This window comes from Synechococcus sp. BDU 130192 (genome assembly GCF_963876085.1).
Lineage (GTDB): Bacteria > Cyanobacteriota > Cyanobacteriia > Cyanobacteriales > MRBY01 > MRBY01.
In genome coordinates this window covers 172,227-261,067 of the sequence record NZ_CAWNNO010000055.1, presented here as the reverse complement: position 1 = coordinate 261,067, position 88,841 = coordinate 172,227, and the positions used below count along the sequence as shown (strand labels likewise).

The 88,841-nt window shown below is 49.7% G+C and carries 77 protein-coding genes and 1 tRNA gene (1 of these 78 only partly in view); 43 read left to right on the top strand and 35 right to left on the bottom strand.

The window, feature by feature from the left end:
• Positions 1-2,818: hydantoinase B/oxoprolinase family protein (locus tag AACT35_RS12535; RefSeq protein ID WP_099239796.1), on the top strand; the 2,818-nt coding region annotated here is incomplete at its 5' end.
• On the opposite strand, the gene AACT35_RS12530 is transcribed toward AACT35_RS12535, so the two are convergent.
• A complete protein-coding gene (locus tag AACT35_RS12530) occupies positions 2,815-4,356 on the bottom strand; it encodes a pentapeptide repeat-containing protein (protein WP_099239794.1) in 1,542 nt (513 codons plus the stop codon). The two genes, AACT35_RS12535 and AACT35_RS12530, sit on opposite strands and share 4 nt — an antisense overlap.
• Before the next feature lie 193 nt (positions 4,357-4,549).
• Here AACT35_RS12530 and AACT35_RS12525 point away from each other — a divergent pair, with 193 nt between their 5' ends.
• Positions 4,550-5,731: an RtcB family protein gene (locus AACT35_RS12525; RefSeq protein WP_099239792.1), complete on the top strand. Its 1,182-nt coding sequence runs from the start codon at positions 4,550-4,552 to the stop codon at positions 5,729-5,731.
• Here AACT35_RS12525 and argB read toward each other — a convergent pair.
• The 4 genes from argB to AACT35_RS12505 all read right to left on the bottom strand — a co-directional run bounded on the left by argB (position 5,728) and on the right by AACT35_RS12505 (position 8,831).
• Positions 5,728-6,639 (bottom strand): acetylglutamate kinase, encoded by a 912-nt coding sequence (argB, locus tag AACT35_RS12520; RefSeq protein ID WP_012308112.1) that lies wholly within the window; start codon positions 6,637-6,639, stop codon positions 5,728-5,730. The genes AACT35_RS12525 and argB overlap by 4 nt on opposite strands.
• Before the next feature lie 135 nt (positions 6,640-6,774).
• Positions 6,775-7,335 carry a shikimate kinase gene (locus tag AACT35_RS12515; protein WP_012308113.1) on the bottom strand — a complete coding sequence of 187 codons (561 nt, stop codon included), beginning with the start codon at positions 7,333-7,335 and terminating at the stop codon, positions 6,775-6,777.
• Positions 7,336-7,391: 56 nt separating this feature from the next.
• Positions 7,392-7,601, bottom strand: coding sequence for a lipopolysaccharide assembly protein LapA domain-containing protein (locus AACT35_RS12510; protein WP_099239790.1), 210 nt, complete (start codon positions 7,599-7,601; stop codon positions 7,392-7,394).
• Positions 7,602-7,604: 3 nt separating this feature from the next.
• On the bottom strand, positions 7,605-8,831 hold the full coding sequence (locus AACT35_RS12505; RefSeq protein ID WP_012308115.1) for a bifunctional sterol desaturase/short chain dehydrogenase: 1,227 nt from the start codon (positions 8,829-8,831) through the stop codon (positions 7,605-7,607).
• Between the two features lie 352 nt (positions 8,832-9,183).
• Between AACT35_RS12505 and AACT35_RS12500 the strand changes: the two genes are divergently transcribed.
• Positions 9,184-9,372, top strand: a complete 189-nt coding sequence (locus AACT35_RS12500; protein WP_030007610.1) for a hypothetical protein — start codon at positions 9,184-9,186, stop codon at positions 9,370-9,372.
• A gap of 90 nt (positions 9,373-9,462) precedes the next feature.
• On the opposite strand, the gene AACT35_RS12495 is transcribed toward AACT35_RS12500, so the two are convergent.
• The 4 genes from AACT35_RS12495 to AACT35_RS12480 form a co-directional block, all read right to left on the bottom strand.
• Positions 9,463-9,621 (bottom strand): DUF561 domain-containing protein, encoded by a 159-nt coding sequence (locus AACT35_RS12495; RefSeq protein WP_371410753.1) that lies wholly within the window; start codon positions 9,619-9,621, stop codon positions 9,463-9,465.
• Positions 9,618-11,093 carry a phosphate/phosphite/phosphonate ABC transporter substrate-binding protein gene (locus tag AACT35_RS12490; RefSeq protein WP_099239788.1) on the bottom strand — a complete coding sequence of 492 codons (1,476 nt, stop codon included), beginning with the start codon at positions 11,091-11,093 and terminating at the stop codon, positions 9,618-9,620. The genes AACT35_RS12495 and AACT35_RS12490 overlap by 4 nt, the downstream gene beginning before the upstream one ends.
• Positions 11,090-13,132 carry a UvrD-helicase domain-containing protein gene (locus AACT35_RS12485; RefSeq protein ID WP_099239786.1) on the bottom strand — a complete coding sequence of 681 codons (2,043 nt, stop codon included), beginning with the start codon at positions 13,130-13,132 and terminating at the stop codon, positions 11,090-11,092. The genes AACT35_RS12490 and AACT35_RS12485 overlap by 4 nt, the downstream gene beginning before the upstream one ends.
• 95 nt (positions 13,133-13,227) lie before the next feature.
• A complete protein-coding gene (locus tag AACT35_RS12480; RefSeq protein ID WP_099239784.1) occupies positions 13,228-13,968 on the bottom strand; it encodes a DUF561 domain-containing protein in 741 nt (246 codons plus the stop codon).
• Between the two features lie 121 nt (positions 13,969-14,089).
• Here AACT35_RS12480 and AACT35_RS12475 point away from each other — a divergent pair, with 121 nt between their 5' ends.
• The 12 genes from AACT35_RS12475 to psb27 all read left to right on the top strand — a co-directional run bounded on the left by AACT35_RS12475 (position 14,090) and on the right by psb27 (position 22,084).
• On the top strand, positions 14,090-14,506 hold the full coding sequence (locus AACT35_RS12475) for a (2Fe-2S) ferredoxin domain-containing protein (protein ID WP_099239782.1): 417 nt from the start codon (positions 14,090-14,092) through the stop codon (positions 14,504-14,506).
• A 63-nt stretch (positions 14,507-14,569) separates the two neighbouring features.
• Complete coding sequence (locus AACT35_RS12470) at positions 14,570-15,214, top strand: response regulator transcription factor (RefSeq protein WP_030007607.1); 645 nt, start codon at positions 14,570-14,572, stop codon at positions 15,212-15,214.
• A 58-nt stretch (positions 15,215-15,272) separates the two neighbouring features.
• Positions 15,273-15,345 (top strand) — tRNA-Thr (locus tag AACT35_RS12465).
• A gap of 63 nt (positions 15,346-15,408) precedes the next feature.
• Positions 15,409-16,668 carry a competence/damage-inducible protein A gene (locus AACT35_RS12460; RefSeq protein ID WP_099239780.1) on the top strand — a complete coding sequence of 420 codons (1,260 nt, stop codon included), beginning with the start codon at positions 15,409-15,411 and terminating at the stop codon, positions 16,666-16,668.
• A gap of 185 nt (positions 16,669-16,853) precedes the next feature.
• Positions 16,854-16,997 (top strand): hypothetical protein, encoded by a 144-nt coding sequence (locus AACT35_RS12455; RefSeq protein ID WP_156785477.1) that lies wholly within the window; start codon positions 16,854-16,856, stop codon positions 16,995-16,997.
• Between the two features lie 58 nt (positions 16,998-17,055).
• Positions 17,056-17,502: a type II 3-dehydroquinate dehydratase gene (gene aroQ, locus AACT35_RS12450; protein ID WP_099239778.1), complete on the top strand. Its 447-nt coding sequence runs from the start codon at positions 17,056-17,058 to the stop codon at positions 17,500-17,502.
• An 8-nt stretch (positions 17,503-17,510) separates the two neighbouring features.
• Positions 17,511-18,062: a DUF4340 domain-containing protein gene (locus tag AACT35_RS12445; RefSeq protein WP_099239776.1), complete on the top strand. Its 552-nt coding sequence runs from the start codon at positions 17,511-17,513 to the stop codon at positions 18,060-18,062.
• A gap of 90 nt (positions 18,063-18,152) precedes the next feature.
• Positions 18,153-18,779, top strand: a complete 627-nt coding sequence (hisH, locus tag AACT35_RS12440) for an imidazole glycerol phosphate synthase subunit HisH (RefSeq protein WP_099239774.1) — start codon at positions 18,153-18,155, stop codon at positions 18,777-18,779.
• 125 nt (positions 18,780-18,904) lie between these two features.
• Complete coding sequence (gene panD / locus AACT35_RS12435; RefSeq protein ID WP_099239772.1) at positions 18,905-19,375, top strand: aspartate 1-decarboxylase; 471 nt, start codon at positions 18,905-18,907, stop codon at positions 19,373-19,375.
• Between the two features lie 252 nt (positions 19,376-19,627).
• Positions 19,628-20,914, top strand: coding sequence for a hypothetical protein (locus AACT35_RS12430; protein ID WP_099239770.1), 1,287 nt, complete (start codon positions 19,628-19,630; stop codon positions 20,912-20,914).
• Between the two features lie 167 nt (positions 20,915-21,081).
• Positions 21,082-21,573, top strand: a complete 492-nt coding sequence (locus AACT35_RS12425) for a hypothetical protein (RefSeq protein ID WP_143596798.1) — start codon at positions 21,082-21,084, stop codon at positions 21,571-21,573.
• Entirely contained in the window at positions 21,506-22,084 is a 579-nt protein-coding gene (gene psb27, locus AACT35_RS12420) for a photosystem II protein Psb27 (RefSeq protein WP_339374619.1), read from the top strand. Before AACT35_RS12425 ends, psb27 begins: the two co-directional genes overlap by 68 nt.
• Positions 22,085-22,184: 100 nt before the next feature.
• On the opposite strand, the gene AACT35_RS12415 is transcribed toward psb27, so the two are convergent.
• Positions 22,185-23,378: a response regulator gene (locus tag AACT35_RS12415; RefSeq protein ID WP_099239764.1), complete on the bottom strand. Its 1,194-nt coding sequence runs from the start codon at positions 23,376-23,378 to the stop codon at positions 22,185-22,187.
• Positions 23,379-23,498: 120 nt separating this feature from the next.
• Here AACT35_RS12415 and AACT35_RS12410 point away from each other — a divergent pair, with 120 nt between their 5' ends.
• The gene (locus AACT35_RS12410) at positions 23,499-23,816 is read left to right on the top strand and encodes a DUF7734 family protein (RefSeq protein WP_012308130.1); all 318 of its coding nucleotides are present in this window, start codon (positions 23,499-23,501) and stop codon (positions 23,814-23,816) included.
• A gap of 130 nt (positions 23,817-23,946) precedes the next feature.
• Here AACT35_RS12410 and gatB read toward each other — a convergent pair whose 3' ends face one another.
• From gatB to sppA, 4 genes are all read right to left on the bottom strand, one after another.
• Positions 23,947-25,437 carry an Asp-tRNA(Asn)/Glu-tRNA(Gln) amidotransferase subunit GatB gene (gene gatB, locus AACT35_RS12405; protein WP_099239762.1) on the bottom strand — a complete coding sequence of 497 codons (1,491 nt, stop codon included), beginning with the start codon at positions 25,435-25,437 and terminating at the stop codon, positions 23,947-23,949.
• A 117-nt stretch (positions 25,438-25,554) separates the two neighbouring features.
• Positions 25,555-26,115, bottom strand: a complete 561-nt coding sequence (locus AACT35_RS12400) for a Uma2 family endonuclease (protein ID WP_099239810.1) — start codon at positions 26,113-26,115, stop codon at positions 25,555-25,557.
• 76 nt (positions 26,116-26,191) lie between these two features.
• Positions 26,192-26,605 carry a chorismate mutase gene (gene aroH / locus AACT35_RS12395; protein ID WP_065711329.1) on the bottom strand — a complete coding sequence of 138 codons (414 nt, stop codon included), beginning with the start codon at positions 26,603-26,605 and terminating at the stop codon, positions 26,192-26,194.
• 15 nt (positions 26,606-26,620) lie between these two features.
• Complete coding sequence (gene sppA / locus AACT35_RS12390; RefSeq protein ID WP_012308133.1) at positions 26,621-27,439, bottom strand: signal peptide peptidase SppA; 819 nt, start codon at positions 27,437-27,439, stop codon at positions 26,621-26,623.
• A 242-nt stretch (positions 27,440-27,681) separates the two neighbouring features.
• Here sppA and AACT35_RS12385 point away from each other — a divergent pair, with 242 nt between their 5' ends.
• Complete coding sequence (locus tag AACT35_RS12385; RefSeq protein WP_099239760.1) at positions 27,682-28,701, top strand: DMT family transporter; 1,020 nt, start codon at positions 27,682-27,684, stop codon at positions 28,699-28,701.
• Here AACT35_RS12385 and AACT35_RS12380 read toward each other — a convergent pair.
• Both AACT35_RS12380 and AACT35_RS12375 read right to left on the bottom strand, forming a co-directional pair.
• A complete protein-coding gene (locus AACT35_RS12380; RefSeq protein ID WP_099239808.1) occupies positions 28,698-29,333 on the bottom strand; it encodes an alpha/beta hydrolase in 636 nt (211 codons plus the stop codon). The genes AACT35_RS12385 and AACT35_RS12380 overlap by 4 nt on opposite strands.
• A gap of 96 nt (positions 29,334-29,429) precedes the next feature.
• Positions 29,430-30,614 (bottom strand): NAD(P)H-quinone oxidoreductase subunit H, encoded by a 1,185-nt coding sequence (locus AACT35_RS12375; protein WP_012308136.1) that lies wholly within the window; start codon positions 30,612-30,614, stop codon positions 29,430-29,432.
• A 186-nt stretch (positions 30,615-30,800) separates the two neighbouring features.
• On the opposite strand from AACT35_RS12375, the gene rnc reads away from it, so the two are divergent.
• The 3 genes from rnc (at position 30,801) to AACT35_RS12360 (ending at position 33,852) form a co-directional block, all read left to right on the top strand.
• The gene (gene rnc / locus AACT35_RS12370; protein WP_062435965.1) at positions 30,801-31,577 is read left to right on the top strand and encodes a ribonuclease III; all 777 of its coding nucleotides are present in this window, start codon (positions 30,801-30,803) and stop codon (positions 31,575-31,577) included.
• 128 nt (positions 31,578-31,705) lie between these two features.
• Positions 31,706-33,427, top strand: coding sequence for an ABC1 kinase family protein (locus tag AACT35_RS12365; RefSeq protein WP_099239758.1), 1,722 nt, complete (start codon positions 31,706-31,708; stop codon positions 33,425-33,427).
• A gap of 35 nt (positions 33,428-33,462) precedes the next feature.
• Positions 33,463-33,852: a hypothetical protein gene (locus tag AACT35_RS12360; protein ID WP_030007777.1), complete on the top strand. Its 390-nt coding sequence runs from the start codon at positions 33,463-33,465 to the stop codon at positions 33,850-33,852.
• Between the two features lie 48 nt (positions 33,853-33,900).
• Here the strand turns inward: AACT35_RS12360 and AACT35_RS12355 are convergent, their stop codons facing one another.
• Both AACT35_RS12355 and topA read right to left on the bottom strand, forming a co-directional pair.
• A complete protein-coding gene (locus tag AACT35_RS12355) occupies positions 33,901-35,469 on the bottom strand; it encodes an ArnT family glycosyltransferase (RefSeq protein WP_099239756.1) in 1,569 nt (522 codons plus the stop codon).
• A complete protein-coding gene (gene topA, locus AACT35_RS12350; RefSeq protein ID WP_065717054.1) occupies positions 35,466-38,108 on the bottom strand; it encodes a type I DNA topoisomerase in 2,643 nt (880 codons plus the stop codon). The genes AACT35_RS12355 and topA overlap by 4 nt, the downstream gene beginning before the upstream one ends.
• Before the next feature lie 434 nt (positions 38,109-38,542).
• Between topA and AACT35_RS12345 the strand changes: the two genes are divergently transcribed.
• From AACT35_RS12345 to AACT35_RS12325, 5 genes are all read left to right on the top strand, one after another.
• Positions 38,543-40,123 (top strand): NAD(P)H-quinone oxidoreductase subunit N, encoded by a 1,581-nt coding sequence (locus AACT35_RS12345; protein ID WP_099239754.1) that lies wholly within the window; start codon positions 38,543-38,545, stop codon positions 40,121-40,123.
• Positions 40,124-40,225: 102 nt separating this feature from the next.
• Positions 40,226-40,600: a (2Fe-2S) ferredoxin domain-containing protein gene (locus AACT35_RS12340; RefSeq protein WP_181445675.1), complete on the top strand. Its 375-nt coding sequence runs from the start codon at positions 40,226-40,228 to the stop codon at positions 40,598-40,600.
• A gap of 101 nt (positions 40,601-40,701) precedes the next feature.
• Positions 40,702-41,220 (top strand): adenine phosphoribosyltransferase, encoded by a 519-nt coding sequence (locus AACT35_RS12335; protein ID WP_030007782.1) that lies wholly within the window; start codon positions 40,702-40,704, stop codon positions 41,218-41,220.
• A 38-nt stretch (positions 41,221-41,258) separates the two neighbouring features.
• Positions 41,259-42,272, top strand: coding sequence for an ABC transporter permease (locus tag AACT35_RS12330; RefSeq protein WP_445267908.1), 1,014 nt, complete (start codon positions 41,259-41,261; stop codon positions 42,270-42,272).
• Between the two features lie 108 nt (positions 42,273-42,380).
• Positions 42,381-43,610 carry a zinc ribbon domain-containing protein gene (locus AACT35_RS12325; RefSeq protein WP_099239752.1) on the top strand — a complete coding sequence of 410 codons (1,230 nt, stop codon included), beginning with the start codon at positions 42,381-42,383 and terminating at the stop codon, positions 43,608-43,610.
• 8 nt (positions 43,611-43,618) lie between these two features.
• On the opposite strand, the gene AACT35_RS12320 is transcribed toward AACT35_RS12325, so the two are convergent.
• Positions 43,619-45,043, bottom strand: coding sequence for an efflux RND transporter periplasmic adaptor subunit (locus AACT35_RS12320; RefSeq protein WP_012308147.1), 1,425 nt, complete (start codon positions 45,041-45,043; stop codon positions 43,619-43,621).
• Between the two features lie 171 nt (positions 45,044-45,214).
• Between AACT35_RS12320 and AACT35_RS12315 the strand changes: the two genes are divergently transcribed.
• Genes AACT35_RS12315 through AACT35_RS12305 form a run of 3 tightly spaced genes read left to right on the top strand, consistent with a single transcriptional unit; the run spans position 45,215 to position 48,314 of the window.
• On the top strand, positions 45,215-46,099 hold the full coding sequence (locus AACT35_RS12315) for a tetratricopeptide repeat protein (protein WP_099239750.1): 885 nt from the start codon (positions 45,215-45,217) through the stop codon (positions 46,097-46,099).
• Positions 46,100-46,157: 58 nt separating this feature from the next.
• Positions 46,158-47,384 carry an ABC transporter ATP-binding protein gene (locus AACT35_RS12310; RefSeq protein ID WP_099239748.1) on the top strand — a complete coding sequence of 409 codons (1,227 nt, stop codon included), beginning with the start codon at positions 46,158-46,160 and terminating at the stop codon, positions 47,382-47,384.
• Positions 47,385-47,426: 42 nt separating this feature from the next.
• Positions 47,427-48,314 (top strand): ATP adenylyltransferase family protein, encoded by an 888-nt coding sequence (locus tag AACT35_RS12305; RefSeq protein WP_254048033.1) that lies wholly within the window; start codon positions 47,427-47,429, stop codon positions 48,312-48,314.
• Positions 48,315-48,327: 13 nt separating this feature from the next.
• Here the strand turns inward: AACT35_RS12305 and AACT35_RS12300 are convergent, their stop codons facing one another.
• The 5 genes from AACT35_RS12300 to AACT35_RS12280 all read right to left on the bottom strand — a co-directional run bounded on the left by AACT35_RS12300 (position 48,328) and on the right by AACT35_RS12280 (position 53,590).
• Entirely contained in the window at positions 48,328-48,987 is a 660-nt protein-coding gene (locus AACT35_RS12300; protein ID WP_030007788.1) for a M23 family metallopeptidase, read from the bottom strand.
• Positions 48,988-49,128: 141 nt separating this feature from the next.
• Positions 49,129-50,553, bottom strand: coding sequence for a folate/biopterin family MFS transporter (locus AACT35_RS12295; protein ID WP_012308152.1), 1,425 nt, complete (start codon positions 50,551-50,553; stop codon positions 49,129-49,131).
• 69 nt (positions 50,554-50,622) lie between these two features.
• Positions 50,623-51,255, bottom strand: coding sequence for a transaldolase family protein (locus AACT35_RS12290; protein ID WP_099239744.1), 633 nt, complete (start codon positions 51,253-51,255; stop codon positions 50,623-50,625).
• Positions 51,256-51,293: 38 nt separating this feature from the next.
• Entirely contained in the window at positions 51,294-52,172 is an 879-nt protein-coding gene (gene fabD, locus AACT35_RS12285) for an ACP S-malonyltransferase (protein ID WP_099239742.1), read from the bottom strand.
• A gap of 83 nt (positions 52,173-52,255) precedes the next feature.
• On the bottom strand, positions 52,256-53,590 hold the full coding sequence (locus tag AACT35_RS12280) for a histidine phosphatase family protein (protein ID WP_099239806.1): 1,335 nt from the start codon (positions 53,588-53,590) through the stop codon (positions 52,256-52,258).
• Between the two features lie 138 nt (positions 53,591-53,728).
• Here AACT35_RS12280 and folK point away from each other — a divergent pair, with 138 nt between their 5' ends.
• Together folK and AACT35_RS12270 are read left to right on the top strand one after the other, a co-directional pair.
• Positions 53,729-54,244, top strand: a complete 516-nt coding sequence (gene folK / locus AACT35_RS12275) for a 2-amino-4-hydroxy-6-hydroxymethyldihydropteridine diphosphokinase (RefSeq protein WP_254048032.1) — start codon at positions 53,729-53,731, stop codon at positions 54,242-54,244.
• A gap of 96 nt (positions 54,245-54,340) precedes the next feature.
• A complete protein-coding gene (locus AACT35_RS12270; RefSeq protein ID WP_099239738.1) occupies positions 54,341-55,153 on the top strand; it encodes a tetratricopeptide repeat protein in 813 nt (270 codons plus the stop codon).
• 100 nt (positions 55,154-55,253) lie between these two features.
• Here the strand turns inward: AACT35_RS12270 and AACT35_RS12265 are convergent, their stop codons facing one another.
• Positions 55,254-55,424, bottom strand: a complete 171-nt coding sequence (locus AACT35_RS12265; RefSeq protein ID WP_012308158.1) for a metallothionein — start codon at positions 55,422-55,424, stop codon at positions 55,254-55,256.
• Between the two features lie 102 nt (positions 55,425-55,526).
• On the opposite strand from AACT35_RS12265, the gene AACT35_RS12260 reads away from it, so the two are divergent.
• Positions 55,527-55,853 (top strand): ArsR/SmtB family transcription factor, encoded by a 327-nt coding sequence (locus AACT35_RS12260; protein ID WP_012308159.1) that lies wholly within the window; start codon positions 55,527-55,529, stop codon positions 55,851-55,853.
• Here AACT35_RS12260 and gmd read toward each other — a convergent pair.
• Both gmd and AACT35_RS12250 read right to left on the bottom strand, forming a co-directional pair.
• Complete coding sequence (gene gmd / locus AACT35_RS12255) at positions 55,850-56,929, bottom strand: GDP-mannose 4,6-dehydratase (protein ID WP_099239736.1); 1,080 nt, start codon at positions 56,927-56,929, stop codon at positions 55,850-55,852. The genes AACT35_RS12260 and gmd overlap by 4 nt on opposite strands.
• A 76-nt stretch (positions 56,930-57,005) precedes the next feature.
• Complete coding sequence (locus tag AACT35_RS12250) at positions 57,006-57,896, bottom strand: branched-chain amino acid ABC transporter permease (RefSeq protein WP_099239734.1); 891 nt, start codon at positions 57,894-57,896, stop codon at positions 57,006-57,008.
• A 156-nt stretch (positions 57,897-58,052) separates the two neighbouring features.
• On the opposite strand from AACT35_RS12250, the gene AACT35_RS12245 reads away from it, so the two are divergent.
• Together AACT35_RS12245 and AACT35_RS12240 are read left to right on the top strand one after the other, a co-directional pair.
• On the top strand, positions 58,053-58,259 hold the full coding sequence (locus tag AACT35_RS12245) for a DUF751 family protein (RefSeq protein ID WP_012308162.1): 207 nt from the start codon (positions 58,053-58,055) through the stop codon (positions 58,257-58,259).
• An 86-nt stretch (positions 58,260-58,345) separates the two neighbouring features.
• Entirely contained in the window at positions 58,346-59,890 is a 1,545-nt protein-coding gene (locus AACT35_RS12240) for a peptide ligase PGM1-related protein (RefSeq protein ID WP_099239732.1), read from the top strand.
• A 75-nt stretch (positions 59,891-59,965) separates the two neighbouring features.
• Here AACT35_RS12240 and AACT35_RS12235 read toward each other — a convergent pair whose 3' ends face one another.
• Positions 59,966-61,693: a succinate dehydrogenase/fumarate reductase flavoprotein subunit gene (locus tag AACT35_RS12235; RefSeq protein WP_099239731.1), complete on the bottom strand. Its 1,728-nt coding sequence runs from the start codon at positions 61,691-61,693 to the stop codon at positions 59,966-59,968.
• A gap of 138 nt (positions 61,694-61,831) precedes the next feature.
• On the opposite strand from AACT35_RS12235, the gene ldpA reads away from it, so the two are divergent.
• Both ldpA and AACT35_RS12225 read left to right on the top strand, forming a co-directional pair.
• Positions 61,832-62,896, top strand: a complete 1,065-nt coding sequence (ldpA, locus tag AACT35_RS12230; RefSeq protein ID WP_099239729.1) for a circadian clock protein LdpA — start codon at positions 61,832-61,834, stop codon at positions 62,894-62,896.
• Entirely contained in the window at positions 62,893-64,668 is a 1,776-nt protein-coding gene (locus AACT35_RS12225) for a R3H domain-containing nucleic acid-binding protein (protein ID WP_099239727.1), read from the top strand. The genes ldpA and AACT35_RS12225 overlap by 4 nt, the downstream gene beginning before the upstream one ends.
• On the opposite strand, the gene AACT35_RS12220 is transcribed toward AACT35_RS12225, so the two are convergent.
• Positions 64,665-70,397, bottom strand: a complete 5,733-nt coding sequence (locus AACT35_RS12220; protein ID WP_099239725.1) for an alpha-2-macroglobulin family protein — start codon at positions 70,395-70,397, stop codon at positions 64,665-64,667. The genes AACT35_RS12225 and AACT35_RS12220 overlap by 4 nt on opposite strands.
• 36 nt (positions 70,398-70,433) lie before the next feature.
• Positions 70,434-70,679 (bottom strand): hypothetical protein, encoded by a 246-nt coding sequence (locus AACT35_RS12215; RefSeq protein WP_099239723.1) that lies wholly within the window; start codon positions 70,677-70,679, stop codon positions 70,434-70,436.
• Between AACT35_RS12215 and AACT35_RS12210 the strand changes: the two genes are divergently transcribed.
• Together AACT35_RS12210 and AACT35_RS12205 are read left to right on the top strand one after the other, a co-directional pair.
• Complete coding sequence (locus AACT35_RS12210) at positions 70,678-71,910, top strand: hypothetical protein (RefSeq protein ID WP_099239721.1); 1,233 nt, start codon at positions 70,678-70,680, stop codon at positions 71,908-71,910. The two genes, AACT35_RS12215 and AACT35_RS12210, sit on opposite strands and share 2 nt — an antisense overlap.
• Before the next feature lie 24 nt (positions 71,911-71,934).
• Entirely contained in the window at positions 71,935-72,783 is an 849-nt protein-coding gene (locus AACT35_RS12205; protein ID WP_339374617.1) for a mechanosensitive ion channel family protein, read from the top strand.
• 33 nt (positions 72,784-72,816) lie between these two features.
• Here the strand turns inward: AACT35_RS12205 and AACT35_RS12200 are convergent, their stop codons facing one another.
• Positions 72,817-74,619, bottom strand: coding sequence for a GAF domain-containing sensor histidine kinase (locus AACT35_RS12200; RefSeq protein WP_099239717.1), 1,803 nt, complete (start codon positions 74,617-74,619; stop codon positions 72,817-72,819).
• A 29-nt stretch (positions 74,620-74,648) separates the two neighbouring features.
• On the bottom strand, positions 74,649-74,990 hold the full coding sequence (locus AACT35_RS12195; protein ID WP_030007807.1) for a hypothetical protein: 342 nt from the start codon (positions 74,988-74,990) through the stop codon (positions 74,649-74,651).
• 199 nt (positions 74,991-75,189) lie between these two features.
• On the opposite strand from AACT35_RS12195, the gene AACT35_RS12190 reads away from it, so the two are divergent.
• Positions 75,190-76,737: a M16 family metallopeptidase gene (locus AACT35_RS12190; RefSeq protein ID WP_099239715.1), complete on the top strand. Its 1,548-nt coding sequence runs from the start codon at positions 75,190-75,192 to the stop codon at positions 76,735-76,737.
• Between the two features lie 614 nt (positions 76,738-77,351).
• Positions 77,352-79,919: a hypothetical protein gene (locus AACT35_RS12185; RefSeq protein ID WP_143596797.1), complete on the top strand. Its 2,568-nt coding sequence runs from the start codon at positions 77,352-77,354 to the stop codon at positions 79,917-79,919.
• Positions 79,920-80,265: 346 nt separating this feature from the next.
• On the opposite strand, the gene AACT35_RS12180 is transcribed toward AACT35_RS12185, so the two are convergent.
• Positions 80,266-80,619, bottom strand: a complete 354-nt coding sequence (locus tag AACT35_RS12180) for a hypothetical protein (RefSeq protein WP_099239711.1) — start codon at positions 80,617-80,619, stop codon at positions 80,266-80,268.
• Between the two features lie 357 nt (positions 80,620-80,976).
• Here AACT35_RS12180 and AACT35_RS12175 point away from each other — a divergent pair, with 357 nt between their 5' ends.
• The 3 genes from AACT35_RS12175 (at position 80,977) to AACT35_RS12165 (ending at position 85,681) form a co-directional block, all read left to right on the top strand.
• Complete coding sequence (locus AACT35_RS12175; protein ID WP_099239709.1) at positions 80,977-82,683, top strand: mechanosensitive ion channel family protein; 1,707 nt, start codon at positions 80,977-80,979, stop codon at positions 82,681-82,683.
• Positions 82,684-82,750: 67 nt separating this feature from the next.
• Complete coding sequence (locus AACT35_RS12170; protein ID WP_099239707.1) at positions 82,751-85,150, top strand: endonuclease MutS2; 2,400 nt, start codon at positions 82,751-82,753, stop codon at positions 85,148-85,150.
• Between the two features lie 72 nt (positions 85,151-85,222).
• Positions 85,223-85,681, top strand: coding sequence for a phosphate-starvation-inducible PsiE family protein (locus tag AACT35_RS12165; RefSeq protein ID WP_030007941.1), 459 nt, complete (start codon positions 85,223-85,225; stop codon positions 85,679-85,681).
• 76 nt (positions 85,682-85,757) lie between these two features.
• On the opposite strand, the gene AACT35_RS12160 is transcribed toward AACT35_RS12165, so the two are convergent.
• Complete coding sequence (locus AACT35_RS12160) at positions 85,758-86,564, bottom strand: hypothetical protein (protein WP_065717075.1); 807 nt, start codon at positions 86,562-86,564, stop codon at positions 85,758-85,760.
• 95 nt (positions 86,565-86,659) lie between these two features.
• Between AACT35_RS12160 and murG the strand changes: the two genes are divergently transcribed.
• Positions 86,660-87,721, top strand: a complete 1,062-nt coding sequence (gene murG, locus AACT35_RS12155; protein ID WP_216820548.1) for an undecaprenyldiphospho-muramoylpentapeptide beta-N-acetylglucosaminyltransferase — start codon at positions 86,660-86,662, stop codon at positions 87,719-87,721.
• Here murG and AACT35_RS12150 read toward each other — a convergent pair.
• Positions 87,705-88,841, bottom strand: partial view of a protein phosphatase 2C domain-containing protein gene (locus AACT35_RS12150; RefSeq protein ID WP_099239703.1) — the 3' portion only. 669 nt of this gene lie beyond the right edge of the window; 1,137 of the gene's 1,806 nt are visible here — the last part of the coding sequence; the start codon falls outside the window, past its right edge; it ends in the stop codon at positions 87,705-87,707. The two genes, murG and AACT35_RS12150, sit on opposite strands and share 17 nt — an antisense overlap.

The following is an 88,841-nucleotide window of genomic DNA, read 5'->3' as shown; positions in this document are numbered from 1 at the left end:
CGGGGCGGTAAAAACCTGTGCGATCGCCGGCTTCGAGAAAATTATTACCTTTGACATGGGGGGCACCTCCACCGATGTCGCCCACTACGACGGTAGCTACGAACGCAGCTTTGAAACAGAAATTGCTGGGGTACGCTTGAAAACGCCGATGATGGCGATCCACACCGTCGCGGCAGGGGGCGGTTCCTTAGTGCAATATGACGGGGCGCGGTTTCGGGTCGGGCCAGAATCTGCTGGGGCGCATCCGGGGCCAGCCTGTTACGGCAAAGGGGGGCCACTGACGGTCACGGACTGCAATGTGCTCCTAGGAAAAATTCAGCCGGAGTTCTTTCCGCAGGTTTTTGGCTCAGACGGCAAAGCTCCCCTAGATCGCGCCATTGTTACAGAAAAGTTCCAAGCCCTCGCCCAAACTTTAACGCAAGAGCCCGCCGAGATTGCCGCTGGTTTTTTGGCGATCGCCGTGGAAAATATGAGCAACGCAATCAAGCAAATTTCCCTGCAACGGGGCCACGATGTGAGTGACTATGCCCTCTGCTGTTTTGGTGGGGCGGGGGGACAACACGCCTGTGCGATCGCCGATACCCTGGGGATTAAAACCATTGTGATCCATCCCTTTGCGGGGGTATTGTCCGCCTATGGCATTGGTTTGGCCGAAATTCGCATCTTGAAAGAAAAAGCCATTGAAAAGGTTTTAGAAGCGGATCTTTTCCCTGAACTAGAAGCAGAATTCTGGCAACTTAAGCACCAGGCCACCGGGGAACTTAGTCAGCAACATCCCCCAAGCGAAGCCGAAATTTTTGAGGAACGGAAAGCCCATCTGAAATACCAAGGCACCGACTCGACGTTAATCGTCACCTTCGCTGATCAAAAAACCATGGTGGCAGAATTTTCAACCCTGCACCAACAACGCTATGGGTTTACCCTGCCCGATAAAGCGCTGATCGTCGAATCCATTAGCCTGGAGCTCATTTGCGAAACCCAAGCCGCGACGGAAACGTCCCAACCCCAACGCACTGGTGGCATTGTAGAACCGATGGAAACCGTTGCGATGTACAGCGGTGGTCAATGGCAACAAACCCCCGTTTATGACCGCGCCGTCCTCCAGCCCGGTGATGTGATTCCCAGTCCTGCCTTGATCATCGAAAAAACTGGCACAAACGTCATTGAACCCGGTTGGCAAGGCCGCTTAAATGAATACAATCACTTGATCCTCGAAAAAGTCAGTGACATCTCTCAGGAAATTACACCTGTACCCACAGATTTCCGTCAACCAGATCCCGTCACCCTCGAAATTTTTAATAACCTCTTTCGGGCGATCGCCGAACAGATGGGCGTGACCCTGCAAAACACCAGTTACTCGGTCAATATCAAAGAACGGCTCGATTTTTCCTGCGCGATTTTCGATCCCCAGGGTCACCTCGTCGCCAACGCCCCCCACATTCCCGTCCACCTCGGCTCCATGAGTGAGAGCGTTTACAGCTTGATCCAGGCCCACGGAACGCACCTCCAACCCGGAGATGTGTATATGGCGAATAATCCCTACAATGGCGGCACCCATTTACCCGACGTGACGGTAATTACGCCTGTTTTCGCGCCGGGACAAGGGGAAAATACTCAGGCTAAACCTTTATTTTTCGTTGCGTCTCGCGGTCACCATGCCGATCTAGGGGGGATTACGCCGGGGTCGATGCCGCCCCAAAGCACCCAGATCCAGGAAGAAGGGATTTTAATCGACAATGTTTGCCTTGTGAAACAGGGGAAATTCCAAACGGAAACCGTGGCGCAATTGTTTACCGACGCTGCCTATCCCGTGCGCAATTTAACGCAGAATTTAGCGGATCTCCAGGCGCAAATTGCCGCCAACGAAAAAGGACTCCAGGAACTGCAACGACTGGTGCGCCATTACGGTCAGGGGATGGTTTTGGCCTATATGCAGCACGTGCAAGATAATGCCGAACAAGCGGTCAAACAGCAGCTTCAACGACTCCAAGACGGGGAATTTACCGTCAATCTAGACAATGGCGATCGCCTCCAGGTCAGCATCCAAATTAATCGCGAGCAGCAAACGGCCACGGTGGATTTTACGGGGACTTCTCCCCAATCAAAGACGAACTTTAACGCCCCGAAAGCTGTGACCCAAGCAGCGGTGTTGTACGTTTTTCGGAGTTTGGTACAGGACGACATCCCGCTAAATTATGGTTGCCTCAAGCCCATCAAAGTGATTGTTCCCGCAGGCTGTTTGCTTAACCCCCAATATCCGGCAGCGGTGGTGGCGGGCAATGTGGAGGTATCCCAAAATATTACCGATTGTTTGTATGGTGCTTTGGGGGTGATGGCGGCTTCCCAGGGAACAATGAACAACTTCACCTTTGGCAACGCGCAGTATCAATATTACGAAACCATCTGCGGCGGCTCCGGTGCTGGCCCAAATTTTCACGGGACGGATGCGGTGCAAACCCACATGACCAATTCTCGCCTCACGGATCCAGAGGTCTTGGAATGGCGTTTCCCGGTGCTGCTCGAGGAATTTTCCATCCGTAAAAATAGTGGTGGCCCAGGGCAATTTCATGGCGGCAATGGCGTGATTCGTCGTTTGCAATTTCGGGAACCAATGACCGCAGCGATCTTGTCCAGTCGGCGATTAGTAGAACCCTTTGGTTTAGCGGGCGGTACACCAGGGCAATGTGGGGAAAATAAAGTGATCCGTAGCGATGGCATTGAAACAATATTGCCCAGTACTGTTGAAGTGGCGATGGAAAAAGGCGATCGCCTAGAAATCCAGACCCCTGGGGGCGGTGGCTATGGCTCCCCTAGTTAAATGCCCTTCGCCCCGGTAATTTTCGTCTGATCGTTCACGTAGGCAAAATAAAACTTTGTGCCACTGAGATCGGTTTCGCGTAGGTTACTCCCCAGAAAACTGGTGTTGTGGAGCACCGCATCCTGGAAATTACTGCCACTGAGGTCTGCCTGGTCGAAATTGGTATTTTGCAGGCGGGTATTGCTGAAATTTGACTTGGGAAAAACCGTTTCGATGCAGGTGGCACAGGACAAATCCGCCCCAGAAAAATCAATGCTGCCCTGGTAATAGGGATATTTTTTGCTGCCTTGGGTGGCACTGCCATTGAGGTTCGTGCCGCAGAGCCGCGCGCCGATAAATTTAACGTTCGACAAATTGGCATTGGCCAACTCCATCCGCTCCAGATTCCCCTGGGAAAAGTCCGCATCTACCAACACCGCCCCCTCCCATTGACTGTTAGTAAAGGTTGTTGCTGTAAAGTTGCCTTTTTTGCCGTTGGTTTGGTTGAGGATCGCCCCTGCAAAGCTCGCCTGGAGACAGTTGGTTTCTCCCAGATTGCCCCCGCACCAATGCACATTTTGGAGATTAGCCCCCTGAAAGTTGGCGCGGTAAGCATTGGCTTGATTGAGGGTTGCCGCGGTTAAATTGGCTTGGTTGAAATCAGCGTTCACTAGACAGCTATCCGTTAAGTTCGCTTCCGTGAGATCTGCTTGGCTAAAGTTAGCCAACTCGCCATTGATGCCCGTTAAATTCGCTTGCATCAGTTGGGCCTGGCTTAAATTCGTCCCTCCTAGGTTTGCCTGACTCAGATCGGCCCCTCGTAAATTCACCCCCTGCAAATTGGTCTGACTGAGATCCATGCCGCTCAAATCAGCACCGGCGAGGTCGGGTAAATAGGTTTCATATTCCCGGAATTGGTTCCAGGCTTTGATGCCAGCTTCCCCGGCTTTGAGGAGTTGGATCGCGCGCTTGGTGCTGATCAGGTTAGATGACTCTTGGGGCGCTTCACTATCGTGTGAATGTTGGGTTGTCTTTTTTTGTTTGGCTGTTTTTTCAAAGTGAGCAAGAAGTTGTTGGATCTGTTGTTTGATCTGGGGTGAGTGCACCACCGATAGGGCTAATTCCAGATAGGTTTTAATTTCTGGGGCGATCGCCACCGGATTGTTGTCGAGCAACTGGCGACTGTAGAGCATTAAAACTTCGCCATAGAGATCGGCGCATTGGGGATCGGTGGGAAATTGCCCGTAGAGACTCTGGGCCTGGGCGATCGCCGCCTGGAAATTTTGTTGATCCCGGAGTTGCCGGACGGTGCGCAATCGATCTGCTTTTTCAGTGCCTTGGAGGTCTTGGTTATATTTTTGTCGCTGTTCTGGATTAGATAAAATTTCGTAAATCTGATTGAGTTCCTTAAAATCTTCCTCCGCTTGTTTCCGTTGGTCGGCGGGGGTATTGATCGTCAGGGTGTCTGGGTGGAGGGCGATCGCCTTGCGTCGGTAGGCCGTTTTAATTTCCCGTTGGTTGGCCGTAATCTGAATCCCCAAAATCTCGTAATAATTCATAAGTGCCCTGCTGCGACCGATGATTTTCTATCCTAGTGCCCACCTTTTAACCCGTCGCAAGGGTGCCGTGATTTATCAACTAAACGTTAAAAATATTTATGCTTGGATACGCAATCGTTATGATCTAAAAGAGTGACAAATAACCCAATCTTTTTTGAACCACCTCATTTTTACTGCTGTTCCGTAGCCCCCGATGCCCCACCAACCCCTACCGATCCAAACCGAAAAACCCGTTTATTCTTGGGCTGGCCATGATTTAGCTTCCCAGGAACTGCAAATGGCGAAAAATGTGGCCTCGCTGCCGTTTGTGTTTAAACACGTTTCCCTGATGCCCGATGTTCACCTAGGAAAAGGAGCCTTGGTGGGTTCTGTCATTGCCACAAAAGATGCCATCATTCCCGCAGCGGTGGGGGTCGATATTGGTTGTGGAATGGCCGCCCTCAAACTGCCCTTTAAAGGCGATCGCCTCGACGGCAAACTCAAGCAAATCCGCAAAGACCTCGAAGCCGTTATTCCCGTTGGTTTTGAAGAAAACAAAGACGTTGATAAAACGGTGAGTAATTGGGGCGGCTGGCAAAACTTTAAAGATCTCCATCGGGGCGTGAAAAACCTCGAAGGCAAAGCCCTGAAGCAAATGGGTTCCCTCGGTGGCGGCAATCATTTCATTGAGGTGTGCCTCGATGAAGAAAATAATGTGTGGTTAATGCTCCACTCCGGTTCGCGGCATATTGGCAACAAACTTGCTCAATGTCACATTGGCACCGCCAAGGATCTTCTGAAACTCGCGGAAACTAAAGTACCAGATCCCGATCTCGCTTATTTCGTGAAAGGTACGCCGGAATTTGAAGCTTATTGGCGCGATCTCCAATGGGCTCAAAATTATGCTCATTTCAATCGCGATGTGATGCTGGCGCGCTTTAAAAAGGTCATCGAAAAACATCTCGCTGGTGGCAAACCAACAAAAGCCTTGATGGTTGTGAATTGTCATCACAACTATGCCGAACAAGAAACCCATTTCGACGAAGAGATTTATGTTACCCGCAAAGGGGCAGTGCGGGCACGTCAGGAAGACTACGGTATTATTCCCGGTTCCATGGGCGCAAAATCCTACATCGTTAAGGGCAAAGGCAATGTGATGAGCTATTGTTCCTGTAGCCACGGTGCGGGACGTTTAATGTCGCGGGCCAAAGCCAAAAAAACCTTTACCTTAGATGACTTAGTGGCTCAAACGGCTGGGGTTGAATGTCGCAAAGATACCGGCATCATCGACGAAATTCCCGCCGCCTACAAACCCATTGAGCAGGTGATGGCGCAACAGGCAGATTTGGTGGAAGTGGTCGCCACCCTGAAACAAGTGCTTTGCATCAAGGGCTAGTGGAAAGGGGACATCGGAAACTGACTGAGGTAGTCCGATGCGACGATCATCGAGCCAATGCCATCGTTGGTAAAGATTTCGAGCAACAGAGCATGGGGAATCCGTCCGTCGATAATGTGGGCGGCTTTAACGCCTTGGGCCAGCGATCGCACACAACAGGTCACCTTGGGAATCATCCCCCCGGACACAACGCCTTGATCAATTAACTCCCGTGCCTGCTGCAGATTCAAGCGGGGAATCAAGGTTGCGGGATTATGGTAATCCTCTAGAATGCCAGGGGTATCGGTGAGTAGGATCAGCTTTTCAGCACTTAGGGCGGCGGCTAATTCCCCGGCGACGGTATCGGCATTGATATTGTGGGCTTGACCTGTTTCGTCGGCGGCAACACTGGAAATGACGGGCACATAGCCATTTTCCACGAGAGATTGAATCAATTTGGTATCAATAGTGGTCACTTCCCCGACAAAACCAACCCCTTCTTTCCCGACATGGCGAGCTTGGATCATGTTGCCATCTTTGCCACAGAGGCCCACGGCAGCGCCGCCTTCTTGGTTGATTAAGGAAACAATTTCTTTATTCACCCGACCCACAAGCACCATTTCCACCACATCCATGGTGTCGGCGTCGGTAACCCGCAGGCCATCTTTAAACTGGGGTTCGATGTTTAATTTGGCCAGCCAGGTATTAATCTCTGGGCCACCGCCATGGACAACAATCGGCCGCATACCGATACAAGAGAGAAAGACAATGTCGCGAATCACTTTATCTTTGAGGGTGCTGTCTTTCATCGCGGCGCCACCATACTTCACCACAATGGTACGCCCCGCAAATTGTTGCATATAAGGGAGGGCTTCGCTGAGGATGCGGACGCGGGTGGCTTCGACTTCTCTGATGTATTCGCTTTCCATGAATTGTTGTCGTTTCTAAGGATGGACTGAGCCCGGTGATGCGGCTCGACATGGGTCGGTATTGTACGGGATCGGCGATCGCCCCATTTGTTCCCGATTAGCATTTTTAACGAATTTTTAGGTTTGAGCCTTAATTCAAGGGCGATCGCCAATAAATTCTGGCGGTTTTCGCAGCACCGAAGGAATTTGGGCGATGATGTCCTCTGCCACGGCCCGGGGGGGACGATTGCCGGGAATTTGGATATGTAAATCTGCCTCCGCATAACGCGATCGCCGCTGTTGGAGCAGTTGCGTTAATTTGCGCTCAAGATCAACATTTTGCAAAAGGGGGCGCGACGTATCACTCCGCAGCCGTTCTACCAAGATTGGCACTGGCACATCCAGCCAAATGGTCAAACCCTGGCGCAGATAATACCAATTGGCCTGGGACACAACAATACCGCCCCCCGTCGCCACCACCGTCCGGGTTTGTACCGCGATTTGCTTAAGGACTTGGGTTTCGAGTTTGCGGAATTCTGCTTCCCCCATCTCAGCAAAAATCTCACTGATCGACTGCTTTGCCAGGGTTTCAATGATGCTGTCCGAATCCAAACTGCGGTAATTCATCAACTCCGCAATAATTTCTGCGAGGGTGCTTTTCCCCGTGCCCATCATGCCGATGAGATAAATATTTAAACCTTTGAGCAAATCATCCATGGATTAGCGAGTCCAAACCGACAGACAACCATCATAAAGGGTTTTTTCCCACTGCCCTAACGACGAGAGCCGAGGGGAATTAAACTGCCCAAAATTAGACCCAGGCCGACCCCAAGGGCGAGTAAAATGCCGAAGGGTAAACGCACCGATTGCCACAGGAGAAAGCGGATCGACACCAGTTCAATATTCTGGATCGACACCACCGCCACCACCACCATCACAGCGGCAAGGAGAGACATGGCAATCAAGCGGCCTAGGGTCTGCATGGGTTATGCTCCGCGACTAAACAGCTTGAAATAGCTTGCCACAAAAAATTCCTTGATGGGAAACAACAGATAGGTGAAGGGGTTGATGGTGACAATGATATTGCGAAAATCTCGCCTAGCCCCACCGACGATCCCCTTCGCGACCCAGCGGGCTGACATCACGCCCACGGGATTTAAGGCACTCTTGAATGGCCCCAAAATTAGCTTGCGGATCACGATGGGAGAATCCAACCGCTGCAGGGTAACGAGATCACCTAAGGCCCGCTTACTCAGTTCATAGAGAGGACTAACGGCGGGACTGACTTCCGCTTCGGAGGTGTTTACCCAAATTTCTTTGCGTACCCGGTCTTGGTTGGTTTCCACGGTGCTAAGGAACAGCTCAATTAAACGCTGCTGGGAAAAGGTATTGATCGCGTAGGATTTGTGGATGGCTGCGGGGGTGCGATCGCCATGGACATTGATCCCGTGGTTAAGGACAAGAATGTCAACTTTTTTTAAGGTTTCTAATAAATCTGCTTCTGCGCCGATCTGCCAAGGCACCGTTTGCAGGGGGATTTCTTGATTCTTAATCGTCAGGGAAATGGTTTCCTGGCTCGAAGTGAGGGCGATCGCCTTGGCTCCAGCCTGGTGTAGTTCCGTGAGGAGAGCATGGCCCAGGGTCCCCGAAGCGCCGGTTACAGCGATGCGTTTACCTTTTAACGAAAGTGCTGTGCCCATTAGTTTATCCACGAGGGTAAAGGTGCCACAGTAATAGGCCTCCTGGTTATCAAAATGGTGTCGCCAGTGGTAGGGGCGATTCACAAACCAATCTCCTGGTAACTCGGTAAAGTCTCCGGGACGGTGGGTCAGATCCGTCAGTTCATCCACGTAGGGTAAACCCAAACCCCTGGCGATCGCCGCCCCCAAAAACGAGAGCGTATACAAGCAGCCCGCCAATCCCAACCAAGCCGTCGGCACTGCCAGCGCAACCAATAGCCCCCAAAGCAGTAGCCCAAAACTGAGCATCACCAGCGCCTCTGGCACATCATTGTACCAATGGGCTTTTCGGTAAATTTCCGCGTTGACTGGCGTTAGATCCCGCCGGAAAACCCGATGGTGCCATCCATGGAGGCGGCCCACTGGCTCCCAAACATGGGCAAGGACATGGTACAAATCCCGCACCAGTTCCACCCAAAAGACGGACCCAAAAACCAGACCACTACCGAGAACAAGTTGGCTACTGCTGATCATGCCCAAAGAATTACAAAAGAATTATCGAGAGTTTTTGCTACCCAATTGTTGTAGCATTGTTTCTTTTTCTTGGGAACTTCAGACGTTGCCCAACCTTCCCAGGCTAACAACCCAAGCCCTCCCTTTGGCGATCGCCTTAAACCCCACCACACCCTAAACTTGATGTCTGCCAATTTGTACTTGACAAAAATAAAAATCAGTGGATTTTAAAGTTGTTTTTGATGGCGATCCCCGCAAGCTTCGACAAAATAAGGCTTTAGGCAGCCCCGCAAATCTTAAGACACCCTGAATTTTTCCCGCTGATTTGCAAGACAATGTATTAGAATGGAGCCAAGTTAACAAAAATTAAAATATGCTGGTTCCAATTCTCATCTTTGATGTTGCCTTAGTTGCGTGGTCACTCCACCTGATGCAACAGGCATTTGACCAACAGGAGTTTTCTCTGATGTTGGCAGGAACCTTAGTTGCCGCCGCCGCCGCTGCCATGATGGTTGTGTACTTTTTGATGAACAACTGTCTCCATCATTTGTTGTTGTCCTGAGAAGCAAGAAATAAAACTCCCAACATAAAGCCCCCCATGCACGATGGAGGGTTTTATTTTGGCCTCAACCGAAACTGTTGGCACGAAATTTTAAGCTTCTACGCCCACAACGGCACCATCGAGGGCCTCGACTAATTGGCGCACCGTTGCCACCATCGCCAGGGGATCATTGAGTTTATTGATTGCAGAGCCGACGCCAATCCCAGCAGCACCAGCGGCGATCATTAATAAACTAAGTAAATTATTTATGAATCAACTTTTAACTGAGAAGCTTGGCTAATGGTTGTTACCTTCACGTTGTTGATGACCTGGGTCTGTTGAGGTTGAACAGATATAGTTATTTGTTTATCTTGAATTTCCTGAATATTGTTAATGCCTAATTCATTAAGGATGAACTCTGGAACCATGAGATGTTGCACTTCATCTGCAGTAGAAAAGGTAAGTTTGTAATTACTTTCTTCTTTACTCCAGCCATTTACTCTGCCAATAACCTGCATACCCTGAGGACAAAATAGGTTAACTGGATTTTTAGTAAAATCAGAGCAAACTATAAGTTCATCAATACGTTCTACAATTTTTTGAAAGGAACTGTAATCTACTTCTTGTCCTGCACCATAATTTGATTTATCTTGAGATCGAATATTTTCCGATGCACTTAGCATTACCTTTTGAATTATTTTTTGATCATTTGAAGATAAGTTGGGAGATAAGTAAACACCGGAACTGGGTATAGCTCGACTTTGAGCAATCAAGCGTAAATTTGGGTCTTCTGCATAACCTGCAAAGGCAGCTCCAATGTCAACCACTCCAGTTTCAACTTTTTCTTTGATCTTTGCTCCCCGATTTCCTAGATCCAAATTTAGTGTACGACCATACAAGTCATAAACAGGCATATAGAAGCTAGAAGCAGATGTTCCAAATTCTCCCAAAGCAATTGTATGTTCTGCTGTGATGTCATTAATTGACTGGATAGGACTATCTGTCCTTACAAATAAACCAGACTCGTAAGCTGCCTGACCAGGAAACATTTCGGCCGCAAATGAATACTGCTTTTGTTTGGCATAAATTGATAAAACTGGGGATGCTGTGAATGCAATATCCCAGGTTTTTTCTTCTATATTCTCCTTGGCTTTTTCATAACTAGTTTCTCCATCACCGTCAATATATACTTTTACTTTCTCGCCTCGAAGAAAATCCCAGTAGTTTTTAGGAACAAAGCTTTCTTCAAGGTAATCTGCTAAATCAAATTGATTTCTCGTTTCAAAGATAGTCCCAATAATTAGTTGCGTATTTTCTAGTTTTGGTTTTCTAAAATAAGGATATGATTTTATTATCAAACCCAAAAACACACATAAAACAAGGGTGGCAGCAGAAGTTGAAACGATAATTTTTTTTATGGGTTTCGGCTCTGATCCTGGCCCTGGGATCTTTTCTGGCTCCGGATTATTTTTAAAATACTCTAATATTTGTACTCGTAGAGGCCCCGTAAATGCGTGGTTTTGAAAAATAAAACTATCTAGTCCTTGAGCATTTCGAAAATTCGTTGGTACATAACATAAAAGTGCATGAAGCAATTCATCTGAAACATTGGAGACATTTAAACAGTTAAGTTTTATCGTGTTGGTGGAATCTGCTAAACCACGAGCTAGTGCCGTTTTTACATTTTCAAGTTCTTCAGGCGTACTGTTAACTAAATTTTGTAATTGGATAGTAATACTCATGTTTTTTTCCAGTGGTTATTGGGGCAAAGTTCTTCTACGAAAGGAGAAGGTTCTTTTTTAGAAGCGATTACTAATAGAGATATTATTGCTCTTGAACAGGCAACATAAAACATTTTTTGCTGCTGCAAGTTCACTTCTCCTATTTCCTGTTCAGGGATATCAGTATAATTAGGAAATATATCTTTTTTTAATCCTAAAACTACAACAAAACTTTCTTCTAAACCTTTGACATGATCTATGTCTAGAATTTTAATTGTTTTGTCTTGTTCTTGATATAGTGAACCTATTTTGTCTGGAGAGATATATAATGCTCTTATATTTTTATTCTTATTTTTTTCAAGCTTAAAATTGAGTTGACTTTCTATAAAGCGACTATAGTTAGAGTCCGGACAAATAATTATACTTTGATATATAGGCTTTTTATGATACCTAGAATTATATTCCAGAAAATCGATAATTTTATCTATCTGGACTAAGAGATCATCTGTATAAAAAATCTCTGGCTGCTCACCTATTCTTGAAGAGACTGTGGGCTGCATCTCTTGTCCAGATATAATTGTAGGACAAGCAAGTCCCAGCTGACGGGTGTTACGAAAGCTTTTGCTTAGTCTTTCTTCAAGTACACTGTCATATTTCAATGCCAGTTTAATATAATTCCAACTAAAAGAACGTTGGTATATTGATTGATCAACATCTGCTGTCAGATATATTCCTTTTCCCGTCTCATAATTCTTACATAACTGGCAAAGTAATTCCAAAGCTACTGGGGACAAATCTTGAGCTTCATCAATAATAATTTCATCGAATTCAATAGAACCTAGGCCAGGATTTTTTTTACTGCTTTTTATCTTTTTTAATGCTACATAAATTCTTTTTTCTTCTGTTACATAGCCTGATTTTTCCAGCAAGTCTGTCCATTTTTCATAGAGGCACCAGATTGAATACTTCTGCCTGCGATTGAGTATATGCCGACGACCATATCGCCTAAGATTTTTATATGCGTCATAAGATTCAATACCTCTGCCTTCGATAACCAATGAAAATTCTTCTAACAAATATTTATTTCCTAAGCAAGTGATTTCCTGAATACTATCGTCAATTGTCATTAATGCAGACTCTAATACTAATTCTCGAACATTCCAGTTTGCTATTTTTTTTGAAATATACTTTGAATCTAAGCTAAGAATATAATCTACAATTTCTTTGACTGCTCGTAAATGAATGCCTGACTGATCAAAATCTCTTACTAATAATGATTCTTCGAGAATACTTCTTAAGAGACGACCTAAATATTCAATCAGCGGAAGACTATAACTAGTCAATAAGACTTTCTTTCCTTCCTTGACACGTTTTTTCGCTCGATAAATTGCAACAAGAGACTTACCTGTTCCTGGATAGCCTTTAACTAATATTGGTTTATGTTCATCTAAATCAGTTAGTTTTTGCTGCTCAGGACTAAGGCACAAATCTGTATCATCGTAAGCTGCATATTCACGAGCAGTGCTGAGGCGTGTAGGCTCGTTAATTTCAATGATTCTTTCAATATATTTATCGATTTCAGAATTGTTATTAGAGTATAAATCTAATATGTCATCTTTATTATTTAGATCAAGGATTTTTTTATGATACTCTTCTGGAATTTGCCACTGGATTAGTTCACTCCTAGTATATTTATTGTCGTCTTCTATTGTATCTGAAGAGTAGGATCTGTCATTATTGATTTCATCATCATTAACCTCTTCAATTTCAAAGTAGATCCTATTATTTTGGATTTTATCAAGAACATTGCTTGAATAAGTTCTTTCATTTCGAGGAAGGATTTGTGTGAATACAACGCCATTATCAACATATGAAAAAAATAGACGGTAATTTTTTAGCTTGATTTTAAATAATGTTTCTCTTCCTCGGATTTTATTTGAGTTTAGATTCCTAATTTCATTCTTTTGAAAAGAGACTATGATTTCTTTCAGTTTTTCTTGAAGACTTTGGGGTAATATAAATTGTCTATGTTGAAACAACGGAGTATAAAATATCTTCATGGATGTTTATACTTTGTCTTTTAAGACTTTTAGTGAATACGATCTTAAAAACCTTCCTATTAAATTTAATAGGAAGGTTTAAAAATGAAAAGATACTAACTATTTATTGTTACACTTTCTTGACAGAGGGCCTCTACTAATTGGCGCACCGTTGCCACCATCGCCAGGGGATCGTTGAGTTTGTTGATTGCAGAGCCGACGCCAATCCCAGCAGCGCCAGCGGCGATCGCCATGGGAGCTGTCACATCAGACAACCCAGACGCACACATCACAGGGACATCTACCGCGCGGGAAATGGCATGGGCTGCAGCCAAGGTGGGCGCTGCCTTTTCGATTAAACCGAGGGTTCCAGCGCTAGTGGGACGGCTGGAAGTGCCCCCTTCTGTTTGGATAATATCTGCACCCGCTGCCACGAGTTGTTCGGCAAGAGCAACCTGCTCATCGAGGGCAAGGATATGGGGCACCGTTACCGAAAGGGTTACGTTGGGTAATAACGCACGGGTTTCTTTAGTGATTGCCAGCACTTCTTCTGCCTCAAAGCGAATCCCCTGGGCGTAGAATGCATCAAAGTTTCCAATTTCCACAAGATCAGCCCCCGCTTCAACCGCATCAGCTAAAACTTGAGCATCAACCCCAGACACGCATACAGGCAGAGAAATGACTTCTTTCACCTGACGAATCAAATCTGCATCGGCGGCAATATCGACGAAGGTTGCGCCACCGGCTTCGGCTGCCCGGGCCACAGCGAGAACATTGGTCGCATCAAAGTTATTCAAACCACTAATGACTTTTAATGCCCGACGTTGAGCAAAGGCATCTTTGAGCATGGGATCCATAGAATCAAACAGTTATTCAAAATTTTTGCTTCCCTCTAGTGTATCCTTCAATGTTCCTTCCTTCGTCGCTGGATCGTCTGACTCGGTAAAATTGTTCGCGTCCCCCTAGAGAATCTTGGTAATGGCAGAACAATGTGATGCAAGTTTGAAAGTCTGTGCGCAGAATCTTGGCCTCGACCGAATTGATCGCCATGTATTTATCTGTGCCGATCAAACGAAGCCCAAATGTTGTGATAAGCAGGCCAGCATCGACGCTTGGAATTATCTCAAAAAACGCCTCAAAGAATTGGGATTAGACGCTCCCAGTGACGCTTTACCCCACATTTTCCGCACGAAAGCGAACTGTCTCCGGGTCTGTAGTCAGGGGCCGATTTTGGTGGTTTATCCCGATGGCATTTGGTATCACAGTGCCACACCAGCGGTCATTGAACGGATTATTCAGGAGCATTTAATCGGCGATCGCCCCGTCCAAGATTATGTATTTATGGCCCATCCCCTACCCGAACCATCGCCAGTAAACCCCGTCCCAAATCCCTAATCCCAGCCAAAATTCCTTTGCTAAGATTTGGCTAACCCTGATCTTTGCGACCCTATTCCTGCCATGAGCGATTTTCCTAATCCCCAAGGTACGACTCTACTCCTGATTGACGACGATCCCAATCTCATTTTGTTAGTGCGCGATTATCTCGAATTTCGCGGCTATGACATGTTGACCGCGGCCAATGGTGTCGAAGGCCTGCAAATCCTCGAAGAGACAACCCCTGACTTAATCATTTGTGATGTGATGATGCCAGAAATGGATGGTTATACCTTTATCCAAAATGTCCGTCAAAATTCGCAAATTAGCTGGATCCCTGTAATTTTCCTCTCGGCAAAAGGGCAAACCCGCGATCGCATCGAGGGCCTGAACCAAGGGGCGGATGTGTACCTTGTGAAGCCTTTTGAACCAGAAGAATTAGTCGCCCAGGTGGAGTCGTCGTTAAACCAGGCCCGGCGTATCCTGAGTCATTCTGGGGCGACAACCTCGTCCATGGCCTTTCAGGTGCCGAGTCATGTGGAACTTACCCCCACGGAAACTAAAGTTGTGAGCTTTGTGGCCCAGGGACTTTCTAACCGGGAAATTGCCGAAAAGCTCAATGTAAGCCAGCGCACCATCGAAAGTCATGTGTCGAATATGTTGAACAAAACCAGCTTAAATAACCGCACGGAACTGGCGCGGTGGGCCATGGACAGTCGATTGGTGTAAAAGGCTTGACAATTTCCGGTGCGCTTTTGCTATACTTGCATACGGTTTAGAGACCAATGCCCACGTAGCTCAGTTGGTAGAGCAGCTGATTTGTAATCAGCCGGTCGCAGGTTCAAGTCCTGTTGTGGGCTTCTAAAATTAAATGTTTACCAAACAAATGAGGAAAGGCGATCGCCTTTTACTGAAGGAGTACCATGGCGGCGGAAATTATTTGTGTCGGCACCGAGATTCTCTTGGGAGATATCGTCAATAGCAATAGCCAGTACCTTGCCCAGGAGTTCGCAAAGCTTGGCATCAGCCATTATTTTCAGTCTGTGGTGGGAGACAACATTGCTCGCATCCATTCCCTCCTAGAGATTGCCGTGCAACGGGGGACAGAAATTATCGTCTTTACAGGTGGCCTTGGCCCCACCCCCGATGATCTCACCACCGAGGCAATCGCCACCTATTTCCAAACGCCCCTCGTCGAGCGACCAGAGATTGTCGCCGATATCACCACAAAATTTGCCCAACGGGGGCGCACCATGACCCCCAACAACCGTAAACAAGCCCTTTTGCCAGAGGGAGCAGAGATTCTCCCGAATCCGACGGGAACTGCTCCTGGTCTGATTTGGCAACCCATTGAGGGACTAACAATTTTCACCTTTCCGGGTGTCCCTAGGGAAATGAAGCGGATGTGGCAAGAAACTGCTGTCCCCTACCTCAAGGCCCAAGGCTACGGTCAGATTGTGATTCACAGTGAAATGATGCGCTTCCGGGGCATTGGTGAATCGAGTCTAGCCGCTAAAGTGAATCATCTTTTTGCGTTGACGAACCCGACCGTGGCTCCCTATGCCTCCAAGGGAGAAGTCAAGCTCCGGGTGGCGGCCCGGGCAGAATCCGTTGCCGCAGCTAAAAAATTAATGGATCCGGTGGTTGCAGAAATTAAGGCGATCGCCGGATTGGATTATTTCGGTTCCGATGGGGCCAGTCTCCCCCTAGTCATCGGCGACTTACTACGGACGCGCCAGGAAACCCTAGCCGTTGCCGAATCTTGCACTGGCGGCGGCCTAGGCGCACTAATTACAAGCGTTTCCGGCAGCTCCGACTACTTTTTAGGGGGTATTACCGCCTATGCCAATGCGGTAAAAATCAACCTTCTCGGCGTGAATTCTGCCGACCTGCAAAACCAGGGAGCCGTCAGTGAAACCGTGGCCCAACAAATGGCGCTGGGAGTCAAACAAGCCCTTGATAGCGATTGGGGTATTGGCATTACCGGCATTGCTGGCCCGAAGAGCGATGACTCCGCCAAACCCATCGGCTTGGTTTGTATTGCCTGGGCCGATCCCCAAAATCACGTATTTAGCCACACCTACCGCTACGGTACAGACCGAGACCGGGAATTGATTCGTTACCTGAGTGCCTGTGATGCCCTCGATGGCCTCAGGCGATATTTAAAGAGCGACAAATCTTAAAGTTTTGTTACGAAATATTATGGTTTCTGAGGAAAAAGTCTAAGCCCTAACTAAGGATTCGGCGATCGCCCCCTGAAAAGCTTGTGTTATTCTTAATATATCTATAAGAACAACGTACCAAAGACGCCAAGATTTATGATGAATAAATTAGAGCGTGGTACATCGAGTTTACAGGAGTCGTCTTTTTGATGGGCTATATCGAAAAAGTACTGGAAAAACTCAGAGAGTGGGCGGGAAAAGTCATTGAAACCCTCCTTGGGCCAGCGGCCGAACCTGAGCCTGAACTCATCCCGATCCCTGTCCACGACCGTCAACGTCGCCGCTACTAAAGGCCTCGGACGTTGGGATGCTAGCCTTATTAGTTAATCTGCGTTAGGTTCACTACCGTTGTCCACCCTGAATATCCTTGTGCTCCACGGGCCCAATTTAAATCTGTTGGGCTTACGGGAGCCTGAAATCTACGGCGCCACAACCCTCAAAGACATCAATGCCCGCCTCGAAAAGGAGGCAGAAATCCTTGATGCCTCTCTGCATTGCTTTCAGTCCAACCATGAGGGTACGTTAGTCGATCAGATCCAAGCTGCCCTCGGTAAATTTTCTGGCATTTTGATTAATCCGGCGGCTTATACCCACACCAGTGTCGCCCTTAGGGATGCTTTAGCGGCGGTAAATTTACCCACCGTAGAGGTGCATCTCAGCAATATTCACCAGCGCGAAACCTTCCGTCACCATTCCTATATCGCGCCCATTGCAGTGGGTCAAATCTGCGGCTTTGGGGCGGAAAGTTACTATCTCGGTTTACGGGCTTTGGTAAACCATATCCGCGCTAGATAAAAATCGCCATGGTGCAGCGGAGTACAGGAATTTGGCTGGCGATCGCCTTGGGACTTGGGGGAATCACCTGGGCTGTTACGCAGCGACAAAATACCTTAACACCCTCAGAATCAGGTTTCGTTGCCGCAGATGCTGAGGTGCTTTTTCCCATTCAGGAAGCGGAGATCCGTTCTTTGTCTTTAGAAATTCAGGGGGAAACCCTCAACTTTGAACAACGCTTTGCACCCGTCCCTCAATGGTGGCTGACTAGTCCCGTTGAAAAACCGGCAAATCGGGGGGCGATCGCCTATTTGCTGAATTTACTCATCGAACCCCAGGGTTACGCTAGTTTTTCTGTGGCCTCTGAGGAACTGGCCGATTATGGCCTCCTTGAACCCAAAGCTGTGATCACGCTCCAAACAGCGGCAACTCAACCCTCTCAACTCAGCCTCGGCACCGAAAACTTTGACCAAACCAAAATCTACGGTCGCCTGAATGATGAAAATATTGTTTTAGTCTTACCGCTGGAATTTCGTCATGCTGTAACCCGACAGCTTTCGGAATGGGTGGATGAAAGTTAAGCGTCAACATTCTAAAGAAATTGTTAGGATCAAATTCCTTTTGTGGTGTATGTTAGGGGTTTCTAACGTGAACGTTCGGGCAATGAGAAGATGGTGAATATTGCGGTTGTTGACTACGACATGGGGAATCTCCACTCCGCCTGCAAAGCCCTAGAAAAAGCGGGGGCAACTCCCACAATCACGGATCAATCGGAACAAATTTTGGGGGCCGATGCGGTCGTTTTACCGGGGGTTGGGGCCTTTGATCCGGCGATGCAACATCTCCGCGATCGCCACCTCGAAGCTTCCATTCACCAGGCGATCGCCAGTGGCAAACCCTTCCTCGGCATTTGTTTGGGGATGCAAATTTTATTTGACAGTTCCGCCGAAGGCACAGAAAAAGGTTTAGGCATTATTCCCGGCAGCGTGAAACGATTTCAGCCAGAGCCAGAGATTACCATTCCCCACATGGGCTGGAACCAACTGCAACTAACCCAACCGGATCATCCCATTTGGCAGGATTTACCGAAAGATCTCTTCGTTTATTTTGTGCATTCTTTTTATGTGGCCCCGACAGATCCTGAAGTAAATGCCGCCACCGTCACCCACGGCCAGCAAACTGTTACAGCGGCGATCGCCAAAGATAATTTAGTTGCGATGCAATTTCACCCCGAAAAATCCTCAGCGATTGGCTTAAAAATCCTCGAAAATTTTGTGCACTGGGTTAAGCAGCAATGAAATTCTTCAAGTCTCTTGCAGAAAAATGATTTAGAGATTTATTAAAGTCTCCCTTCCGAAGAGAGATTTAGAGGGATGTCCCCCTTTCCAATCAACTTTCTTTACCTTTACCGTTCTCCTTTACCATGGCCCAAATCAAACTGATGCACGCGAAACTCCACCATTTGCGGGTGACCCAGGCTGAGCTAGATTATGTGGGCAGCATCACCATCGACCAAGCCCTGATCGAGAAAGTGGGAATTTTGCCCCTCGAAGAAGTCAATATCTGGAATATCGAAAATGGTAACCGCCTGACCACCTATGTTTTACCAGGTGAGCGAGATAGTGGTGTCGTCTGTTTAAATGGTGCGGCGGCCCATCTTTGTAGCCCAGGCGATCGCCTGATTGTCGCTGCCTATGAATTATGCGATCGCCTGGATGTTTTAGCGAAAGGTCATACGGCAAAAGTGATTCTGGCCGATGAGCAAAACCGCTGCCAGACGTTTTTTGAGCAACGCCTCGATCCCCAAGGTGCCATTGGTGAAAATTTAGCTGTAACCACTGCAGACTCGATTGGTAGGCCCACCCATAACAACATTTTGCAGTCAACTTTCTGATTTTTTCTTTGTATTTCTTTTAGATTTGATGGCTTCTAGCATTCTCGTCCCCAATAATGCAGTGCAGACGTGCATTCCCTGGGATTTGTGGCTAAAAATCACTTTTTATAATCATTTGGATGTAGATTTTGCTTAATTATGTTGATAAAATTTGGGCAGCTATTAAAACAAAAAAGCTTGATCGCCGAGATATTTCTTCTTTGGGAGAAGCTTTTTATTGAGCAACTAACGTGTGTGAGGTTTGATTTCTAAATGAAAGTCAGTTTTTTGAATATCGCAAAATACTCAAAGTTATCTCTAGTCATCCCAATGTTTGTTGTGGGGATACTCGTGGAAGGAGAATCTGCCAACGCTCAAAGTTGTCCTAACGAAGGATTTCTCGGAGTTGATGGTTTAGTCATCGCCAATCAAGGTGATGATGATTTTGATGGGCGAGTTCTTCGTTGTAACAGTAGCGGTAACACTGTTCAAATTGGCGACACGGACGACTCATTTATCAATATCGGTGAACGCGCATCATCTGCTAACGGAGGCACTGATGGCACTGATGTCACCGTTCAAATTGGTGATGATGCGGGAGATATCCTTAACGTTACTGGTACGTCTACTTTCACTGGCCCTGTTACAGTTAATGGCAATACCGATCTCAATGGAACTCTAGATGTAGATGGGTTCACTCAGCTAGATGGACTTAATGTTGATGGTGCAACTACTCTTGACGCTACAACTATAGATGGAACTGCAACTGTCAATGGCTTCACTGATCTCAATGGTAATGTAGACGTTCAGAACGATTTGACTGTTGGTGGTTTTACCACACTAAATAATGGTCTAGCAGTCAACAACAACAACATCACTGTCACTGGCGGCAACATTAACACCAACCAAAGCGTCAATGCAGGAGTCAATGTCAATGCGGATCAGGATGTCACTGCTGGTCGTAATGTCAGCGCGGTCAACAATGTAAATGCGGGCAATAACGTCAACGCTACGAATAACGTTGAAGCGGGTCTGGATGTAAATGCTGGTCGCAATGTCAGCGCGGTCAACAACATCAATGCGGGTAACAACGTTAATGTAGGCAATAATCTTCAAGTCACCCAAGACGCCTTCGTTGGTAGAAATGCCGTTATTGACGGCAGCACGACACTCGGTGACAGCGCTGGTGACAATTTAACTGTCAACGCTGGCAATGTTTTCTTTAACAATCTTCCTAGCAGTAGTTCTACTGACCTTCTCGTTATCGAGAGTGATGGTCGTGTTGGAGTAAACAACAACATCATTGATGATCTCAGATCCGGTATTGCTGCCACCATTGCAATGGATAATGCAGAAGCTGAACTGCGTCCCGGTCATCGCTTTGGGATTGGTGTTGGTTTCGGGGTTTATGAAGACGAAACTGCGATTGGTACCTCTGGTAAGTTTCTTTTTACTGATCCCAACAGCACCGGAACCGCCGTTACTTTCAAAGCGAGCGCTGGTTTTGGTCTTACTACTGATAGCTTCGCTGCTGGTGCAGGTCTTGGCTTCAGTTTCTAAGAGCATAGTTAAAAACTAGGCCATAACTTAAGTGAAGTAACCACTCAAGCTCATATCTCTTATCAATCCTTATAGCCCTTGGTTCTCCTGATACTTGTTATCGGCGGAAACTGGGGCTATTGTTTTTGTCAATATTCTCAAAATTTATCGCAATGAAAAAGTTTTCAATGAAGCTTATCTCTAGTGTTACGGGACTTACGATCGCTGGATTATTTAACGTGATGCCCCCCCTGGCCCCTGCCTATGCCCAGACAGAAACCCAGACAAATTTACGTCCTGCTGTACAGACCGAAAGTGATCGCCTTTTATTATTGTCTCTCCTTAAAAGCACATTAATTGCGGTTAATAATGCTAACCTCACCGGAAATTACAGTGTATTGAAAGAATTAGCCGCACCTGCTTTTCAAGCCCAATTTAGCCTAACAAACTTAGCCGATGTTTTTGCGCCAATGCGTCGTCGTGGCTCAAATATTGCGGTGATCACTCAACTAGAACCCGTTTTCTCAGAGCAGCCTACTTTTGATGAACAAGGTATTTTACGCATGAGAGGCGCATTTCCGACCAATCCCAATACCGCATTTAACCTTGCCTATGCCCAAATCGATGGTCGCTATCGCCTTGTCAGTCTTTATGTTGATATTTTGCCGGAAGAGCAATAATTTTCAAAACCAATACCAAACTGCAACGCAGACAAGGCTAAATTTTCGCGGTAGGATAACAGTTAGTTCTAAGCGTGCTTTTTTATACCGAAAAACTATGTTAAAGAAATTTTTATCTCGCCTTGTGGCGATCGCCCTGGTGATTATGGTGAGCGTAACCGGACTAACAGCCTGTAGCGACACCAGCGCCAGTGGCCTAACCGGGAAATATGTAGATGATACTTTGCTCGTCGTCGAAAATCTGACTGAAGCCATTCAACTACCTGGCGATGCCCCTAACCGCAGCGAAGTGCAGGCAGCGGCCCGCTTGCAAATGAATGAATATATGTCCCGCTACCGCCGTGATCCGAAAACTTCTGGACTGCGTTCTTTTACCACTATGCAAACTGCGTTGAATGCTTTGGCTGGTTACTACAGTTCCTTTGGTAGTCGCCCCTTACCTGAAAAATTAAAAACACGTTTAGCGACAGAATTTGAAAAAGCCGATATTGCTGTGAAGCGTGGTATCTAATCTTTTAATTAAGCCTTACGTTGTTGAACTCATATTTTGTAATCTCTCCTTGAAAAGCTTGGGGAGGTTTTTTTATTTCAGCAGGTCAAAAGTACTAATCCTAGCGGAGATATTTTTGTAGTGCTTTAAGTAATTCGTCTGGTGTACTTGTCTTTGAAATAAAGTCTGTGACCCCAGTTAAGCGCCCTTTAACGCGATCAAAAAGACGATTGTTATCGGTCATGAGCAAGACTGGTGTTTGACGAAATAGTGATAGTTTTTTCAATTGGGTGCAAAATTCAAGGCCATTTGTGTTGCCATCAAGTTCTAGATCTAAAAGAATTAAGTTTGGTTTTTCTGTTAAGAGATCCGGCAGTGCCTTGGTGAGATCGGCGATCGCCAAATAACGATAACGATGTTGCTTGAGGATTTGACGGAGGTGCTGATGTTGTTTGGAGTCTAGGCTTAGATAGGCGATGAGTGGCTGATTCTCAGCAATCACTGGTTTTGAAGCCGTCGGCTGGGGGGGAGCATTCGTCAGCGGTGACGACAGATCATCTAACATCTTGACATCAATAAACCCTAACTTCATGTAGGGCATCAAGAGTCGGGCGACCTGGGGCACGTCCTGTTTGAGACGGATCGATAAATCCCAAAAGGTTCGCCGTCCCGTGACCAAACTCGTTAGTAACTGGTAATTGGCTTCCGAAGAGCGCACCTGTAACAGATCTGGTTTAACAATAACAGGGGCAACCTGGGGCGACAGGTGGGCAATCTCTAGATTATTCCATTGTTCAAAGAGTCGCCAAGCTCGCAAAATACTTTGGGCTGGGTCAATTAAAATCAGCGGATCTTCCTGCTGCTCTGTGACGGGGTCGAAATGGTAGGTGACTTGCGTACTCTGGCTGACTTCAAAAAAAATCTCGGTGGCGATCGCCTCAATCATGCGACGAATTTGATCCCGCGTAATCCGTTGTTGCCCATGCCAAGTTTGAATCAAATCATATTCCCAATGCAGTTTAATCGCCTGGGATGTAATGGCCGATAAACCCTGTTGCAATAGTTGCGTATTGGCCGCGATGTGGGGCATTTGAGCCGTCAGATGACGCCGCCAACGCCGTACCGAGTGGGTTCCCCCCGAAGCATAGACCAGACGACCAAAATACAAGAAAAAAGACCATTGATGCGATCGCGGATCCGTCAAGATCAAGCGACCCGTAAACTGGGGCATTTTGAGGGTCTGAAAAAGGGTTGTTTGCTTCGCTGCATCAAAATTGCGAATCGGAATTTCCGGGGGCAAGTTGGCATTTGTCATCGCATAACCCTTAAGCTTCAAAATAGAAACACCACTGCAACATTAATTGACAAACAAACCGCAGTGATTGCCTACACTAATACTCAATACTAAGTCATTTATTCTGTTCCTATCATCACCATGACACACCAAAGTACAGATTTTTCCCGTTTAGCCAAACACCTCGAAGCCTATACCCGTAAGTATGCCCATGAAGTGCTGCTACTTCACCTAGGCCACGGGGAAATAGAAGACCAAATTATTATTTTTAAAGGCTTTTCTAGTTCTTTGATGCAGCCAACAGACTATAATCCCGATAACCCAGTTCTAGCAGAAATGCCAATTCTCAGGATTGATCGTCTCCAAAGTCCCTACAATCCAAACCAGCCTATTTTCCTCGAACAAAACCTTTCCCTAGAACAGATGCAGCAATACCTGAGCGATGCCGACATCTGTTAAAGGCTAATTTCTCTAACCGACAAAAAAAGGAGAGCCACCTTGTGACTCCCCCAATCATCAGGGTGCATCTACTATCTTTAATATAGCCCAGTCTACCTGGGGGGACAATCCCCTCACCCCAAGAAAATTTCTAGCCCCGCAGTTTCTGGGCCAGGATTTGATTGAGCAGTTTCGGATCAGCACGGCCGCTAGTTTTTTTCATCAGTTGCCCCACAAAAAAGCCCTGTAGCTTTGTTTTTCCGGCGCGGAATTGTTCTACTTTCTCAGGATTGGCGGCCAAAACTTCATCCACCATGGCCTCTAGGGCACCTGTGTCTGAAATTTGGGTCAAGCCGCGACTATCAACAATTGCCTTGGGCGAACCACCTTGCTCTAACAGTTCCGGAAGAATTTCTTTGGCAATTTTGCCGCTAATGGTGCCATCGTGAATTAAATTGACGAGTTCAGCTAATTGCGTTGCCTTTAGGGGAAGCTCAACAATCGTTAGACCGACATTTTTATTGAGGTGGGCAGCGATGTCTTGGGTCACCCAGTTGGTCACTTGTTTGGGATCTGCCCCAGCCGCCACAGCCGCTTCAAAGTATTCAGCTACGTCGCGGTCGTCGGTTAAAACCCTCGTGTCATAGGAAGACAGACCATACTCGGTTTCGTAGCGCTCTCGCTTTTGGGCGGGGGTTGCGGGGAGTTCGGCAGCCCATTTTTCTAGTTGTGCTGGGGTCACTTCAATGGGGGGCAGGTCTGGCTCTGGGAAATAACGATAATCGCTGGAGCCTTCTTTTTTCCGCATACTAAAGGTGCGCTGGCTACTTTCATCCCAGAGGCGCGTTTCTTGGTAGATGGGTTCCCCTGTTTCGACGGCTTTGATTTGTCGCTCGATTTCGTAGTCGATCGCCTTTTGGATCGCACTGAAAGAGTTCATATTTTTGATTTCGACTTTGGTGCCGAATTCTTCTTGGCCGACAGGACGAATGGAAATATTTACGTCACAGCGGAGAGAACCTTCTTGCATGTTGCCATCGCCGATGCCGAGATAACGGACGAGGCGGCGCAATTCCTGGGCGTATTCAGCAGCTTCTTTGCCAGAACGAATATCGGGTTCTGAGACAATCTCCAGGAGCGGAATCCCGGTACGATTGAAATCCACTTTAGAGTAGGTAGAACCCGCGAGGCGATCGCTCCCGGCATGGACTAATTTTCCGGCGTCTTCTTCCATGTGGAGGCGGGTCACGCCAATGGTTTTTTTGACGGGGGGGTCACTGGGTTTGTCGGCGATTTCAATTTCTAGGTGACCATGCTCAACAATGGGCAGATCGAATTGGGAGATTTGATAGTTTTTGGGTAGGTCTGGATAAAAATATTGTTTCCGGTCAAATTTGCTGTAGGGGCTGATTTTTGCTTTGAGGGCCAGGCCCATTTTCACCGCTGATTCAAGCACCTTTTCGTTTAAAACGGGCAAAACTCCAGGATAGCCTAGGCAGACGGGACAGACATTGCTGTTGGGGTCGCTGTCAAATTTAGTAGAACAATGACAAAAAATTTTGCTGGCGGTATTGAGCTGACAATGGGTTTCGAGCCCAATAATCGCTTCATACTCGGTTTTGCGGGGTGCTGCAACTGCCATAGGACTTTTTTTATTTAGGAAACGTACAAAAATCAATAGCCTCTATTCTATCCTTGGCTGGTTGAGTTACTGTGCTCGGTTAGGGTGAGACCAAGGAAAAAGCATTGTTATTACAGCTCAGAGAGCAAAGAGATCCTGTGGGGTCAGGGTCAATTCAGGAAACTGTTGTGAAACCAGCTTCTCTTCTTGTGTGAAAATCCTTTCATCGTATAGACCTTCATTGAAAGTCAGAATCGTAATTTTTTCGGCGCTCGGATCAATGAGCCAATATTCCGGAACGGCGATCGCCGCATATTCAGAGCGCTTATAACGGTAATCTCGAATTACCGACTCTGGACTGACAATTTCCATGACCAAGTTGGGTGTCGATTGATAGATGCCAGCTTGATCCACCGCAGCGGCAACCTTTTGTTGATCAACCACCATCAAATCGGCAATCCGTGATTTTGCGTAACCAACCCGCAACCCTGTTTCCCGGAGGCAATACAGGGGGAGATTTAAGCGCGTGATTTCTTGTTTCAGGCGATCGCCTAATTTTTCCGCAAGTAAAATATGGCGAAAGGTGGGGGGCGTCATTGCAACTAAATTGCCATCTTCAAGTTCGTAGCGGGTATCGGTGCCGTCATCATATTGGCAATACGCTTCAAAGCTATAACGGTTTGTCGAGGTGGCAACCATGGGCGGAAGTTTCTTTAGGGAAATAACTTCATTGCTTCCCATTGTACTGGACTGTTTTTCCAGGCATCGTTAAACATTAACGGCTCGCAATTTGGGCGAGGTGCCAATCGGGGCGGAGGTTTTGGGCGTGGCGCAGGTAAGAGTGGTAAATCTCCGCCTGGGGTTTGGGGGTATTGAGGTGAATTAAGACGCGAATACAACGCTCTAGGCTCCCTTGGACAGCCATTTGCTGCACATCGAGGAGGGGCACATTATCCCAGTTGGGTCGTTGTCGGGCGATCGCCGCCGGAAAAATAGCGTCCAAATCGGCAGTGGCAGTGAACACCACACTGATAATTTCTTCGGGGTCTAGTTGGTTGCGGACTTCAATGTCATCGAGTAGTTCCCGCACCGCATCGGCGATCGCCTCCTTGGTATTGGCCGTTGCTGTAATTGCGCCTCGAATAGCCCGCACCTTCCAGTCCACGTTGGTTTCCTCCGCCTCAAGCATCAAAAATTTTCGAAATTAGGGTCGATAGAGCCACAGGGGTTGTCCCGCCGTTGCCAGTTCAAATTCTACCCAATTAAGGGCGTTCCCCACGGGCGAACTCAGTTGATTGCGGCTCAAAAGGCGAGTAATCAGGGGTTTGGGTTCCTCAATGGTGCGACATTCTGCCTTATCTGGATCTAAGCCCGCTAATTTTGCGGCCCAAATACGTGCATCTTCTTCAGTGCCGAGGCGATCAACGACACCAAGCTCCTGCGCTTGTTCTCCGGTAAAAATGCGACCATCGGCAAAGGTTTTCACTGTTTCCACATCCAGATTGCGGGCTTCGGCGACGGTTTTGACAAACTGGCCGTAGCTGACATCGATCATTTCCTGGAGAATATTTTCTTCCGCCTCGGTCAACTCCCGGTCAAAGGACAAAATATCCTTGTAAGGGCCAGACTTAATCACCTTAAAAGAGACACCAACCTTTTCGAGGAGCCGCTCTAGGTTATTGCCCCGCAAAATAACGCCGATGCTGCCTGTGATCGTCCCTGGATTTGCAACGATGTGCTGCGCTCCCATGCCGATGTAAACGCCCCCGGAAGCCGAAATATTGCCGAAGCTGGCGACAATCTTTGTTTTTTCCTGGAGTTTTTTCAGGGCGTAATAAATTTCTTGGGAGTCGCCCACGGTGCCCCCAGGGGAATCGATCCGCAACAGCAGGGCCGGATATTTTTTCTCTTCGACTTCTTCGAGGGCTTTCAGGACTCGTTTTCGGGTATCAGCGGCGATCGCCCCGGTGATTTCAATACGCGCAACTTGTTTACGGGTTTTCGGAGGAAACGGCCACACCATAGGGATTTGTCAAAAATAAATAATGAAATGTTAGCAGGCCCTGCAGATTAGACGTTGAGGGCACTAATCCCCTATGCTAACTGATCCGCTGGGTTTTACCGTGGTTTTTCCGGCGGTAGTGGGCAAGTTTTAGGGGCCAGTGGCGGGGGGACTGTACGGGAAAGAACAACAAAAATTATAAATTTCCCCTATGCTTAACATTACTACACATTACCGCGAGTCTTTATAGTTGCCCTGAATTTATGGCCCTCAATCTCTCGAAGTCGAACTTTAGTCAATTTCCCTTGGTACTGATTGCACCCTTTTTCTTATGGGGTACGGCCATGGTCGCGATGAAGGGCGTGATTCCCCAGACCACACCTCTTTTTCTAGGAGGGTTGCGCTTAGTGCCAGCGGGATTATTGGTGTTGCTGTTCGGACTCCTATCGGGACGCGATCGCCACATTTCTTGGCAGGGTTGGCTCTGGATTGGCCTCTTTGCCCTAGTCGATGGCCTCATGTTCCAAGGCTTTTTAGCAGAGGGACTCGTGAAAACAGGAGCAGGATTGGGTTCCGTGATGATTGATTCGCAACCCCTCGCCGTGGCCCTTTTATCCAGCTGGCTATTTGGTGAAGTGATCGGCCTCTGGGGTTGGCTAGGGTTAGGTTTTGGGATTTTGGGGATTAGCTTAATTGGCATTCCTGATGCGTGGATTTTGGCGCTGTTCCAGGGAGATCTTTCTTTTTTTCAGTGGGCAAACCTGGGGATCAGTGGTGAAGTGTTGATGCTGGGAGCTTCCCTATCGATGGCAGTGGGCACGATTTTAATCCGTTATGTCAGTCGCCATGCGGATCCGGTGATGGCAACGGGCTGGCACATGATTCTCGGCGGGATTCCGCTCTTTATCGCTTCGGATCAACTAGAAACCCTGCAATGGCAATTTATTAGCACGTCAGGCTGGTGGGCCTTGGCCTATGCAACGATTTTTGGCAGTGCGATCGCCTATGGTTTATTTTTCTACCTGGCGTCCGAGGGGAATTTAACCAGTCTTAGCGCCCTGACGTTCCTCACCCCTGTTTTTGCTCTAATTTTCGGCAATGTCCTCCTCAACGAAAAATTAAGCCCCCTGCAATGGGTCGGTGTGGGCTTGACTCTGGTGAGCATTTATTTAATTAACCAACGGGAAAAAATTGCCGCTTGGTTTTCCCAAGCTGAAGCTGCGGCAGGGGCAGGCACGCCCCAGGACAGTAAAATTCCCGTCGAAAGCAGCAAACAAAATTAGGTTTCTTTCTGAAGCAAATGCTGGTTTAGAAACTGAGATATTCGGGCCAAGGCGATCGCCGGAATTTCGTGGCCCCCAGAAAATTCAAAATAGTCGAGGGGAACGCCCACTTGATCCAGTTGGGTTTTGGCTTGGTGGGCTGCTTGGATCGGCACCACGGGATCTTGGGTGCCGTGAATTAGTAGGGTCGGCGAAAAATCCCCTGGCCGTCTTTGGGGTTCGTAATGGAGATAGCCGCTGCAACTACAAAGGGCCGCAAAATTAAACTGCAAACCGACATCGAGAGTCATCGCGCCTCCCTGGGAAAAGCCAATCATCGCGATTCGTTCCGGAGGAATGCCCGTATTTTCTGGTAGGATTTGCAGCCACTGAAAAAGGCGATCGCGCGCCTCTGGCAAACCCTGAAAATCTTCTCGCTCCAAGGCGTACCAAGCCCGCCCCTGGGGACTCTGGAAATGGGGAAAAGGTGCATTGGGGAAAAGAAAGTGACAGTGGGGAAGATCCAGCATCCGGGCCAAGGGCTTGAGGTCATGGTAGTTGGCCCCCCAACCGTGGAGCATCACCACCAAATATTGCGCGGTCTCCGGTGGGCAGTTGGCAAATTCTAGACTTTCTAACGGGGCGATCGCCATAATTTTTCTAGTCTCCAAATTTTCAAAACTATTAAATACCGCAAACAAAAAAAGAGAGCCGCCATAGCCCTCTTTCACATTTCTCACTCAGAACAATTAACGGTCAACGGAACCCATAATCACGTCAATGCTACCGAGAATCGCCATAATGTCCGCCACCTTCACGCCTTTCAGCAGGTGGGGCAAAATTTGGAGGTTATTGAAGTCTGCCGAACGGATTTTCCAGCGCCAGGGGAACACATTGTTATTGCCCTGAATGAAAATTCCCACTTCGCCTTTGCCACTTTCGAGACGGACATAATGTTCGCCATCGGGGATTTTGAACGTCGGTGCAACTTTTTTCGCGATGTATTGGTAATCGAAGTCGTTCCATTCGGATTTTTTCCCTTCTAACATCCGCTTGGCTTCGAGGTTTTCGTAGGCACCACCGGGCATTCCTTTCAGGGCTTGGCGAATAATTTTCACTGACTCGCGCATTTCCCGAATTCGTACCAAATAGCGGGCAAAGCAGTCCCCAGCAGTTTCCCACTGTACATCCCAGTCAAAATCGTCATAACACTCGTAGTGATCCACTTTGCGGAGATCCCATTTCACCCCAGAGGCCCGCAACATTGGCCCTGACAGACTCCAGTTGATCGCTTCATCGCGGGTGATCGTGCCGACCCCTTCTACCCGGCGGCGGAAAATGGGGTTATTGGTGATTAGTTTTTCGTATTCATCAACTTTGGGATCGAAATAGTCGCAGAAATCTAAACATTTATCGTTCCAACCGTAGGGCAGATCGACGGCTACACCACCAATGCGGAAATAGTTGTTGTTGATTAGGCGCATTCCGGTGGCGGCTTCCCACAGGTCATAGATCATTTCCCGTTCCCGGAAGATGTAGAAGAAAGGCGTCTGGGCACCGACATCCGCAAGAAAGGGGCCAAGCCAAAGGAGGTGATTGGCAATGCGGTTCAGCTCCAGCATAATCACGCGGATATATTGGGCGCGCTTCGGCACTTCGATATCGGCGAGTTTTTCGGGGGCATTAACGGTGATCGCTTCGTTAAACATCCCTGCGGCGTAGTCCCAACGACTCACATAGGGGACATACATGACATTGGTGCGATTTTCGGCAATTTTTTCCATACCCCGGTGCAGATAGCCGATGACGGGTTCGCAATCAACGACGTCTTCCCCGTCAAGGGTGACGATCAAGCGTAATACGCCGTGCATGGAGGGGTGGTGAGGCCCCATGTTAATCACCATAGGTTCGGTACGAGTTTCAATTCTTGTCATGGATCCGCAGGTCTTCCGTTATGCTTATTTAAATTAAATCTGGTGATGGGGTGAGATGGTTTGTTTGTGCATTGCGTTTTTCCAATCTCCTGAATCACCGTTGCTTATGAGTTGCAGTGATTGGCTTTTAGATGGTTTGACGCTAGGTTTATTTACTCTCTGAACATTATAAAGTTTCGCTTAACCATGACAAGCTTGCCTCCCTTTCGGCGATCGCCTCTTCTGTTACAGGCGTTGACCCACCGCTCCTTTGCCAACGAACAACCAGAGACAATCCAAGACAATGAGCGCCTGGAATTTTTAGGCGATGCGGTGCTCAAGTTCATCATGGGAAAGCTGCTGTATGAGCGTTATCCTGACTTTCAGGAAGGGGAACTGAGCCGACTGCGGGCCAGTTTAGAAAATAATCGCCACCAACTCGCTGAATTTGCCCAGGCCTTGGGTCTCGATCAGATCTTGCGCCTCGGCAAAGGGGCCGAAAAGGAAGGAGCCAGGCAAAACCCAGAGATTTTGAGTAATACCTTTGAGGCGGTCGTCGGGGCTTACTTTCTAGATGCGGGGATCGAAGCGGCGATCGCCTTTGTTGAAACCTTAGTCATTCCCGTGGCCGATCGCCTCGTGCAACAACCAAGCGATCCCCTCGCCCAAAATTTCAAAGGCCAACTGCAGGAGTGGGCCTTAGCAAACCACGGTGAAATCCCAAAATACAAAACCCTAGATGAATCCGGGGCCGACCATGCAAAAACTTTTACGGTGGCGGTTTATCTCCAAGGACAGGAATGGGGCCGGGGTCAAGCGGCCTCGAAGAAGCAAGCCCAAAAAGCCGCAGCCCAGGTTGCTTTACAAAAATTAACCCCTTCATCAGTGCCCACCGAGCCGTCTCCTAAACCACCTGCAACAGATGATCGTTTTGCCCTCCTCCAAGCCCTTGCCACCCAAATCACCCCGCGCCAATCCCCTTAATTGGGCGAGAAAATGGCTGTGCTTGATCCCCGATGCAGGCTTGGTTTGGTGTCGCTGCGAAAAATTTCGATACAATATAGTGTGATTTACTTTACAAAACCACACAATTCATTGACGGCGAAACCACTGTGACCCAGTATCCTTCCGTTGCCCCCGACCACAAACTTGGTTCTACCACCTTGACCCGCTATGACGCCAAGGCGATCGCCAAACATTACCGTTGGCGACCCTGGCAATCCCTGTGGCGGGCCTTTACGATCATTTGGTTATTTGGGTGGTTTTCCTTCAAATTGTGGCTAGATAGTAAACGCGAAGAAGACCCCGAAACCCGCGCCCGTCGCGCCAATGAACTGCGTGAAATTCTGACCCGCTTGGGGCCGACATTTATCAAAGTGGGGCAAGCCCTTTCAACCCGGCCAGACTTGATTCGTCCCGACTTTCTCGAAGAATTAATCAAGCTCCAGGATCAACTGCCTTCTTTTGATAACGAGATTGCCTTTGCGATTATTGAAAAAGATCTCGGTCGTCCCGTCGATGACATTTACCAAGAAATTTCCCCCCATCCCGTCGCGGCAGCCAGCCTCGCCCAGGTCTATCGGGCACGTTTGTATAGTGGCGAAGAAGTTGCCGTTAAGGTACAACGTCCCAAATTACTCCCGGTGCTGACCCTTGATCTGTACCTGATGCGTTTAGGGGCAAGCCTGTTTGCCCCCTATCTTCCCCTCAACTTGGGCCATGACTTGACGTTAATTGTTGATGAATTTGGCACCAAGCTTTTTGAAGAAATTGATTACATTAACGAAGGTCGCAACGCCGAAAAATTTGCCGCTAATTTTCGTGATGATCCCACCGTTAAAGTCCCTGCCATTTATTGGGAATATACAAGCCATCGCCTTCTCACTCTGGAATGGATTCAAGGTTATAAGCTCAACGAATTAGACCGCATCCGCGCCGCTGGCCTAGACCCTGACAAAATTATTGAAATTGGCGTGACCACGGGACTGCGACAATTGCTAGAACATGGTTTCTTCCATGCTGATCCCCACCCAGGTAATTTGTTTGCCACCTTTGATGGACGCATGGCCTACATTGATTTCGGCATGATGGATCAATTGGATAACACCACCAAAGAGACCATTGCTAGTTCCGTTGTCCAGCTGATTAATCAGGATTATCAAACTCTGGCGAAGGATTTTGTGGAATTGGGTTTTCTTGCCCCTAAAACAGATATCCGTCCGATTATTCCGGCCCTAGAAAAAGTATTAGGAAAAGCGGTGGGGGAAAGTGTCGGTGATTTCAATTTTAAGACGATTACCGATGAATTTTCGGCGCTGATGTATGAATATCCGTTCCGGGTGCCGGCCAAGTTTGCGCTGATTATCCGCTCCCTTGTGACCCAGGAGGGATTGGCCCTAAGTCTGAATCCGGATTTCAAGATCGTCGAAATTTCCTATCCTTACGTTTCCCGGCGTTTGTTAACTGCCGAAACCCCAGAGCTACGCCGCAAGCTCCTAGAAGTGCTCTTTAAAGACGGAAAATTCCAATGGCATCGCCTCGAAAATATGTTGGCGATCGCCCAGGCCGATAATCAGTTTGATATTTTACCCACGGCCCAAATGGGTTTCCAGTATCTAATGTCCGAAGAGGGTGCAGAAATTCGGCGGATGATTCTCCTGGCCTTAACGGAAGACGATCGCCTCCATACCGAAGAAGTACAACGACTCTGGGCGCTTCTGAAAGACGAATTTCAACCCCAAAAATTACTGGGGGCCGCCTGGTCAAACCTCCGCCAATTTTCCGGTGAGCGTTTAACGTCTGTTTTGCCGAGTTTCGCCCAATCTCGGTCATAATGAAGGCTAGTTAATAAAGTTTTGTTAAAAAATCCATGGAAGAATATTATTACTACTACATTCCGCAGCCGCCGTTTTTGTTGGTAGGCCTTGGCTTGTTTATTGCCCTAACCAGCGGCTTTGCGTTCCAGAGTACCCTGAAGCTCAAAGCACGGGGGATTGTTGCCAATAACGACGATATTCGCAAACAGTTATCCACCATTGATTTACAACTCCCCCTCTTTGGCATTGGTATGGGCATGAGTATTTTTCTCGCCAGTGGTTTAGAAGTCTTTTTTATCCCCGCTTGGTTTGCCTACAGCTTGTCTTTACCTTTAACTATCGGCACTGTGGGTCTTTTATGGAAACAATTGGAGCGAGTCTTTGCCATTCTCCGGGAAGGTGGATCAAAAGCCTTAGAAGTTGATTCTTTCAATATTTTTTAAAGCTAATTTAGCGCCCAACACAACCGAATTATCACTCAATCGCCTCCTTTAGTCCGGGAAAAAATGCACCAGGTTAAATCCTGAGGCTCGTCCCAGCAGTTCAAAGGGAGGCAATGCTTCTTTTAGGGCCGGTTGTTCTGTCAACAAATCTTGGTGAATGAGCCAATATTGCTCGCCAACGGGCGCTTCGAGGGGCTGGGGACGCACAGGGCGATCGCCATAGAAATCTAAGCTGGGCCGACTGTAATCAAAGGTGGTGAAAATAATCGCATCGGCTGGGGTCTCTGCCCGAATGATGGCGGCAGTGGGTTTGACCGGAAAGGCTTCGTTAATTTCCCAGACCCAAGCCTGGGAGCAAAACAGCAGAGCTAAACCGCAATACATTCCTCCCACCAAAATATAAAGAGCCTGGGGCCGGGGCCAAAGCCAGGTAGTCACGGCAAACATCCCCCCTAGGGTCAAGGCCATCAAAATTAAGGGAATCTGGGGATCTGTGAAGTAGAGATAAATACCTCCCCCCAAAGCGGCGATCGCCAACAACCCAAATAGCCCCCGCAGAAACATCGCCTTGCGTGGTGGTGCATCCCAGAGTTTCGCTAAGTAATGTCCCAGCGCAAGGGCCAAAAACGGGTAAATCGGCATCACATACCAGGGCAATTTTGTCCCCATCACAGAAATTAAACCCAGATAAAAGATGCTGCCTATCAAAATTAATTTGCTGCTAGAAGTTTGGCGGGTCTGCCAAAGATATTGATAACTTTGGGGTAGAAAAAATAACCAAGGGGCCGTGTATTTGGCTATTTCTAATAAATAAAACCAGGGGGGCTCTTGGTGACTTTCAACGGTACTGGCGACCCGGTCAAACCCTTGACTGAAAAAATGGACCTGAATAAAAGTCGCACCATAATGCTGAATTTGCGCCCCATACCAGAGAAGCACCGGGCAAGCGCCGAGACCCAACCCCAGCCAAATATAGGGATTTTTAAAAACAAACCAGCGGCGATCCCAAATCACAAACAACAGGGCGATCGCCCCCAGGGGAAGCATTAATAACCCCTTGACAAAGGCAATGATGCCCAAGCCCAGACCGAAGCCCAGTCCCCAGATGGGGGATTTTTGCGCCTTGAGTAAACACCAGAGACTGAAGATGAGGGCCGTTAAAACCAGACCATCAAGCATCAGCAGACGACCATGGCGCACCACTGGCAAGAGGGTGAGATAGACCAAGGCACTCCACAGGGCAGGCGATCGCCCCTGGAATAATTGCCGTCCGAGGCAGTAGAGGAGAGGCACTCCCAGAGCACTTCCTACAGCCCCTGGTAAGCGACTTGTCCATTCATTCACGCCACCGAGGGTATAGCTACTGGCCACGAGCCAATCCATTAAGGGGGGTTTCAGCAGGTAAGGATCGCCGAATTGGGTGGGATGCAACCAGTTGCCAGTACGGAAAATTTCCCGCGCCACCAGTGCCCTGGTGCCTTCATCCCAATCCCGGAGGGGCATATTTCCCAGATTCAGGCAAAACAAAAAAAGGGCCGCTAGGCTTAAACCTAAGATAATTTGGCGATCGCCAAGGGTTTGGCCCCAATCTTCCCACCGACGCTTACTGTGGCTCATGAAGAAGTTTTTGTTTTACGGCTGGTGGTTTTTTTTGCTGTTGTTTTTTTCGTCGTCGTTTTCTTTTTTGTCGTCGAACGCTTCTTGGTTGCTTTGCTACCCGCTTTTTCGGCGATTAGTTCGAGGGCCTTTTCGAGGGTAATTGTTTCTACGGTTTCTCCTTCTGGCAAACCTGCATTCACTTTTAGGTGATTCACGTAGATACCATAGGGGCCTTCATAAACATTGACTGGTTCGTTATCAGCGGGATGTTTCCCTAGTTCCTTCAGGGGCGTCTTTGTTTTGCCCCGGCCACGGGAACGCTTTGGTTGCGCTAACAGTTCCATGGCCCGTTCAAAATCAATCGTAAAAAGATTGTCTTCTTTTTTGAGAGACCGGTAATCTTTGCCTTCTTTCCCTTGGTCGTGGACAACATAGGGGCCAAAGCGACCGAGACCCACTTTGACGGGTTTGTTGGTTTCGGGATGTTCTCCCAATAGACGCGGCAACGCTAACAGATCCACCGCCATCTGTAGGGTGAGCTCTTCTGGTTTAACGGTTTTGGGAAGGGAAGCACGCTTGGGCTTTTTCTTCTCTTCGGTGACTTCGCCTAGTTGAACATAGGGGCCATAGCTACCCACAAGTAAATAGATGGGATCACCTGTTTCAGGGTGCGTCCCCAATTGTTCGGGGCCTTCGGTTTTTTGTTTGAGGATTGTTTCAACCTGCTCCGGATCGAGATCAGCGGGGGTTAAGTCCGCTGGTAGGGATGCAGTGATCGTTTCTTCGCCGTTAGCAGCTTCAATGTAGGGGCCAAAGCGACCAATTTTGACTTTCACGGGGAGGTTTTCGATGGCGATCGCCTTCGCAGTGGCCGGATCAATATTTTCCTCGCGCACTTTTACTTGGGTACCCAGGCCATCATCTCCGAGGTAGAAATTTTTTAGATAGGGTAACCATTGGGCTTTGCCGGTGGCAATCTCATCGAGGGTCTGTTCCATTTGGGAGGTGAAATCTGTATCCACCAGATTGGGGAAATGTTCCTCCAGGAGGGCCGTCACCGCAAAGGCCGTAAAGGTGGGAGTTAAGGCTTTATCGCGAATTTGCACATAACCGCGATCAACGATGGTGCCGATGATTGTGGCGTAGGTGCTGGGGCGACCAATGCCTTTACTTTCGAGGGCTTTGACCAAACTGGCCTCGGTATAACGGGCCGGGGGTTGAGTATTGTGATCGACTTCTTCTAATTTTTTGCAGGTGGGTTGGTCTCCTTCCTTGAGATCGGGGAGCACCACTTCTTGGTTTTCGAGGGCAGCATCGGGATCATCAGAGCCTTCCACATAGGCCCGGAAAAAACCCGGAAAATCAATGCGTTTACCAGCAGAGCGGAACTCGGCATCATCGACCTTGAGAATGACCGACAGTTGAGTGAGACGAGCATCGGCCATCTGACAAGCAACAGTGCGTTTCCAAATGAGGTCATAGAGGGCTAACTCTCGACCACTGAGGCCGGTTTCCTGGGGCGTGCGAAAGGTGTTACCCGCAGGCCGGATCGCTTCGTGGGCTTCCTGGGCACCTTTACTTTTCGTTTTATATTGGCGCACCTTCGGGCTGAGATATTCTGTGCCGTATTTTTCTGCAACGCAACTACGGGCTGCGGCGATCGCCTGCTCGGAAAGATGCACCGAGTCCGTCCGCATGTAGGTAATGTAGCCCTCTTCGTAGAGCTTCTGGGCGGTACGCATCGTATCCCGCGCCGAAATACCCAGTTTGCGGTTGGCTTCCTGTTGCAGAGTAGAGGTGGTAAAGGGGGGCGACGGGCGGCGGGTACTGGGTTTTTCTTCGGTTTTGCTGACCGTCCAAGGTTGATCTTGTAAACGCTCTTTAAGGGCGATCGCCTCCGCTTGGGAGAGAACGACAACTTTTTTACCCTTGCTGAGTTTCCCCGTGGCCGCATCAAAGTCACTCCCGGACGCTAATTTCTTGCCGCCGAGGGTGATCAGCTTGGCCTCAAATTTTGATTTTTTCTGGAGCAGTTCTGCCTTGAGATCCCAGTAATTTGCTGATTGGAAGGCCTGCCGTTCCCGTTCCCGTTGCACCAACAAGCGTACAGACACCGATTGTACTCGTCCCGCCGAGAGACCTTTAGCAATTTTGCGCCAGAGTAAGGGCGAGAGGGTGTAGCCCACTAAACGGTCTAAAATCCGGCGGGTTTCCTGGGCATGGACGAGGTTTTCGTCAATTTCCCGGCAATTAGTTAAAGCTTTTTGGATGGCTTCTTGGGTAATCTCATGGAAGACCATCCGTTTAATCGGCACCTTGGGCTTGAGCACTTCGAGCAAATGCCAGCTAATACTTTCCCCTTCGCGGTCTTCGTCCGTCGCCAGGATCAACTCATCGGCTTCTTTGAGGGCTTGCTTGAGTTCGGTGACAACTTTCTTCTTTTTCTTCGGCACGATGTAGAGGGGCGCGAAGTTGTTTTCCACATTGACCCCAAGCTGAGACCAGGGTTGCCCTTTTTGTTCCTTGGGGATTTCCTCGGCAGAGGAGGGTAAATCGCGGATATGGCCCATGGATGCCGTCACATGATATCCCTTCGGTAGATAGTTCCGAATGGTACGGGCTTTGGTCGGGGATTCAACGATGACAAGGGTAGACATGGGCTGTCAAAAAAGTGAGGGTTTAGGTGTTTAGGCTTCTGATATACCTTACATATCTAATCAATGGCCCATAAGCCCCTGTTTCGTCAAGGATTAAATTTTTCTAAGTCTCCGGGATAGAACCGGGAATTCAGGCGTTTGCCCTGTTTTTAAGGTTTTGTTGCACGGCAACGGGTTGAAATCCCCGTCCTTTGGGGCGTACCATGGGTTGATACATCTTGACCACTGCATCCCGCAGCGCAAACTTAAGCCCAGCGGGTCGTGTCGCAAGAAAAAGTATTGGGTCTGGGGAACCCGGACGCCTGCCTGTGGAGGCAATGTAAGACCAAAAGAACGACTGAGATCTAGAGGCCATTGCTGTCGAATCAGGAAGCTCTGCCCGTCTGTGGTGGGGTAGTTCACTGGAAGTTGGTTCACTAAGCCGAAGAGCAAAGATGGATTTTTCAAGCACTGTGGCAAGCCAGTTGTACACTGGGGCAATTCTGCCGGAAAGTATCGTTATTTTGACCCTCATCGTTGTTTTGGTGGGGGATTTAATTGTCGGACGCGCTCGTTCGGGTTGGATTCCCTACGCGGCGATCGCCGGACTGTTGGGGTCAGTATTCGCCTTGTACCTCGGTTGGGATAATCCCCATCCCGTTGCCTTTTTGGGGGCATTTAACAGCGATAACCTCAGTATTTTATTCCGGGGCATCATTGTCCTGTCTACGGCCTTCACGATCATGATGTCGGTGCGCTATGTGGAACGTTCCGGCACCGCCCTCTCTGAATTTATCTGCATCTTGCTCACGGCCACCCTGGGGGGGATGTTCCTCTCTGGGGCGAATGAGTTGGTGATGATTTTTGTCTCCCTCGAAATGCTTAGTATCTCGTCTTATCTACTGACGGGCTACATGAAGCGAGACCCCCGTTCCAATGAGGCCGCCCTCAAGTATTTGTTAATTGGGGCCGCGAGTTCGGCGATTTTCCTCTACGGTGTGTCCTTGCTCTACGGCCTATCGGGTGGCAAGACAATTCTCAGTGAGATTGCCCTTGGATTTACGGATCCCCAGGGGGGCCAGTCCCTGGCGTTAGCGATCGCCCTGGTCTTTGCGATCGCCGGGATCGCCTTCAAGATTTCAGCGGTGCCCTTCCACCAATGGACGCCTGACGTTTACGAAGGTTCGCCGACCCCCGTTGTTGCCTTTCTCTCGGTGGGTTCTAAGGCCGCTGGTTTCGCCCTGGCGATCCGTTTGTTGGTAACGGTCTTTAACCCCGTGAGCGAAGAATGGCACTTCATTTTCACAGCTTTGGCAATCCTCAGTATGGTCTTGGGGAACGTGGTGGCTCTGGCGCAAACCAGCATGAAGCGGATGTTGGCCTATTCTTCCATTGCCCAGGCGGGTTTTGTGATGATTGGCCTCGTTGCGGGGACTGATGCGGGCTATTCCAGCGTAATTTTCTATCTGCTGGTGTATTTGTTCATGAACCTGGGTGCCTTTACCTGTGTGATTCTTTTCTCTCTCCGGACGGGCACAGACCAAATCGCGGAGTATGCGGGTTTATACCAAAAAGATCCGTTACTGACCCTCGGCCTCAGTGTTTGCCTACTCTCCCTTGGGGGCATTCCGCCCTTGGCTGGGTTCTTCGGGAAAATTTACCTATTCTGGGCAGGCTGGCAAGCGGGCCTCTATGGCCTAGTGCTGTTGGGTTTGATCACCAGTGTGATTTCGATCTACTACTACATCCGCGTGATTAAGATGATGGTGGTCAAGGAACCCCAGGAAATGTCTGATTCTGTGCGCAATTATCCAGCGGTCACTTGGACGGCTGTGGGGATGAAACCTTTACAAGTGGGTCTGGTACTGTCGGTGATTATCACGTCTTTGGCGGGAATTCTCTCGAATCCGTTGTTTGTAATTGCGGATCAATCCGTCACCAGTACACCGATGTTACAAGCGGCAAATCATCCCACAGAACAGGCCGTTGCCCAAGTAGACAGCGAGCTGGTTGGAGTGGCGATCGCCGAGCATTAAGCAACGGTAAAACAATATTTTCAGTTCAAGATGATGACCCTCTGCCGCAATTGGTAGGGGGTTTTGATTAGCATGGGAGCAGAGTTCGACTGAGCAAACGACATGACCCGTACAGTGTTGATCTGTTGTCACCATACCTGTCCAAAACAGGGTTCAACGGCGATTTTGGCCGCCTTCCAAGCCCAAGCGCCTGCTGATGTTGAAGTGCGACAGACTGGGTGTTTTGGGGAATGTGGCAATGGCCCCCTGGTGCGCGTGCTGCCCGATGAAGTGTGGTATGCCCATGTGCAACAAGCCGATATTCCAGCAATTGTTAAACAGCATTTGCGCCAAAACCGACCCGTCAAACAGAAGCTCTATGGCAAATTTCACCAACCCAATCACGGAGCGATCGCCGCTCTCTTTTTATTTTTTTCCTTTTTCGGCTTTCTGATCGGGCTATGTTGGCTCTTGGCTAGTCACACGGAAGTCTTTTGAAAATCATGAAAATAAGCTCGCCGCCAGTGATGTTTACGTGCCAGAACTCGCTAAGATGAGGGGCGATCGCCTTTTATTCCCGTTAAACCGCTCTAAAAACTATGGATCTAAAATCCCTGATTCGTGACATCCCTGATTTCCCCAAGCCCGGCATTCTCTTCCGCGACATTACCACCCTCCTCAATCACCCCGAAGGCATGCGCTACACCATGGATGCCCTAGTGCAACTCTGCCTTGAAGCCAACCTCAAACCCGATCATGTGGTGGGGATGGAGTCTAGGGGGTTTATCTTTGGGCCGACCCTCGCCTACAACCTCAATGCTGGTTTTGTCCCCGTGCGTAAACCCGGTAAACTCCCCGCCGCCGTCCACACCGTCGAATACGAACTTGAATACGGCACCGACACCCTCGAAATTCACCAGGATGCCGTGGGGTCTGGGGACAAAATTGTCATCGTCGATGACCTGATCGCCACCGGGGGCACCGCCAAAGCCACCGCAGAACTGCTTACCAAAATTGGCTGTGACATCATTGGTTTTGTGTTTATCGTCGAACTCCTAGATCTCAAGGGCCGCGATCGCCTGCCAGACGCCCCCGTGCTTTCCCTCATACAATACTAGGCAGGATTTGGAACACCCGATTTAACCCCCCAATGAGCATTCGTAATCCCCTGACGATCTTTGATCGAGAAACGATTTTTTATATCTTAAAGCGCCTACTCCAGGCGATTTTTACCCTATTTTTGGCTTCGATCCTGAGCTTTGTGATTATCCAATTGGCTCCAGGGGATTACCTTGATGCCCTCCGGCAGAACCCGAAAATGACCGAGGAGACGCTCTTAGATCTCCAAAGTCGTTTCGGCCTCGATCAACCGATTCTGACCCAATATGGCCGCTGGCTATGGCGGGTGGTGCGCTACTTTGATTTTGGCATTAGTTTTGAATCCTTCCGGCCTGTCCATGAGCTGCTCCTAGAACGGATGCCCGCCACCCTACTCCTGGCACTCACGTCAATTATCGGTACCTGGGCGATCGCCATTCCTTTAGGGATTCTCAGTGCCGTGAAGCAAAATACCGTCCTCGATAAATTTTTGCGGGTGATTAGTTACCTCGGTCAGGGTTTGCCCAGCTTTATCACGGCCCTCGCCTTGCTGATGGTGGCCCAACAGGTTTCTCCGTTGCTCCCGGTGGGGGGCATGACCAGTATTAATTTCGTGGATCTCCCCTGGTACGGCAAAATTCTCGACATCGGCTGGCACATGATTCTCCCAACTATTGCCTTGAGCTTAACGGGCTTTGCGGGGTTGCAACGGCTGACCCGGGGTCAACTCTTGGATGTGTTGCGGCAAGATTATATCCAAACGGCGCGGGCCAAGGGCTTACCAGAAAATCGTGTGATCTATGTCCACGCCCTCCGCAATGCGATCAATCCCTTGATTACCCTGCTGGGCTTTGAATTTGCCAGTCTGTTGAGTGGCTCATTTATTTCTGAATTTTTCTTTAACTGGCCGGGCCTGGGAACTTTGACGTTACAAGCGGTGCAATCCCAGGATTTGTATTTAGTCATGGCGGCCCTGATGATGAGTGCAACCATGCTCATTGTGGGGAATCTTCTGGCAGATTTGATGTTAAAGTTTGCCGATCCCCGCATTAAATTAGACGATTTGAAGTAATTGCATCATGGCCTCCAAAAAGCGCCACAGCAGCAAAGATTTATGACCAAGGTTCCCCCGTTGGGGCTTCTTTTCCTAGAGTAGAGAAAACGACGGGGGACTTATTTTATGGTGCGTTGGCTGAAGCGTCTTTGGCGGAATCTTGTCCGTAAATCGACCCATGTCCGTCAGGAACCACTCAATAAAGTGAGTATTGTAATCCTGATTTTGATCGACATTTTTGTGTTGATCAATGTGTTTCAGGGTCTTGATAGTGTTGGTAACTGGCCCCTTTCACCCCAGGAACGGTATCCTTGCTACCGCGTTTATCAGACCTATCAAAATAACGATAACTCCGATAAAGACTTTACCTGGGTAATGGAAATGTTGGGGGATTATCCTTCCCAAGACATTCAACCCGTCGAAACAGAAGGGCGTTTGGGGGAAGTTTCTAGCCAGTGCGATCGCCTTTTGGCCCTCACACCAACGGTAAAAAATCCGGAAACCCTGGCTTTATCCAAAGAGATTCAGAATTTACAAACCCAAATTAATGAAGTCAACCAACGCATTGCCACCTACAAAGAGCAATATGATTCGACGCTTTTAGAAGAAATTGCGGGTCAAGATCCGAATCAATCGATCAACGAAACAACGGCAGCCCAAACGAAGGCGGACATTGAGGCCGCCGAAGCCCAAAAAGCAACCCTGACCGAGACCCTAGATCGTAGAAAAGCCGAGCTTCTTAATCAATCAGAGGTACAAACGTATTTAACAGCCATTGGCGATCGCCAATTTTTTGCCACTTTGAAACAGGATTTTGAACGGGCTGAATTTTGGCACCCCAATCGGCAATTCTTTTTGCAGACCCTTTTCCTCTTACCGCTGATTTTGATTAGCTATTTTTGGCATCGTCAGGCTGTGGAGCGGCACCGGGGAACCCAGGCGCTTTTAAGTTGGCATTTATTACTTATTTTTCTGATCCCCCTGCTCATTAAAATTCTCCAATTTATCCAGTTTGGGAATCTAGTGCGGGCGATTTTTGATGTCTTGATCGCAGTTTTTGGTGGCTTAGTTTTTATTTCTAGCTATCTGCTGATCTTGATTATTCCGCTGTTGGGCTTTGGCTTGATTAAATTTCTCCAGCGGTTTGTTTTTAATCCCAAAGTCCAGGCAAAAAGTCGCATTCAAAAACAGCGCTGCATTCAATGTAGTAGTCGGCTCCGCAAAGGCGATCAATTTTGTCCTTTTTGTGGATTTGAACAATGGATTAGTTGCCCAAACTGTGCAGCAAAAACCTATAAATACACAGAATATTGTCGCCAGTGCGGGGTGGATTTATCGGATTCTCTGCCCCAGTAAATCTAAAATTATTCAGGCCGCTCTAGGTTTTCTGGGAGGTCAATAAAGACCCGGTCTTCTGGGGTGACGCCCCGGACAATCTGGGTGCGATCGCCGACGGTCGCGCCGATGATCACAGGCTTAAATTGGGGGGTGTTATTCGCATCAGGAATGAGAACTCCGGTTTCGCCATTTTCTGTGGCGATCGCCACCGTGGGCACTGTCATCACATTAGTTAAATTTTGGCCGACGAAAGTAACGTCAGTATTCATCTTCGAGCGGAGAAATTCCCGACCCGATAACAGGGCAATGCGCACCTCAAAGGAAGTTACATTATTTTCAACAATCGCTTCCGGGGCCACCAACAACACCCGTCCCCGAAACACCTGGGCGGGATCCGCATCGGCAACAATTTCCACATCTTGGCCCGGTTCAATTTGCTGAATATCCACCTCCGGCACCCTGGCGACCACTTCCAAACCCCGTGCTAGGGCCAAAATAGACGAAGAGGTGGCCGAGGCCGTACTCGATGCGGCAGTCGTTGGCGTTACAAATGCCCCTTCGGTGGCGAATTTTTGGGTGATCACCCCATCAAAGGGCGCCCGAATAATGCTGTCTTGGAACTGTACCGCCGCAATTTGTCGCTGGGCCTGGGCCTGTTCGAGGGCCGCTGTCAGTTGAGTTAATTGGGGTTCAGCGTTGCGTTCGAGGCGATCTAGGCTCGCTCTGGCCTCGACGGTGGCAGCGGTAAGGGCTTCGAGTTCGGGATTGGCGGTATTTCTGACCTGGGCTAACCGTTGCTGGGCTTCAAAAAAGCGGGCGCTAGCATTGTCAAATTCATTGCGGACATCGTCATAGGTTTCCTGGGCGATCGCCCCACTATCGAGGAGTGTTTCAAAGCGTTCAACCTTGTCCTGGGTGCGTTGGAGATTGGCTTGGGCTGCCGCTAGTTGCGCATTGGCTTGATCAATTTCTTTGGGAATGCGCTGTTCCGCCTGTTGCAGTTGGGCTTGGGTGCGAATGTAGCGGGCGCGGGCTTCTTCGATTTCTCCCTGGATACGGGTTTCTGTGGCCCGGAGTTCGGCAATGCGTTGTTTCGTCAGAGATTCAGCACGAATCCCCTCGGCATACAGTTCACTATTGTCCATAATTGCCAGTTCTTGGCCTTCGGTGACAACATCTCCCTGTTCCACCAGCAGTTGGGCGAGGCGACCGGGGGTTTTGGGACTAATGTTAACGCTCTGGATCGGTTCGACAATGCCGTTGGCCTCGATGCGCACCGCTAAATTTTCCACTTCAACGGGAACGGTCAGGGCGGCCAGTTGTTCTTCATTCACCCCTGCCTGGCGATCGCCAAACATTCTCGCCACCGGCAGACCAATGAGTAGCACCCCACCAGCTAAGGCCGCCAAGGACAAAACAACTTTTTTGGGGGTGACAAGGGCACCAATCATAGGAATTTTTGCGGGGGGTTGCGTGAACAGGACTAATCCGTAGTCTACTGTAATCCTTCAAAATTGAAATAGTCCCCCGTGGGGAATCTTTTTACAATGGTTTTACGTCAATTGCGGGGGAAAGTCGCTAGACTTGGTTTTAAGAATCGTTGTTTCGTGAAGAGTTGAACCGTGCCTAAACATCGTTGGTTAGTTGCCCTTGGAGCCTGTGTTTGTGTGTTGTGGATGGGAAATAGTCCTGTGCGATCGCAGGCGGTACTGCCCCTGAGGCGGGATTTTGACCAGGCCCAAATGGAACAACAGGGGCTGATGCTCATCGAAGATGCAATTCAACTTTCTCGCTTCCAACAATATGAATGGGCGATTCCCCGGGCCAAACTCGCGACCCAACTGGTACCAGAACGTTTTGAAGCTTGGTACATTTTGGGCACCCTCCTCGTGCAAGAGCGGGAACTTGATGCCGGGATTCAGGCCCTCACCACAGCAAAACGACTCAATCCCCGTGAAAGTGGTGTCCATAGTATTTTGGGGTCGGCCTATTTCCAACAGGGAGATTACGAAGGGGCACTCCGGTCGCTGAAAACGGCTACCCAGCTTGGGGACAATTCCATCGAAACCCTCTTCGATCTCGGTAATACCCAGTACAAGCTCAAGCAATATGATGCGGCGATCGCCACCTACAACCAAGCCGTTGCCCTCGATGCCACCTTTTGGCCGGGGATTAATAATATTGGCTTGATCCAGTACGAACAAGGCAAGGTTGATGCTGCCATTGACAGTTGGCAAAAGGCGATCGCCCTCGACCCCACCGCCGCAGAACCCCAACTCGCCGTTGCTGTGGCCACCTACACCAAAGGCGATCGCGCGAAGGGCTTAGAATTGACCCGTACCGCCCTGGATCTCGATGGTCGTTACGGCGAAATTGATTTCCTCGTGGAAAACCTCTGGGGCGAAAAGTTGATCCAGGCCACCCAAGCTGTATTTGATACGCCAACCGTCCAGGCTTTCTTTACAGAACTCGACCGCCGGGCATTTCAACCGGAGATGGAACCCTAGGGACAAGGGTGCGATACCATAAGCATCACTGCTTCTCTGTTGATGGGAAAACATTGCCGTGGCCCAGGTTGTACTCAACGATATTCACAAATCTTTTGCGGATCGCTCCACCGGAAAAATGACCGCCGTCTTGCGGGGGATTAACCTCCAGATCCAGGCGGGGGAATTTATGGTGCTGGTGGGAGCTTCTGGGTGTGGTAAGAGTACGTTATTGCGCCTCATCGCGGGCCTCGAAACGGTGACAACGGGACAAATTGCCATTGGCGATCGCCCGGTGAATGATCTCCCGTCTAAACAGCGAGACATTGCCATGGTGTTCCAAAATTACGCCCTGTATCCCCACCTCAATGTCTATGACAACATTGCCTTTGGGTTGCGGCGGATGCCCACGGCAGAAACGAAAAGCCATTGGCTGCAAAATACCTGGCGGGGCGTCACCAGACCACTCCCAAAATCCCTGCGTTATCAACCGACTGCCGAATTACAGATCCGCCAAAAAGTGCAGCAGGTCGCCCAACTGCTACAGATTGACCATCTCCTCACACGACTCCCGAAACAATTGTCCGGCGGCCAAAAGCAACGGGTTGCTTTGGGGCGGGCGATCGCCCGCAATCCCCAGGTTTTTCTGATGGACGAACCCCTTTCTAATTTGGATGCGGCCCTGCGCAGTGAAACCCGCGCCCAGATCGTTCAACTCCAGCGTCAACTGGGGATTACAACGATTTACGTGACCCACGACCAAACCGAAGCAATGACCATGGGCGATCGCATTGCGGTGATGCACCAAGGGGAAATTCTCCAGGTGGCCCCGCCCCTTGAAGTTTATAATCGCCCGGTGAATCGCTTTGTGGCGGAATTTATTGGCTCGCCACCGATGAACTTTCTGTCAGTGCAGTTGACCGTCGCTGGCGTCGTTGAACATCCCCAATTCCGCTTTCCCGTCCCAGAAGGTTGGCGGCCATTACTCCAGCCCTACCAGGGGCGATCGCTTCTCCTGGGCATCCGGCCCGAACACCTCAGCCTCAGTACCGCCGCCCCCGAAAATCTTGAAGTGGCGATCAATCTTGTCGAAGCCCTCGGCAATGAAACTTTCCTCTCGGCTCACCCCGTTGACTTGCCGCTACAAAATCTCAAAGTGCGCATTCCCCCCAAGGCTAAGGTTGCCCCCCAGGAAAAAGTCTGGTTGGCCTTTGATTTAGAGCAACTCCACTTTTTTGATCCAGAGACGGAATTTAGCCTCGGTCAACCCCACCCCAAGGGTGAAGCGGAACAACTGATCCGCTAAACTTTGGGATGTTGAGTCGTGTGGCGATCGCCCCAGCACCCTATGAATGAATTGCTGACCAAAATTCAACACACCACGCGCCACGCCAAACAGGTAGGGGCGCTGCATTCTTTGACCACGGCCCAGGAAGTGATTGTTGACCATGGGATTCCCTTTGTGGTGCGCATTTTAGAGCAACTCGACCGCAAGGAAAATTATCAAGCGAAACAAGAAAAAGCGAAGGTGAATCCTTTTTTGCCCTACGAACAGGATTTATTTGTTTGTGATCTGACGCCCCACCATGTCTGTCTGCTGAATAAATTTAACGTCGTCGATCACCATATTTTGATCATCACCCGGGAGTTTCAGCCCCAGGAAACCTGGTTAATGGAAGCTGATTTTACTGCCCTGGCCCATTGTCTCCAACGTCTCGATGGCTTGGCCTTTTATAATGCCGGGGCGATCGCCGGGGCGAGTCAACCCCACAAACATTTGCAATTGATCCCTTTCCAGAGCAATGGGGAAACCTTTTCAGTGCCCATCGACCAAGTGCTGTCCCAGCTCAATGATCAGATGCAGCCCCAGCAAATTCCTCTCTTTCCCTTCATGCACGGGATTATCCCCCTACCCCAGGATTACGACGGCAAGATTTTGTTCGATTGTTACCTCGCCCTGCTGCGTTTTCTTCGCTTTACTGACGGGCCGCTCAACCCCGGTTGGCAAACCCAAGCCTATAATCTTCTCGTTACCCGCCGTTGGATGTTGCTGGTGCAACGGGCCCAGGATCAGTATGAAAAAATTCCAGTGAATTCCCTGGGGTTTGCAGGGGCTCTTTTAGTGCGTAATCAGATGCAGTTGAGTTTGCTCAAAAAATTAACCCCCCTGCAACTATTAGCCTCAGTGGCGGCACGGGGGGATTTATCCCAAAGGGCGATCGCCCCCTTTGAATAAGCCAAAAAACTGGCTATGTGGGCTGTACCAAATCATCCAGGGAAGCCGTGGGCTGGTTGTACATTGCCTGGAGCACAAGGGCCGGATCGACATAGTTCCCGGAATATTTCAAGCCCCAGTGGAGGTGGGGGCCAGTGGTGCGTCCGGTCATGCCAACGCGACCAATGCGAGTGCCAGCGCTCACTTCCTGACCAAGCCAAAGCTGAATGCCACCGTTGCGATCCATGAGGAAAGTCCCTTGACCAGAGGAAGAAACATAGCCACTGAGGTGACAGTAGATATGTTCCCAATCACCGGATTTAATCTGGATCATTGTGCCGCAGGCGGTGTTATCCGAAAGGCCCACAACTTTACCACTCCACCAGTTACGGATGTAGCTGCCGAGGGGAGCAGCAATGTCTAAGCCTTGGTGAAATTGGCGTTGACCACTGGTGGGCGAAGTGCGATAGCCAAACCCAGATGTGTAACTTTGAAAATTTTCGACGGGAAAAGAAGCCTGTCGCCAACTGTTGTTGATACTAACGCGGGTTTGGGCTTGGGCGATCGCCAGGGGTGTTGATTGTGGCTGGGGCAGGAGATTAAACCCCAACACAAGGGCCAAGGTCACAGCCCCCAGCAGGATTGGTTTAATCCAGCGGCGAGCACGACGGAGATAAAACTGTAGGTTAAGCATTTACATCAAAGCCTAAAATCCATGGTAAGGGGATGTCCCAGACAAAAAAGATCATGTTGACAAACCATTGTAAGTCTAGTCTTTAGTCTGCGCACTTTTGTTTCACAGATTTTTGACCTGTACCACTGCTGGCATGACATTTTAAGACTGTTTTTCCGACTGGGAACCCACCAAATTTGGTTCTACCGTCGGGAAAAGGGCCGATTCTGTTCCCGAAATTGCCGCGTGGTGTTCGTAAAGTTCCACTGAGGGCGTAGTGTGTTCTTCAAGATCAGCCTGGGGATCCCCTGCCGGGAGCCATTTCAAGAAGACGAGGGGCAATAGGGTCGTCAAATTCGTGATCGTGACCAAAAGCCAAAGTCGGTCAAAATTGGTTTCTGTCACTCCGAGCCACTGGGTGAGAAGAGCCCCCAACTCATGGGAGAGTAAACCCGCCAGGTTCCAACTCGACATTAACAGGGCAAACATGGTCGCCTCGACGCCGGGCGGACAAAGGCGCGCTGACAACACCAGAATGGGCATCAGGGCAATTTCGCCAGTAACGGTCAAAATCAAGTTGTCCCCCAAGCTAAACCAGCGATCATCAATGCCCAAAGCACGGTTGGCGTGGGTCACAAGAATAAGGGTGGTAAAACCAAGGACGGCGGAAATGACGGTACTCCACCCCAACATTTTCCGGAACGAAACTTGCTTGAGATATTTTTGGTAGATGGCAATCCCCGCCAGGGCCGCAAAGCTAGTAACTAGGCGCACCCGCCCTAAAAATTCCGGGTTAAAGTCTAGCTCGTTGGTGACAAAAAAGAAAAAGGCAGAATCGGCACTGGGGGTGGCCTGCCAGAGGAAAACAAAGGCCGTGGGCAACAGAATTTTTTTCTGCCGTACTGCTCCCCAGAGGGTTTTCATCTGGTTGCCAATGTTATCGGTGGTAGCTTTTAGGGATATGGCTTCACGGGGTTGCTCAATAATTAACAAGGCGATCGCCGATACCAACAGCGGAAAAATGGCCGTAATCCCGAACACAACCCGGGTACTAAATTGTTCCAGTAACCAACCGCTCAAATAGGCTGTTGTTAAACTCCCCACCGCCGCCACGGCCCAGGTCAAGGATTGGAGTGACCCTACTTTATCTAAAGATTCGGCCCGGGCGCGTTCGACCACTACCGAATCAACAATCACATCACTAATCGCCACGGAAATCGAACTCAAGACAATCATCGTTGCCGCCAACCAGGGTGCTTGGACAATGGTGGCCATTGCCGCCCAAGCGCCACAACCGAGTAAGCCCGCCAAAATGAGATAGGAGCGTCGTCGATAACCAAAGATCGGAAAGCCATCCGACAAAAAGCCAAAAAGGGGCTTGACGACCCAGGGAAATGCCGCGAGTCCCGTAAGGGCTGCCACTTCTGCCGGGGTTAGGCCGAGGTCATCTTTGAGGAAAAAGCTCACCGCAAGCCGGGAGAGATTGAGAATCCCCTGGACGAAATACACCGTCAACAGAGCAAACAACTCCGGGGTGACAGCATGGCCGAAGAGGGTTGGTTTTTTGAGATTGTCGAGAAAGGTCATCAAGGGAACGCTTATGATGAAGTTTTGTAAAGTCTTTTCTCAGTATAGACAACCTTTTCTGAAATCTGTTTAGTGTAAACCACACCCTGAGCGATTAAATTCGGCTTTGGTTTCTTCCGATAAGGAATGTGTAGTCAGGGTTTTGAGCAGAGCCAAAGGAACGGTAATGTGGTCTGCCCCAGCAATTATGGCATGGGTGACTTCGGCGGCGGATTTAAGGCTGGCAGCCAGGATTGTGGTTTCACTTCCTTGTAACAGAGCTTTCATGGCGCGGAGAAGGCTACTACCATCCCCCTGGAGGTTTGTGGCGCGGTTCACGTAGGCGATCGCATATTTGGCGCCGCCTTCTGCAGCGATTAACGCTTGGGTCGGCTGATAGATGGCGGTGACAGAGCAGCTTATTTCTGGAGAGAGTTTGGGCAAAGCCTGAAAACCGTTGAAAGTGGCGGGAATTTTAAGCACGAGCTGATCGCCAATGATTTCCCGTGCCCGGTGGGCCTCGCGGAGCATCCCCTCACAGTCTTCACTGACTAACTGGTAATAGAGTTCTCCAGGCGTGATGGCCGCCAAGGTTTTTAGGGTCACTTCCGGGGGCGCGTCACTTTTGGCCAGGAGGGTGGGATTGGTGGTAATGCCCTTGACCCAACCCCAGGCCATGGCTTCGGTGGCTTCGGTGGCGATCGCCGAATCTAAATAAATCATGGTTCCCTTTGGGCGCAGTGGTTTGGTATGCCTTGAGCCTAGCCAATACTGGCGAGGGTATCAATGTTTGCCGTGGCCATGTCTTTGCAGGTGCGCTTAATTAAACCCGTTAACACTTTACCGGGGCCAATTTCTACGGCCTCTGCAACTTCTAGGGCGCTCAGTTGCTGCATGATTTCGAGCCAACGGACAGAACCGGTCATTTGGGCCTTGAGACGCTCCTTGAGGGCGGCTGCTTGGGTTTCCGGTTGGGGGTCAACATTGGATAATACGGGGATTTTGGCATCAGAAAATTCAACGGCAGCCAGAACTGCTTCAAATTGGGCAGCGGCTTCGGCCATAAACGGGGAATGGAACGCACCAGAAACATTCAGGGCGATCGCCCGCTTGGTTTTGACACCATTCATAATCGCATCAACGGCTTCTGGGGTACCAGAAATGACAACTTGTTGTTCGCTGTTGTCGTTGGCGAGGGTCACTCCCTCGGTTGCCGCAATTTTTTCTATTAATTCAGTACGGTCAAACTTCATCAGGGCCGCCATTTTCCCCCCAGACGCTTGATCCATCAGTTGGGCGCGCTTTTGCACTAATTGCAAACCAGCGGCGAAATCATAGACCCCAGCCGCATAGAGGGCGGAATATTCACCGAGGCTGTGGCCCGCCATAAAGTCCACCTGGGGCGCTTTCTCCCGGTAGCGATCGCAGAGAATCGCCTCTAGCACATAGAGACAGGGTTGGGTGTAAAGGGTGCGGGAGAGGGTCGCTTCATCCCCCTGGCATTTTTCGAGAATCGACCAACCGAGGATTGCCTCTGCTTCAGCAAATCTTGCTTTGGCGACGGGATGTTCGGCGAGATCGACACCCATGCCCACCGCTTGAGATCCTTGGCCCGGAAAGACCCACGCAATTTTACCCATTACACACGCTCGTTATTGTTGCTACAAAAATTTTCCAGACTTGATTATAGGGGATGGCGATCGCCCCTCATTTTTTCCCAGGCTTACAAAGCTCCGGCTGCCGTCTGATCAATCACCCCAAAGCCAAGGTGCGACGTAATATTTAGCGCCTGGAGTACCGGTTCACTGTCTGCCCCCTGGAGGTAGTCAATCACCGTCACTGCACAGTTCCCCTGTTTCACCGCCCAAATATCCTGGGGCTGTAGTCCCATCAAGCGACAGAGAATCACCTTGTTAATGGCATCATGGGCGACAACTAAACCCACTTGGTTCGGGGTTTGGCTATACTGCGTCACAATCTCATCCCAGGCTTCGTTGGCCCGGTCCCACACCTGTTGGAGATTTTCCCCCTCTGGCATCTGGACTGTTTCTGGCTTGGTTTTCCACTGGGCCAGCATGCCGGGAAAGCCCGCTTCAATGTCAGCTTCTAGTTTGCCTTCCCAAAGGCCATGGCCAATTTCTTCTAATTTAGGGTGGGTACCCAACACCACCCCAGGGTGGGCTTGCAGAATGATTTCAGCGGTTTCCTTGGGCCGACTCATGGGGCTAGTCATGCCGAAATGCAGGGTCACATCCTTAAGGAATTCACGGGCTTTGGCGGCTTGGGCTTGGCCATTCTCATTTAACGGAATATCCATGGTGCCTTGGAAACGCCCTTCTTTATTCCAGTTGGTTTCCCCGTGGCGCACGAGCAGCAAACGGAGACCTTTGTGGCCCGGACGGTAGCTGGGGAGGGGCAGGCCGAGGTGGGCTGTTTGGTTAATTGATTCAAATTGAACAATGTCTCCCAACTGGCCGACAAAATTCAGCACATTGATGCAGCAGTTGGATTGTTGAATGCTCTGGTACTTACTGGGGGGGATGCCCGCCGCACTCATCAGTAAACAGCGGTTGATGCCATTGTGGGCGACGATTAGAATAGTTTCCCCTTGGTGTTTGGCGAGGATTTCCTGCCAGAATTGCCGGGCTTGGTCATAGAGGTCTTTAACCGGAGAGTGCTTGCTCCCATCGGCGTGGGTCATCACAAATTCAGCGGGATTTTCGTGCCAGAGGCGATAGGCTTCTGGATATTGTTCTTTGACGTCACTTTTGAGGAGTGTTTCCCACTGAGGCAAATTAATTTCTAGCAGACCCTCACTGGTGATGGGGGCGGGGGCTTTGTCGAGGTGCTGGTGGATAATTTCAGCGGTTTGCTTTGCCCGTTGGAGAGGGCTGCAGTAGATCGCAGCAAAGTCAATGCCCTGGAGGGTTTGGCCTACGGTGGCGGCGTCGGCACAGCCTTTGTCGGTGAGTACTGATTCATCACAACGGCCCTGGATCATTTTGAGGGCGTTATAGCTACTTTGTCCGTGACGCACGATTATGACGCGGGTTGCCACCTTGGTTTCCTCCATTATTTGGGTGTGGTGTTGCGAGGGGGGATTTTTGACTACACCATAGTATCTGGTTCGGGGTCAGGGGAAAAGGTGAAGTTCGGGCTATGATTTTGGGGCATGAATACGGGGAAATTTTTCGCAATGGAACGGGTTGTGGATGTGGCGATCGCCCTCGGAAGTAACTTGGGTAACTCCTTAGAAATTTTAGAAAATGCCATTCAACATTTGAGCGAACATCCGGCGATCGCCCTAACGGCTCGGTCTGCTTGGTACCGCACGGCCCCGGTCGGCCCGCCACAACCGGACTACATCAATGGTTGCGTGACTGGTCAGGTGCGCAATCTCAGTCCCGAAGCTCTCCTCGAAATCCTGTTGGCGATCGAGCAAGTATTTGGACGGGAACGGCGAGAACGTTGGGGGGCGCGGACGTTGGATTTGGATTTGCTTTTGTATGGCCAGGACATGATTTATCTGCCCCATTTGCAGGTGCCCCACCCCCGGATGCAGGAACGGGCCTTTGTGTTGGTGCCCCTAGCAGAGATTGCGCCCCATTGGTGTGAACCCCGGACCCAACGAACGATCCAAGCCCTCAAGGAACGGCTTTCCCTCACTGGAATTCAGAGATTAGACAGCGAAACTACGGGGAACCGTTGTTGATTGTAAACATCTCCCCCTAGGAAAAGCAGCGGCAACGGTAATTCTGACTATGATGGAAGATATTGGACGAACGGCAATATTTGGTGGAGTGTTCCCATGGTGCGTATTTTTTCTAGGCTGTTGGGTGGTATGGGTCTAGCCTTGGTTTTGGGAGGAACATTGACGCCGGCGATCGCCCAAGCGCGCCCCTGTGGTTCGACTCCTTGCCTCTTCGCCCAAGGTGCTGGCATGACCGCCGATTCAGTGGATGAATTGGTATTCCAGGGCAATGAATATTACGACCAAGGGCAATATGAACTGGCCCTCGCCGCCTACGATGCCGCCTTAATTTTGAATGCGAACGATGCAGAGCTTTGGATCTGGCGGGGCGTTACCCTAGGGGCCTTGGGGCAGCACGAAGAGGAATTGGCCAGCTATGATCAGGCGATCGCCCTTGACCCCGATCAAAACCTGGTGTGGTACAACCGGGGCGTTGTGTTAGGAGCTTTAGAGCGCTACGAAGAAGAACTGGCCAGCTATGACCGCGCCCTGGAACTGGATCCGGGGGATGTGGATGCTTGGTATAACCGGGGCATTGCCCTGGGCTTTCTGGAACGCTATGAAGAAGAATTAGCCAGCTACGATCAAGTACTAGCGTTAGATCCCACAGATGTGGATGCTTGGTTTAATAAAGGCTATGTTCTGGCCGATTTAGGTCGCCATGAAGAAGCGATCGCCACCTATGCCGCCCTCCTAGAACTCGATCCCGACGACGCCGAAGCCTGGAATAATCACGGTATTTCCCTCGAAGCACTGGGGCGCTATACCGAGGCGATCGCCAGCTATGACCAAGCCCTCGCCATTGACCCAGACTACGAAGACGCTTTGATTAACCGAGAAATTGCCCAAGCTGCCCTAGAGAAACTTTAGACTTCAACTAAATCAATCTTTATCAAAAAAAATACCCAGCTTCGGTGATGGGTATTGCTTCAGCTTATAAATTTGGCTCAATTTCTTTCTATTGGTGGCTCTATTGGTGACAAGTACAGCCCCCATGGCCACAGCCTTCACTCCCTGCGGGATGGCCATCGGCACAGGCTTGGCTGCAATAGCTCTTACCTTCCTTTTGGATAGCGCTATTGAGATCCACGATGCAAAGACAAGATTCACAGGCACACTTCATTTGGGTCACAGTTACCATGGTTTAAACCTCCAAGGTATTGTCTTAAATAGTTGAACAATTGTTCACATTTTTAGATTAACACATGAACAACTATTCAGGTATTGTTTAGATCAACGAACCATGACAGACCACAGTGGCAAAATCTTGAACCAAGCCAAGGCCCAACGGATGGCTGAATTTTTTGGTGTCTTGGGGGATGCCAACCGCTGGCGTATTCTTTCGGCCCTGGCCACTGGAGAGATGCGGGTGGGGGAACTCGCCGCCGCCGTTGAAATGAGTGAATCGGCTGTCTCCCACCAACTAAGAACCCTGCGCACGGCACGTTTAGTGAGCTATCGCAAGGAAGGGCGGAATGTGATTTATCGCCTCAAGGATCACCACATTCTTAATCTTTATCGTGACGCTTCGGAGCACCTAGACGAACCAGAGGATGGACACACCCACTAATCAACGCGGCTGCCGGTTGCTTGGCGGATATAGGCTTGATCTGCCTCGTAGAGTTTGCCCATCGCTGGATTGTGGGGCGGTAAACCCAAAATGGCAAGATCTGCTTCGACCATAATCCCGACGAGGGTCGGAAAATCAATACTCGGCTCCCAGTTCAGTTGTTTTTTAGCCTTTGTGGGATCGCCAATGAGTAAGTCCACCTCGGCAGGGCGGAGATAACGGCGGTCAAAGGCGACATAATTTTCCCAGTTCAGATTGACGTAGGCGAAGGCGGTTTCTAAAAATTGGCGGACTGAATAGGTTTCCCCCGTGGCAATGACATAGTCGTCGGGTTTGTCCTGCTGCAACATCAGCCACATCGCCCGCACATAGTCTTTTGCATAACCCCAGTCCCGCTTGGAATCGAGGTTGCCGAGGTACAGTTTGTCCTGCTGTCCGGCGATAATTCTGGCGATCGCCCTGGTGATTTTCCGGGTAACGAAGGTTTCCCCCCGGCGTGGCCCTTCATGGTTAAACAAAATGCCATTGCAAGCAAACAGATCATAGGATTCGCGGTAGTTCACCGTTTGCCAGTAGCCATAGACCTTGGCGCAGGCGTAGGGACTGCGGGGATAAAAGGGAGTGGTTTCCTTTTGGGGCACCTCTTGCACAAGGCCAAACATTTCCGACGAACCGGCCTGGTAAAAGCGCACCTCATTGCCCGTCCGTTCCTGGTAGTCCCGAATTGCTTCTAGGATACGCAGCGTCCCCATTGCCACGGTATCTACGGTATATTCCGGCGAATCAAAGCTCACCCGCACATGGGACTGGGCACCCAGATTGTAAACTTCATGGGGCTGGATTTTTTCGATTAATTTTCCTAGGGATGTGCCATCGGTGAGATCCCCGTAATGAAGAAAGAACCGAGCGTCGGGGGTATGGGGATCGACATAGAGATGGTCAATGCGGTCGGTATTGAAGGTAGAAGCGCGACGGATAATGCCATGAACTTCGTAACCCTTTTCGAGGAGCAGCTCCGCCAAATAAGAGCCATCTTGTCCGGTGATCCCTGTTACCAGTGCTTTTCGATTACCCATGGCGCTCGTGTTTACTCAACATATCAACTAAGCAATTTTAGAACAGTATTCACCGAGATGGACTTTAAGACGCCATTTACATGGTGCCCTTAAAAAGACCCTGGGGCCGCACCAACAGCAAGACCACCATAATGAACAGCGCAACCCCCAACTTGTAGTCTGGGCCGAGCCAGGCCACACTGAGTTCTTGGGCAATGCCAATCACAAAAGCACCGGCGATCGCCCCGTAGGGATTGCCAATGCCCCCCAGGATCACCGAGGCAAACATCGGCAAAATTAAAAACCAGCCCATATTCGGCCGCACCGTGGTGATCAGCCCGTACATACTACCGGCGATCGCCGTTAAAGTTCCTGTAATAATCCAAGTCCAGAGCACCACCCGTTCCACATCAATGCCAGACACCCGTGCCAGGTCAATATTGTCAGCTACCGCCCGCATCGCTTTGCCAACCTTGCTATTTTGCAGGATAAAATGCAGCCCTAAAATTACTAAAACTGTCAGCACCATCACCACGACCCGATAGTAGGCAATGCGCAAATCTGGCACCGTTTCCGGGAGTCCTACAAGTTCGGTCAAGTTAATGGCCCGCACCACCGGGAGATCATATTGTTGATTGCCACTGCCCCAAAGAAACAGCACTGCACTACGGATAAACAGTGCCAAACCAATGGAGATGATGATCAAGGTTGTCGGTGTCGCCCGCTTATCCCGCATCGGCTGCCAGAGTAATTTTTCTGCCACGAGCATCCCACCAATGGTGCCAAAGGCCCCTACCACCATCGACAGCCAAATATTTAACCCCAGAGAATTACTCAACCAGGTAATGTAGGCTCCCAAGGTCATATAGTCCCCGTGGGCAAAATTGGATAAGCGCAGAATCCCGTAGGTTAGGGTCAGTCCCACGGCAGCAAGGGCCAGGATACTCCCGACCGACAGACCATTGAGAACGAGTTGCAGGGTGTCCATGGCGAAGGTGAAGGTAAGGGCTAAGGAAATAAAAAATGAATTAATCTTACCAAGCCTACCTTGGCAGGGGAAAACTGGGAACGCAGAGGGGAATGCTACAATTTGAAGCCATAAAATCTTCCCTATTTAAACCCATAAAATTTCCCCTCCGGTGCTATGCAAGAGTTTTTTGAGAACGTCCTCCGCTATCCCCGTTACATGATTAGTTTGATCCTGGGGATTTTTATCAGTGTATTTGAATGGCTGAAGCCACTATTTTTTAAAAATAAAGCGACGGCCACCGCCACGATTGGGCTTTTGGTGGGTCTCTTCGCGTTTCTTTACTTCACCCTGCGGGCAATGCTTGGTTTAAGTGTTGTTTAGCTTTTTTGTAAGCTGGACAGAAAATTTTAAGATCAGACGTAGGGTGGTCAAAAACGATCCTATGAGTTCGATCTGGGCAAAAAACGGTGCATAATCCTTCTTTCCAGACCTTTGCGGCATTACAACAGCAACTGCGCCAGCGTTGGCAAGATTCTGCTGATTTTGAGGCGGACGATCAAGATATTTTAGTGGTGCCTTCTTTTAGTGTGGATCAGCGGGTCGGCCAGAAGGTGCCTGGATTTTTGCACTATGAAGAGCGGTTACTGTTCTCACTGATTCGCCTGCGCAATCCCCACACGCGCTTGATTTACGTTACCGCCCAACCCCTCGCTCCCTTAATTATTGACTATTATCTCCAGCTCCTATCGGGAATTCCGTTTTCCCATGCCCGCGATCGCCTGCTGCTGGTGACCACCTATGATAATTCCTACAAACCTTTAACCCAAAAGATTTTGGAGCGGCCCCGGCTGGTGGAAAGAATTCGCCGCGCCCTGCGCCCCAACCAGTCCTATATGGTGTGTTACAACTCAACGCCCCTAGAACAGGAACTGTCAGAAAAACTGCAAATTCCCCTCTTTGCCGCCAGCCCCAGCTTGAACTATTGGGGCTCGAAAAGTGGCAGTCGCGAAATTTTTCAAACGGCGGGTGTTCCTTTTCCCGATGGCAGTGCTTTGGTGAAAACGGTGCCGGAATTGATCCAGGTTACGGCGCAACTGTGGGAGCGGCAACCCCATCTCAAACGGATTGTAATTAAGCTAAACGAGGGGTTTTCGGGGGAAGGCAATGCAGTGTTGAAGTTGCCTGCTCTGCCGCCAGGAGCCAGTTTTACGGAACATTGTGAACAGATTGCGGCGGCTTTGCCCAAGCTCAGTTTCCAGGCCAGCGGCGAAACCTGGGATAATTTTGCCTCGCGCATTCCCGAACTAGGGGCGATCGCCGAAGCCTTTATCGAAGGAGATCCAAAGCGATCGCCCAGTGTCCAAGGGTTAATTACGCCCAGTGGCGAAGTCCAAATCCTCTCGACCCACGACCAAATTCTGGGGGGACAGGATGGCCAAATTTACTTGGGATGCCATTTTCCAGCCGCCAGCGAATATCGCCTACAGTTACAGGAACTGGGCCTAAAAGTTGGCAAGATTCTCGCTAAAAAGGGAGCGATGGAACGCTATGGCGTCGATTTTATTGCCACCGAAAACCCCGACCACAGTTGGGATCTCCAGGCCATTGAAATTAATCTCCGCAAAGGGGGCACGACCCATCCGTTGATGACATTGCAACTGTTAACCAACGGCTTCTATGACTGCGCTACAGGGTCATTTTTTACCCCCCAACACCAGAAAAAATACTACATCGCCTCTGACAATCTCCAGAAACCCCAATACCAAGGCCTCCTGCCCAGTGATTTGATGGATATCATCGCCGCCCATGGCCTCCATTTCGACAGCAGCACGAAAACAGGGAGCGTGTTCCACCTGATGGGCACCCTTTCAGAATTTGGCAAATTAGGGCTGACTAGCATTGGGAATTCTCCCGAAGAAGCCGCCCAAATTTATCAACAGGTCGAGCAAGCTCTAGATTTAGAAACGACCAGTCAGCGCCCTGCAACGGTCACGCTTCCCTTGACGTGGTAAGTCTTTTCTAAGGAACCTCAATCCGTATTCTTGGGCAAGATGCCACAGCACCATCTTTGAGAAGGGCTGAGGGTTTCAATACTTGCGCTCTTTAGGTTCAAAACGATTAATGACGACGGGCATATACTCAATCGTTACACCTGTGTCGTTGCAGAAACTCAGGGTATGGGCTAGATAGGTTTGATCATCCCTGGTGGGGAAATCTTCCCTGGAGTGCGCCCCCCGGCTTTCTTTGCGGTGGTAAGCAGAGGTAAGAATGGCTTCTCCGACTTTTAAAATGCTCTGTAACTCTAGGGCTTCAATCAGTTCCGTATTCCAATGGATATCTTTGTCATCGAGAAAAAGATGGTTGTATTGATCCTTAAGATGTTGAATTTGTTCTAGCCCTGCCGCCATGGTTGCCTCAGTTCTAAAGACACCACAATGGTCGCTCATGGCGTCTTGAAACTGCTGCCTGAGATTATGGATGCGCAGATTGCCGGATTGATTGAGAAGTTGCCCGATGCGATTTTTGGCTTCGTCTAAATATTGTTGTTCGTTAATCTCTGGGAAAGGGCGATCGCCAATATAATCGGCAATCTTGCCACCGACCCGCTGGCCATAGACCACACATTCTAAAAGGGAATTACTGCCGAGACGGTTGGCTCCATGGACGGAGACACAGGCACATTCCCCTGCCGCAAAAAAGCCCTCGGTTAATTCGGTACCATTGCGCCGCACCCGACCATCGGTATTCACGGGGATGCCGCCCATGGAATAGTGAGCCGTGGGGCGCACAGGCATCGGTTCATTAATGGCATCAACGCCGACAAGACGGTGGGCTTCTTCCCAACAAAAGGGCACCCGCTCCATAATTTTTTCCTTGCCCATGTGAGTCAGGTCGAGATGGACAAAATTTCCCCCGGCACTGCCATCGGGATGAATTCCTCGTCCTGCCCGAATTTCTAGGGTAATCGCCCGGGAAGTAATATCCCGTGGGGCCAATTCCATCTGCTTCGGGGCGTACTTTTCCATAAAGCGATCGCCTTCACTATTGCGCAGATAAGCTCCCTCACCACGCACCGCCTCCGAGATCAGAACTCCCACTGGAAAGAGCCCCGTTGGATGAAACTGCACAAATTCCATATCTTCTAAGGGCAACCCCACCGCCGCCGTCATCGCCAGACCGTCTCCGGTGGAAGCAAAATCATTGGAGGTCGTATTAAATACCCGGCCATAGCCCCCCGTTGCAAACATCACCGCCTTCGCTTGAACAATTTCTAAATGTCCTGTTTCGATGTGATACATGACAATGCCCTTCGCCTGATTTTCCTCAAAAATCAGATTCATCACGTACCATTCGTCGTAGATTGTGACCCCATTGCGTCGCAGGTTATTCACCAATTCATGCAAAATAGCGTGGCCCGTTTTATCCGCCGCGTAGCAAGTTCGTTTGTGGGAATGACCCCCGAAGGCGCGCTGGGCAATGCAGCCATCCTCTAGGCGCGAAAACAAAACTCCTAAATGTTCCAACTCAATGATTACGTCGGGGGCTTCTTTCGTCAGAATTTCGACGGCATCTTGATCGGCGAGGTAATCAGAACCTTTGACCGTATCGAAGGCGTGGGCTTCCCAATTATCTTCTGGATCAACATTTTTCAAGCTGGCAGCAATCCCCCCTTGGGCCGCCACGGAATGGGAGCGGATCGGGTGGGTTTTCGCGACGAGTCCCACATCAAAGTTTGGATTTTTCTTTTTAATCTCAAGGGCAGCGCGGCAGCCAGCCAAACCACCACCGACAATAATGACGTCGTGTTGCAACATATCCACAAAGATCAGGGGTTATTCTTTCTATTGTGGGTTAGAGGTCGGGGAGAAAGGCGATCGCCCTTACGGTTTTTTACATCTTTCTCTCCTGATCAAGACTTTCCAAAGGGAAAATTAGAGCGTTACGATAAAGGGGTGAAGCAATCTCTTTTTCCTGCCCAATCCCTCACCGCTGGCCACTGGTTCAAACTCATCTGTGGTGCGAGTTTTCAGCATCTCCCCGCCATCCGTGATTTGACCCTCGTCTATAGCTTAGTGGGTGCCGATTGCATTGATGTGGCCGCCGATCCGGCGGTGGTGACCATGGCCCAGGAAGCGCTCACCCAGGCGGAGGCGATCGCCCGTCAAAATCCCGCAAAATTTCCCCAATGGCAGGGCAAACCCTGGTTGATGATTAGCCTTAATGACGCCGAAGATCCCCACTTCCGCAAAGCGTTTTTTAATCCAAATCGTTGTCCCGCCGATTGCCCACGCCCCTGCGAAACCGTTTGTCCTGCCCTAGCGATTGATCACACGGGTGTAATTGGCGATCGCTGCTATGGCTGTGGTCGCTGTCTGCCTATTTGTCCCCTGGGTTTGATTGAAGCAAAAAATTACATTTCCAGCCCTCAAAGTGCTGCCGAGATGATCACGACCATGGCGATCGATGCGGTAGAGATTCATACCCAAGTGGGCCATTTTGCGGATTTTCAGCGACTCTGGCAGACCCTCAAACCCGTCCACCATCACCTCAAATTACTTGCGATTAGCTGCCAGGATCATCCCGATGTGTTGTCTTATCTCGAACAATTGCTCATAGAAATTCAGCCCCTCGACTGTCTCCTCCTTTGGCAGACCGACGGACGACCGATGAGTGGCGACATCGGCAAAGGGACAATTCATGCCAGTATCCAGTTCGCCCAGAAGGTTCTCCAGAGCGGCTTGCCGGGGTATGTGCAACTGGCGGGCGGTACGAATAATCACACCTTCGATAAATTGCGACATCTTGGTCTATTAAATGAAGGTCAAGGGCCTTTTATTGCTGGGGTTGCCTTTGGCGGTTATGCCCGAAAAATCCTCCAACCGATCCTTGAAAATGCCGTTGAAATGCAGCCGCAACCCCTCGAAAGCGATCCCGAACGCTTTGACCAAGCGATCGCCCACGCCACCCAGTTGATAAATCCATTAAAATCTTCGTTAAACCCAAGCCTTAGTCTATGACTGCACCCCAATCCCCCGCTTTTCCGGCCCACCGTCGCCTCGTGACGGACGATCTCGAAAAACTGCTGACGATTTTGCCCGATGCGATCCGCGATCGCCTCGCCGACCACCCCAATAAAAACGCCCTGATTGAAGTGGTGATGGATCTCGGTCGCATCCCCGAAGCTCGCTTTGAAAACAGCACCGAAGACCTAGGCGATCGCCCCATTAGCCGCGAAGATTTGCAATATTCCGTAGAGCGGGTGGGGATGTTTAGTGGCGACAACCGGGCGGGCATCGAACGCACCCTGCATCGGATCAGTGCCATGCGCAACCGCCAGGGGGACATCGTTGGTTTAACCTGTCGCATCGGTCGCGCCGTGTTTGGCACGATTTTGATGATCCAGGAACTCGTTGAAAGCGGTAAATCGATTCTCCTGTTGGGGCGGCCTGGGGTCGGTAAAACTACGGCGCTGCGGGAAATTGCGCGGGTTCTCGCCGATGACTTTGGCAAACGGGTGGTGATTATCGATACTTCCAATGAAATTGCCGGGGACGGGGATATTCCCCATTCCGCCATTGGTCGCGCCCGCCGGATGCAGGTGGCTACCCCGGAATTGCAACATAAGGTGATGATCGAGGCGGTGGAAAACCATATGCCTGAAGTGATTATCATCGATGAAATTGGTACAGAACTTGAAGCCCAGGCCGCCAGAACCATTGCCGAACGGGGTGTTCAACTTGTCGGGACAGCCCACGGTAATCGCATCGAAAACTTGATTAAAAACCCCACCCTCTCGGATCTTGTCGGCGGCATCCAAGCCGTTACCCTGGGGGATGAGGAGGCTCGCAAACGGCGATCGCAAAAAACCGTCCTCGAACGAAAAGCGCCTCCAACCTTTGATGTGGCCGTAGAAATGCTAGAACGGCAACGGTGGGTGGTTCATAGTGATGTGTCGATCACCATTGATACCCTCTTGCGGGGTCACCAACCGTTACTGGAAGTCCGCACTGTCGATGATCAAGGCCACGTGAAAATCACCGAGGAAATGGAGCATCCCGTCGAGATTCCTAACTGGAACCCCCAAACAAAGATGGCCCCTGAACCCAGCCGTCCACGGGGACTGCGTGCTTCTGGCAAAATGGCTCCTCTCCCTTTCGGTAGCCAGAAAAAAAAATTAGTTTCCCCTAGAAGCAACGCCCTTGATCCCCTCATTGATCAATCCTGGATTGCCCGCGATCCACAACAGCAGGAAAAAGTGCGGGTGCCTGGCCCCAATGGAGAGGATTATCCGGTTTATGTGTATCCCTATGGCGTGGGGCGATCGCAGCTAGAGCAGGTGATCGAAATTTTGCGGCTGCCCATCGAACTCACCAAAGATCTCGAAGGGGCCGATGCGGTTTTAGCGTTGCGATCGCAGTTGAAAAATCATTCTAAATTGCGTCAAATTGCTCAAACTTGCCATGTGCCGATCCATGCGGTGAAGTCTAATACAATCCCCCAAATCACGCGGGGTTTGCGGCGCATTTTGAATTTAGATGATCCCCAAAACCAAGAACCGACAGATTTACGGTTATTTGCCCAAAGCAATAGCGATGATGAAATCGATGCCCTCGAAGAAGCCCGTCTAGCAGTGGAGCAAATCGTCATTCCCCAGGGTCAACCCGTGGAACTGCTGCCCCGTTCGGCCAAAATCCGTAAGATGCAACATGAATTGATTGAACATTACCGTTTGCAATCATCGAGCTTTGGGGAAGAACCCAATCGCCGCCTGCGGATTTTCCCCGCCTAATTCACCTCTAACGTCGAAGAAGTACTTCTGCCAAAGGTTTCGGCGTTGTATTGCAGTGACACTTCAGCCCCAGGATAGTCAAAGCTGCCGGGGGTGATGGCGCGGACTAAATAGTGCAAATTGTAAACGCCCGCATTCAGGCGATCGCCGTAGGCAACGACTTTATCTTTATAGATTTTTTGGTAGCTGAGTTGCCAGGCGTCCTGCTGGGGTTGGTAATAGGTGGTGGCGGTTTGAAAATCAGTGTCAATCGCTTCAAAGCCGGCGGGCAGGGGATCGCTAATCAACACATGATCTACGGGATGATCGGTGATTACTTCTAAACCAATGTCAAAGACTTGCCCTGCTTCAATGCTAAAGGGTTCTTTGAGGTCGTACAGTCCGTATTTACGAATAACCTCAGTTTGGTTGGCGGGGCGGATATAGCGGGTGATGCGCAATCCGTTTAGTTTGCCGGGTTGGCTGCCGGGAAGGCGATAGTTAAATTCACTCAGGTAATGGAGTTTGCCGTCGCCGTCTTTTTGGATAATCAGATCCCTATTGCCTTTGGGGAGATCCTGCATCGGCACATCGACGGTGGCACTGAGATTTTCGTAGCCTTGGAAATTAAATTCACCCAATTGTTTACGGTCAAGCTTGATAGCGCCACTCAAACTGGGCGGAATCGATTCCGTTGCGCTGTAGGCAGTTAAGGCGGTGAGGGCTTGGGCATTGTCATAACTGGTTTGCCAGGTGCCATCGCGCCGTTGATCGAGCAACCCTTGCAAGATTTGGCTGAGGCTTGCGGGGGTTTGTTTGATCTCGGCAAATAGGCGGAGGGCTTGGGATTGGGCGGTGGTGTTGGAGTGATACCAAAACCAGCGTTGGGGCAAATTAATCTGGGCGGTGCGTCCGGTTTGATAAATTAACTCGTTGACTTCATCCGCTAACTCCTGAGCTTGGATTTGCCAATCGAGCAGTTGGGAGAGGTGGCGGGCTAATTTAATTTTGCCGACGGCATCAAACTCCTCGCGGGCATCGTACAGGGTTGCCGCAAAATCGCCGCGCACATCCCCGAATTGATCAAGGGCTAAGAGGGTTTCGAGGCGGACGGTATTTTTGCAGTTGGTGGTGCTGCATTCGCTAAATTGGGCAGGATTGGCAAGGGTTTGATCGAGGTATTGTCTAAGCTTATTCACCACATTTTCATCAACGGATAATCCGGCTTGCTGGGCAAGGGCGATCGCCTCGGCGGCGTAGGGGGTGACGTAGGGATCGGGGGTGTCGTCTCCGGGGAAGGAGGCAAAGCCACCACTGGTTAACTGTAATTGGGTTAAGTGGGTGAGGGCTTGGCTCGCTTCGGCTTGGCTATTGAAATTGGCAAAGGCTTGACCATACCGCTGTTTGAGGATTTCTAAATTGGCGGCAATGAGCAACTGGCTGGCGGTGGGTTCGAGGAATGGGAAATCGTCGTCGTTAAAGGTATCTTGGGCCGGGGCAGTTAATTCTGGGATTAGGGTACTGGCAACGGTGACCGTTAAACCGCCTTGGTTGGGAACGACTTGCCGATCAATGTTCAGGGGAATTTTTACTTCAGCCTCGGTCAAAATCCCCGTGGCGATCGCCTGTTCTTTTACCGCTAATTGCTTCACGTCGAGGGGCACTTCCACGGCATCGGCGACCCCATTTTTCTGGGTTGTAAATTTAAAGGTGGCGGTTCCGGCTTCGTTGGCAACCATCGGAAAACGGTACACCTCGGTATTATTGCCAATTTCGGCGGTTTGCGTTTGCCGTTGTTTATTCCCTTGGACAAATTCCATCGCCCCCTGTACTTGGGCTTCGATGTTTAAGCGACCTTTGGAACCCGTGGTATTGGTGACCATCACTCCCCCCTCTAGGCGATCGCCTACCCGTGCAAATTGGGGGAGAACGGGATTGGTGAGCAGGGATTGGGTGGCGATAAAGGTTTCGTCGCCATTACCAAAACGCATTTGATCATCTGTTGCCACCACGAGAACGCGCCATGTGGTCAGGTCATCGGGCAACGTAAAGGAGACGACCGCTTGACCGTTGCTGTCCGTTAAAACGGAACCATCATAAAAGGCGATCGCCTTAAAATCGGTGCGGGTGCGGGTATTTGCTAAAGCCGAGGATGCGCCACCGCCATAACCCCAACCTTTTGCTTCGGTCGAGTCCATCGGCGCAATGGTCACATCGGGGCGATTGTCTGCCCAGCGGGTGGTGATCGGTTGATCGCGATAAATTTCAGCCAGCAGATCGGGAGGACGATAGCCCGTCAATTGCAAAATCGCTTCATTGACCACCATCACCGTTAACTGTCCGGCAACGGGTTGATCCGCTTGGTCTTTGAGTTGCAGATTTAAGGTTTGTGCGTCACCGGGCATCACCTGATTCTGCTGGGGCTGAATGGCGACGGTTAATTTTTTCTCGGCGAGGCTCGTGCGGAAATCGTCAAAGCCAATTTTCATCAGCTTATCCACACCATTTTTGCGGGCAGCTTCGATGGATTCCCCCTTATGAATCAAAACGGCTTCAATCGCCGCATTGGGCAACATCTCCGGCGTAACGGTAAATTGCACCTGGGGGGCGGCTCCGGTCACGGTTTGCTGGGTTTCGTACAGTACGCCGTGGCGAATCACGGAAAAATACAGTTCCGCTTCGGGGTAGAGGGATTGAATTAATGCTGTCGCGGTGTCGCCAATTTTGTATTCATCTTTGTCGAGGGTCACTTCGACGCGATTATTGTCGAAGCGATCACCCCAATTAAACCAGCCCGCACCGCTGACCCAAATGAAACTATCGGTGGCGGCGGCATCGGGTTGCCCGCTAATGGTGGCATGGAGGCGATAGGAACCACTATTGGGGGCGGTTAATTCTACGGTTTGGGGTTTGGCGGCAGATTTAATAGTTTGGCTGGCGATCGCCTCGTATTCCACTTGGGGGCGTTTAACTTGAGATCCCTCGATAATTTGGGAAACTTCGCTGTAATTGACCTTCTGCAATTCTAATTTGACCGTTTGCCCTTCCATCGCTTTCCCGTCGGGACTGGTGACAATCACTTGGGTTTTAAAGGGTTTTTCCGCATCGGCAACAAAATCATGGTTGATCCCAATCAGGCGATCGCCGGGCAACGCGGTAAAGGTTTGGGTATTGGACACGGATAGATTCGCCGCATCGGTCACTTCTGTTTCCACGCGATAGGTCACTGGATAGGGCAGATCCCGCGCCACGTCGATGGTTTGGGAACTTTGCCCGCCATCGTTTAAGGTTTTTTGCGTTTGCAACACATCGCTACTAATGGACGGCTCCGTTTCCGACCAATGCCACTGCCGCCCAAACTGGAATTCGTCCCACCCCTCCGGTTGAAAATAACCGCGACTGCGGGTGACGTAATAATTCACCTTGCTGTTGCTCACGGGCGCACCAAACAAATAATCGCTCTGGGTCGTAGCCGTCAGGCGATCGCCCATCTTGGCGAATTTTTGATCGAGCTTGAGGTCTACTTTAAAATTCGGTGGACGGAATTCAGCCACTCGAAAATCCCCGTAAATATTCACCCCATTCGGTGCTTCCGCGCGGAGGTAATAACTCCCCAAATCCTGTGTTTTCGGCACATCCCATTCTGCGGTAAATGTGCCATAGCGATTCGTCTGAAACGTCCCTAAGGTCGTCTCTTTCCCCTCTGGATTACTCAGGATCACTTTGTAATTTTGGTTAATATCCTGCCGCAATTTCCCATTTTTCAAATAATAGGCAACCCCTGTAAAATAAGCCTTTTCGCCCGGTTGATACAGTTGGCGATCGCTAAAAATTGTGCCCCGCCCTTGGGTTTCCCCATTATCCCAATCGGCATAAATCCCATACCCGTAGGAACCGCTGTATTCATCGGTGCGTGTAAAAGCCCAGTCCGAATTTTCGCGGGCAATCACCAGCAATTGCGGCGCATATTCTTGACCCTGCAAACAACTCCGCCAGCCATTTCCCGCAACGAGTAAATTACCACCCCCATCAGTTCGCCCAGTAAAACAAGCTTGGGGATTGCCCTTCGTTTTTTGATCTAACTTGGATTGATAAATTTCGATCTGGGCATTAGAAACCGCCTCCCCCGTATCCAGATGGTGTACCCGCACAATGCCCGACTCCGGAAACCACTGGGCAAACACCCCCAAATTCGTCAACTGCACCAAGCCATAATATTGTGGCGATCGCCACTGGGTTTGATTATTCTGATCCTTATAGGTATTGGTTTTTGCCGTAATCCCGTAGGCGAGTAAACCCGTATTCCCACCCAATTTTTCCCGAATCGGAATCGGCGTTTTCACCAACTGATTTTTCGGTTGTTTGACTGGAATACTTTCCCAACTGCTTTCGGACGGCACTAAATCAGTACTGTTATTTTGCGGATAAGCCGTCGCCGCGTAAACCAAATCCGTCGGTTGCACCACCCGATAACCCACCTGAAACTTGCTTTCAGGTAAATTAATCGTTTCAATATCAAGATTCAGATCCGTCCCCGCCGGAAAAATATTCAGATCCCGTTGCGCCCAAATATCCGCCGCCACATCACCGGGGTTGTAGGTAATGGTTTGATCCTTGCCGAGGGTCTGCCCATATTGATCCTTGAGATTTTTGCTAATCGTAATCGTGTAATTAGTATTCGGTTGGAGCACCCACGGATTCAGATCCACCGAGCGGCTACCGGGATAGGTACGAACGGCGAGATCATCCCCCTCCGGCTTCGGGCTAATCGTAATATTTTCCACCGCTGCATCCGCATCTAAACCATTATTAAAAACCAGTTGGGCGCTCCCTTTCACAAAGCGACCATAGGCTCCCCCCGCATCCGGTTGCCCATAAAAAGTCATTTCTTCATATCGCAACGGCGCATAGGTTTTAAAGACGGAGCGAAAGCTTTTTTCGGTGGGCAAATTGCCTTGGTCTGGGGCGATTCCCGGTTGAAATTCCAGGGTGTATTGACTTGCTTTCTGTAAAGGTTGACGGGGTTTAACAATGTATTGCCAGGTTTTTTCGGGATCGAATTGACCGTCTGAAAGAATATCTGCTGGCGGTTCCTGCATCGTAACAGTTGCCTTAACTTTGCTCTGGCCGCTGACAAAAACAGTATGTTGCTTGAGGGAGTCTAGGTCGAGTTGGGTGTTGCTAGTCACTGTGCTTTCTTCCTCAAGACCCAAGGGTTCTGCATCTTCGGGCAAGGTACCGACAACCCCAGGTAAATTGCTGAGGCGAATTTGGGGTGTTTGGAATGTCCAAGCTAAATCTTCCGTGAGTTGATTATTTTCGAGATCCCCTAAACCGGACTTGAGAGTAACTTGGAAACGGGTGGCTTTGGGCAGGGGTTGGTCGGCTTGAAAACCAATCATTTTCGGTGTGAGGAAGCGAAATTGCCCAGAAATGGCGGGAATCAGCTCAATCTTTTGGAGGAGGGCTGTTTCCTGGGGGCTTTCGAGTTGGGCGACGGGAATCAGGGGATGTTTAAACAGAATCCTGATTTGGGCGAGGTCGGCGGCTTCTCCGGTGGGGCTAATTTCGGTGATCCAGTCGGGTAGTTCTGGTAAAGGGAGCGCAGCAACGGCGGGAAAAGGCGCGGCTTGGTTGGTGACCTGGCTGATTTGGAGGATTTGTTGGCACCCAGACAATCCGGCGATCGCCAACAGACAGCTTAAACAGGCCAGTAAGAGAAATTTAACAAAGCGACGTGGAAACCCCATACAATGCCCTCTGATTCTCTCTTCTGTGATAACGAATCACCCTGGCAATAAACGATTTTTTGTATATTTCTTAAAAACGACAAAGATATTAATTCGCGACGAAATTGTGGCGATCGCCGGAGGAGCCATTGGGTAAAATGACGCAATCTTGATGAAAAAGTCGGCTGCTCTGCAAATATCCCCTAAAATGGCGGACAAATTGTGAGCAAATGGGCTTGATAACGATGATTCCTCCGGGAATGGATTGGCGATCGCCCTGTAGCTTTCCCCTACCGATGCCATGGCACCTCTTTTTGTTGACTCCCTCAAACAGCAGTTCCACACCTGGTTTACCCAGCAGCAGGCAACCACGGAAGAAGCTGCCGACTTGGTAGAACTCCCCGATACCCTGTCCCTCCAGTTGGCGCGTCAACTGGAAACCCTGGCGAGTCCAGAGGGCTATTGTGCGCCTGTCAAAACCTCCATTACCGAGGCCATTGAAACTTGGCAAACCAATTTAGAAGCCCCCAACAGTTTTGTGCTCCTGGGCAATCCCGTGGAGCCGCTCCCCAAAATTTTGAGTGAGAGTATTCCCCGCCAAACTTTCCCTGATCTGGAAATCCTCACTCCCCTGGATTGTCTACAGCGCCCCCTCCACCCCAGACACATTAGCCAACAGATCCAAAAAGCCCTAGAACTTTATCCCCAGATTGATCTCAGCCCAGGCGATCGCCAAGATCAGCCCACTGTGGATCAACTAGAACAACGGCAAACCCTGGTGATTATTCCCTGTCTAGAGCAATGTTTTCTCCGGTGTATTGGCGGTTGGGAAGGCATTGAGACCCTCCGGGATATCACCATTCAAAATCGCCACTGTTTCTGGATCATGAGTTGTAACCATTGGGCCTGGGACTTTCTGGATTTTGTGGGACAAATTAGCGCCTATTTTAGCCATGTGGACACCCTGCCTAAGTTAAAAGGGGAAACGCTCCAGACTTGGTTAGAACCCATTGCCCAGGTGGTTTTGCCACCCCCTAATGTCCCCGAAGACCCGCCAGAGGATACGGCTGAATCAGGTTCTCCTAAAGGGGAGCGTCTCGATGATTGGCAAAATCTCGCTAGTCAAGCCGACGGCACAGGTCAAATCGCCGCAAATCTTTGGCTCCAAAGCTTACGGATTCACCAAGAGCAAATCGAGCAACACCCAAACCTCCAATTTGATTTCGACGCAACAGATCCGCACCAACAGCCCCTCACCCTTGAGAGTATTAAACCAGCCCTACCCAGTCTTCCTAGCTTAGCCAGTGGTGATCTCTACATTCTCCATTCTGTCTTGATCCATGGCCAAATTAGCCGCGCCCATCTGGCCTTGAGTTTGGGAGAATCCCGGAATCGCATCCAAGCGCGGATCCAGTGGCTCCTCCGCCAGGGGGTGTTGCGGGAAAATCAAGGGGCCCTCTCCATCCAAGCGGCCCACTATATCCGCCTCAAAAGTGAGCTGGCCAATAACAATTTTTTCGTGGGGGAAGATTAATCGATGGGAGTATCCTTTGTGCCGATGTCTGAATGGTTCACCCTCTTGGCCCAGGTTGACCCGCCTGAAAATTTATCCCAAAGACTTTTAACGGATTTCACGATCCAAAAAATCCTCCGGGCTGTGCTGGCGATCGCCATTGCCTATGGCACGATGGCCCTGATCCAAGGCACCATTAACTGGTTGTCGGAACGGGTGCCCCGACGCTTGCGGCTCTTGATTAAACAATCAATCCCCTTCTGGAAGGGCTTGATCCTAATTTTAATCCTCGCTTATCTGCTGAACTTATTTTTTAATCTCTCCCAAAACAATCTCATTGCCCTAACCGGCACCATCGCTGTGGCCTTGGGTTTTGCCTTTAAGGATTATGTCAGTTCGATCATTGCCGGAGCCGTGGCCTTGTTTGAAGCGCCCTACCGCGTTGGTGATCGCATTAAAATTGGCGAACATTATGGCGAGGTCGTTGGCTATGGCTTGCGGGGGATTCAGATCCAGACCCCCGACGATAACCTCGTCACCATTCCCCATAACAAAACCTGGACAGAGGCGGTTTCCAATGCCAATAGCGGTCAACTCGAAGCCCAGGTCGCCACGGACTTTTTCTTTGGCCATGGCGTTGATGTGGAGCAGGTGATCCAAATTCTCTACCAAGCGGCCTACAGCAGCAAATATACCCAGCTTAAGTTGCCGATTGTGGTGGTGATGCAAGAAAAAATGTGGGGCACCCAATTTAAGCTCCGTTGCTATCCCATGGATGCGAGGGATGAATTTATCTATAAAACGGATTTAATCCGTCGCGCGAAACAAGCCTTCGCCCACCAAGGTCTGCCTTATCCGAGGCTTGTGCCCCAAACCGTGGATGCAGAGGAGTAAGTCGTTAATTATATTGATCTAAAAATTCGCCCGTTAAAACCCGGCGATCACCTGGGGAAAATCCAATAGAAAGCACGTGCGGTAATCATTGCGGTGAGGATTGGGGTCACTAGAAACGGTAATGCTACCTTCTAAATGTTCAACAATGGTTTTCACGAGGGCGAGACCAAGACCAGTACCAGGAATGGCCTGGGCTGTGGCCCCGGTGCCCCGACGAAATTTATCAAAAATTTGGGATTGTTCTTCGGTGTGGATGGCGGCCCCATCGTTACAAAGGCGGATTTGAATCCGGGCGGGCGATCGCCCCAAATATTCAACGCTGAGGGTAACGTTACTCTTGGGGGTGGCATATTTCCCGGCATTGGTGAGGAGTTCACTCATGGCATTGAGAAACTGTTCTGGATCCGTCTCAAATTGCAATTTTGTGCTGAGAGCCTTGGGCTTAAACCGGAGGTGAAACTGGAGTTGTTTGAGGGGAGTCCAACGATCTTGGAACTTTTGCACAAGCTCTGAGAGGGCCGGGCCGAGGGCGAGGCGTTGGGGTTTGAGGGCAAATTCACTGGCCTCTGCCTGTTGGAGCTGGAGCAGGTCGTGGATGAGTTTGCTTTCTCGGTTGAGTTCTTGATCGAGGATGTTTAAATAAGTCCGTTGTTTTTCTAGCGATCGCCCCGGTTGTTTGAGCATTTTAATCGCCAGCTTCATCGTTGCCAGGGGGGTATTGAGTTCGTGACTAACAGTGCTCAAAAAATCATCCTTCAAGCGATTAAGGTGCCGCAGTTGTTGAATTTGGTGCCGCATCTGTTGACTAAGTTTCGCCTGGACTTCAAGGCTCCATTTCAATTGACTCGTGCGTTCTTCGACCAGGGATTGCACCTGCCGGAGGGCCTGGTGGTGGATCATCGTGCGGCCCAATTGGTGAGCAATGCTGGCCATGGTTTGAATTTCTTCGGGGAGCCATTGTCGGGGCGATCGCTGGGCCAAAATCACAAAGCCTAAGACCGGTTGACTGTGCTGGGAAGACAGTTGCCCACCCATTAACGGGGCAAAGAGTAGGCTACGAACTTGGGATCGCACCAGAGGAGATTGCCAGGGATGGGTTGTGGTATCGGCGATCGCCCACACCAGAGGCGCTTTTTGCCAAGCCACCTGACAGAGTTCACAGTCCTGGAGCGACCATTGGGTCGGCAGCTCAGACCAGCTAGACTTGAGCTCCAAAGTATCCGTCGGATCGGGTTCCTGTCGTTGACGGAGGGGATTCGCTGATTTGAGTAAAAGGATACCTCCCTGCTCGACGCCGAAAATTGTTTGGAGTTGGGTGCTGGCGGCCTGAAATAATTTTGGTGTGTCTTGAATTTCATCAATGAGCTGCTGAATTTCCCGCTGGGCCTGTTGGTACTGTTGGCAGTTGACGATGCGGTTTTGCTGGGCCAAGATCCCAAGGGCCAACTGGAGCGGTGGACGGAGTGCCTCAAGGGTGTTTATCTGGGGTAAGGTTTGGGACTGACAACCGAGCCATAGATAACCCTGGGCCTGCTGTGCGGGGAGGGGCACAGTGGCGATCGCCTCCAGACCCTGGGCCATCAGAGTGTGGTAAGGCGTGTGACGTAAATCGGTATAGGTGCAAATGTCAGGATGAAATTCTTGGGGTAGAACAAAATTGACATCGGCTAGGTTCGTGGGCCAGGTCTCGGTCAGGCTTTGGGATGGGCTTAAATCGACCCTCAAACAAACCCAGTCCACCTGTAACTGCCGGGCGATCGCCGCCGTTAGGCGGGCTAAAAGGCGCGGGGATGAGATGCCAAATTCTAAGCAGTCGTAGAGGGCAGCGGAGACCATGGTTTCGCCTGAAATATCTTGCTCTACTTTTATTCTTCCCCGTCATCCTCAGAATCATTCTCTAAAGCTTCTGACTCCACCGCCAAAAACTTTTCCAAAATAAACTGTAACTTCGGCCGCGCAATGTAGGGCCATCCCCCTTCCGTTTCCATGTCCCGCAGGATGTTGTACAGATCCCGCCGCCGTTCCGGGAGACTCGGATAAAAATAATCTTCAGAAATTTGACGATGGGTGAATTCTAGTTCGCGCAAAATCTCCAGGAGCCTTTCCCCATTGCCTTCATATTGGGCGGCGATCGCTAATAATTCCTGCTGGATACGGTCAAGTTGTTCAGAGAGATTAGCGGCAGAATCAGGGGAAACCATGGGCATCGAAAATCAAGGATAGGACAAAGTAGACCCGTCGATCTTACTATTTATTCCCGCCAAAATTTGCCAGGGAGTCGCCCATTTCTCCGGTTTTCAGGGGATCAATGCCGCTATCTTCCGATCTAACCCGTCGGGCATTCCAAAAACTTTCCTTTAGAATAGGACGAGAATATTTTCTTCAAGATCATCACCAAAAATCTCCATGTTTAAAGGGTTGTTCCGTCGTAGATTACTCGCCAGTTGCTTAATCGCCGTGATCAGTTGGCAACTTTCCCCCGCCATCAGTTGGGCCCAGGTTCCTGGTGTGACCCCCTCGATTCAACCCTACCTCGACCAAGTCATTGAAAATATCACCGAATTTACCCTCGACAATGGCCTGCAATTTATCGTGCTCGAAGACCGGAGCGCCCCCGTCGTTTCCTTTGTCACCTATGCCGATGTGGGCGGCGTCGATGAACCCGACGGCAAAACAGGGGTGGCCCACTTCCTCGAACACCTCGCCTTCAAGGGCAGCACAAACCTCGGCACCACCAACTACGAGGCCGAACAAGTCCTATTAGATCGTCTTGATCGACTCTTTGACCAAATGCAGCAAGCCAAGGAAGCTGGCGACATGGCTCAGTTCGAGACCCTTGAAACCGAATTTCAGCAGGTGCAAGCAGAAGCCAACGAATATGTCATCCAAAATGCCTTTGGCCAAGTGGTTGAAGCCGCTGGGGGGGTTGGGTTAAATGCCGCCACGTCCGCCGACTATACCCAATACTTTTACAGTTTTCCTAGCAACAAATTAGAACTGTGGATGTCCCTCGAGTCGGAACGCTTTTTAGATCCTGTTTTTCGGGAATTTTATAAAGAGCGGGAGGTGATCCTCGAAGAACGGCGGATGCGCACGGATAATTCTCCCATCGGCAAAATGGTCGAAGTCTTTCTTGATACGGCCTTTTCGACTCACCCTTACCGTCGTCCGGTGATCGGTTATGACGAAGATATTCGTAATCTGACTCGCCAAGACATTAAGGATTTCTTTGCGGAACACTACACCCCCGATAACCTCACCATCGCCATCGTGGGAGATGTAGACCCCACCCAGGTCAAAGCCATGGCAGAGGTTTACTTTGGTCGTTTCCCCAAAGCTGCGGCCCTGGAGGAACCGCTAATTCCCGTGGAGCCAACCCAAACAGAAACCCGTTCTGTCACCCTCGAACTGCCCAGCCAACCGTGGTACTTGGAAGGCTACCATGCGCCCCAGTTAACGGATCCAGACTATGTGGTGTACCAAATTATCGCTTCGATTCTCAGCAATGGCCGCACATCCCGTTTGTACAAGTCCCTCGTGGAAGAACAACAGGTGGCCCTGAATGCGGAAGGGTTTAATGGTTTTCCCGGCGAAAAATATCCGAATATTATGTTGCTCTATGCCCTCACAGCTCCAGGAAAAACCGTAGATGATGTGGCTGCGGCCTTTGCGGCGGAATTGGAACGCTTGAAAACAGAGCCAGTGAGCCCTGAGGAGCTAGAGCGGGTAAAAACTCAAGCGCGGGCCAGTCTGTTGCGATCGCTAGATTCGAATATGGGGATGGCCCGTCTGTTGGCGACCTATGAAGTGCAAACGGGAGACTGGCGGGAGTTGTTCACGGAGCTAGACCGCATTGCTGCGATTACCGCAGAGGATGTGCAACGGGTTGCCCAGGAAACATTCACTCCAGAAAATCGCACCGTTGGGAAGTTGTTGTCGGCACCGACGGAATAGAGACGGAATAAAGGCGATCGCCTCAGAATCAAAAAATGCGGTGCGAGTACATCCCAAAGAGTTAAAGGCCTTTACCTTTGTGTGTAGATACACTCTACTGAAACCATAGAGGTAAATTATCGTGGGTCAAAACTGACACGCTATTAATTGACTAATGAAATACAGCCAAAGTGTTTACACATACCAATGCAAACACTTCACAGGACTATGAGTTGTGGGGAGTGTTATGTTCAAATCACGAAATATTAAGAATAGCTACAAAGTGTCACAAACAATTCTCGAAACAGTGATTTATGCAAGTTTAGGTGTGGTTTTAAAGTATTAGGACAAAAATCATCGATAAAACTTGCGCTTTTCATAACAAATAGTAATCAAGAGCCTAGTTTATCTAGCTATTCACCACTTCAAATCAACTATTTTGTCAAATAAATAAAAAGCAATCGGTCTAAGGGTAGATTTCCGATCGTCTTGAATTTTTGATGAAGAGTGGTTGAAAAATAAAGTAGCTCATCTAATATGTGAAGAATATTGTTTCACTTGTTAAATAAGTTTGGATTCCCTCGGATTTTTCGGGAAGTCTACGTAAAATAGAAGCATAATTTTGGTGTGTGGGTATGAACTTCAAGAATTTAAAACAAGTCAAAGGTATTAGGGCAGTAGTCTATACTGCAATCCTTCTATCTTGTGGCCCTATCTTCGCGGCTTCAGCGAATCCGGCAGAGCATCTTCTCTCAGACTCCAGCCCGATCATAGAAAGACAAGAAAACAAAAGACGCGTCAAACCTCAGTCCGTCCCTGAGCTTGAAACTCGACAACAGACAAGTTTGATTGCTCAATCTGGTAGTGGTGCTTCATCGACAGGACAATCATCGCTTCCTAGTGTTGATGAAGCCGGGGACACAAGTGTTTCAGAACCCGGTTCTCCCTCTAATCTCAGAAATGTTGATGAAGAATTAGAGCAGCTGCTCTCTGAGCCAGACGAAGTATCGCCAGAGTCAGAAGTTGGTGACGAAAGTATCGTCGGGGAAGGAGAGGATCCAGAACAAGAGCTAGAAGATATTCTTTCTGAATCAGACAATCAGAGCGAAGACACTGACGTACAAGTCATTTCTGACAGTCAGCTTCGAACGTTAAATCCCCGGTATTCCACTGTTTATCTGGACGAACTTCCTGTTTCTCACCTCTCTGACCTAGAGGTATCGACTAATATTCTCAGTGGAGATTTCACTATTCGGGACACCGGTTTCCAAATCCTGCAAAATTTAGGGTCTAGTACGAGCGCCAGTGTTGAAGATAATGTCTTAACCACAGAATTCCATGGGAATTTTCTCCAAGTCAAGACAGCCCAACAGCTTAGAGAAGTGACGACAACATTGGAAGTGCCTGTAACAATCCAGGGCTTTCGTATTCGATTTAGTCTTACTGGCTCCTGTGAGCTAGTACCTCAAGCAGGTGAAAATCCACCAGATGGTTCTATCTGCAGCTATACACCACCGGTAAGACTTGTTTATGATGAAAATGAACCGACAAATCTGATTCCTACAGATATTCTGCTTGGGGATGACATTCCTGATGGCTATCAATTTGGAGAGATTGTTCCTGCGTCAGATGGCGATGGTGAGCCTATTCCGGGATCCCTACTAGCTAGAATTGAAGAGGCAGATGGGGATGGTTACATTGGCTCTGTAGAAACTTTGTTGGAAGGTGAGAAGCAGTTAGGTATTGATGTGGATGTACGCAATTCTGGTTTTGCTGAAGATACGAGCCGAGACCGGTTTACCAGAAGATCTGAAGAAATTGATTATGTGGTAACGACCAAACTCGCCAATGTCCGGCAAGTCATCAAGCAGAACAGCGAAGAAGCTGTTTTAGGTCGTACCGTCCGGGCGCTCAACATTATCCCCAATGATGAAAGTGTTGAGTTGGATATTGTTGCCCAGCTTGCGAGTATTTGGTTGCCGGACGCAGAGCCTACTCTAGAAGGAACAGACGAACCCTACAACGCTAATATTAACGTTAATATTTTTAGAGCGGCCGATGCAGCTAGAGTGCCGGCGAATAGCTTTGCTTGGTATCATGCGGGTATTGCTAAAGCAGAAAGTCTGCCCCCATTAGCACCAGGTGAAGAACGTAAATTATCAGACATTCCAGTTGGTCGCTATAACGGGATCTGGCTTGGTTTATCACCGGTAATTGATCGCAGTTTTGAAGTAACCGAGAACGGAACTCGTTTTAGAAATATCTCGGCACCACGTTTAGTAGATTCTGTATTTGAAGAAGCTGGTTCAGGTGATCTCGACGAAGAGCAAATCAATGTTGATATCTTTGGTTTGTTTTTGGATGAGTTTGGAGAAGTAACAGATATCATCGACTTTGACTTTAGCGATATTCCGGATGCTTATACCCAGGTAGGTCTTGACATTTTCGAGAGAGATGCGATCGCCCCTAATACTCTTGTTTATCGTGAACGAACAAACTACATTCCCCATGTAAGTTTCACCGGAACTAAAGTTGATGCTCGCAATCGTAAGCGCTATTACACTGGTCTGCTTTGGGACTATACCGAAGGAGAATCAGGGCAAAAGTTCCGTTCTTATCTAGGAGCTGATTATCAATATCTCAATCCAGAGAGAGGTGTGCGAGCCTTTACTGGTTTGATTGGTTACATTAATCCTGACCGAGACTACTACAGTCAAGTTTGGGGTGAAATTGCCAAAACGTTTAGTTCAGCTGATAAAAATACCAGCTTTACTCTCGGCACATCTCTCGTTTATGCCATTGACCAAGCAGACGACATTGGTAACGATATTTTCGTTGATGCAGACGCCAGTAAGTTTTTATTAAGTGCCGGTGCTCGTTTTGGTTCCATCAGACTGGGTGTGGATCAAAATATTGACTTTTTCCCGAATTCTGATGATGCAAGCACAGTTTTATCCGCAGGCATTGACTTTGGAGAAAGTGTTACCTTTGCTGGTTTTTATACTCCCTACGATGAAGGCAATAATGTCGCTCTAGTGGGAGCAAACTTGGGTTTCCGCTTCGGCACTGACTACAATAGCCCAAGATTATCTCTGGGGTGGAGTCAAAATGAGTATCGATTTGATACTAATAACTTTATTGATAATCGTTACACTTTGACCTTCCGTGTTGGTCGACCTGGCAATCCGTTTGGTCCTCGGTAAGAGTCAATTTAAGTTCCTCCATTCAAAAAGCAGAAAGATGGCGAAAAGTAAATTTTTCGCCATCTTTATTTTTATTCTTAGTACTATTAACAAATAACAGTTTAGATATCGCAACCTTGTTATTGACAAGTTATTTTTAAGAGCTTATTTTTATATTCCTCATTTTTAAGATCGAGGATAAATTGTCTAACAACAAGCACGAAGATTAAGACACGGCCAGATAATCTGAGAGAATGTGTTTCTGGAAATTACTTACACATTAATCAAACCATAAAAATAAGGCTTAGATACAGTATCTAAGCCTTTGCCTTTAAAACAAGGTTATTAAACCAAAGACCAAACAGTATTAGTCTTCACCAATAGTGAATTCGACGACTTCCTCTTCACCATCGAAGGGATTTAGTTCGTTAACTTCGATAAATACGGAAGTTTCAGCATTACCGATAGCATAACCTTGGGTAATGACAATGTCGGGACCAAAAGGAATCTGTACAGCAGCAGCGCCGGTTGCAGCAGCGGCATAGCCGTCACCAAAAGCAACAGAGCCAGAGAAGCCGGTTTGGTCAGTGCCAAAACCACCGACAACTTCCTGATCTACAAAGGAAACGGAAGCAGCGAATTCAGCTTTTGCGGAAGAGGCAAAACCGAGAGAAAGAGCAGCAGCACCAGCGGCAACAGCAGCGATTTTTACAAAGTTCATTTTTGTTTCTCCAATAATCAAAATTTTGAATGTGTAATTGGATGGAGCTTATACTTAATATATAGCCCCTTACTCTAGTAAATATACCCCACTTCCCCAAAAAAACGATCATTCTTTATAAGAAATTTACGTTTAATTGTTGTGAGTAATTAATATTTTTTTTGTTAAAAATCAGTCAAGTTAACAACTACATTGAAAGCTTTTTTTTTTCAAGTATCCCAGGGAAGAATCTTTACGTAAGTATAACTTTGACAGCAAGGGCAGTTAGTTTTCGTGTACTGCTTATGGGTTTGGGTTGTTAATTAGATTGTTTTTGGCCAAAAATAAAGATTGAAGTTTCCATAACACCTTGCATTTGTGAAAGTTACTAAATTTTTATATAGTCACTTATTCAAAATTTGGCGATCGCCTTTTCTCCTTTTCCTCTCCTCCTGCCTGCTGGTGATCAGCCTCAGCCTTGGATTGCAGCAACCAGCGGGGGCGATTTTTGGTCTACCCTTACCGGAAGCAGATCTAGGGGAGGTGTTGCCGAACAATGGTCAGGAGCTAATCGTCGATCGGTGTGTGTATTTGGATGGCCACTGTATTTTTAAGGTGGCGGCCCCCCGTTCGGAACTTTCGACACGGCTAAACTATATCCAAACCCAGCTCAACCGAATTAAACGGGTGTATGACGCGGAAAATGCCCCAAACATTCAAGTGATACCTGTTGGATCTGAGGGGGAAGCGAACGGTGATCTAGAAAATAATATTCAAATCCAGGTGGGAGATGATGAATCCATCCGCTTGATGACCGTGACCCGCTGGGACGCACAACTGAGTGGCGAAGATATTGAAGGACGCACCGAGCAAATTATTGGTCAGATTGAAAGTGCCTTAGACCGGGCTCAGCTTGAACGAACGGACACATTTTTAAAACAACGGGTGGCGATCGCCATTGGTGTTGCCGTGGTGGCCTTAATCCTAGAAATTTTCGGGCGGCGCTGGCAGCGTAAACTCCACAAACAACAGGAGCGGGAAGCAGAATTTCCCCAAGGTAATACGACCCTCATTTCAATTCAACTGAGCCAACGGCAAAGCAACAACCTCCGGGAAGTCAAAGTCCGTTTGAGCCAACTGCTTCAGGGAGGCGCGATTACCGCAGCCATTTTTATTAACTTGGGCTTATTTCCCCAAACGCGGATTGCCCAGGTTTGGCTGTTGGGCATTTTTAGATATCCTCTTTGGCTCGCCTTGATCGCCCTAGTGAGTTACTTACTAATCCGACTGAGTTATGCGTTGATTGCCAAATTTAACCAACTCCTGGCCGATGGTGCCCTCGAAGCGTTTACGTTCATCACCCAAGAGTCGAACCAACGGCTAGAACTGCGGGTACAAACCTTTTCCCAGGTGATGCGCAGCGTCGTCACCCTGATTATTTTAGTGATTGCCCTGCTGGTCTTTTTTTGGTCGATTAATATCAATATCGCGCCCCTCCTTGCCGGGGCCGGGATCATTGGTTTGGCGGTGTCCTTTGCGGCCCAAAATTTACTCAAGGATATTATCAATGGTTTTTCGATTATCCTCGAAGACCAATATGCCGTTGGCGATGTGATTAATGTGGGCTCGGTGACGGGTTTAGTCGAAAATATCAACCTCCGCATTACCCAAATTCGGGATGCAGAAGGCCGCTTGATTACGATTCCCAATGGAGAAGTGCGGATCGTCGCTAACCTTTCAAATCAATGGTCACGGGCCGATCTCAATATTCCGGTGCCCTATGAAACTGATGTAGATTTTGCCCTCAAGGTGTTGGGGGAAGTGGCCGAACAAATGTATACGGATCGAGATTGGCGATCGCGCATTATTGAAGCGCCCTTAGTCCTGGGGGTGGATAATTTCAATGAGCGGGGCATGGTGATCAAGCTGTGGATCAAAACTTTGCCCCTAAAACAGTGGGAAGTGTCACGGGAATTTCGGCGACGGGTCAAAATTGCCTTTGAAAAAGCGGGAATCATTATTCCTGTCTTCCAGAGTGATGTGTGGCTCCACGGTACAGATCAGCCATTGGAGCCTCCCCATTAAGGGCGATCGCCTTGCTCAATTCATTTTCTATATAATTGAACTCTGCCGTATTTCCCCTTAACTGTCCTTGACTGAGATCCAAGCCGAAACCCTTAAACTTCTCGAATGGCAACGCCTGTGCCAACATTTATCGACCTTTGCCGCAACCAAGTTAGGGGCGATCGCCGCGCAGCATTTGGTTTTTCCCCAGAGCCAAGCAGACAGTGAGATTCTCCTGGCCCAAACCGTCGAAATGCAGGCCTTAGATGGAGCGGTGGACAACGGCGTTTCCTTTGAGGGGATTGGTGATATCAGTGATGCTTTGGAGCGGGCGACCGTGGGCGGGCTGATCACTGGCAAAGATTTATTGCTCATTGCCACCACCCTGGCCGGAGTGCGTCGTTTGCGGCGCTTAGTGGAAAATGCGGAACTAGAACTCCCCCAACTGACGCGCCTGGTTGAGCAGGTGCGCACCTACCCGGAATTAGAACAAGATATTCACCATTGCATCGATGACCGGGGAGATGTTACAGACCGAGCCAGCCCGAAGCTCGAAGGAATTCGCGTCAAAATCAAAGGGGCCAGGGAGCAGATTTACCAAACCTTGCAGCGGATCATGCAGCGGCACAGTGGCTCCATCCAAGAAGCAGTCATTACCCAGCGGGGCGATCGCTTTGTGTTACCCGTTAAGGCAGGGCAAAAAGAACAAATTCCTGGCATCGTCCACGATATTTCTAGCACGGGCTCGACCCTTTACATCGAACCCAAGGGGATTGTGGAGTTGGGTAATCGCCTCCGCCAGGCCGTAAAACAAGAGGAGCGGGAAATTGAAATTGTCCTGCGTCAGCTCACCGAAAAAGTGGCTGAGGTAGTCGAGGATCTCGAAAAACTCCTGGCGATCGCCACCACCCTCGATCTCGCCATGACCCGCGCTCGCTATAGTCTTTGGCTCGATGGGCATCCGCCCAAATTTATCGCCCCCGATCAACCGACAGTACTGCGGCAGTTGCGCCATCCTTTGCTGGTGTGGCAAGAGAAGCAAGAAGAAAGCCTGGAAGTTATCCCGATCAATGTGCAAATTCGCCCAGAAATCCGCGTTGTGGCGATCACAGGCCCCAATACTGGCGGCAAAACTGTCACCTTAAAGACTCTGGGAATGGCCGCGCTCATGGCGAAGGTGGGCCTTTTTATCCCGGCGATCGCCCCGGTGGAAGTCCCTTGGTTTGACCAGGTTTTAGCTGACATTGGCGATGAACAATCTCTCCAGCAAAGTTTATCGACTTTTTCCGGTCATATTCGCCGTGTGGGTCGCATTATCGAGGCCTTAGACCAGGAGAGTCAGAACAATCTTGTGCTCCTCGATGAAGTGGGGGCCGGCACCGATCCCACCGAAGGCAGCGCCCTGGCGATCGCCCTGTTGAAATATTTGGCAGACCAGACCCAGCTCACGGTGGCTACCACCCACTACGGGGAACTGAAGGCCCTGAAGTACGAGGATGAGCGCTTTGAAAATGCCTCGGTCGAATTTGACGAATATTCCCTCCGGCCCACCTACAAGTTGCTCTGGGGGATTCCGGGACGTTCCAATGCCTTGGCGATCGCCCAGCGTTTGGGCCTAGATGCGGAAATTGTGGAAACAGCCCAGGATCTGTTGGGGAATACCAATACCAATGTCAACGAGGTGATTGCCGCCCTCGAAGCCCAGCGGCGAGAACAGGAGCAAAAAGCCAAGGAAGCCGAAGCCCTCCTCAAACAGACCGAACGGTTCTATACGGAAGTTTCCAGTAAAGCCGCCGATCTCCAACGCCGGGAAGCAGAACTCAAACTCGCCCAAGACCAACAGGTACAAGCGGCGATCGCCGAAGCCAAAGCTGAGATTGCCCAGGTAATTCGCACCCTACAAAAGGGCCAGCCCACCGCCCAAAAAGCCCAGGTTGCCACCGAAGCCCTGGGGGACATTGCCGCGAGCAAAATGAGTCAACCCAAACGGAAAAAACCGGGTTATCAACCGCAATTGGGGGAAAAAATCCGCATTTCTAAGCTGGGACAAACCGCCGAGGTCATTGAACTAGACCCTGACAATAAAACCCTCGTCGCCCGTTTTGGGGTGATGAAAATGTCCCTCGATTGGACAGAAATTGAATCGCTCCAGGGCCAGAAAGTCGAAGCAGAACCCAAGCCAAAAACCCCGAAAAAACAAGCGCTCCCCAAAGCAAAAACCCCCGAAACCGTGACGGTGCGCACCACCCGCAATACCATCGATATCCGGGGACAACGGATGCACCAAGCAGAAAGTAGCCTCGAACAGGCGATCGCCAATGCCACTGCTGCGGGTTCCCAGGTCATTTGGATTATCCACGGCAAAGGTACCGGCAAGCTCCGGGAAGGCGTCCATGAATTTTTGAAATACCATCCCCAAATTCAGCGCTACGAACTCGCCGATCAAAAAGAAGGGGGGGCTGGCGTCACCCTGGCCTATTTTTCCTAAGAAGGCCGCATACTACAATATTTCCCTGGGAATCCTTTTGTACCAGAACACCACTCTAGCCCCAGGGACTCAATGCTCAAGCTCTTTAAACGCTACGAAAAATTAATGATTCAAATCTTGCTGGCGATGATGGCGATCGCCATTGGCTTAGCGACCCTGGATTTTGGCTGGTTCCTGTTCCAAAGTATTGCCGCCCCCCCAATACTGTTGTTAAACGCTGACCAACTGCTAGAAGTTTTTAGTCTCTTTATGCTGATCATTATCGGCATCGAACTTTTAGAGAGCATTATCAACACCTATCTTTCTAAGGGACGCCCCCATTTTGAGGTGGTTTTATCCGTCGCCATTATTGCGATCGCCCGGAAGGTAATTATCCTAGACATCAAAACCACCGATAGCGTGAGTTTATTTGGCATTGCTGCGATTATTCTTTCCCTGACGGTGGGCTATTACTTCATGAAACAAAGCCACCCCGAAGATGGGTATTCCCCCGACCTAGATCCGACCAAAGACCAAAAACCGCCCCAGTAGCGTTCTCAAACATTGAACACGGAGCGGTAATTGACGCTATTTAGAGATTTCACTCAAACAAAATTAGCCGGACAAACTATAGACCGTTGGCCTGGAGAGGCGCATCTTCAACCTTGACCCGGTGGGTGGTGAGCACCATGCCATCACTGCGTACCACCAGGGCCGAGTACCACATATCTCCCGCTTCGGTGGGGGCTTCTACCCGTTTAAAAATGCCGCCAGCAGGCAGAATATCCAGGTCAAAGGCCTCCGGATTCGTGTAGGTGCTACTGGTAATCGGTTCTTCGAGGGCACCCCCCAATAAAATCTCTTCCCCCAAGGGATCCTGCACAATCACATCAAAGCCAAAATCAGCGGCAGGGGCAACGGTTTCTGGGATTAAGACTTTCAAGGCGGGGGGATTGTCGCCACTGGTGAGGGTTGACGCTTCAGACAAAATATCTTGGCTAATCAATTTGTCCCCTTGGAATGTCTGTTGGGAACGGATTGTACTTTCATAATGAACCCAGCGGCCTGCTTGTTTCTTGAGGCCCCGCACTTGGGTTTCGGTTTCGGCCACGAGGCGATCGCCCGTTTGTTCCCAATTGAGGAGCTTGGTGTTGTAGCTCAGGCGGGGATACTCTTCCCAGAGTTGCGTTAACAAGTCCTGGAGATCCGTCTTGGTTAGCCCGTCGCTGTGGGTAAAATTCTCACCGTAGAAATTTAAGAGTTGTTCTAGTTGTTGGTCATTGGCGGCTTGGTCAATGTCTACCAAAAGATCCGTGAGGGAAGCTGGGGCAGTGGCCGGAGTGCGGGCCTCGCTGCGTAAACCAAATCCCAGGGTTAAAACTCCCGTGGCGATCGCCATGCCAAAAAACCGTTGCCAAGATTGCCAGTAGCCCATAAATTTTCGATCACTCCTTCAAGCGGACAAGTTCCCATCAGTTGATCAGAACGTGTAATCTATTCTAGAACCTGAGACGAAAAACGACTGAAATTGTGGCAAAGGCAGTGACCCGAATCTTGATGGCGGCCAGCGGCACCGGGGGACATCTCTTTCCGGCCCTGGCGGTGGCAGAAAAATTAACGGACTGTGAGATTGAATGGTTGGGGGTACGCGATCGCCTCGAAACGGATTTAGTGCCTAATCAATATCGCCGCCATGCGGTCACGGCCAAGGGACTCCAGGGCAACCCCCTCCAAAAGCTAGCCAATGGTTTGCAGTTGCTCGCGTCTATTTTTCAAACCTACAAAATTTTGGGCGATCGCCAAATTGATCTAGTCTTTACCACCGGGGGATATATTGCTGCTCCGGCAATCCTGGCGGCGCGACTGCGGCGAATTCCGGTGATCCTCCACGAGTCGAATGTACTTCCTGGTAAAGTGACCCGCCTGTTGGGGCAATATGCCACCGCTGTGATTGTGGGCTTTCAGGAGTCGGCCCAATATTTACCCAAAGCAAAAACCATTCACCTCGGCACCCCAGTGCGAGCCGAATTTCTCACGCCCCAACCCCTAGAGTTAGATCTTCCAGGCGATCGCCCCTTGATTTTGGCAATGGGAGGCTCCCAGGGGGCCGTGGGGATTAATCAATTGGTGCGTCAATGTGCGGGCCGCTGGCTCGAAGCCGGAGCCTCGATCGTTCATATCACCGGGAAAAACGACCCTGATGTTAGTCAGTTCCAAGCCGAAAACTATCTCACCTTACCCTTTGTTGAGAATATTGCTCCCCTCCTGCAACGGGCGGACGTGGTGATTAGTCGCTCCGGGGCCAGCGCCCTGACGGAATTAACCATTACCAAAACGCCGGCCATTCTGATTCCCTATCCCTACGCCGCCGAGGACCACCAAACCCTCAATGCCCAGGTTTTTGCGAAACACGAAGCCGCACTGTTAGCACCCCAGGCTGAATTAACCCCTGAATCTCTCACGGCGATGGTCTTGGGTCTATTGGGAGTACCGGGAAAACGGGAGGCGATCGCCGCCAATGTCGCTGCCCTAGGGATGCCAGAAAGTGCAGAAAAAATTGCTTATTTCCTGCGTACTACTCTACGTTTGTAGGGGTTTCAAGATTCGGATCACCCGGTTGCGTCGGTAGAGGTTCACGGTTTAACAGCCAGTTCAAACCAAAGGCCGCCAGGACTAACATCAAAAGAATCGCTACTAAACTCACTAAAATTAAGGTGAACTGGGACAGACTATTTTCCGCTTCTGGTTCCGACGCCAGTTCCGCCTCAAGGGTTGTGTCTAGGGCCAGATCCGGGGGGACAAATTCCGGCTCAAAGTCTTCAGGAGAAGAAGTGGTTTCAAGTTCCGGGGCCTGGGTGAAGGTGTCCGTTGTGAAGCGGTAGAAGGCGATCGCCGCCGTAATGTTATCTTCAGGATTTTTGGCGATCGCCTTCTCGATTAAGCTCTGGAGCAGGGCCGCCGGGGGCAAATGACCCTGGATAATCACCGGGGCGAAGGTCTGCCAATGGGACTCTAAAAATTGCTGGTCACTCAGGCCGTCGGAACAGACCACCAACACCCCATCTTCAGTAAACACGAAGCGGCGAATCACAGGATGGAGGCGATCGCCCCCTTTAATCCCTAGGGCTTGGGTGAGGGCCATGTGATCAGGACGCTGTAACCCTTGACGATAAATGGCCCGGCCCGCCTGGACTTCCCGACTGAGCACATCATCATCCACCGTCAAGCAAACGCATTGATCTTTAGTAAGCCAATAGGCCCGGCTGTCCCCCACCTGGGCAATGTAGAGTTCGTGGCTGTGGCTATCCTGGAGTTCGTCGGCCTTGGGTCTTTGGGGTACCTGGAGGGCAAGGGTTAGAGTAGTGGCCATGCGATCGCCCCCCGTGCGTCCTTCTTGGTCGTTACGTTCGGCGATCAAGTTATTTGTAATGCGAATGTAGGCCGCTAGCTGTTGTTCGATGACCGCCGGGGGAACCACTTCATCGGTATCGAATAGCCCTTGGAAGAAACCCGTCAATTGCAACTTGAGGGATTGAATTGCCAACTGACTCGCTACTTCACCTTGGCCATGACCTTCAACGCCGTCACACACCATTAGTAAATGATCACTCAAGGCTAGGGTTGCCGTAGGGGGAGCGGCTAAATCCTGGGTCGTGGGGTAGTGGGCATCTTGGTTGCTTGTGGGGAGTTTTCCCTGGTCGGTGGCACTGGC

What these genes read in the sequence shown, in the direction of transcription:
- rnc (WP_062435965.1), top strand. Translation starts at nt 30,801, where the DNA reads ATGACAAGCTTGCCTCCCTTTCGGCGATCGCCTCTTCTGTTACAGGCG.
- AACT35_RS12210 (WP_099239721.1), top strand. Translation starts at nt 70,678, where the DNA reads ATGGCACCTCTTTTTGTTGACTCCCTCAAACAGCAGTTCCACACCTGG.
- AACT35_RS12185 (WP_143596797.1), top strand. Translation starts at nt 77,352, where the DNA reads ATGAACTTCAAGAATTTAAAACAAGTCAAAGGTATTAGGGCAGTAGTC.
- AACT35_RS12525 (WP_099239792.1), top strand. Translation starts at nt 4,550, where the DNA reads ATGCCCCACCAACCCCTACCGATCCAAACCGAAAAACCCGTTTATTCT.
- AACT35_RS12485 (WP_099239786.1), bottom strand. Translation starts at nt 13,132, where the DNA reads ATGAAGATATTTTATACTCCGTTGTTTCAACATAGACAATTTATATTA.
- AACT35_RS12335 (WP_030007782.1), top strand. Translation starts at nt 40,702, where the DNA reads ATGGATCTAAAATCCCTGATTCGTGACATCCCTGATTTCCCCAAGCCC.
- AACT35_RS12480 (WP_099239784.1), bottom strand. Translation starts at nt 13,968, where the DNA reads ATGGATCCCATGCTCAAAGATGCCTTTGCTCAACGTCGGGCATTAAAA.
- aroH (WP_065711329.1), bottom strand. Translation starts at nt 26,605, where the DNA reads ATGCTTGAGGCGGAGGAAACCAACGTGGACTGGAAGGTGCGGGCTATT.
- AACT35_RS12270 (WP_099239738.1), top strand. Translation starts at nt 54,341, where the DNA reads ATGGTGCGTATTTTTTCTAGGCTGTTGGGTGGTATGGGTCTAGCCTTG.
- AACT35_RS12165 (WP_030007941.1), top strand. Translation starts at nt 85,223, where the DNA reads ATGCTCAAGCTCTTTAAACGCTACGAAAAATTAATGATTCAAATCTTG.
- AACT35_RS12290 (WP_099239744.1), bottom strand. Translation starts at nt 51,255, where the DNA reads ATGATTTATTTAGATTCGGCGATCGCCACCGAAGCCACCGAAGCCATG.
- AACT35_RS12245 (WP_012308162.1), top strand. Translation starts at nt 58,053, where the DNA reads ATGCAAGAGTTTTTTGAGAACGTCCTCCGCTATCCCCGTTACATGATT.
- AACT35_RS12205 (WP_339374617.1), top strand. Translation starts at nt 71,935, where the DNA reads ATGTCTGAATGGTTCACCCTCTTGGCCCAGGTTGACCCGCCTGAAAAT.
- panD (WP_099239772.1), top strand. Translation starts at nt 18,905, where the DNA reads ATGGCCCAAATCAAACTGATGCACGCGAAACTCCACCATTTGCGGGTG.
- fabD (WP_099239742.1), bottom strand. Translation starts at nt 52,172, where the DNA reads ATGGGTAAAATTGCGTGGGTCTTTCCGGGCCAAGGATCTCAAGCGGTG.
- AACT35_RS12445 (WP_099239776.1), top strand. Translation starts at nt 17,511, where the DNA reads ATGGTGCAGCGGAGTACAGGAATTTGGCTGGCGATCGCCTTGGGACTT.
- AACT35_RS12345 (WP_099239754.1), top strand. Translation starts at nt 38,543, where the DNA reads ATGGATTTTTCAAGCACTGTGGCAAGCCAGTTGTACACTGGGGCAATT.
- AACT35_RS12295 (WP_012308152.1), bottom strand. Translation starts at nt 50,553, where the DNA reads ATGACCTTTCTCGACAATCTCAAAAAACCAACCCTCTTCGGCCATGCT.
- AACT35_RS12400 (WP_099239810.1), bottom strand. Translation starts at nt 26,115, where the DNA reads ATGGTTGCCACCTCGACAAACCGTTATAGCTTTGAAGCGTATTGCCAA.
- AACT35_RS12410 (WP_012308130.1), top strand. Translation starts at nt 23,499, where the DNA reads ATGACACACCAAAGTACAGATTTTTCCCGTTTAGCCAAACACCTCGAA.
- AACT35_RS12355 (WP_099239756.1), bottom strand. Translation starts at nt 35,469, where the DNA reads ATGAGCCACAGTAAGCGTCGGTGGGAAGATTGGGGCCAAACCCTTGGC.
- AACT35_RS12515 (WP_012308113.1), bottom strand. Translation starts at nt 7,335, where the DNA reads ATGGATGATTTGCTCAAAGGTTTAAATATTTATCTCATCGGCATGATG.
- AACT35_RS12235 (WP_099239731.1), bottom strand. Translation starts at nt 61,693, where the DNA reads ATGTTGCAACACGACGTCATTATTGTCGGTGGTGGTTTGGCTGGCTGC.
- AACT35_RS12190 (WP_099239715.1), top strand. Translation starts at nt 75,190, where the DNA reads ATGTTTAAAGGGTTGTTCCGTCGTAGATTACTCGCCAGTTGCTTAATC.
- AACT35_RS12385 (WP_099239760.1), top strand. Translation starts at nt 27,682, where the DNA reads ATGGCCCTCAATCTCTCGAAGTCGAACTTTAGTCAATTTCCCTTGGTA.
- AACT35_RS12470 (WP_030007607.1), top strand. Translation starts at nt 14,570, where the DNA reads ATGAGCGATTTTCCTAATCCCCAAGGTACGACTCTACTCCTGATTGAC.
- AACT35_RS12415 (WP_099239764.1), bottom strand. Translation starts at nt 23,378, where the DNA reads ATGACAAATGCCAACTTGCCCCCGGAAATTCCGATTCGCAATTTTGAT.
- AACT35_RS12510 (WP_099239790.1), bottom strand. Translation starts at nt 7,601, where the DNA reads ATGCAGACCCTAGGCCGCTTGATTGCCATGTCTCTCCTTGCCGCTGTG.
- AACT35_RS12305 (WP_254048033.1), top strand. Translation starts at nt 47,427, where the DNA reads ATGAATGAATTGCTGACCAAAATTCAACACACCACGCGCCACGCCAAA.
- gmd (WP_099239736.1), bottom strand. Translation starts at nt 56,929, where the DNA reads ATGGGTAATCGAAAAGCACTGGTAACAGGGATCACCGGACAAGATGGC.
- AACT35_RS12475 (WP_099239782.1), top strand. Translation starts at nt 14,090, where the DNA reads ATGGCAGAACAATGTGATGCAAGTTTGAAAGTCTGTGCGCAGAATCTT.
- AACT35_RS12160 (WP_065717075.1), bottom strand. Translation starts at nt 86,564, where the DNA reads ATGGGCTACTGGCAATCTTGGCAACGGTTTTTTGGCATGGCGATCGCC.
- AACT35_RS12180 (WP_099239711.1), bottom strand. Translation starts at nt 80,619, where the DNA reads ATGAACTTTGTAAAAATCGCTGCTGTTGCCGCTGGTGCTGCTGCTCTT.
- AACT35_RS12360 (WP_030007777.1), top strand. Translation starts at nt 33,463, where the DNA reads ATGGAAGAATATTATTACTACTACATTCCGCAGCCGCCGTTTTTGTTG.
- AACT35_RS12320 (WP_012308147.1), bottom strand. Translation starts at nt 45,043, where the DNA reads ATGATTGGTGCCCTTGTCACCCCCAAAAAAGTTGTTTTGTCCTTGGCG.
- AACT35_RS12375 (WP_012308136.1), bottom strand. Translation starts at nt 30,614, where the DNA reads ATGACAAGAATTGAAACTCGTACCGAACCTATGGTGATTAACATGGGG.
- sppA (WP_012308133.1), bottom strand. Translation starts at nt 27,439, where the DNA reads ATGGTGTGGCCGTTTCCTCCGAAAACCCGTAAACAAGTTGCGCGTATT.
- AACT35_RS12430 (WP_099239770.1), top strand. Translation starts at nt 19,628, where the DNA reads ATGAAAGTCAGTTTTTTGAATATCGCAAAATACTCAAAGTTATCTCTA.
- AACT35_RS12215 (WP_099239723.1), bottom strand. Translation starts at nt 70,679, where the DNA reads ATGGCATCGGTAGGGGAAAGCTACAGGGCGATCGCCAATCCATTCCCG.
- AACT35_RS12490 (WP_099239788.1), bottom strand. Translation starts at nt 11,093, where the DNA reads ATGAGTATTACTATCCAATTACAAAATTTAGTTAACAGTACGCCTGAA.
- AACT35_RS12460 (WP_099239780.1), top strand. Translation starts at nt 15,409, where the DNA reads ATGGCGGCGGAAATTATTTGTGTCGGCACCGAGATTCTCTTGGGAGAT.
- psb27 (WP_339374619.1), top strand. Translation starts at nt 21,506, where the DNA reads ATGCCCAAATCGATGGTCGCTATCGCCTTGTCAGTCTTTATGTTGATA.
- topA (WP_065717054.1), bottom strand. Translation starts at nt 38,108, where the DNA reads ATGTCTACCCTTGTCATCGTTGAATCCCCGACCAAAGCCCGTACCATT.
- AACT35_RS12340 (WP_181445675.1), top strand. Translation starts at nt 40,226, where the DNA reads ATGACCCGTACAGTGTTGATCTGTTGTCACCATACCTGTCCAAAACAG.
- hisH (WP_099239774.1), top strand. Translation starts at nt 18,153, where the DNA reads ATGGTGAATATTGCGGTTGTTGACTACGACATGGGGAATCTCCACTCC.
- AACT35_RS12380 (WP_099239808.1), bottom strand. Translation starts at nt 29,333, where the DNA reads ATGGCGATCGCCCCGTTAGAAAGTCTAGAATTTGCCAACTGCCCACCG.
- AACT35_RS12325 (WP_099239752.1), top strand. Translation starts at nt 42,381, where the DNA reads ATGGTGCGTTGGCTGAAGCGTCTTTGGCGGAATCTTGTCCGTAAATCG.
- AACT35_RS12505 (WP_012308115.1), bottom strand. Translation starts at nt 8,831, where the DNA reads ATGATCAGCAGTAGCCAACTTGTTCTCGGTAGTGGTCTGGTTTTTGGG.
- AACT35_RS12425 (WP_143596798.1), top strand. Translation starts at nt 21,082, where the DNA reads ATGAAGCTTATCTCTAGTGTTACGGGACTTACGATCGCTGGATTATTT.
- AACT35_RS12220 (WP_099239725.1), bottom strand. Translation starts at nt 70,397, where the DNA reads ATGGGGTTTCCACGTCGCTTTGTTAAATTTCTCTTACTGGCCTGTTTA.
- AACT35_RS12200 (WP_099239717.1), bottom strand. Translation starts at nt 74,619, where the DNA reads ATGGTCTCCGCTGCCCTCTACGACTGCTTAGAATTTGGCATCTCATCC.
- argB (WP_012308112.1), bottom strand. Translation starts at nt 6,639, where the DNA reads ATGGAAAGCGAATACATCAGAGAAGTCGAAGCCACCCGCGTCCGCATC.
- AACT35_RS12195 (WP_030007807.1), bottom strand. Translation starts at nt 74,990, where the DNA reads ATGCCCATGGTTTCCCCTGATTCTGCCGCTAATCTCTCTGAACAACTT.
- AACT35_RS12300 (WP_030007788.1), bottom strand. Translation starts at nt 48,987, where the DNA reads ATGCTTAACCTACAGTTTTATCTCCGTCGTGCTCGCCGCTGGATTAAA.
- gatB (WP_099239762.1), bottom strand. Translation starts at nt 25,437, where the DNA reads ATGGCAGTTGCAGCACCCCGCAAAACCGAGTATGAAGCGATTATTGGG.
- folK (WP_254048032.1), top strand. Translation starts at nt 53,729, where the DNA reads ATGGAACGGGTTGTGGATGTGGCGATCGCCCTCGGAAGTAACTTGGGT.
- AACT35_RS12225 (WP_099239727.1), top strand. Translation starts at nt 62,893, where the DNA reads ATGACTGCACCCCAATCCCCCGCTTTTCCGGCCCACCGTCGCCTCGTG.
- AACT35_RS12265 (WP_012308158.1), bottom strand. Translation starts at nt 55,424, where the DNA reads ATGGTAACTGTGACCCAAATGAAGTGTGCCTGTGAATCTTGTCTTTGC.
- AACT35_RS12530 (WP_099239794.1), bottom strand. Translation starts at nt 4,356, where the DNA reads ATGAATTATTACGAGATTTTGGGGATTCAGATTACGGCCAACCAACGG.
- AACT35_RS12500 (WP_030007610.1), top strand. Translation starts at nt 9,184, where the DNA reads ATGCTGGTTCCAATTCTCATCTTTGATGTTGCCTTAGTTGCGTGGTCA.
- AACT35_RS12260 (WP_012308159.1), top strand. Translation starts at nt 55,527, where the DNA reads ATGACAGACCACAGTGGCAAAATCTTGAACCAAGCCAAGGCCCAACGG.
- AACT35_RS12250 (WP_099239734.1), bottom strand. Translation starts at nt 57,896, where the DNA reads ATGGACACCCTGCAACTCGTTCTCAATGGTCTGTCGGTCGGGAGTATC.